Origin of the sequence: Oceaniserpentilla sp. 4NH20-0058 (assembly GCF_040371755.1) — a bacterium.
Lineage (GTDB): Bacteria > Pseudomonadota > Gammaproteobacteria > Pseudomonadales > Oceanobacteraceae > Bermanella.
On record NZ_BAABWE010000003.1, the window covers coordinates 173014 to 288356 of the forward strand.

At 42.1% G+C, this 115343-nt stretch carries 110 protein-coding genes (2 of these 110 only partly in view); 36 read left to right on the top strand and 74 right to left on the bottom strand.

All coding sequences use genetic code 11. The features are described 5' to 3' along the window. A protein-coding gene (gene trmA, locus ABWV45_RS06045) for a tRNA (uridine(54)-C5)-methyltransferase TrmA (RefSeq protein WP_353349713.1) crosses the window boundary here: on the top strand, positions 1 to 729 show its 3' portion. Its footprint begins 354 nt before the window's first position; 729 of the gene's 1083 nt are visible here — the last part of the coding sequence; its start codon lies beyond the left edge, outside the window; it ends in the stop codon at positions 727 to 729. A 329-nt stretch (positions 730 to 1058) separates the two neighbouring features. On the opposite strand, the gene ABWV45_RS06050 is transcribed toward trmA, so the two are convergent. After that, entirely contained in the window at positions 1059 to 1247 is a 189-nt protein-coding gene (locus ABWV45_RS06050) for a tRNA (uracil-5-)-methyltransferase (RefSeq protein WP_353349715.1), read from the bottom strand. A gap of 81 nt (positions 1248 to 1328) precedes the next feature. Here ABWV45_RS06050 and hrpB point away from each other — a divergent pair, with 81 nt between their 5' ends. The 5 genes from hrpB (at position 1329) to ABWV45_RS06075 (ending at position 11114) form a co-directional block, all read left to right on the top strand. Beyond that, positions 1329 to 3827: an ATP-dependent helicase HrpB gene (gene hrpB, locus ABWV45_RS06055; protein WP_353349717.1), complete on the top strand. Its 2499-nt coding sequence runs from the start codon at positions 1329 to 1331 to the stop codon at positions 3825 to 3827. 99 nt (positions 3828 to 3926) lie between these two features. Beyond that, the gene (locus ABWV45_RS06060; RefSeq protein WP_353349719.1) at positions 3927 to 4382 is read left to right on the top strand and encodes a hypothetical protein; all 456 of its coding nucleotides are present in this window, start codon (positions 3927 to 3929) and stop codon (positions 4380 to 4382) included. Positions 4383 to 4584: 202 nt separating this feature from the next. After that, positions 4585 to 8493: an Ig-like domain-containing protein gene (locus ABWV45_RS06065; RefSeq protein WP_353349721.1), complete on the top strand. Its 3909-nt coding sequence runs from the start codon at positions 4585 to 4587 to the stop codon at positions 8491 to 8493. A 108-nt stretch (positions 8494 to 8601) separates the two neighbouring features. Then, positions 8602 to 9039, top strand: coding sequence for a hypothetical protein (locus tag ABWV45_RS06070; RefSeq protein WP_353349722.1), 438 nt, complete (start codon positions 8602 to 8604; stop codon positions 9037 to 9039). Continuing rightward, a complete protein-coding gene (locus ABWV45_RS06075) occupies positions 9036 to 11114 on the top strand; it encodes a hypothetical protein (RefSeq protein ID WP_353349723.1) in 2079 nt (692 codons plus the stop codon). Before ABWV45_RS06070 ends, ABWV45_RS06075 begins: the two co-directional genes overlap by 4 nt. Positions 11115 to 11180: 66 nt before the next feature. On the opposite strand, the gene bamJ is transcribed toward ABWV45_RS06075, so the two are convergent. Together bamJ and ABWV45_RS06085 are read right to left on the bottom strand one after the other, a co-directional pair. Then, positions 11181 to 11792, bottom strand: a complete 612-nt coding sequence (bamJ, locus tag ABWV45_RS06080; protein ID WP_353349724.1) for a BamJ family beta-barrel-assembly machinery protein — start codon at positions 11790 to 11792, stop codon at positions 11181 to 11183. Positions 11793 to 11892: 100 nt separating this feature from the next. Further along, on the bottom strand, positions 11893 to 12642 hold the full coding sequence (locus ABWV45_RS06085; protein WP_353349725.1) for a sulfite exporter TauE/SafE family protein: 750 nt from the start codon (positions 12640 to 12642) through the stop codon (positions 11893 to 11895). 33 nt (positions 12643 to 12675) lie between these two features. Here ABWV45_RS06085 and ABWV45_RS06090 point away from each other — a divergent pair, with 33 nt between their 5' ends. Further along, a complete protein-coding gene (locus ABWV45_RS06090) occupies positions 12676 to 12924 on the top strand; it encodes a glutaredoxin family protein (protein ID WP_353349727.1) in 249 nt (82 codons plus the stop codon). Here the strand turns inward: ABWV45_RS06090 and ABWV45_RS06095 are convergent. Beyond that, a complete protein-coding gene (locus tag ABWV45_RS06095; RefSeq protein ID WP_353349728.1) occupies positions 12921 to 13535 on the bottom strand; it encodes a riboflavin synthase subunit alpha in 615 nt (204 codons plus the stop codon). The genes ABWV45_RS06090 and ABWV45_RS06095 overlap by 4 nt on opposite strands. Positions 13536 to 13616: 81 nt before the next feature. Between ABWV45_RS06095 and ABWV45_RS06100 the strand changes: the two genes are divergently transcribed. Beyond that, entirely contained in the window at positions 13617 to 14783 is a 1167-nt protein-coding gene (locus ABWV45_RS06100) for a patatin-like phospholipase family protein (protein WP_353349730.1), read from the top strand. A gap of 103 nt (positions 14784 to 14886) precedes the next feature. Here ABWV45_RS06100 and rnhB read toward each other — a convergent pair whose 3' ends face one another. The 15 genes from rnhB to rpsB form a co-directional block, all read right to left on the bottom strand. Beyond that, positions 14887 to 15507 carry a ribonuclease HII gene (rnhB, locus tag ABWV45_RS06105; RefSeq protein WP_353349732.1) on the bottom strand — a complete coding sequence of 207 codons (621 nt, stop codon included), beginning with the start codon at positions 15505 to 15507 and terminating at the stop codon, positions 14887 to 14889. A 3-nt stretch (positions 15508 to 15510) separates the two neighbouring features. Continuing rightward, entirely contained in the window at positions 15511 to 16647 is a 1137-nt protein-coding gene (lpxB, locus tag ABWV45_RS06110) for a lipid-A-disaccharide synthase (RefSeq protein WP_353349734.1), read from the bottom strand. Beyond that, positions 16647 to 17417, bottom strand: a complete 771-nt coding sequence (lpxA, locus tag ABWV45_RS06115; protein ID WP_353349735.1) for an acyl-ACP--UDP-N-acetylglucosamine O-acyltransferase — start codon at positions 17415 to 17417, stop codon at positions 16647 to 16649. Before lpxA ends, lpxB begins: the two co-directional genes overlap by 1 nt. Then, positions 17410 to 17853, bottom strand: coding sequence for a 3-hydroxyacyl-ACP dehydratase FabZ (gene fabZ / locus ABWV45_RS06120; protein ID WP_502914665.1), 444 nt, complete (start codon positions 17851 to 17853; stop codon positions 17410 to 17412). Before fabZ ends, lpxA begins: the two co-directional genes overlap by 8 nt. 12 nt (positions 17854 to 17865) lie before the next feature. Next, positions 17866 to 18882 (bottom strand): UDP-3-O-(3-hydroxymyristoyl)glucosamine N-acyltransferase, encoded by a 1017-nt coding sequence (lpxD, locus tag ABWV45_RS06125; RefSeq protein ID WP_353349739.1) that lies wholly within the window; start codon positions 18880 to 18882, stop codon positions 17866 to 17868. Positions 18883 to 18885: 3 nt separating this feature from the next. Beyond that, entirely contained in the window at positions 18886 to 19401 is a 516-nt protein-coding gene (locus ABWV45_RS06130; protein WP_353349741.1) for an OmpH/Skp family outer membrane protein, read from the bottom strand. A gap of 68 nt (positions 19402 to 19469) precedes the next feature. Further along, the gene (gene bamA, locus ABWV45_RS06135) at positions 19470 to 21941 is read right to left on the bottom strand and encodes an outer membrane protein assembly factor BamA (RefSeq protein ID WP_353349743.1); all 2472 of its coding nucleotides are present in this window, start codon (positions 21939 to 21941) and stop codon (positions 19470 to 19472) included. Between the two features lie 69 nt (positions 21942 to 22010). Continuing rightward, positions 22011 to 23351, bottom strand: a complete 1341-nt coding sequence (gene rseP, locus ABWV45_RS06140; RefSeq protein WP_353349745.1) for a sigma E protease regulator RseP — start codon at positions 23349 to 23351, stop codon at positions 22011 to 22013. Further along, a complete protein-coding gene (ispC, locus tag ABWV45_RS06145) occupies positions 23348 to 24526 on the bottom strand; it encodes a 1-deoxy-D-xylulose-5-phosphate reductoisomerase (RefSeq protein WP_353349747.1) in 1179 nt (392 codons plus the stop codon). Before ispC ends, rseP begins: the two co-directional genes overlap by 4 nt. Next, on the bottom strand, positions 24523 to 25362 hold the full coding sequence (locus ABWV45_RS06150) for a CDP-archaeol synthase (protein WP_353349749.1): 840 nt from the start codon (positions 25360 to 25362) through the stop codon (positions 24523 to 24525). The genes ispC and ABWV45_RS06150 overlap by 4 nt, the downstream gene beginning before the upstream one ends. Then, positions 25355 to 26113 (bottom strand): undecaprenyl pyrophosphate synthase, encoded by a 759-nt coding sequence (gene uppS / locus ABWV45_RS06155; protein ID WP_353349750.1) that lies wholly within the window; start codon positions 26111 to 26113, stop codon positions 25355 to 25357. The genes ABWV45_RS06150 and uppS overlap by 8 nt, the downstream gene beginning before the upstream one ends. Before the next feature lie 59 nt (positions 26114 to 26172). Beyond that, positions 26173 to 26730, bottom strand: a complete 558-nt coding sequence (frr, locus tag ABWV45_RS06160) for a ribosome recycling factor (protein ID WP_353349751.1) — start codon at positions 26728 to 26730, stop codon at positions 26173 to 26175. After that, positions 26730 to 27473 (bottom strand): UMP kinase, encoded by a 744-nt coding sequence (gene pyrH, locus ABWV45_RS06165; RefSeq protein ID WP_353349753.1) that lies wholly within the window; start codon positions 27471 to 27473, stop codon positions 26730 to 26732. The genes frr and pyrH overlap by 1 nt, the downstream gene beginning before the upstream one ends. A 195-nt stretch (positions 27474 to 27668) precedes the next feature. After that, positions 27669 to 28517 (bottom strand): translation elongation factor Ts, encoded by an 849-nt coding sequence (gene tsf / locus ABWV45_RS06170; RefSeq protein ID WP_353349755.1) that lies wholly within the window; start codon positions 28515 to 28517, stop codon positions 27669 to 27671. Positions 28518 to 28608: 91 nt separating this feature from the next. Next, complete coding sequence (gene rpsB, locus ABWV45_RS06175) at positions 28609 to 29349, bottom strand: 30S ribosomal protein S2 (RefSeq protein ID WP_353349757.1); 741 nt, start codon at positions 29347 to 29349, stop codon at positions 28609 to 28611. Positions 29350 to 29641: 292 nt separating this feature from the next. Between rpsB and map the strand changes: the two genes are divergently transcribed. Continuing rightward, the gene (gene map / locus ABWV45_RS06180; RefSeq protein WP_353349759.1) at positions 29642 to 30430 is read left to right on the top strand and encodes a type I methionyl aminopeptidase; all 789 of its coding nucleotides are present in this window, start codon (positions 29642 to 29644) and stop codon (positions 30428 to 30430) included. Between the two features lie 2 nt (positions 30431 to 30432). Then, a complete protein-coding gene (gene glnD, locus ABWV45_RS06185) occupies positions 30433 to 33123 on the top strand; it encodes a [protein-PII] uridylyltransferase (protein WP_353349761.1) in 2691 nt (896 codons plus the stop codon). Positions 33124 to 33174: 51 nt separating this feature from the next. Here glnD and ABWV45_RS06190 read toward each other — a convergent pair whose 3' ends face one another. From ABWV45_RS06190 to ABWV45_RS06200, 3 genes are read right to left on the bottom strand one after another with little or no spacing between them, the layout of a single operon-like run. Then, positions 33175 to 33984, bottom strand: a complete 810-nt coding sequence (locus ABWV45_RS06190; RefSeq protein ID WP_353349763.1) for an ABC transporter ATP-binding protein — start codon at positions 33982 to 33984, stop codon at positions 33175 to 33177. A 33-nt stretch (positions 33985 to 34017) separates the two neighbouring features. Further along, positions 34018 to 35028, bottom strand: coding sequence for an ABC transporter permease (locus ABWV45_RS06195; RefSeq protein WP_353349914.1), 1011 nt, complete (start codon positions 35026 to 35028; stop codon positions 34018 to 34020). A gap of 56 nt (positions 35029 to 35084) precedes the next feature. Then, positions 35085 to 36461, bottom strand: coding sequence for a CmpA/NrtA family ABC transporter substrate-binding protein (locus tag ABWV45_RS06200; RefSeq protein ID WP_353349765.1), 1377 nt, complete (start codon positions 36459 to 36461; stop codon positions 35085 to 35087). Positions 36462 to 37164: 703 nt separating this feature from the next. Here ABWV45_RS06200 and dapC point away from each other — a divergent pair. Beyond that, positions 37165 to 38355 carry a succinyldiaminopimelate transaminase gene (gene dapC, locus ABWV45_RS06205; protein ID WP_353349767.1) on the top strand — a complete coding sequence of 397 codons (1191 nt, stop codon included), beginning with the start codon at positions 37165 to 37167 and terminating at the stop codon, positions 38353 to 38355. Between the two features lie 54 nt (positions 38356 to 38409). Here the strand turns inward: dapC and ABWV45_RS06210 are convergent, their stop codons facing one another. Further along, positions 38410 to 40194 (bottom strand): ATP-binding protein, encoded by a 1785-nt coding sequence (locus ABWV45_RS06210; RefSeq protein ID WP_353349769.1) that lies wholly within the window; start codon positions 40192 to 40194, stop codon positions 38410 to 38412. A 182-nt stretch (positions 40195 to 40376) separates the two neighbouring features. Here ABWV45_RS06210 and ABWV45_RS06215 point away from each other — a divergent pair, with 182 nt between their 5' ends. The 5 genes from ABWV45_RS06215 to ABWV45_RS06235 all read left to right on the top strand — a co-directional run bounded on the left by ABWV45_RS06215 (position 40377) and on the right by ABWV45_RS06235 (position 46210). Then, entirely contained in the window at positions 40377 to 40724 is a 348-nt protein-coding gene (locus tag ABWV45_RS06215; RefSeq protein ID WP_353349771.1) for an ArsC family reductase, read from the top strand. 38 nt (positions 40725 to 40762) lie between these two features. Further along, the gene (gene dapD, locus ABWV45_RS06220) at positions 40763 to 41776 is read left to right on the top strand and encodes a 2,3,4,5-tetrahydropyridine-2,6-dicarboxylate N-succinyltransferase (RefSeq protein ID WP_353349773.1); all 1014 of its coding nucleotides are present in this window, start codon (positions 40763 to 40765) and stop codon (positions 41774 to 41776) included. A 335-nt stretch (positions 41777 to 42111) separates the two neighbouring features. Next, a complete protein-coding gene (locus ABWV45_RS06225; RefSeq protein WP_353349775.1) occupies positions 42112 to 43755 on the top strand; it encodes a sensor histidine kinase in 1644 nt (547 codons plus the stop codon). 299 nt (positions 43756 to 44054) lie between these two features. Beyond that, a complete protein-coding gene (locus ABWV45_RS06230) occupies positions 44055 to 45563 on the top strand; it encodes a hypothetical protein (protein ID WP_353349777.1) in 1509 nt (502 codons plus the stop codon). A 2-nt stretch (positions 45564 to 45565) separates the two neighbouring features. Beyond that, the gene (locus ABWV45_RS06235) at positions 45566 to 46210 is read left to right on the top strand and encodes a vWA domain-containing protein (protein ID WP_353349779.1); all 645 of its coding nucleotides are present in this window, start codon (positions 45566 to 45568) and stop codon (positions 46208 to 46210) included. A gap of 34 nt (positions 46211 to 46244) precedes the next feature. On the opposite strand, the gene fabR is transcribed toward ABWV45_RS06235, so the two are convergent. Then, positions 46245 to 46883 carry an HTH-type transcriptional repressor FabR gene (gene fabR / locus ABWV45_RS06240; RefSeq protein ID WP_353349780.1) on the bottom strand — a complete coding sequence of 213 codons (639 nt, stop codon included), beginning with the start codon at positions 46881 to 46883 and terminating at the stop codon, positions 46245 to 46247. A gap of 134 nt (positions 46884 to 47017) precedes the next feature. On the opposite strand from fabR, the gene trmJ reads away from it, so the two are divergent. The 7 genes from trmJ to ABWV45_RS06275 all read left to right on the top strand — a co-directional run bounded on the left by trmJ (position 47018) and on the right by ABWV45_RS06275 (position 52053). Beyond that, positions 47018 to 47749, top strand: a complete 732-nt coding sequence (gene trmJ, locus ABWV45_RS06245) for a tRNA (cytosine(32)/uridine(32)-2'-O)-methyltransferase TrmJ (protein WP_353349782.1) — start codon at positions 47018 to 47020, stop codon at positions 47747 to 47749. 11 nt (positions 47750 to 47760) lie between these two features. Further along, the gene (gene dapE / locus ABWV45_RS06250; RefSeq protein ID WP_353349784.1) at positions 47761 to 48897 is read left to right on the top strand and encodes a succinyl-diaminopimelate desuccinylase; all 1137 of its coding nucleotides are present in this window, start codon (positions 47761 to 47763) and stop codon (positions 48895 to 48897) included. Between the two features lie 14 nt (positions 48898 to 48911). Then, a complete protein-coding gene (locus tag ABWV45_RS06255) occupies positions 48912 to 49787 on the top strand; it encodes a putative RNA methyltransferase (protein WP_353349786.1) in 876 nt (291 codons plus the stop codon). Positions 49788 to 49814: 27 nt separating this feature from the next. Further along, positions 49815 to 50105, top strand: a complete 291-nt coding sequence (locus tag ABWV45_RS06260) for a hypothetical protein (protein ID WP_353349787.1) — start codon at positions 49815 to 49817, stop codon at positions 50103 to 50105. 24 nt (positions 50106 to 50129) lie between these two features. Further along, on the top strand, positions 50130 to 50510 hold the full coding sequence (locus ABWV45_RS06265; RefSeq protein WP_353349789.1) for a hypothetical protein: 381 nt from the start codon (positions 50130 to 50132) through the stop codon (positions 50508 to 50510). Positions 50511 to 50662: 152 nt separating this feature from the next. After that, positions 50663 to 51598 carry an SPFH domain-containing protein gene (locus ABWV45_RS06270; RefSeq protein ID WP_353349791.1) on the top strand — a complete coding sequence of 312 codons (936 nt, stop codon included), beginning with the start codon at positions 50663 to 50665 and terminating at the stop codon, positions 51596 to 51598. A gap of 2 nt (positions 51599 to 51600) precedes the next feature. Next, positions 51601 to 52053, top strand: a complete 453-nt coding sequence (locus tag ABWV45_RS06275) for an NfeD family protein (RefSeq protein WP_353349793.1) — start codon at positions 51601 to 51603, stop codon at positions 52051 to 52053. Positions 52054 to 52139: 86 nt separating this feature from the next. Here the strand turns inward: ABWV45_RS06275 and ABWV45_RS06280 are convergent, their stop codons facing one another. The 9 genes from ABWV45_RS06280 to ABWV45_RS06320 all read right to left on the bottom strand — a co-directional run bounded on the left by ABWV45_RS06280 (position 52140) and on the right by ABWV45_RS06320 (position 61825). Beyond that, the gene (locus ABWV45_RS06280) at positions 52140 to 53258 is read right to left on the bottom strand and encodes a DNA alkylation repair protein (protein ID WP_353349795.1); all 1119 of its coding nucleotides are present in this window, start codon (positions 53256 to 53258) and stop codon (positions 52140 to 52142) included. Between the two features lie 390 nt (positions 53259 to 53648). Further along, positions 53649 to 53882 carry a hypothetical protein gene (locus ABWV45_RS06285; RefSeq protein ID WP_353349797.1) on the bottom strand — a complete coding sequence of 78 codons (234 nt, stop codon included), beginning with the start codon at positions 53880 to 53882 and terminating at the stop codon, positions 53649 to 53651. Between the two features lie 24 nt (positions 53883 to 53906). Next, entirely contained in the window at positions 53907 to 54476 is a 570-nt protein-coding gene (locus ABWV45_RS06290) for a nucleotidyltransferase domain-containing protein (RefSeq protein ID WP_353349799.1), read from the bottom strand. 578 nt (positions 54477 to 55054) lie between these two features. Next, entirely contained in the window at positions 55055 to 56635 is a 1581-nt protein-coding gene (locus ABWV45_RS06295) for a DNA cytosine methyltransferase (RefSeq protein WP_353349801.1), read from the bottom strand. Positions 56636 to 56719: 84 nt separating this feature from the next. Then, positions 56720 to 57907: an MvaI/BcnI family restriction endonuclease gene (locus ABWV45_RS06300; RefSeq protein ID WP_353349803.1), complete on the bottom strand. Its 1188-nt coding sequence runs from the start codon at positions 57905 to 57907 to the stop codon at positions 56720 to 56722. 95 nt (positions 57908 to 58002) lie between these two features. Then, positions 58003 to 60201, bottom strand: a complete 2199-nt coding sequence (locus ABWV45_RS06305; RefSeq protein ID WP_353349805.1) for a DNA/RNA helicase domain-containing protein — start codon at positions 60199 to 60201, stop codon at positions 58003 to 58005. Beyond that, positions 60198 to 60584, bottom strand: coding sequence for a nucleotide pyrophosphohydrolase (locus tag ABWV45_RS06310; RefSeq protein WP_353349807.1), 387 nt, complete (start codon positions 60582 to 60584; stop codon positions 60198 to 60200). Before ABWV45_RS06310 ends, ABWV45_RS06305 begins: the two co-directional genes overlap by 4 nt. A gap of 148 nt (positions 60585 to 60732) precedes the next feature. Further along, a complete protein-coding gene (locus ABWV45_RS06315) occupies positions 60733 to 61230 on the bottom strand; it encodes a pyridoxamine 5'-phosphate oxidase family protein (protein WP_353349809.1) in 498 nt (165 codons plus the stop codon). A 94-nt stretch (positions 61231 to 61324) separates the two neighbouring features. Further along, positions 61325 to 61825, bottom strand: a complete 501-nt coding sequence (locus ABWV45_RS06320) for a cold-shock protein (protein ID WP_353349811.1) — start codon at positions 61823 to 61825, stop codon at positions 61325 to 61327. 114 nt (positions 61826 to 61939) lie between these two features. Between ABWV45_RS06320 and ABWV45_RS06325 the strand changes: the two genes are divergently transcribed. Beyond that, positions 61940 to 62155 carry a SlyX family protein gene (locus ABWV45_RS06325; RefSeq protein WP_353349813.1) on the top strand — a complete coding sequence of 72 codons (216 nt, stop codon included), beginning with the start codon at positions 61940 to 61942 and terminating at the stop codon, positions 62153 to 62155. 159 nt (positions 62156 to 62314) lie between these two features. Here ABWV45_RS06325 and ABWV45_RS06330 read toward each other — a convergent pair whose 3' ends face one another. From ABWV45_RS06330 to ABWV45_RS06350, 5 genes are all read right to left on the bottom strand, one after another. Next, a complete protein-coding gene (locus ABWV45_RS06330) occupies positions 62315 to 62695 on the bottom strand; it encodes a hypothetical protein (protein WP_353349815.1) in 381 nt (126 codons plus the stop codon). A 95-nt stretch (positions 62696 to 62790) separates the two neighbouring features. Continuing rightward, entirely contained in the window at positions 62791 to 63192 is a 402-nt protein-coding gene (locus ABWV45_RS06335; RefSeq protein WP_353349817.1) for a hypothetical protein, read from the bottom strand. Between the two features lie 22 nt (positions 63193 to 63214). Beyond that, positions 63215 to 65044, bottom strand: coding sequence for a GldG family protein (locus ABWV45_RS06340; protein ID WP_353349818.1), 1830 nt, complete (start codon positions 65042 to 65044; stop codon positions 63215 to 63217). Positions 65045 to 65058: 14 nt separating this feature from the next. Beyond that, a complete protein-coding gene (locus ABWV45_RS06345) occupies positions 65059 to 65802 on the bottom strand; it encodes an ABC transporter permease subunit (RefSeq protein WP_353349820.1) in 744 nt (247 codons plus the stop codon). Positions 65803 to 65812: 10 nt separating this feature from the next. Next, positions 65813 to 66748 carry an ABC transporter ATP-binding protein gene (locus ABWV45_RS06350; protein ID WP_353349822.1) on the bottom strand — a complete coding sequence of 312 codons (936 nt, stop codon included), beginning with the start codon at positions 66746 to 66748 and terminating at the stop codon, positions 65813 to 65815. A 270-nt stretch (positions 66749 to 67018) separates the two neighbouring features. Between ABWV45_RS06350 and plsB the strand changes: the two genes are divergently transcribed. Next, on the top strand, positions 67019 to 69487 hold the full coding sequence (gene plsB / locus ABWV45_RS06355) for a glycerol-3-phosphate 1-O-acyltransferase PlsB (RefSeq protein WP_353349916.1): 2469 nt from the start codon (positions 67019 to 67021) through the stop codon (positions 69485 to 69487). A 64-nt stretch (positions 69488 to 69551) separates the two neighbouring features. Here the strand turns inward: plsB and ABWV45_RS06360 are convergent, their stop codons facing one another. Next, positions 69552 to 69890 (bottom strand): type 1 pili tip component, encoded by a 339-nt coding sequence (locus ABWV45_RS06360; protein WP_353349824.1) that lies wholly within the window; start codon positions 69888 to 69890, stop codon positions 69552 to 69554. Positions 69891 to 70110: 220 nt separating this feature from the next. On the opposite strand from ABWV45_RS06360, the gene ppc reads away from it, so the two are divergent. The 7 genes from ppc to ABWV45_RS06395 all read left to right on the top strand — a co-directional run bounded on the left by ppc (position 70111) and on the right by ABWV45_RS06395 (position 78200). Beyond that, entirely contained in the window at positions 70111 to 72759 is a 2649-nt protein-coding gene (gene ppc, locus ABWV45_RS06365; protein ID WP_353349826.1) for a phosphoenolpyruvate carboxylase, read from the top strand. A gap of 280 nt (positions 72760 to 73039) precedes the next feature. Further along, entirely contained in the window at positions 73040 to 73684 is a 645-nt protein-coding gene (gene adk / locus ABWV45_RS06370; protein ID WP_353349828.1) for an adenylate kinase, read from the top strand. Positions 73685 to 73843: 159 nt separating this feature from the next. Then, positions 73844 to 74800 carry a ferrochelatase gene (gene hemH, locus ABWV45_RS06375; protein ID WP_353349830.1) on the top strand — a complete coding sequence of 319 codons (957 nt, stop codon included), beginning with the start codon at positions 73844 to 73846 and terminating at the stop codon, positions 74798 to 74800. 275 nt (positions 74801 to 75075) lie between these two features. Further along, the gene (locus ABWV45_RS06380; protein ID WP_353349832.1) at positions 75076 to 75741 is read left to right on the top strand and encodes a hypothetical protein; all 666 of its coding nucleotides are present in this window, start codon (positions 75076 to 75078) and stop codon (positions 75739 to 75741) included. Positions 75742 to 75888: 147 nt separating this feature from the next. After that, positions 75889 to 76602, top strand: coding sequence for a tRNA (adenosine(37)-N6)-threonylcarbamoyltransferase complex dimerization subunit type 1 TsaB (tsaB, locus tag ABWV45_RS06385; protein ID WP_353349834.1), 714 nt, complete (start codon positions 75889 to 75891; stop codon positions 76600 to 76602). A gap of 15 nt (positions 76603 to 76617) precedes the next feature. After that, positions 76618 to 77430 carry an undecaprenyl-diphosphate phosphatase gene (locus tag ABWV45_RS06390; RefSeq protein WP_353349836.1) on the top strand — a complete coding sequence of 271 codons (813 nt, stop codon included), beginning with the start codon at positions 76618 to 76620 and terminating at the stop codon, positions 77428 to 77430. Next, on the top strand, positions 77430 to 78200 hold the full coding sequence (locus ABWV45_RS06395; RefSeq protein WP_353349838.1) for a class I SAM-dependent methyltransferase: 771 nt from the start codon (positions 77430 to 77432) through the stop codon (positions 78198 to 78200). Before ABWV45_RS06390 ends, ABWV45_RS06395 begins: the two co-directional genes overlap by 1 nt. A 133-nt stretch (positions 78201 to 78333) precedes the next feature. Here ABWV45_RS06395 and ABWV45_RS06400 read toward each other — a convergent pair whose 3' ends face one another. From ABWV45_RS06400 to cysM, 10 genes are all read right to left on the bottom strand, one after another. Next, positions 78334 to 78870 carry a hypothetical protein gene (locus ABWV45_RS06400; RefSeq protein ID WP_353349840.1) on the bottom strand — a complete coding sequence of 179 codons (537 nt, stop codon included), beginning with the start codon at positions 78868 to 78870 and terminating at the stop codon, positions 78334 to 78336. Between the two features lie 184 nt (positions 78871 to 79054). Further along, positions 79055 to 79345 (bottom strand): hypothetical protein, encoded by a 291-nt coding sequence (locus tag ABWV45_RS06405; RefSeq protein WP_353349841.1) that lies wholly within the window; start codon positions 79343 to 79345, stop codon positions 79055 to 79057. A gap of 3 nt (positions 79346 to 79348) precedes the next feature. Continuing rightward, positions 79349 to 79744 carry a hypothetical protein gene (locus tag ABWV45_RS06410; RefSeq protein WP_353349842.1) on the bottom strand — a complete coding sequence of 132 codons (396 nt, stop codon included), beginning with the start codon at positions 79742 to 79744 and terminating at the stop codon, positions 79349 to 79351. A 179-nt stretch (positions 79745 to 79923) separates the two neighbouring features. Next, on the bottom strand, positions 79924 to 80367 hold the full coding sequence (locus ABWV45_RS06415) for a hypothetical protein (protein ID WP_353349843.1): 444 nt from the start codon (positions 80365 to 80367) through the stop codon (positions 79924 to 79926). Positions 80368 to 80419: 52 nt separating this feature from the next. After that, complete coding sequence (locus ABWV45_RS06420; protein WP_353349844.1) at positions 80420 to 80719, bottom strand: hypothetical protein; 300 nt, start codon at positions 80717 to 80719, stop codon at positions 80420 to 80422. Positions 80720 to 80806: 87 nt separating this feature from the next. Beyond that, a complete protein-coding gene (locus ABWV45_RS06425) occupies positions 80807 to 81916 on the bottom strand; it encodes a S1 family serine peptidase (protein WP_353349845.1) in 1110 nt (369 codons plus the stop codon). Between the two features lie 650 nt (positions 81917 to 82566). Further along, the gene (mazG, locus tag ABWV45_RS06430; protein WP_353349847.1) at positions 82567 to 83400 is read right to left on the bottom strand and encodes a nucleoside triphosphate pyrophosphohydrolase; all 834 of its coding nucleotides are present in this window, start codon (positions 83398 to 83400) and stop codon (positions 82567 to 82569) included. A 10-nt stretch (positions 83401 to 83410) separates the two neighbouring features. Next, positions 83411 to 85645 (bottom strand): GTP diphosphokinase, encoded by a 2235-nt coding sequence (relA, locus tag ABWV45_RS06435; protein WP_353349848.1) that lies wholly within the window; start codon positions 85643 to 85645, stop codon positions 83411 to 83413. Between the two features lie 3 nt (positions 85646 to 85648). Beyond that, positions 85649 to 86974: a 23S rRNA (uracil(1939)-C(5))-methyltransferase RlmD gene (gene rlmD / locus ABWV45_RS06440; RefSeq protein WP_353349849.1), complete on the bottom strand. Its 1326-nt coding sequence runs from the start codon at positions 86972 to 86974 to the stop codon at positions 85649 to 85651. A gap of 139 nt (positions 86975 to 87113) precedes the next feature. Beyond that, positions 87114 to 88004 (bottom strand): cysteine synthase CysM, encoded by an 891-nt coding sequence (cysM, locus tag ABWV45_RS06445; RefSeq protein ID WP_353349851.1) that lies wholly within the window; start codon positions 88002 to 88004, stop codon positions 87114 to 87116. A gap of 160 nt (positions 88005 to 88164) precedes the next feature. Between cysM and ABWV45_RS06450 the strand changes: the two genes are divergently transcribed. After that, positions 88165 to 90876 (top strand): hybrid sensor histidine kinase/response regulator, encoded by a 2712-nt coding sequence (locus ABWV45_RS06450; RefSeq protein ID WP_353349852.1) that lies wholly within the window; start codon positions 88165 to 88167, stop codon positions 90874 to 90876. Here ABWV45_RS06450 and acpS read toward each other — a convergent pair. The 12 genes from acpS to rpoE all read right to left on the bottom strand — a co-directional run bounded on the left by acpS (position 90873) and on the right by rpoE (position 100822). Continuing rightward, positions 90873 to 91256, bottom strand: coding sequence for a holo-ACP synthase (gene acpS / locus ABWV45_RS06455; protein WP_353349853.1), 384 nt, complete (start codon positions 91254 to 91256; stop codon positions 90873 to 90875). The two genes, ABWV45_RS06450 and acpS, sit on opposite strands and share 4 nt — an antisense overlap. Before the next feature lie 12 nt (positions 91257 to 91268). Next, positions 91269 to 92006 carry a pyridoxine 5'-phosphate synthase gene (pdxJ, locus tag ABWV45_RS06460; protein WP_353349854.1) on the bottom strand — a complete coding sequence of 246 codons (738 nt, stop codon included), beginning with the start codon at positions 92004 to 92006 and terminating at the stop codon, positions 91269 to 91271. Beyond that, positions 92006 to 92734: a DNA repair protein RecO gene (gene recO, locus ABWV45_RS06465; protein ID WP_353349855.1), complete on the bottom strand. Its 729-nt coding sequence runs from the start codon at positions 92732 to 92734 to the stop codon at positions 92006 to 92008. Before recO ends, pdxJ begins: the two co-directional genes overlap by 1 nt. 44 nt (positions 92735 to 92778) lie before the next feature. Beyond that, positions 92779 to 93675: a GTPase Era gene (gene era / locus ABWV45_RS06470; RefSeq protein WP_353349856.1), complete on the bottom strand. Its 897-nt coding sequence runs from the start codon at positions 93673 to 93675 to the stop codon at positions 92779 to 92781. Next, positions 93672 to 94352, bottom strand: a complete 681-nt coding sequence (gene rnc, locus ABWV45_RS06475; protein WP_353349857.1) for a ribonuclease III — start codon at positions 94350 to 94352, stop codon at positions 93672 to 93674. Before rnc ends, era begins: the two co-directional genes overlap by 4 nt. Further along, positions 94345 to 94704 (bottom strand): DUF4845 domain-containing protein, encoded by a 360-nt coding sequence (locus ABWV45_RS06480; protein WP_353349858.1) that lies wholly within the window; start codon positions 94702 to 94704, stop codon positions 94345 to 94347. The genes rnc and ABWV45_RS06480 overlap by 8 nt, the downstream gene beginning before the upstream one ends. Positions 94705 to 94732: 28 nt before the next feature. Further along, positions 94733 to 96535 (bottom strand): translation elongation factor 4, encoded by a 1803-nt coding sequence (gene lepA / locus ABWV45_RS06485; protein WP_353349859.1) that lies wholly within the window; start codon positions 96533 to 96535, stop codon positions 94733 to 94735. A gap of 158 nt (positions 96536 to 96693) precedes the next feature. Then, positions 96694 to 98046 carry a DegQ family serine endoprotease gene (locus tag ABWV45_RS06490; RefSeq protein ID WP_353349861.1) on the bottom strand — a complete coding sequence of 451 codons (1353 nt, stop codon included), beginning with the start codon at positions 98044 to 98046 and terminating at the stop codon, positions 96694 to 96696. A 54-nt stretch (positions 98047 to 98100) separates the two neighbouring features. Next, on the bottom strand, positions 98101 to 98568 hold the full coding sequence (locus ABWV45_RS06495; protein ID WP_353349863.1) for a SoxR reducing system RseC family protein: 468 nt from the start codon (positions 98566 to 98568) through the stop codon (positions 98101 to 98103). Between the two features lie 38 nt (positions 98569 to 98606). Beyond that, positions 98607 to 99566 (bottom strand): MucB/RseB C-terminal domain-containing protein, encoded by a 960-nt coding sequence (locus ABWV45_RS06500; RefSeq protein ID WP_353349865.1) that lies wholly within the window; start codon positions 99564 to 99566, stop codon positions 98607 to 98609. Next, entirely contained in the window at positions 99566 to 100159 is a 594-nt protein-coding gene (locus ABWV45_RS06505; protein ID WP_353349867.1) for a sigma-E factor negative regulatory protein, read from the bottom strand. The genes ABWV45_RS06500 and ABWV45_RS06505 overlap by 1 nt, the downstream gene beginning before the upstream one ends. 75 nt (positions 100160 to 100234) lie before the next feature. Next, positions 100235 to 100822 carry an RNA polymerase sigma factor RpoE gene (gene rpoE, locus ABWV45_RS06510; protein WP_353349869.1) on the bottom strand — a complete coding sequence of 196 codons (588 nt, stop codon included), beginning with the start codon at positions 100820 to 100822 and terminating at the stop codon, positions 100235 to 100237. A 249-nt stretch (positions 100823 to 101071) separates the two neighbouring features. On the opposite strand from rpoE, the gene nadB reads away from it, so the two are divergent. Then, positions 101072 to 102652 (top strand): L-aspartate oxidase, encoded by a 1581-nt coding sequence (gene nadB, locus ABWV45_RS06515; RefSeq protein WP_353349871.1) that lies wholly within the window; start codon positions 101072 to 101074, stop codon positions 102650 to 102652. A gap of 94 nt (positions 102653 to 102746) precedes the next feature. Here nadB and ABWV45_RS06520 read toward each other — a convergent pair whose 3' ends face one another. The 5 genes from ABWV45_RS06520 to ABWV45_RS06540 all read right to left on the bottom strand — a co-directional run bounded on the left by ABWV45_RS06520 (position 102747) and on the right by ABWV45_RS06540 (position 106833). Continuing rightward, positions 102747 to 104141: an ATP-binding protein gene (locus ABWV45_RS06520; RefSeq protein ID WP_353349873.1), complete on the bottom strand. Its 1395-nt coding sequence runs from the start codon at positions 104139 to 104141 to the stop codon at positions 102747 to 102749. An 8-nt stretch (positions 104142 to 104149) separates the two neighbouring features. Beyond that, entirely contained in the window at positions 104150 to 104806 is a 657-nt protein-coding gene (locus tag ABWV45_RS06525; RefSeq protein WP_353349874.1) for a response regulator, read from the bottom strand. Between the two features lie 76 nt (positions 104807 to 104882). Then, on the bottom strand, positions 104883 to 106136 hold the full coding sequence (locus ABWV45_RS06530; RefSeq protein ID WP_353349875.1) for a DUF3570 domain-containing protein: 1254 nt from the start codon (positions 106134 to 106136) through the stop codon (positions 104883 to 104885). A gap of 41 nt (positions 106137 to 106177) precedes the next feature. After that, positions 106178 to 106396: a DUF4266 domain-containing protein gene (locus ABWV45_RS06535; RefSeq protein WP_353349876.1), complete on the bottom strand. Its 219-nt coding sequence runs from the start codon at positions 106394 to 106396 to the stop codon at positions 106178 to 106180. Positions 106397 to 106419: 23 nt separating this feature from the next. Beyond that, positions 106420 to 106833, bottom strand: coding sequence for a TlpA disulfide reductase family protein (locus tag ABWV45_RS06540; RefSeq protein WP_502914666.1), 414 nt, complete (start codon positions 106831 to 106833; stop codon positions 106420 to 106422). Positions 106834 to 107000: 167 nt separating this feature from the next. Between ABWV45_RS06540 and dsbD the strand changes: the two genes are divergently transcribed. Beyond that, on the top strand, positions 107001 to 108761 hold the full coding sequence (gene dsbD / locus ABWV45_RS06545) for a protein-disulfide reductase DsbD (RefSeq protein WP_353349878.1): 1761 nt from the start codon (positions 107001 to 107003) through the stop codon (positions 108759 to 108761). Between the two features lie 208 nt (positions 108762 to 108969). Then, a complete protein-coding gene (locus tag ABWV45_RS06550) occupies positions 108970 to 109275 on the top strand; it encodes a hypothetical protein (RefSeq protein WP_353349880.1) in 306 nt (101 codons plus the stop codon). On the opposite strand, the gene ABWV45_RS06555 is transcribed toward ABWV45_RS06550, so the two are convergent. From ABWV45_RS06555 to dnaX, 8 genes are all read right to left on the bottom strand, one after another. Continuing rightward, complete coding sequence (locus ABWV45_RS06555) at positions 109276 to 109638, bottom strand: DUF6164 family protein (RefSeq protein ID WP_353349882.1); 363 nt, start codon at positions 109636 to 109638, stop codon at positions 109276 to 109278. Positions 109639 to 109653: 15 nt separating this feature from the next. Next, entirely contained in the window at positions 109654 to 110004 is a 351-nt protein-coding gene (locus ABWV45_RS06560; protein WP_353349884.1) for a hypothetical protein, read from the bottom strand. A gap of 1 nt (position 110005) precedes the next feature. Next, positions 110006 to 110452 carry a YcgN family cysteine cluster protein gene (locus ABWV45_RS06565; protein WP_353349886.1) on the bottom strand — a complete coding sequence of 149 codons (447 nt, stop codon included), beginning with the start codon at positions 110450 to 110452 and terminating at the stop codon, positions 110006 to 110008. Between the two features lie 393 nt (positions 110453 to 110845). Beyond that, positions 110846 to 111145 (bottom strand): YcgL domain-containing protein, encoded by a 300-nt coding sequence (locus ABWV45_RS06570; protein ID WP_353349888.1) that lies wholly within the window; start codon positions 111143 to 111145, stop codon positions 110846 to 110848. A gap of 19 nt (positions 111146 to 111164) precedes the next feature. Continuing rightward, positions 111165 to 112289 (bottom strand): ribonuclease D, encoded by a 1125-nt coding sequence (rnd, locus tag ABWV45_RS06575; protein WP_353349890.1) that lies wholly within the window; start codon positions 112287 to 112289, stop codon positions 111165 to 111167. Positions 112290 to 112323: 34 nt separating this feature from the next. Beyond that, on the bottom strand, positions 112324 to 112923 hold the full coding sequence (recR, locus tag ABWV45_RS06580; protein WP_353349892.1) for a recombination mediator RecR: 600 nt from the start codon (positions 112921 to 112923) through the stop codon (positions 112324 to 112326). A gap of 15 nt (positions 112924 to 112938) precedes the next feature. Further along, positions 112939 to 113265 carry a YbaB/EbfC family nucleoid-associated protein gene (locus tag ABWV45_RS06585; protein ID WP_353349894.1) on the bottom strand — a complete coding sequence of 109 codons (327 nt, stop codon included), beginning with the start codon at positions 113263 to 113265 and terminating at the stop codon, positions 112939 to 112941. 40 nt (positions 113266 to 113305) lie between these two features. Then, positions 113306 to 115343, bottom strand: partial view of a DNA polymerase III subunit gamma/tau gene (gene dnaX / locus ABWV45_RS06590; RefSeq protein WP_353349896.1) — the 3' portion only. 32 nt of this gene lie beyond the right edge of the window; only the last 2038 of its 2070 coding nucleotides appear in the window; its start codon lies off the right edge, out of view; its stop codon occupies positions 113306 to 113308.

Sequence of the window (115343 nt, forward strand, 5' to 3'; positions counted from 1 at the left end):
GTTACTCTGATATATCACAAGCAACTTGATGATCAATGGATAGAAGTGGCTACGGCGTTAAAGCAACAATTTAATATTCATGTAATAGGCCGTGCGCGCAAAATGCGTTTATTACTGGATCAAGAATACGTGATGGAAACCCTAAACGTAGATGATAACGCATTGCAATACCAACAAATTGAAGCCAGCTTTACCCAGCCTAACGCCAAAGTGAATGAGAAAATGCTGAGTTGGGCCAGAGCCTGCCATCAAGACGCTCACTCAGATTTATTAGAGCTGTATTGCGGGAATGGAAATTTTTCACTGGCACTGGCTGATCAATACCGTAGTGTGTTTGCCACTGAAATCAGTAAAACCTCTATCAATGCCGCAAACTATGCAAAACAAGCCAACGGTATTGATAACGTGACGTTTGCTCGTGTTAGTGCAGAAGAATTCACTGAGCATATGAACGGCACCCATCTACGTAAACGTTTAACTGGACTTGGCCTAGAAGACGCTAACTTTGAAACCGTTTTAGTTGATCCTCCAAGAGCCGGATTAGATAAAGACAGTTGCCAATTAATTAGCCAATATAAAAACATCATTTATATAAGTTGCAACCCAGACACACTAGAGCTTAACTTGCAGCAATTAAGCGCAACTCACAAGGTGACGCGTTTTGCTATGTTTGACCAATTCCCATACACCCATCACATTGAATGCGGTGCATTTTTACAGGCCAAATAAACATTTTAGTTAGCGGTAAACTGCTTAAATTTATAGGTATTTACCGCTCTATATTCTACCTATTAACCTTTATAAAGCTTACCAATGCGGCATATTATGATTTAACGAGCAAACACTAAAGTTAAACCATGGTATTTTTCGGTTGTGATAAAACTGATGACTAAAGGTGATTTATGGGTTTAGGAATGAATGACAACAGCGTATTTGACAACTTGGACAACGCCAGTTTAAACACTGCTGATTTAAATTAGCTTAACCACATAGTATTAACTGAAACCTATAACCACTCAGGTAATTTTGAAGACGATTCCATCAAGCTATTGTCGTGATTATTTTTTCTTTTTGTTTTTGCGCTTCTTTTTTAGGTAGTCTTTAACAGGTGTTGCTTTTGTGGGGAATGCTAATTCAAACCGTTTAGCCATTAGTGCTACTTTTTCTTCTTTAAGCTCATGAACTTTATCTGCTTGAGCATCAGCAAAACTCACCACATTATTGTCTTGTTTGTTTTGTTTAGACATAGCTACTCTCACTAAACAGATACGACATATACCTAATAATATACCCTTGAAATGTGCTTTGTTCCACGCATAATGCCCACCATGACAGAATTACCTATACAAACCGTTTTACCCGAAGTGATTGCTAAGCTAGAGCAACACAACCGCCTAGTGGTGCAAGCCCCTCCAGGAGCCGGTAAATCGACCCTTTTGCCTTTGGCCTTACTAGAAACGCTTAGCCAAAATAGCGGGCAAATTTGGTTATTAGAACCAAGACGTTTAGCGGCAGAACAAGTAGCTATGCGCCTTGCTCAAGGGCTTAACGAAGCCCTAGGCCAGAGCATTGGCCTAATGACAGGTGAACGTAAGGTTATGGGCGAAGACACTCGTTTAGTTGTCATGACAGAAGCCATCGTATCCCAGCGTTTAATCAAAGAAAACGACATCCCCCAATGTTCCATGATACTGTTTGATGAATTTCATGAGCGCAACCTGCATACGGATTTAGGGCTCGCTCTTGCATTACAGTGCCAAGAATACCTGCGGGATGATCTGCAACTGCTTATCATGTCAGCCACCTTAGATGGTGATAGCCTAGGCAAGCAATTAAATTGCCCTGTGATAGAAAGCCAAGGACGCAGTTTTGATGTAGCCATTGAGTATCACCCCCAAAACATCATCCAAGGGCAATATTTAGATCAAGCTGTAAAAAATGCTGTTCACACCGCATTATCAAAAAGTACTGGCGACATTTTAATATTTTTGCCTGGTATAAAAGAAATTCGTCAGTGCGAAAACACATTAAATACAATCTATGATTCACAAATACACCAGCAGACCCTGAAAGTTTTCCCCCTGCACGGTCAACTAACGGCTAAACAACAGCAAAGCGTCATCAATGAACAACCCATTCAAAAAATCATTTTAACCACCGACATTGCCAAAACCAGTTTGACTCTTCCAAATGTCACCGTGGTGATTGATTCAGGGTTAGAACGTGTTAGTCAATTTAACTTACGCCAAGGTATGGATGAACTGGTCACCATCAAAGCCAGTAAAGCCAGTGCTATTCAACGGGCCGGACGGGCTGGGCGTGTACAAGCAGGTACATGTTATCGCTTATATAGCCAAGAAGAGTTTCAGCGCCGCCGTGACTTTAGTCCGCTGGCCATTGAACAAAGTGACCTTGCACCGTTTTGTTTGAGTTTGGCCGCATGGGGTAACTTAGACTTAAATGACTATACCTTTTTAACCCAGCCAGAAAGTAAGCAAATTGCACGCAGTACTCAACTATTAGAGCAACTGCAAATACTGCAATCGAATCAATTAACACCACACGGGCGCACATTAAGCCAAACGCCTCTTCACCCACGGCTTAGTCACATGATCATCAAAGCTAACCACATGCAGCTAGGCTACAGCGCTTGTGTGTTAGCAGCTGTATTAACCGAAGGTGACCCACTTTATTACCAAGATACCAATAGTGATCTGCAAACCCGTATGCAGTTATTTGAACAAACTAAACTGCCCAACTTTTTTGAAGGGGCTAAGGTTAACGCAGCAAAAGCTCAGCGAATTATTCAACAGGTTAAACGACTTGTCCGCACATTAGATATCAAACAAGGCAGCTTACACAGCCACCAAACTGGCTTACTTCTGATGCTGGCGTTTCCAGATCGCATTGCCCAGCAGCGAGGCAAAGGTTATCGCTTGCGCAGCGGCATGGGGTGTCAGTTATTTCATGGTGACAGTATTAAGCCAACAGAATATTTAGCGGTAGCTGATATTTCACAATCTCAACAGCAAGGTCAGCACGCACAAAGCATTATTCGATTATGTTGCAATATTGAACGGACAGAGATTGAAGGTGCTTTTGCAGAGCAAATAAAACAGGTTGAAACGTTACAGCTCAATGAAAAACAGCAACTACAGATCATCAGCCGCCAGCAACTGGGGGAACTTATATTAAGTGAAACCACTAAACCCGCCGACGCTTCGCAAAAAAATGCGTTTTACCTGCAAGAATTCAAACAACAAGGCCTTGAATTTTTGCCGCTAAATGAAGATCACTTAGCAATACTGGCAAAGCTCGCGCTGGCTCACGAATACTTCCCTGACCACTTTCCCGATACATCAGAAACGGCACTTATCAAAGACCGCGACAATTGGCTCGCCCCGTTTTTGGCTACCACCAACATCAAAAATTTAGATTACAAACAAGCATTCATGTCACGTTTAGACTGGCCTACGCAGCAAGCTCTAAACCAATGGTTCCCTGATGCTCTTACCCTACCCACCCAGCGTCAAGCAAAAATCGATTACAACGAAACACCGCCAGTGGTCAGAGCAAAATTGCAAGAATGTTTTGGCATGAGCCAATCCCCCACCATTGCTCAAGGCAAATTAAAGTTGAATTTACACTTGCTCTCACCCGCCCAAAGGCCCTTAGCTATGACCCAAGACTTAGCTTTTTTCTGGAAGGAAGCCTACCCTCAAGTACGCAAAGAAAACCGCGGCCGCTACGCCAAGCACCCATGGCCTGAAGATCCACTGACCGCAGTGGCTAGCGGGCAAACTAAAAAGCGCATGGAACAAAAATAGTCAGTAACAAGACACTACATTTTTTTGAATGCCTCGACCCAATAAGGGTCTAAACTTAAACCTGTTACGTGAATTGAAACGGTTCAAAGGCAATTTAAAATGAAGTATATAGGTATTCTGGCGACAGTAATCGTTGTTCTATCAATCGGTTATTTTTTAACTGAGCCTAGTTTGAAAGATAATAATGCCATCGACGTGGCATTGCCTTCACATAGTCCGGCGGCAACTTCACCCACCCAAACAAACCCGCACAATCACAATTCACCAAGTGTAAAAACGAATACACCTACAACTTCCACTCATACTAATATACATTCTGGGAAAACCGGCAACCCACATTTTGATCAGCTATCTCCTGAAATGCAGCAGGCGCTTAAAGATCAGTTACTTTTAGAGAACCCAACAGAAACAATCGATGCGAAAGATGGCGCTATCATTATCCCCGCGAAGGGTCGATTTACTCAAATGCCAGTGGCCGTTCAGATGCCGGATGGTACGATACAAATTCGAGAGTACTCCAATATCCCCAAACCCAAAATGCAATTAAACAAATAAATAGAACATATGTTTTATGCCCTTAATATCCACTTGAAACTTTGAAAAAATTTTCAATAACTACAGGCTATTAAAAAAGAAATACGTTACAAATCGTTACCCAGCAAGCGCAATAAATTACGTCGAAACCTGCCATATGTCGTATGTTTAATTGAGTGTATTCAATTATTGATTAAACCCATTAACTGCGTTCGGGTATATTATGGCTTGGCTATTTACTGTTTTAAGCATTACTCTGCTAATTAGCTCCCAAGCTTTTTCAGCCGCTTGCCCATCATCATCTTCAGCTGAAACCACTGGGGCAAGTGATGGCAGTAACTGTACCGTTACTGATGGTACAACCGGAACCGTTATTCAACTGAACTTCATAACCGGTTTTGATTCAACCACCCTAATAGAAAACGATACTGCAGCACCTACTGCTACTGATACCTACTTTACCAATAATGGCGTTGATCCCGTCAGACAACCCTCAGATGTGGCCACAGATGCCGCAACGCAATCTAAAGCGAGCGGTAATAACGGCACAACCGTTGGTGCCCAAAGAAAATTAGCATTTATTAAAGCCGCTGAAATTTTAGCGGCTCAAATTACAACAACTGAGCCTATATTAGTGGATGCTGACTTCACTACATTAGCGTGCAGTGCAGGTGGCGCTACTTTAGGTAGTGCCAGTTCTTCATCTTTTATTCAAAATGCATCGGCGCCCGCTGGTGCTGTGAATAGTACTTGGTATCCGGTTGGGCTATATAACAGCCTAGATGGTGCTGATAATTACCCTTCCGGTGGCCCGCTAAATGCCAATCCAAATACCGTCGACAATGGCGGTAATATTAATGACGATAGTGATGTATTTGCTCGATATAATTCATCTACGGGTAACACTAATTGCTTGGATAGCAGTAACGGCTGGTATTACGGTTTTGACGCCCCTCCATCAGAGGTTTACACCAGTCCCGGTGGCGGATATTTTGTTGATGGCAATGGCGACCCCCTTCAAACCACATACATTGGTTTTACAACCGTACTCTTGCATGAAATGCTCCACGGCTTAGGCTTTTCAACCGTTACGGATTCTAGCGGGAATGAGCTGGGTGGGCTAAATGACATTTATGCCACCTTCTTAAGAGATAATGCCAATAACCGCAACTGGAGTGATGCAAGCGAATCGGCGACTGATCGCTATAACTCCTCTATAAGCTCAACCGGCTTATTATGGACAGGCAGCAATGTAAATACAGCAGCCGTTGGCGTTGTAACAGCAGGCTATCAAGACAACGACTCATCAAGCAGTTTTACCAGCGGTGACCGCGTGCAAATGTACGCACCCAACCCATTTAATAGTGGCAGCAGCGTCTCCCACTTTGATACCGCTGTTTCCCCCAATGAAATTATGGAACCTCAATACACTGCAGGGTCACTCGATTTAGGTTTAGCTATATACTTATTAAAAGACATTGGTTGGACTATTAACGTGGGCAGTAATAGTGCTCCGGTAATGACTGCCGTTGATCAATCTACCAATGAAGACACGGCCTTAACCATTGATGCCAGTAGTTGGGCCACCGATGCCAACAGCGATACCCTCACTTATTCAGTCAGTTCAAGCTGTGCAACTAACATTACCTGTTCTATCGATACTGACGGTACCAGTTTTGTCATGACACCCGCCGCTAACCATAATGGCGGCACCCATTCCATTACCATCAATGTGAGTGATGGCAATGGCGGCACTGACAGTGATACCTTCAACTTAAATGTAGTTGCTCAGAATGATCCGCCAGCTATTACCGCTGTCGATCAAAGCACCAATGAAGATACGGCTAAAGTAGTGGATGCCAGTGGCTGGGCAACCGATGTGGATGGCGATACCCTCACTTACTCAGTTAGCTCTAGCTGTGCTACCAATATTACCTGTAGCATCAATACGGATGGCACCAATCTAACCATGACACCAGCGGCCAATCACAATGGCGGCACCCATACCATTACCATTAACGTGAGTGACGGCAACGGCGGCACTGACAGTGATACCTTTAACCTGAATGTGATTGCTCAGAATGATCCGCCAGCCATAACAGCAGTGGACCAAAGCACCAATGAAGACACAGCTAAAGTGGTGGATGCCAGTGGCTGGGCCAGCGATATAGATGGTGGCACCTTGGTGTACTCAGTCAACACAAATTGTACGGCCAATATTACCTGTAGCATTAATAGTGATGGCACAAATCTAACCATGACACCTGCGGCCAATCACAATGGCGGCACCCATACCATTACCATTTTTGTCAATGACAGTAATGGTGGCGGCGACAATGATACCTTCAACTTAAATGTGGTTGCTCAGAATGATGCTCCTGCATGGTCGAGTATTTCTGATACCACGGTTAATTACTCAACGCCTGTTGATATTGATCTATCAAGCTACGCATCAGATGTGGATGGCGACTCCCTCACTTACACCGACACAGCTTGCGGCTCGGGTTTAAACTGTAGCATCAGCTCTAATACCCTAACCCTTACAGCCAGTTCCAATGCCGGAAATACAGTGGTGGTCACCATTCAAGCGGATGATAGTAACGGCGGCCAAACATCGGTGAGCTTCAATGTAAATATCACAGACACAAACTCGACACCTGTACTGGGAAGCATTGGCAATCAAACTGCACCAATAAATGTGCCGGTAGTAGTGAATTTATCTGCCACTGATGCCGATAGCTCAGATACGTTAACGTATTCAAAAACCAGCGACGCAGACGGCGTTGCCACTGTTTCCGGTAGCGCCTTAACGTTATCAAGTTCAGCCATTGGTAGTTTTAGCGTAACGGTACAAGTGAGCGATGGTAATGGTGGTGTAGATAACGAAACATTCACCTTTGATACCTATGCCGAGCCAAGTATTAGCTTAGATAGTGCTGAGCTTTCTACTGGGGGATCGGACCCAATCGCTAACTCAGCAACCATCATTGATACCAGTAATTTGGGCAGTACTTATAGTTACGCTCTGGAATTTGAGGGGGCGAATGCGAGCAACTTACTGGATAATGCAGCTGATTCGTTAACCATTGAAATGCCAACTAGCGGTCAATTTGCAGGGGAATACGTCTTAACCTTTACCGATAGCAATACCGGTGAAACTTATGACTTCACCTTCGTTCGCGCCCCTCGTTTGCTACTGTCCGCCACCCAATTATTAGCAAACCAAGCGGTACAAACCTTAACGATTGAAGGTGGCGCGGCTGGTGAAAGCTTTACTTTGATAAGCAGTGAAACTAATTTGAGTTTTATCGTGGGTGACAGTGACAGTACTACAACTGTGGCCACTAACGATTCCAACCACTTCAATAAAGCCGAGGCTATATTAGCCGTTAGTAACGTAACTGCCAGTACATCTGTGACCATAGACGTTAGCAGTATTTATGAGCCAATATCCAGCAGCGGTGTGACGCTGGAACCTGCTCGCACTCATAATATAAACATCGAAGATACCGCAGGTAATGCTCTGGCTGAGGCCATACTGGTACTGGATACCACTAACCTTGGCAGCTACAACATTGACAGTGATTATCTTGCAAACTCTAATGGGGCCATAAGCTTAGTATTACCACAAGATACTACCGATTACCCTGCCACTGTCAGCTTAAGCGGCTACAGTGATAACAGCATTACATTGGCCCCTTCTAACCTTACGCAAACCGTGATACTTGATGAAATTATCAACCCTATGCGCTTAACCGGTGAGATTAGTGCCACTGGAAATTTAAGTTTTGCCAGCGAATTACCAGAGGTCACCATCACACTTGATGATGGCTCAGAGGTAAGCTTAACCGTAACCCAAGTATCTGATACGGTGGCCGAATTTGATCATACACATAATCTAGCACTTGGTTCCGTTACTCAATTGAGTGTGAGCCACTCTCAAGGCATTGGTGTCATCTTCAATATCAATACCAGCGGCAATCTAAACTTTGAGATATTTTTAGATTCCAGTACTCAAACTATTACTAACGAGCCAACCAAAGTTGGATCCAGTGGCGGTACTCTTGGGTATTGGTTGGCTGTACTAGTACTGTTTAGCTTAAGACGAAGCAAGGACATCAATCACCGGTAAATGATAATAAAAACGCCTCTTTTGAGGCATTTTTATTATTTTGAGACTTAAAAGGTGTTTATACTAAGGCAATATAATTAGACTGGAGACCAACCTAAAGGGAACACTATGAAAATCGGTATTTTAATTATTATTGTGTTAATGGCTGCGTATTGGTTGTTTCAGTCTAACCAAGCTAAATTAGTGGCACCAATCACTTCAAACAAAGCAATCTTGACTACAGATCAGCCGTTAGATGATCAGGCAAATACACCCAAGCAAGCACCAATCGTGTCCGCAGGTTTAAAGGATACAGCCACTCAAAAACATGTTAATACTACCGTAAACAATGATGATTCTATTAGCCCTGAAATCAAACAAGCGGTTAAAGAAAAACTATTGCATAACGCTCCTTTGAATATATCTAAAGATGCCAAAGGTAGAACGATTCTTCGCCATGAAAAACGCGTCACTCATATGCCAGTAGCAATGAAACAGGCCGATGGCAGTGTTATCATAAAAGAATACACACACATAAAAGATTCAGAAGCAGATATAGCACCATGAAGTTTATAATCCCCTCAATTCGTCTTACACTTGGTGTGTTACTGAGTTTCCACGTCTCTGTTTCTTCTGCCGTTAATTGCCCAAGCAGTAGCGCAAATATTAACAGTATTGCTAGTTGTACCGTGATTGGCGAGCATTCCAATGTTGCATTAAATTTTGCCAGTGGTTTTGATTCATCAAAAAGTGTTGAGCCTATTGATGGAAACAACGGTATCACTCAAGGTGAGCAACGCCGTCTTGCGTTTATTAAAGCCGCTGAAATCCTCGCCAATCAAATTCACTCCCCTGTTACCATTGAAGTAAATGCCCGTTTTTCAAGTTTAGAATGCGATATAAATTCAGCAGTTTTAGGCAGTGCAGGTGCATCAACCAGTGTTGCGTTTGAACCTTCTGATAATGTGGTCGGTGCGGAAATAGATACATTTTATCCAGTTGCTTTAGCCAATGCGCTTATCGGTTTTGACATAGTAACCGACGAGCCTGATATTTATGCAGACTTTAACTCAAACCTAGGTGATCTTTCGTGTTTACAAGATGCGGGTTGGTATTACGGTTACGCCGATGCGCCGGGATTTGAAACTGGTTTTTTGTCGGTGTTATTGCACGAGATTCTACACGGCTTAGGTTTTGCTTCGCTAATTAATCCGTCATCCGGCGCAAAACCAACAGATAACCTTGGAAACCCATTAGATGACATTTACTCCAATTTTTTATTTGATGCTTCACTGAATGACACGTGGAATGACTTAAATAACTCACAACGTGTTAACTCTGCGGTGGGAGATCAACTCTTTTGGAACGGATCACAAACCAATACACAAGCCATTGGCACATTAGACTCTGGCTTTTTAGATGCAGACTCATCGGGGACGTTTACCTCTGGCGACAAAATTAAAATGCATGCACCATCAGAGTTAGCTCTCGGGTCTAGTGTTAGCCACTTTGACATAGGTGTTTCACCAGATGAACTGATGGAACCCAATCTTACGGATATCGGCTGTCAAACGGGTTTAGCACTCAATGTATTACAGGACCTTGGCTGGGGTGTTACTTCAAGCAGCTCGCAAGACTTTCATTTAAATATATTTTGCCAGTCAATTAATGATGGCGACACTTATGAAAGTTTTGACTCAAGCAGTAACATTGTGATCAATTTTGAAAACAATGAAACGTCCCCCTCTTATTCCCTAAGCTATAAAGGCAGCGATGTAACAGACGATTTAGTGAGTCCAACTACCGGAGGTATTGCCATTAGCCTTCCGAGCACGGGGGAATTTGCTGGAGAGTACACCTTAACTGTGAGTAATGGCGCTAATCCTGATATTGAAATCACCATAGTGCGTCAATTGGATATTCAGTTCTCATCTGCTGCATTACTAAGTGGTGTTGATTACACATTAACTGTTCGCGGTGGTGCAGCAAATTCGGTTTATACATTAAGCACTGATCCTGGTGATGCCATTACCTTTTTTGACAACCAAGATTTACCTATTAGCTCTATTACCGCACAAAATAATGCTGAGGATTTCAACCCCGCCCATTCAAATATTACCGCTACACCTGTTCTTGAAACAACTAGCGTATTAACAACCGTTGGCTCACAAAGTAATACATACAACTCTGTTGAAAGTAACATAGAGGTGTACCCTTCTGTTTCTCAGTCATTTAATGTTATTGATACATCAGGTATGGCCATCGGTGATGTAAATGTCGAGCTCAGCAGCAACTCATTAGCCAGTGATTTAGGTTTAGAGCTTGAATACACCACCGACGAACAAGGTCAGTTAACTGTTTTACTGCCCGATTCAAGCAGTAACTTCACATTTATCTTTTCTAAAACGGGCTTTAACGACAAGTATTGGTATGTCTCTAACTTAGATCTAACTCATGACGTTACTCTGCAAGAATCAAATACAACAGAAGAAGAAGAAACGCCAGAAGAAAATGTCATCATTGAGGATTCTAATAAATCAGGTGGCAGCAGTAGCGGTTTTGGTAGTTTGTCTGTTTTATGGTTGTTGCTTTGGGGCTTTATCATTTACCCCATGTCTATATTTAGACGTAACTTATTTTAATATGACGTGATACGAATGATGCACAAAAAAGCCACCTCTAGGGTGGCTTTTTGATTTTCTATGCAGTTATAGAACGTTCAATAATTCTACTTCAAATACAAGAGCGCTGTGTGGAGGAATGGCACCTTGGCTTCCTTGTGGACCGTAAGCTAGGTCACTAGGAATGTATAAACGCCATTTTGAACCTTCCTTCATAAGCTGTAATGCTTCAGTCCAGCCAGCAATTACACCGCCTACTGGGAATTCAGCTGGCTGGCCGCGATCTACTGAGCTATCAAATACACGACCATCAATGAACGTACCGTGGTAATGAGTACGTACAGTAGACTCACGGGTAGGCTGTGCGCCTTCGCCTTCTGTGATGATTTCATACTGAAGACCGCTTTCTAATGTGATAATACCTTCTTTTTTAGCGTTTTCAGCCAAGAAGTCTTCACCCACTTGTTTAGCCGCTTGTGCTGCTTGCTCTTGAGCCGCTTGCATTTCAGTTTGAATGACTTGATAAGCTTCTTCAATTTGCTCTTGAGACAATGGCATTTCAGCATTGGCGCTAGAATCTTGAATACCTTTTAATACGTTATCTAGTAAAAAACCTTCAAACTGATTGCCTTTAAGCTGGTCGCCAACTTGACGACCAATCAGGTAGCTTACTTTTTCAGCAGGTGTATCTAATTTCATAACATTTCCAAATATTCACCAAACGGTGAGAGTGAATTCGCGCGGCATTTTATCACATACACACAGAAACTTCAGGCCCAAGGGCAATGTATACTATGTATTAACCGACTATCAGTTTAATACCGACAATCAATGTAATAACTTCATAAACCCGTTTTATCCAGCCTGAGCCCATTTTGATGGCAAGATGTGCACCTACAAAACCGCCTACTAATGAGCCCAGAACCAATGCCGCTAACCAATCCCACTGTATTTGAGCAATAAATCCCATGGTGAGTGCGCCACTGGCATTCCAAAATAAACCCACCGCAATCAGCGTGTGGCCCACCGCCTGTTTGTAATTAAGGCCGAACCATTTCACTAACCACATGGTGGCAAATAACCCGGTACCCGCTGACAGCGCCCCATTAGCAAATCCAATCACCGCCAAACCAACCCCTCCCAGAATTAGCCCAGAAAGGTCTCTATTTTTATGGCTTGGCTCTAAACCTAAGTTAGGTTTAAACAAAGAATAAAGGCTTAGGCCAAGTGTCATAATACCCAGCGCAATTTCTGCGTATCGATCATTTACGCCTATGATGATGTAAGCCCCTAACACCACACCGGGAATGCCACTGGCCAGCATGAATAAGTTTAAGCGCCAGCTTGTATGCCCCTCTTTAACATTACGAATGGTTGCGCCTAAACCCAAGGCTACCGTTGCTACTTTATGGGTAGCTAGAGCCACTGAAAATGGCAATCCCATAAATATCAGCACAGGTAATTGAATCAACCCCGCTCCACCACCTGCAAACGCAGAGAAAATATTGGCCACGGTACTGATCAAAAACAGTATAATCTGGTCTAACATTTAATATTCACTATTCATGGAGCCGTCAAACGTATGTCGTCTTATGCCCTGTATTACTACGATCAATGCCCGTTTTGTCAGATGGTATTAAGAGAAATAAACAAGCTTCCTTTAGACATTGAATTAAAAAACACCTTAACTGCCCCGCAAAATCGTCAAGATTTAATTCAGGGCGGTGGTCGCGGTACCGTGCCTTGCTTGAGAATCACTAACACCGATAATCAAGTACAATGGATGTACGAATCCAGAGACATTATCCAGTACTTGAAGTCTCAAGCTTAGGCTAGGTTCTTCTGCTTAAGTAGACGCTCAACCGTTTCAACCACGGCTTGCGTATGGCTATCAATTTCTAAATTAATAGCATCACCTACTTTGACATCTTGATAGGTCGTGACATTTAAAGTCTCAGGGATGAGATACACACAAAAGCGATCTTCTTTCACTTGTGCAATAGTGAGGCTGCACCCATTTAACCCGATATAGCCTTTATCAAAAATATAAGGTTTATGGGTGTCGGTTAGTTCAAACCAGACAATACAATTGTTTTCTGGACGTTCTATTTCTACCACTTTAACCAAACCATGAACATGACCACTTAGTTGATGACCACCAATGTCGTCCCCAAACTTAGCGGCTCGTTCCACATTCACCCGAGTTCCAACATCTAAATATTGTAAATTGGTTAAATTAAGACTGGCCAACATCACATCAAAAGTAACCTGACACTGAGTGATACTAGTAACGGTTAAACAAGTGCCATTTAAAGCGATACTAGCGCCAATGCTCAACCCAGAAATTAAGCTTTCTGGCAAGGTTAAGCTCAACGTCCATAAACCTGACTTTTTTTCAATTTTATCGACTTTTACGGCCGAATGAACGATTCCAGTAAACATAGGTAAAATCCCAATTAAATAGGCTTATTATGAACTATACTAACGAGAGTTTCTTAAGAATCTTTTGATGATAAGCGCCTAATGGTACAAAAAACAACCGATAAAAAAGTAGGCTTGGTGTTATCAGGTGGCGGCGCACGCGCGGCCTATCAAGTTGGGGTATTAAAGGCCATTATTCGCTTACTTCCCCAAGAAAGCCCAAACCCATTTCAAGTCATTAGTGGCACCAGTGCCGGTGCTATTAATGCGGTGGCGCTTGGCAGTTATGCTGGCCATTATCGCCAAGGCATTCAGCGCTTAGAGCATATATGGAAAAATTTCAGTTGTGATCAAATATTCAAAAGTGACTTTCTAAGTGTATTACAGTGGTCTAGTAAATTTATATTTAATACCTTCTTTGGGTATAAATCCGGGGACCCTGTCTCGCTCCTTAATAATGAACCTTTACGCCATTTGTTAAAAAAAGTCATTCTGTTTGAAAACATTCAAAAGGCCATCGACAATCACGACTTACACGCCCTTAGTATTACCGCATCAGGTTATGCATCAGGTGAATCTGTCAGCTTTTTTCAGGCGCATAAAAGCATCAAGAACTGGCAACGCTTACGTCGAGTAGGTGTACGTTCAAGAATACATGTCGAACATCTACTTGCGTCTTCAGCTATACCTGCGGTTTTTCCTGCAATCCAAATTAATCGAGAATACTTTGGGGATGGTGCCATTCGTCAACTCGCACCTATCAGCCCAGCATTACACTTAGGCGCTGATAAGATTTTGGTAATAGGGGTAAGTGGCTCTGCCCACAAACGTAAACCACGAGAGCCCATGAAACACTACCCTAGCATGGCAAAAATAATGAACCACATGTTTAACGCTGCATTCTTGGATAGTATGGAAAGTGATGTAGAACGGCTAACCCGTATTAATAATACCATCAGTAAAATCCCTGAAAGAGTTATGATCACGGAAGGCATTGGACTAAAACCTGTAGATATCTTAGAAATTAATCCAAGTGAATCAATTGATGATATTGCTGCAAGGCACGCCCGTGAGTTGCCAAAAAGTTTACGCCTTTTCTTGAAAGGTTCCGGAACGACCCATAAAAGCGGTGCTGGTGTATTAAGTTACCTACTATTTGAAAAGGGTTTTTGCAGAGAGCTTATTCAATGCGGTTATGATGATGCAATGAAACGAAAAGAAGACATACAACGTTTTTTCGAAATACCAGAATCCCCTAAAAAAACATGAAAGATACCTAGCGGGTATAACAGTTAATGCTGTTTAGCTTCACTCATTACACGATACCATATTGAAATTAAAAATTAATTTTGGCGACATAACTAAAAAACACTTAAATAGCGGCTTTCACTTCTAGTAATTTTTTAACTGGACCATAGGTTTTACGATAAATATCAGTAGGACCATATTCTTGCAAGGCCGCTAAATGAGCCTTGGTTGGGTACCCCTTATGTTTAGCTAATCCATATTTAGGATACTTAGCATCTAGTTCCACCATATCATGATCTCTTGATACTTTAGCCAAAACAGACGCTGCAGAGATTGAAGCAACTAAAGCATCCCCCTTAACAATAGCAGTACCGGGGCAGGCTAATTCTTTAGGTAAACGATTACCATCAATTAATGCGTGACCCACACTGGTGTTTAACCCTTCGATAGCACGGCTCATGGCTAACATGCGAGCATTTAGAATATTAATTTCATCAATTTCAGCTGGGGTGCAACGGGCAATACAATAAGCTAAGGCTTTATGCTTGATAACGGGGAACAGTTTTTCACGCTTTTTTTCACTGAGTTTTTTAGAGTCGTTCAAGCCTTCTATTGGGTTATCAGGATCTAATATAACCGCTGCCGCAACCACATCTCCACACAGAGGTCCTGCACCTGCTTCATCAACACCACAGTAAAGAATGCCTTGATCGATCAAGACTTGTTCTTGTTCAATAATATCCATGTATTAACTCTGAATTAAATTGATAATAGCTTTAGCTGATTCGTTATCCGCATCACGCTTCAGGTCTATATGCAATTCAGTAAACTCTTTTTTAAGATGTTTGGATGCCGCACTATTTTTTACAAAATTTAATACAGCTTGTGACAATTTTTCAGGTGTGGCATTTTCTTGTATTAACTCTGGCACTAGCTCTTTACCTGCCAATAAGTTTGGTAGAGATACAAATGGTTGTTTGAGCATTCGCTTTACAAAAAAAGCCGTTAGAGCCGACAATTTATAAGAAACCACCAAAGGCTTTTTAAATAACATTCCTTCTAAAGCGGCTGTACCAGAGGCCATTAATATCGTATCTGCACTTGCCATCGCTTCACGGCTTTTGCCATGTAATAGCTTTACCGACAAGCTTTCATATTGCGCCAACATTTGAGAAATTTGCTTAAATCGCTCATCGTTAGCTGCTGGCATGACAAACTGTACATTTGGCAACTGCTTTTTAATTAACTGAGCCGTTTTTAAAAATACCTGACCTAAACGTGCAACTTCACCGCCACGAGAACCAGGCATCAAAGTGATAACCACTTGCTCAGGATCAAAACCTAAAGCAAGCTTTGCTTCAATGATATTTGTCTCAAGTGGGATGGCATCCGCAAGAGTATGACCAACAAATACAGCATTTACGCCATGTTTTTGATAAAAGTCCACTTCAAATGGAAATAAGCATAATACTAAATCTACAGATTGTTTGATTTTAAATACGCGCTTTTCACGCCAAGCCCAAACGCTCGGACTCACATAATGAACAGCTTTAATGCCGTTTTCTTTGAAACGTCGCTCTAAAGCAAGATTAAAATCCGGCGCATCGATACCAATAAACACGTCCGGTTTAATATCCATCAATGTATTGAATAGTGCTTTGCGTATGTTAAGGAGCTCGTTTAGTCGCCCTAACACTTCAAACAAGCCCATCACTGAAAGACGTTCCATTGAATAAAGGGTTTCAAAACCTTCCGCGATCATTTTAGGGCCGCCAATACCAACAAATCGGGCATCGGGGTATTTTGCTTTCAAAGACTTGATTAACCCTGCACCGAGTATGTCACCCGATGCCTCTCCTGCCACCATGGCAAAGCACAATGACATTAGCGAATAATCCCTCGACTAGATTGGTCAATACTGTCAATAAACGCTTGAACTGTATTCGATTCTTTTAAGAATTCTAATAACTCACCGCGAGCTTCTTCAACTGTTAGTCCTTTTCGATAGACCGATTTGTAGGCGTTACGCAACACTTTAATATCGTTCTTTTCAAATCCGCGACGCTTTAAACCTTCAATGTTAATCCCATGAGGTTTTGCTGAATTACCATTTGCCATTACATAAGCAGGTACATCTTTCAAAACGATAGAACCGGTTCCACACATGCTGTGGCTGCCCACTTTAACAAATTGATGCACCTGACTAGCACCACCTAATATAACGTAATCGCCAATATGTACATGACCTGCAATATTGGTATCGTTCGCTAAGATGCAGTTATCTCTGACAATGACATCATGGGCAATATGCACATTCACCATGAATAGGTTATGGCTGCCTATTTTTGTTAAGCTATTATCTTGTGTTGTACCACGGTGTACCGTACACGCTTCACGAAAAATATTATGATCACCAATTTCTAAGCGTGTCGATTCACCTTTAAACTTCTTATCTTGGCAGTCCTCACCAACAGTACAAAACTGAAAAATACGATTGTATTTACCAATATCCGTTGGCCCTTTAACAACTACATGACTGCCAATTACCGATCCTTCTCCAATCGTGACATCCGGCCCAATAATACTAAAAGGACCAATTTCTACATTATCGGCAATTTTTGCACTTGGGTCGATTATCGCGCGTGAATCAATCAAAGTTTAACTCTCTCTCCGCACACATAATGTCAGCTGAACAAGCCAATTGCCCATCAACACGAGCTTCACATTCAAAACGCCATATGCCACGTTTATCCGTAATATATCGTGCTTCTAATTCTAAGCGATCGCCGGGTAATACTGGCTTTTTAAAGCGCACTTTATCCATACCTGCAAAATAATAAACGGTATTAGCAACACGTTCTTTATCCATAGTTGCTAATCCCATTAAGCCTGATACCTGAGCTAATGCTTCAAGAATTAATACTCCTGGCATTATTGGGTGGTTAGGAAAATGCCCATTAAAAAACTCTTCATTAATGGTGACATTTTTATAACCGACAATGCGCTTTTTAGGCTCAAGTTCCGTTACACGATCTACTAATAAGAAGGGATAACGGTGTGGTAACAAATCCGTGATCTCTTTATAACTCATTACCGACATACATTAATCCTTAATCGATTTTTCAATTTGTTTAATTCGTTTTGCCATATCATCAATTTGACGAAGACGAGCAGCACTTTTGCGCCACTCTGAGGTAGGTGACATAGCCGTTCCTGATGAATAACTACCCGCCTGCGTTGTACTTTTAGTCACTAACGACATAGCCGTCACATGAGTACCATCAATCAGGTTCAGATGTCCTATCACACCAACACCACCAGCTAAGGTACAAGCTTTTCCGATTTTAGTACTACCTGCAATCATGCAGCCCGCAGCCATGGCAGTGTATGGGCCAATTTCCACGTTATGGGCAATTTGTATTTGGTTGTCTAACTTAACGCCATCACCAATAATGGTATCGCTCATAGCACCGCGATCTATCGTGCAATTAGCGCCTATTTCAACTTGGTTACCTATCTGTACACCACCGATTTGGCAAATTTTCACCCATTTACCTGCTTCATTAGCAAAGCCAAATCCGTCCGAACCGATCACCGCACCGCTGTGTACTATACAATCATCGCCAATCACTACATCATGATACACACTGACATTTTGATGTAATCGAGTGCCTTCACCAATCCGGCTATTGTGGCCAACTACGGTTCCAGCTCCTATAATCGCGCCTTTTGCAAGTATGGCGTAATCTTCAATCACTGCGTTAGCACCTACTGTGGCACTTGGATCAACGTTAGCTAAAGCGCTCACACAAGCGCTGGGGTGAATACTTCCACTAGCCTGTGGTAGCGTATTAAATAAATGGGAAACTTTTGCATAACCAAGATATGGGTTATCTAAGATTAATGCCGCACACTTGCACTCATCCGCTTGTTTTGGATGAACAATTACGGCACTTGCTTGTGTTGTAAGTAACTGATCTTTGTATGCCAAATTGGCTAAAAAGCTCAGCTCTCCAGCTTGCGCTGTTAATAGCGTAGCAAGGCCATGAATCTCTAAAGATTCATCACCTACTATTGTAGCCCCTAAATATTGAGCGATTTCTTGTAAAGTACGGGCCATTAACTATTTCTTTGTACTGGCTTCATTAAGTTTATTAAGTAGCTTCTTAGTTAAATCAAGATCAGCATCCACATGAATAACCGCTTGACCATTCAGTACAACATTAACGCCTTCTTCATCAATTAACTTTTTCAAGATCTCTTGAAGACGAGGTAGGCTTGCACGGAAAAACTGCTGACGCCACTGTTTTTCAGCTTCTTGTAATTTCCCTGCAAAGAACTGAAACTCACTTTGCTTTTCTTTGATTTCGTTACGGATTTTACGTTGCTCATCATCACTCATGATGGCTCCGTCTTTTTGAAGTTTTTCTTGGTTAGCAACCATCTCTTGCTCAAGTAGTTTGATTTTTTGGATATCATCACCAAATTGATCTTCAACTTGCTTAAAAGATGTTTTAGCCGCGTCAGATTGAAACAATGCACGCTCCATATCCACAGCAGCAATTTTATTGCCTTCAGCCATAGCCAATGAAGCTACAAAAAACAAACTGGCTGCTACTAATTTGGTCAAGTTAAACATATTACTTCCTATTATTTTTATACGATTTAAAAATTAAATATTGAGTTAAGATCAATCCAGTGATTCGTTTAGAACACCTGACCAATAGAGAACTCAAACCCTTCTGTTTCGTCTCTTACTTTACTGTTCAACGCACGAGCAAAGGTAAAGGTTAAAGGCCCGATAGCCGTCACCCATGTCACACTCACACCTGTACCAAAACGAATTTCGTTACCCTTAAACCCTTCTATGCAAGCTGGGTGATCATTTGTATTACCTGTTCCGTTAGCTTCTGATAATAACAAGCAATTGGTGTCAAACACATTACCTGCATCTAAGAAGACCACACTGCGCATACTGCGTTGATCCTCTATAAACGGTAATGGAAAAACCAATTCCATGGATGCTTCGGTTAATAAATTTCCACCTAGGCTGTTATTATCTCTGCTATAAGTAACATCTTGATTACTGTCGCCATCTGAATCTACATCCACAAACTGCAGATTACCGTCAGCGTCTAAAATCGCAACGCCTTCTGAATCCACAAGCGATTGAACTAAATTCTGTTTTATTGCACCGCGCGGACCTAGTGAGTTACTAGAGTAACCACGTACAGAGCCAACACCTCCAGAGCGGAAATTCCGGAAAAATGGTAATTCTTCTGTATCACCATAACCAGCACCGTATCCGATATCAGTTCGAATACGGAATGTCCAATCACCGTTTTCAGAAATTGGGAAATATTTTTGTGCTTGATAGGTTAATCGATAATATTCCAATTCACTACCAGGAACCGTAGCTTCTAACGACAAGGTTTGCTTGGCCCCTGCTGTTGGGAATAAACCACGGTTTAGTGTGGTCCAAGTCCAGTTACTACCAAGCGTTAGCTCTGAAAATTCATCGCCTTCGATATCAATGAAGTTCAAGATTTCTTCAGGAATTCCAGAACTCTGAGCTTCCATAAAGGTTTTACTGGCCTCGATGCTAAAGGACAAACGCTCACGACCACTAATAGGGAAGCCAAAAGACATGCGCCCACCATAGGTATCTATGTTATACGAACTCAGTGATAATTCTTCGAAGTCGGTTTCACTATAAAAGACAGAGTAACCACGACTAATTCCATCTACCGTGTAATAAGGGTCTGTGAATGAAAAGTTCACACTGGTAACCGCATCGGTTTTATTCAAAGCGGTACTCATTTTAGTCCCTGTACCCATGAAATTATTCTGTGCGACACTGGTACCGACGATTAAACCATCCGCACTAGAGTAACCAATACTCAGGTTTAAGCTGCCGCTTGGCTGCTCTTCAACACTGTAGTTAACATCGATCAAGTCATCTGACCCTGGTACTTTAGGTGTTTCAACATTTACACCTTTAAAGAACCCCAGTTGCTCTAAACGCTTTTTAGATTGCTCAATTAATTCGGTAGAGGCCCAACCTGCTTCCATTTGAAGCATTTCACGACGCAATACTTCATCTTTTGTTGATTCGTTACCGGTGAAGTTAATTCGGCGAACGTAAGTCCGCTTTCCTGGTTCTACAAAAAACGTTAACTCAACGGTTTTATCTTCATCGTTAATTTTTGGTACACCGTTAACGCTTGCAAATGTAAAACCTTCATTACCTAAACGCTTAGAAATTAAATCCTGTGTTAATGTTACTTTCTTACGGCTGAATGTTTCACCTTCTTTAACAATAACCAGCTTACGTAATAGTTCTTGGTCTACTATTAATTCGCCAGCTAGATTCACTTTATTAACAGTATAAACGTCACCTTCATGTACATTAACGGTAATAAAAACATCTTCTTTTGATGGCGATAACGAAACTTGGGTAGACTCAACATTAAAACGTATAAAACCACGATCTAAATAGAAAGAACGCAGACGTTCTAAATCTCCACCTAGTTTTTCTCTAGAGTATTTATCATCACTTTGGTACCAAGACCAAAGATTACTTGGCTTAAGTTCAAATTGATTGATCAGCTCTTTTTTAGTGAAATTCTTCGCCCCGACAACATTCATATGGCTTATTGAAGCAACCGTACCTTCATCAACATTAATTTTTAATGAGACACGGTTACGTGGCAGTTTTTTAACTTCTGTGTCTATTTGAGCATCATAGCGACCTTGACCGACATATTGTCGTTCAAGCTCAAGTTCAAGACGCTCTAGTGTTGAACGTTTAAATACATAACCTTCCGCTAGCCCAGCTTGCTTTAACCCACCTTTTAGCTGTTCCGTCTCGATAGCACTGTTGCCATCAATTTCTAGCTCTGTAATTGTAGGTAATTCAACAAGGTTAATAACTAAAATATCCCCATCTCGTTGAAGCTTGATGTCATTAAAATAGCCAGTCGAAAATAATTTTTTACTAGCATCTGCTAATTTTTGGCTGTCTACATTTTCACCAATATTAATTGGAAACGAACCAAAAACCGAGCCTGCAGATACGCGCTGTAGGCCATCTACACGAATGTCTTTAACCGTAAATGAGGCAGCCTGAACAAATGTCGCGGTGAAAGCAAAAAACAAGCTGAATAAAGTAAACTTCATGTTATTCCGAATTTATTGTTATCTTTAGGTTGTCGGTGAAAATACAAACAGACCAAAATGAGTTAAATCTTATATACGGCTTATGTCATTAAATATGGCAACAAACATAACCATCATAAGCAGCGCCATGCCCAGTCTCATTCCCGCTAACTGGACCTTTTCTGAAACCGGTGATCCCTTCACCGCTTCAATCAAATAGTATAAAAAGTGGCCTCCATCTAATACCGGTATCGGTAATAGATTCACTACAGCCAGCATTACGCTGATGTAAGCCAGAAATCCGATAAATGCTTCAAAACCAGCTTGAGCGGAAGCGTTCGCTACTTTAGCAATGGTGATGGGTCCACTCAAGTTTTTAACGGACAATAATCCTTGAATCATTTTACCAATAGACTCAAGAGTAACGATAGACATATCCCATGTTTTATAAGCAGCTTTAGTGAAAGACTCGAATACACCGAAAGATTGCACAGTAATAAAACTATCAGGTAATTTAGGCGACTCAACCATGGCACCCGCAAACCCATATTTTTCACCATTTTCAGCCTTCTTGGCCGCAGGTATTAAGGTTAGGTTTACTTTATTGCCATCACGCAATACGGTTAATGATAAGGCAATTTCTGGGTTAGCTTTAACTTGATCAACAAAATCGAACCACTGCTCAATTACTTGGCCGTTTACTGTATGTATTTTGTCTCCGCTTTTTAATCCAGCCTGCTCGGCAGGTAAACCTGGTTGTAATTCAGCCAATATGGCTGGGATGTCAGGTCTATATGGTGTAATTCCAATTTCAGCCAGCGTATTGGGCTCTTCTTTATCACTCAACCAGCGCTCTATTGTCACTGAGTAGTTCTTTCGGGTATCTGTCAGAAATTGAATTTCACCAGTATCACCCAGTCGCTTAAGAAGCCCGTATTGCACACCCTGCCAACTTGTCACGGCTTTTCCGTCAATAGCTGTGATTTGCTCACCCGCTTTAATGCCTGATTCAAACGCTAAGCTATTTTCTTCGATGGCTCCTATCACAGGTTTTATCTGAGTTACCCCAGTCATAAACATGATCCAATAAGCGAATATAGCAAATAAGATGTTGGCCGCAGGCCCAGCTAGCACCACTGCCATGCGCTGCCATACAGTTTTACGGTTGAATGCTTGATCCAGTAACTCAGGATCAACCGCGCCTTCGCGCTCATCAAGCATTTTTACATAACCGCCTAATGGAATGGCTGCAACGGCGAATTCACAGCCGTTTTTGTTAGTTTTACTGTATAAAACCTTACCGAACCCCACTGAAAACTTAAGTACTTTCACACCACAACGGCGAGCAACCCAGTAGTGTCCATACTCATGTATGGTGACTAATATCCCCAACGTAATAGCTAGCGCTAGTACACTGTAAAGTACACTCATAAACCTATTCTTCCCTCAACAAACTGCCTTGCCCAACTATCGGCTTGTAAAACTATGTCTAAATTTGACGCAGACTCAACTGTACAGGCGTTTAATGCTTCTTCGATCAGATATGAGATAGATGTAAACGGTATTTGTTCCCGTAAAAAACCTGCTACAGCTACTTCATTCGCCGCATTTAAGATCGCAGGTGCTGTTCCGCCAGCTTCAAACGCCTGTGACGCTAAATTTAAGACTGGGAAAACTTGATGATTGGGCGCTTCAAAATTCAATTGCGCCACTTCAAATAAATTTAATGGCTCAACTCCAGATTGAATACGTTCAGGCCATGACAAACCATAGGCTATGGGGGTACGCATATCTGGGTTACCCATTTGACAAATAACAGAACCATCTATGTATTGAACCAGAGAGTGGATAATAGACTCAGGATGAACCACTACTTCAATTTCACTTGGCTTAAGATCAAATAACCAACAGGCCTCAATTAGCTCAAGCCCTTTATTCATTAAGCTGGCGCTATCTACCGATATTTTTTGGCCCATTGACCAATTAGGATGCTTAACTGCTTGTGCAGGAGTTACGGTATTTAATTGCTCCACACTCCAGCCGCGAAACGGGCCACCAGAAGCCGTTAATAGCACCTTACTAATTTGTTGTTTATAGTTCGTATCTTGCCCATAACCTAAAGGCAAAGATTGAAAAATAGCATTATGCTCACTGTCTATAGGTAACAATTGTGCTTGATTATCACGCACAGCGTTCATGAAAAGCTGACCACTCATAACAAGTGCTTCTTTGTTGGCTAATAACACACGCTTCCCAGCTTGCGCAGCTGCTAAGGTTGGCAATAGCCCTGCTGCCCCAACTATCGCCGCCATAACTTGGTCAACTTCATCTGCTTTCGCCACGTCAACTAAAGCTTGTGAGCCGCTTAGCACTTCTACAGAACTAGCGTTATGTTTTAATTGTTCTCTTAATAATTTAGCTGAAGACTCATCAACCATAACGGCATACTTAGGTTGAAACTCTAAGCATTGCTTTAGCATCACATCCACTTGTCGATTTGCCGTGATTGCAAACACTTGAAATTGATCACTATGACGTTTCAACACATCTAATGTGCTTTTGCCAATGGAACCGGTCGCACCTAATACAGTGACTAACTGCCTCATACCACCAAGTTCCAACCAAACAGACTTAAGGCTAGTGCAAACATAGGTAAAGCAGCCGTCATACTGTCAATACGATCCATAATACCACCATGCCCTGGTAGCAAATTACTGGAATCTTTAATTTGACGATGACGCTTGATCATACTTTCAATTAAATCACCCACGATTGAAACTGCAGTAATACAAAGAGTAATCGCAACCAATAAAAGCCACTGAGATCCGTTTAGTGTCATTTCTGTTGCATGCTCAAGCAAGCGACCACCCGCAAACGCAATCAATATTGTCACCATTAAACCACCGAAAACACCCTCCCATGTTTTGCCTGGGCTTACCGTAACCGCTAATTTACGTTTTCCAAATATACGCCCAGCAAAGTAAGCGCCGACATCAGCCCCCCAAACAACCAACATAACAAACATGATCAGGTAATCATTAAACGGATAGCTTTTGATTTGCACAAAGCCCACCCACATCGGAATCAATATAAACAACCCCATGACCATACGGACCACAGAACTTGACCAATACGCCTTCAACTTTGGATGAACTGCCACTAATAAAAATGCAACCAACCACCAAATAAATGCGGCATACAATAGCTCTACTTCTTGAACCATATCGGATAATTCCACCGCATATATCAAACCTGCTAATAGCCCAGCGTAGGCCACCCGACCCACCTGTATTTTAATACCAGATAAATTAGCCCATTCCCAAGCGCCCACAGTGACAATAAAACCAATAAACAACTTAAATTGCTCAAGTGGCAAAAAAAACACCCCACCAATCATAAGTGGAGCCAATACCAATGCGGTAAGAATGCGTAGCTTAAGCACGTTCTGCTTCTTCCTTTATTTGTTCATCTGTACGCCCAAAGCGACGCGTTCGGCCATTAAACTGATCTATGGCCGACCAAAAATCTTCTTTAGCAAAATCCGGCCACAATGCATGACTAAAAACCAATTCCGCATAGGCAAACTGCCATAGCATGAAGTTGCTAATTCGATACTCACCGCCTGTACGAATACACATATCTGGCTCAGGGAATTCACTCAAACAGGTATAGCCAGAAAAACGTTCAGGCGTGATATCGTCCGCTGTGAGTTTGCCAGATTGCACATCTTTAGCAATGTTCTTTGCTGCATTGGTAATATCCCAACGTCCACCATAATTGGCCGCAACCGCAAGCGTAAGGCCGGTATTGTCTTTCGTTAGATCTTGAGCAATATGAATATGGTCTTGAAGAGTCTGCGAGAATCCGGATACATCACCTACAATGAGTAATCGAATATTATGTTTATGCAGTTTTTTAACTTCTTTTTGTAGCGCGTTTAGAAATAACTGCATTAAAGCATTTACTTCCTTTTCCGGTCTTTGCCAGTTTTCACTGGAGAAAGCAAACAAAGTGAGCACTTCGACTTCTAGGCGCGCAGCCTGTTCTATCACCATCCGTACCGATTTGATACCAGCCTTATGACCAGCAACACCAGGTAGATGACGACGTTTGGCCCAGCGATTATTGCCATCCATCACGATGGCAACATGCCTTGGCACACAGTCAAACTTTGGCAATTGAGATTGCGACATGTATAAACCTAATAATGAACCTGCGCCAAAAGGCGCAGTACCGCTTCATATAAAATCGGTTAAACCTGCATTAGGTCTTTTTCTTTAACCGCCAATAGAGACTCAATTTCCGCAATAAACTTGTCAGTTAATTGTTGAATTTGATCTTGACCTTGGCGCTCTTCGTCTTCACTGATTTCTTTTTCTTTTAATAGGTCTTTAATACTACTGTTTGCATCACGACGAATATTACGTACAGATACACGACCCTTTTCAGCTTCAGCACGTGCTTGTTTGATATAGTCTTTACGAGTTTCTTCGGTTAATGCAGGCATTGGCAAACGAATAGTTTCACCAGTGGTTGATGGGTTAATACCCAAATCAGACTTCATGATCGCTTTTTCAATAGTTGGTACTAAATGTTTTTCCCAAGGTGTAACAGCCAAAGCACGACCATCTTCTACGTTAATATTGGCAACTTGAGATAGCGGTGTGTCAGTACCGTAATAATCAATGGTAATACCATCAAGAATGGCCGGATTTGCACGACCTGTACGCACTTTTTTGAATGCATCAATCAACGCATTAACACTTTTTTGCATGCGATCTTTAGCATCGCTTTTAATTTCATTTAACATTATTTTTCTTCTCCACACACAATTAACGTGCCGTCATTTCCACCTACCATGAGCTGAGCCATCATGCCTGGTGTTGCCATATTAAATACACGTAATGGCATTTTGTGATCTCTAGCCAAACAAATAGCCGTAAGATCCATCACCCCTAATTGACGCTCTAAAACTTCATCATAAGTTAACGTATCAAACTTAACAGCATCGGGGTTTTTCTTCGGATCAGCATCATACACACCATCCACATTGGTGGCTTTCAGAACAATATCCGCTTCAATTTCGATTCCGCGCAAACAAGCAGCTGAATCCGTCGTAAAGAACGGGTTGCCTGTTCCTGCAGAGAATATCACGACATCACCACTATTTAAGTGACGAATAGCACGGCGGCGATCATAGTGTTCAACAATACCACTCATGGGAATCGCAGACATTACTCGGGATTTAATATTACTGCGCTCTAATGCGTCTCGCATGGCTAAGGCATTCATCACGGTGGCCAACATACCCATGTGGTCACCCGTAACTCGATCCAATCCAGCTTGGCTTAACGCAGCACCGCGGAATAAGTTACCACCACCGATAACTAAACCCACTTGAACACCAATTCCCACCAGCTGCCCTACTTCTAACGCCATTCGGTCCAACACTTTTGGATCAATACCAAAGTCTTGCTCCCCTTGAAGCGCTTCACCGCTCAACTTCAAAAGAATGCGTTTATATTTTGGGCTACGATTATCTGCCGGGGGCATAGGTCACCTCTTATTTTAGCAATTCGATGTCATTGGTTTATACCATAAACCATGACTTTTCACTGCAAAACCCCGGTACGATCATTTTCAGTTTGAAAACGAATCGTTTACCAGGGTTTCTTGGTCAACCTTTACGCAAATGCCGAGTAAGGCAAACCTAACTCGGCATTTTATGAGCTATAGTAGCTCTACTACTTAGCCTTTAAGCTGAGCAGCAACTTCAGCAGCAAAGTCAGTTTCATCTTTCTCGATGCCTTCACCTACTTCGATACGAACAAAGCTAACCACTTCTGCACCTGCTTCTTTAGCAAGCTTGGCAATTGTCAATTCTGGATTCTTAACGAAAGGCTGCTCTAGCAAGCTGTTTTCTTTAAGGAATTTTTGAATACGACCACCCATCATTTTCTCAACGATTTCAGCAGGCTTACCTTCCATATCAGGTTGCGCTTTAATGATCTCTTTCTCAGCCGCTACCACTTCTTCTGGCATATCAGATGGAGCTAATACGCGAGGATTAACCGCTGTTACATGCATAGCAATATCACGAGCCAATTCTTCAGTACCGCCCTTCAGAGATACTAAAGCTGCAATGCGATTATTTGAGTGAACATAACCTGCTACCAACTCACCTTCTACTAATTCAGCGCGACGAGGAGAGATATTTTCACCAATTTTCTGAACCAATGCTTCACGCTCAGAAGTTAGAAGACCTGCAACATCCGTAGATTTAGCTTCAAATGCTACTTCAGCAACTTGGCTTGCAAAACCCAAGAAACCGTCATTTTTAGCTGCGAAGTCTGTTTCAGAGTTAATTTCTACAAGAATCGCAGCAGAGTTATCAGCTGCTGTTTTAATTACAACAATACCTTCAGCAGCAGTACGACCTGCTTTTTTAGCCGCTTTAAGGCCAGAGTTTTTACGCATTTCTTCGATTGCCGCATCGATATCACCTTCAGCTGCTGCAAGTGCTTTTTTACACTCCATCATGCCAAGGCCAGTACGCTCACGTAATTCTTTAACTAATTTTGCAGATACAGCTGCCATAGTCGTCACCTAAATTTGTTATCTAATCAAAATTCTTTTAAAAAAAGGGGGCAAGCCCCCTTTTTATGTTTACAGCTTAATATGACAAATATTATTCAGCTGCTGGCGCTTCTTCTGCTTTTGGTGCTTCTGCAGCTGGTGCTTGACCGGCTTCAGTTTTACCTTCGATGCAAGCATCTGCTACAGCAGATGTGAAGATTTCGATCGCACGGATCGCATCGTCATTACCAGGAATGATGTAATCAACGCCGTCTGGGTTGCTGTTAGTATCCACGATACCGATAACTGGAATACCTAGCTTGTTTGCTTCTTGAATAGCAATACGCTCATGATCAACATCAATTACAAAAATTGCATCAGGAAGACCACCCATGTTCTTGATACCGCCGATAGAGCGCTCAAGTTTTTCCATCTCACGGGTACGCATTAGCGCTTCTTTCTTAGTTAACTGCTCAAAAGTACCATCTTTCTTTTGTGCTTCAAGGTCTGCTAGACGCTTAATAGACTGACGGATAGTTTTGTAGTTAGTTAACATACCACCTAACCAGCGATGTGCTACGAAAGGCATGTTAGAACGAGCGGCTTGCTCTTGGATAACCTTAGATGCTGCACGCTTAGTACCAACAAAAAGTACTTTATTGTTTTTAGCAGCCATACCTTTAACGACGTTTAACGCTTCGTTAAATGCAGGAACAGTGTGCTCTAGGTTGATGATATGGATCTTGTTACGAGCGCCAAAGATGAACTGAGACATCTTTGGGTTCCAGTAACGAGTCTGGTGACCAAAGTGAACGCCTGCTTTAAGCAGGTCACGCATACTTACTTGTGCCATGATATATACCTTTGTATAGGGTTAGGCCTCCATGCATCCCATAATCCAATCCCGAACTTTAACAAGTCAGGACACCCAGAATTATGTGTCGATACATGTGCGGATTTATTAATATTTACAATCAACGACCCATAGACCGTCAAATGCGCGCGCTTTATACCATATTTCCCTATGAAAAGGGAAGCATTATGGGTGATTTAAAGGCTTTTAATCCATACCGATACTGTATTCATCTATTGTCCATATAGGCGTACAATATGCCTTTAAATTTTAAATAGTGAATATCAGAACCATGGCCGTGACCATCAAAACTCCAGAAGAAATTGAAAAAATGCGCGTAGCTGGTCGTTTGGCTGCCGAAGTACTGGAAATGATCGGCGAATTCGTCAAGCCAGGCGTAACCACCGGTGAATTAGATCGTATTTGCCACAATTATATTGTAAATGAACAACAGGCTATTCCTGCTCCATTAAACTACGGCAACCCGCCATTCCCAAAATCCATTTGCACCTCTGTTAATCATGTCATTTGCCACGGCATCCCAAGCGACGACAAAATTTTGAAAAAAGGCGATAGCGTTAATATTGACGTAACCGTTATAAAAGATGGCTACCATGGCGACACCAGTAAAATGTTCTTTATCGGCGAGCCTAAGCCCGCCGATAAGCGCCTTGTGGAAATCACTCAAGAATGCATGTACAGAGGTATGGCTCTGGTAAAACCCGGTGTTCAACTAGGGGATATCGGCCATGCAATTCAGGTTCATGCTGAATCTAATTATTATTCTGTTGTACGTGAATATTGTGGTCACGGGATAGGTAAAGGCTTCCACGAGGAACCTCAAGTTATGCATTACGGTCGCCCAGGCACTGGCATGGCACTTAAAGAAGGCATGTGTTTCACAATTGAACCCATGATCAACCAAGGTAAACCGCAAAGTAAATTACTTGGAGACCACTGGACGGTTATTACAAAGGATAGAAAGCTCAGTGCGCAATGGGAGCACACCTGCCTTGTCACGAACGACGGTATTGAAGTGCTCACACGCCGCAAAGAAGAAGTGTTTCCTTGGGAGCAATAATCATGGATCAGGACTTGCTCAATCTAATTTTTGATGAAGATACATTTAGTCACGCATTAAATGAAGGCAAGCCCTCCATACCCCTCTTTAAAGCGGCAATTCATCACAGCCAAACTGTTATGGATGAACACTTTAGAGCCACCCTTGATGCCGTTACCCTAGTTCAAGCTCGTTCTTGGTTTATGGACCAATTACTCAAACATGCTTGGCTACAGTTCTTTCCAGTCGATGCAGACAACATTGCCCTACTGGCCGTGGGCGGCTATGGGCGCGGTGAATTACACCCAAAAAGTGACATAGACATCCTTCTTTTAAACAAAGATGAAGCCGCGTTCAGTGCCAACAGTGAGGCCATGCAAAGCTTCATAACATTCATGTGGGACATCAAACTAGATGTGGGTCATGGTGTACGCACAATTGATGACTGCAAGCGAGAAGCAGAGAAAGATCTAACCATTGTCACCAATCTAATGGAAACACGTACATTAATTGGCGATGACTCACTTCGCGAAACCATGGGAACAATCACCGGTCCAGACAACATTTGGCCAAGCCATGAGTTTTTTATCGCTAAATGGGAAGAGCAAAAAGAACGTCATGAAAAGCACAATGATACAGACTACAACCTTGAGCCGAACATAAAAAAAGGACAAGGCGGATTACGTGATATTCACACCGTTGTATGGATACTGGAGCGCCACTTCGGCAGCCACGAACTTGAAAACCTGACCAAACAAGGCATTTTAACCGACTTTGAATATGGCATGCTGCATCGTTGCAGGGATTTTTTGTGGCAACTTCGTTACGCATTACACATGGTCACTGGCCGTGAGGAAGATCAACTTTTATTCGATTTCCAAAAAGAAATCGCTGAAATTCTAGGATTTGAAGACGATACTGAGCAGCTTGCTGTAGAGCATATGATGCACCAATTTTATCGTTATTCTCTGGCATTGAATGAGCTCAACGACTTATTGATTTTATTATTTAAAGAACTCATCATCGACAGTCAAAATGCCGCTGAAATTATACCTATCAATAACTATTTTCAGCGTAACAATGACTATTTAGAAATCACTCAACCTCACCTGTTTAAAGAAAACCCAAATGCCATGCTGGAGGTGTTCTACCATCTCGCCACTGATAACTCTTTAAAAGGGGTAAAGGCCAACACGGTCAGAGCCATTAGAGACAATCGACACCTAATTGACGAAAACTTCAGAACAGCCCCTGACAACATTAGAACATTCATGGCACTTATGCGTAACGAGCAACATGTCACCCGTGAACTAGAGCGCATGCTTAATTACGGCATATTAGGTCAATACATCCCAGAATTCGGCGCCATAATTGGCCACATGCAGCATGATTTATTTCATAGCTACACCGTGGATCAGCACAGCTTACGAGCTATAAAGTTCATGCGTCGCTTACGTTATGGTACAGAAAAAGAGTTATTCCCATTAGCCAGCAAATTAATTTTAGATATACCTAAAAAAGAAATCTTGTATTTAGCTGCTCTGCTTCATGATGTGGGCAAAGTACTTCCAGGTGATCATGAGATTACCGGAGCAGAAATTGCAGATGTATTCTGTCAGCAACATGGTTTAAGTGAAAAGGATTCTCAGCTTGTGGTTTGGTTAGTAAGAAACCATTTATTATTCTCTCAAACCTCACAGCGTATTGATTATGCCGACCCTGATGCAATACACCACTTTGCAACCTTAATAGGTGATCGACGCCATTTAGATTATTTATTTATTTTTAGCGCCGCCGACATATACAGCACAAACAAAAAACTATGGACAAGCTGGCGTGCCGAACAAATGCGTAATTTATATTCGGAAACCCTTCACCTTTTAAGACGTGGGTTAGACAACCCCATCAATAAAGATGAGTGGGTAAAGGAGACTCAGCAAGCTGTCATTGCGCGCCTTCAAGATCATGGCTATAGCGAAAAAGACGTAATGACCATGTGGGAAAACCCAGGGGATGAATATTTTTTACGAGAAAGCGTTGATACATTAGTTTGGCATGCACTAGCTCTGTTTAAACATCAAGATACAAGCAAACCTTTGGTATTAATTGGTGAAACCAGTAATAACTCATTCGAGGGTGCTACACAGATTTTCATCCATATGAAAGATCAGCCCCACCTTTTTGCAGCCATGACAACGGCGCTTGATCAACTACACCTTAACATTCAAGATGCTCGTATTATTACCTCTGCCAATAACAATGCCCTAGATACCTACATTGTTTTAAATGAAGATGGCGAACCGATTACTGAAGAATTACGCCTTCAGAAAATCCAAAATACATTAGAGGAAGCCCTCTCACATCCAGAAGAGTTTTCACAACTTATCCAGCGCCGAACATCAAGGCAACTAAAACAATTTGATTTCAAGCCCATCGTTAACTTAAGTAATGACCCGTTTACAAAGCGCAGCTTGCTAGAAATAATTGCCCCTGATCGCCCAGGTCTACTTGCCTGCATGGGGCAACTATTCATGGAGTATGAGCTATCGCTAGAAACTGCAAAGATTTTAACCGAAGGCGAAAAAATCGATGATATTTTTTATATCACAGATAAAAATGGCAACCCTATCAGCGACCCTGAGTTTTGCCGTAAACTTCAAACTGCAGTGATAGAAGCGCTAACAGAACAAGTTGAACTTCAAGCCAGCATTTAAAATACAAAAAAGCCCAGCATAAGCTGGGCAATAGGGGATAATGAAGTGGTCTTATGCCACTTTACTGGAAGGCACATCCGGCTTAGCATGTCGATCATGTAAAAAGCGTAATACGTCAGCACGGTATCGGTTATACATAGGGTCATCAGCCAGCTCTAAGCGATGACGGGGACGTGGGAGCTCAACATCTAATATCTCTCCAATCGAAGCTGCAGGGCCATTTGTCATCATTACAATGCGATCACTTAGCAGTACCGCCTCATCCACATCATGGGTAATCATTACCACTGTGTTTTTTAAATCCCGCTGTATTTCCATCAAGGAATCTTGAAGATGGGAACGTGTTAATGCATCCAATGCACCAAATGGTTCATCCATAAGTAAAACCGTTGGTTCCATCGCCAGCGCTCTAGCAATCCCTACTCGCTGCTTCATGCCCCCAGATATCTCGTCTGGTTTTTTATGCAACGCATGACTCATGTGCACCAATTCAAGATTATATTCAATCCATTGCTTCATTTCGGCTTTGCTTTTTTTACCCTTGAATACTTGCTTTACTGCAAGCTCAACATTTTCATAAGCTGTTAACCAAGGTAATAGCGAATGATTCTGAAACACCACTGCCCTTTCTGGCCCAGGCTCATTGACTTCCAAGCCGTCTAATACAATGCCACCTTTTGAAGCCTGATATAAACCCGCAATAATATTTAATACTGTTGATTTACCACAACCTGAATGGCCAATTAATGAAACAAACTCACCTTTTTTGATTTTCAAATTCACGTTATCTAATGCCAAGAATTTCCCACTTGGCGTATCAAATTCCATTGATACATGATCAATATTCAAATGTGCACTCATAGTAACCTCTAAATTCTTAAGTAATCATTTTTATCAACGATTGGCTGCAGACTTGTCCCAACTAAAGTATTTCTGCATCTGCAACATAACCCAATCTAATAGGAAACCAATTAAACCAATAGTTAAAACCGCAACCATGATTCGACCTAAAGAGTTAGAGCTACCATTTTGGAATTCATCCCATACAAACTTACCTAATCCTGGGTTTTGGGCCAGCATTTCTGCTGCTATTAATACCATCCAACCCACACCAAGCGATAAACGCATACCAGTGAAAATCATTGGCACAGCAGAAGGCAGTACAACTTTTGTGATTTTTGCCCACCAGCTTAAACGAAGTACTTTTGCGACGTTTAATAAATCTTGATTAATAGAGGATACACCTACCGATGTATTAATGAGAGTGGGCCACATACAGCACAACATGACCGTAATCGCAGAGGTTACAAATGATTTGTCGAACATTGGATCATCACTTACATACACAGCTGAAACGACCATTGTGACAATAGGCAACCAAGCTAAAGGTGACACTGGTTTGAATATTTGAATAATCGGATTCATTGCATTATTCAATGTTTGGCTCAACCCCGTTAATATACCTAAAGGTACAGCAATTAACGTTGCCAATATAAAACCTGTAAATACAGTATATAAACTAGTGAAAATTTGTTGAGGGTATGTAGTACGACCACGATACTCTCTCCATTTTACTTCTGCGTCTGGATTTTTTTCTAATTTTTTCGCATTACGTTTTTCTTGTCGCTCATAAAAACTAGCTTCTTTAACTGACTCAGCTTTGTATTCTTCCCACAAGCCTTTAGTTTGTTCCAATACCTGTGATGGTCCAGGAACCTGTCCTAATGACGTTACAACACTTTTAGCAGCGCTATCCCAAACGGCTAAAAATATTGCAAACGCTAATAGAGGTACACCTAGTGCCCTGAGCAAAACATTCACCTGCTCACGGCGATTTTCTCCCTTGATGATTCGAACCCAAGGCGCAAACATCCTCAGGTCTTCCAGTTTCGAAACAACATTCATCATAACTATCCCCTTAATTCATGAAAAAGCGGCCACTATAGTGACCGCTCGGCTCTTTAAACTTTTTCGTTACCTTTCAGACCAATGTTGAATTTCTTAAGGTAATCGTTAGGTTTTTTGCCGTTATAAGGTACGTTATCAATAAACTCTTTCTGAACTGGCTTGAAGCCATCTTCTTTATCAAAGTCAGGGAACTCAGATGCTTTCATTTTGCCTTCTGCTATTAACTCTTTAGCTGCTAGAGTGTAGATATCAGGACGATAAACTTTTTTAGCAATATCCATGTACCAGCTATCAGGTTTTTGATCAGCAATTTGTCCCCAACGACGCATTTGAGTTAAGTACCAAATAGCGTCTGAATAGTATGGGTATGTGGCGTTATGACGGAAGAATACGTTGAAATCAGGAATCTCGCGTTTATCACCTTTTTCATACTCAAATGTACCTGTCATTGAGTTTGCGATAACGTCGTAATCAGCACCAACATAGTTAGATTGAGAAAGAATTTTCACAGCTTCTGGGCGGTTAGCGTTGTTCTTATCATCTAACCATTTGGCTGCGCGAATCATACCTTTAACCACTGCAATGTGTGTTTCAGGGTATTTATCAGCCCAAGCTTTTGATACACCAAATACTTTTTCTGGGTTGTTTTTCCAAATTTCATAATCGGTGATGACGGGTACACCAATGCCTTTAAACACAGCTTGCTGGTTCCAAGGCTCACCTACACAGTAACCATCAATGGTACCGGCTTCCATTGTTGATGGCATTTGCGGTGGAGGCGTTACAGAAAGCAAAGCATCCGCTTTTAACGTACCTGATGTATCCCCTTTTTCAGGAGCGTAAAAACCTGGGCTAATACCACCTGCGGCTAACCAATAACGAAGTTCATAGTTGTGAGTGGATACTGGGAATACCATACCCATTTTAAACGGCTTACCTTCATCTTTATATTTTTCGATTACAGGCTTTAAGTAATCAGCCTTAATTGGATGAACTGGTTTGCCATTTTCATGTGGAATGTGTTTTTTCATTTCATCCCAAACACTATTAGACACGGTAATACCATTACCGTTTAAGTCCATTGAGAATGCTGTGACGATATGTGCCTGAGTTCCAAAACCTATGGTGGCTCCTAATGGCTGACCTGCCAGCATATGCGCGCCATCTAGTTCACCGGTAATAACCCGATCCAATAAAACTTTCCAGTTAGCTTGCGCTTCTAATTCAACAAACAGACCTTCATCTTCAAAGAACCCTTTTTCTGCTGCGATAGCAAGTGGAGCCATATCAGTCAGTTTAATAAAGCCAAATTTTAATTCTTCTTTTTCAGGGTCTCCAGCAAATGCAGACGTACTGAGTAAGGTTGCCGTTAGGCCTGCACCTAGCGCAACGCTTTTTACAACACGTTTAATGGCATGGGATAAAGTCATATTTTGTATCCTTAAAGTTTAAGTTTTTTAAATCAAAAAAATTAATCAGATGAATTCAAACGTGCGCACGTTTTAAATAATTTCAATTTATGTTCTCAAACTCTGTGCCAAAAACGGTTAGTTCTTGAAAAAAATATATTTAATTTTCAAATTACAGATAACTCATCAATTCGGGGCGCTAATTTATATTTACGGCACCAGTAAAAATCAGGAGGTTTCAATTAGGCGCACACAAAGCCTCTCATTAGGTCTTTCTAATACTCAAAAACCACCACATATTGCGCCAACAAGGTGCATATACAGCCCTTCCATTAAACTATTGAAGCTGACCATATGGTTATCTTTAATATATAAACGAACCACTTACGAGCACCGACCGTTCATAGCGGCTACCAAATAGGTGCATTTCAGTGCATAACAGACAGATAAGTTATTTATCGATAGAAAGGGATAAAAACAGAACAAAGCATTATGTTTGTTAAAAAATAGACAAATAAAAGGTAAGTTGATTTCTAGCAGACAGGGACCGCCACCTGCTTATTTATGCTAGTTTCTCTTTATCACTTTAACACTTAGATTTACGACATAACTGCAATGCCCCACTTCTGCCCCCTGTTGATGCGCTCTTCTCGTCATATTTGTTGGCTACTAATCCCGTCACCTCTGATTTATAATCCCGCCATTATTTTGTAGGAACACAGCCATGAACCCTAACCTCGATTTACTTCAACCTTATCCCTTTGAAAAACTGAATAAGCTAAAAGCCGAGGCAAATGTAAGTACCGATCTTCCTCACATTGCATTATCAATAGGCGAGCCCAAGCACCAAAGCCCTGCCTTTGTATTAAAGGCAATGGCAGACAACCTTGATAAATTGGCAAACTACCCAACCACCAAGGGTATTCCGGAACTACGTGATTCAATTAGCCATTGGGCGAAAAAACGCTTTTCTTTGAATACATTAAATAGTGATACTCAGGTACTACCCGTAAATGGTACCCGTGAAGCCATATTTTCATTTACTCAAGCCATGGTAGATGCCAAACCTAATGCATTGGTTGTAAGCCCTAATCCGTTCTATCAAATATATGAAGGGGCAGCCTTTTTAGCCGGTGCAAAACCACATTACTTACCCTGCCTTGAAGAAAACGGCTTTAATCCAGATTTTGAAAACGTGCCTAGCGAAGTATGGGAAAATACTCAGATTCTATTTACCTGTAGCCCAGGCAACCCTACAGGTGCAGTGATTCAACTTGATGAGTTGAAAAAACTCATTGCACTATCTGATAAATACAATTTTGTGATTGCCAGTGATGAATGTTACAGCGAAATATTTATCGACAGCGTAGATGCCCCTGTGGGCTTATTACAAGCTTGTGCCGAACTGGGCCGTGACGATTACAAAAATTGCGTGGTTTTCCACAGTTTAAGCAAACGCTCTAACTTGCCCGGTTTGCGCAGTGGTTTTGTAGCAGGCGATGCATATTTATTAGAAAAGTTTTTCCAATATCGTACCTACCATGGTTGTGCCATGAGCATTCCAAATCAACTAGCCAGTATTGCGGCATGGAACGATGAAGAGCATGTAAAAGAGAATCGTCGGCTTTATACCCAAAAATTCAATGCCGTTTTGGATATCTTATCACCTGTAATGAATGTTACACAAAGCGATGCCAGCTTTTACTTGTGGGCTAAAACGCCCATTAATGAAGAAGAGTTTGCCCAACGTTTATTTGCTGAACAACAAGTGACGGTACTTCCGGGTAGTTATTTATCACGCACGATTGATGGTATAAACCCAGGAAGCAACCGAATTCGGATGGCATTAGTTGCTGAGGTAGATGAGTGTATTGAGGCCGCTAGACGAATTCGCGCATTAATTGAATCGCTATAAATTATCCAACCCTAATAATGCAGTTGATGCGCGTTATTAGGGTTATACGCTGTTTTAACTCAGTACCTTAATAATCGCTCTCATTAAATTGTCCATCACAATGGGCTTAGATATAAATTCATTCATGCCTGCTTCTAAGCACTCGGCCCTGTCTTCATCTGAGGCATTGGCCGTCACGGCAATGATCTTACCCTTATAACCGAGCTTTCGAATACGGCGTGTTGCTTCAACACCATCCATTTCTGGCATTCTCATATCCATTAAAATAATTTCAGTGGTTAGATGGTTAGTAATATACTGTATGGCTTGCTCGCCACTATTCACCGCTACAATTTTTTGCGTATTAAAATCCATTAGCATCGATTCTAGCACCGTGCAGTTCATCGCAATATCATCAACAATTAAGATACTCACGTTTTGTAAATCAAAGGATTCCGCTTCTTCTAGCGGTATATCATCTAAAACACTCGTTTCTTGAGTGATTTCTCGATTAGGTAATACAACCGTGAAAGCACTGCCTTTATTAAGCTCACTTTCTACTTCAATATCTCCATTCATTTGTTTAATAATACCCATAGAAATGGCCAAGCCTAAACCCGTACCCTCCATGTTTCGGCCTGAATCATTAGTGACCTGAGTGAATTCCGTGAACAATGTTTGAATATATTGCTGGTCAATCCCTATGCCTGTATCACTAACGGTGATGCGCACATCATGATTGCTCGCAACGCTAACAACAATGTTAACTTCACCACTATCAGTAAACTTTATTGCATTGGATATAAGGTTCATTAAAACTTGAGCTAAGCGATTCTGGTCTGCACGAATGTAAACGGGTGCTTGGGGTACTGCATAATTAAGTGTAACGTCCTGCTTAAGCTTTGGTTGCATAATACGTGACAGTTCTGATATTTGCTTACTCAGGTCGTAAGGTTCTTCAATGAGCTTCAATTCATTTTCTTCTAGTTTACTGTAATCCAAAATATCATTAATTAGCATCAGCAATAAATTACCTGACGTGGCTATATCGTTCACCTGCATGTGATACTTTTGTGGTAAATCAGCCCGTGATAACAATTGTGAGTTACCAATCACACTGTTTAATGGTGTCCGTAACTCATGACTCATGGTGGCCAAGAACATGGATTTACTATGTGCTGAGGCCTCAGCCGCATGCTTCAAATGATTGATCTCATCAATCGTATTTTGCTTGTTTGTAAGCTCGGTATTTAAACTATGCAAATGGCGACTGGCTAAGCCAGTTGTGCCCCATAAGCAAATCATCACCAACACATTAATCATCGCTAAATATGCAATTTCTACTTTATGCCAATTTTCAGGGTTCACAATAGCAGGAGGCAATGCTCCATTTGATAGTTGATATATATTAAAACCACACAGAATGCTCAACACGATAAAAGCAAGCAGCATACGTTTACCAGTAAATATCAATGCGGAGAACATTGCAGGACCTACCCAAAGTACAGTGCTAGGACCTGCAATAGATTGATTATTGTAATCAACATAAAACACGCCGCAGGTGCTCAGCGTAAAGACGTAAAGCGACACCCAAATTATTTCCCGACTAAAGCGCATAATGAGCGGCACGAATAAAAACAAGGATGCAAATGCCACTGTAACCACTCTGCGAGGCTGTATGTCACCTTCGTTAAGGGCCAGTAGCAATAACACGAACAGCCCCATCCCCCCCAAAGCCACAGAGTACACCCATAGTACTTTGGCCAAGAAGACATGCTCACTTTGTAAAAAACGCTCAGGGATAACCCGATCAAAAAAGCGATCTACCAATGAGTAAGCATGTATCGGTTGGATGCGCAACTAAAAACTCCTAAAAAATAGATTTATCCACTAAGTCTAGTCGAAGTGAATAATGAATTTTGGACAAATAACACATAAATAGTACATAGGTCAGTTTATGATATATCCATAAAATGTGTAGGGCTGATAATCCCAATCAATTATGTTTTAATGCGCCCCTTTTATTTAACACGACTGCGATCATGAAAATTTACGGCATTAAAAACTGTGACACCATGAAAAAGGCCCTTAAATGGCTGGATAATCAAGGTGCTGATTATGAGTTCCATGATTATAAAAAAGCCGGTCTAAGCCCTGAACTTGCAGACACATTTCTGGCTAATATCGAGCTAGATAGCCTAATCAATAAGCGCGGCACCACTTTTCGCCAGTTAGATGACGATACAAAAGCACGCATCGCTGAGCACGATAAGACCACAGCTAAGCAAGTAATGCTGGATAACCCCTCTATCATTAAGCGCCCTGTACTGGTAAAGAACGATCAATATCTGCTGGGCTTTAAAGCTGAGCAATATCAAGAATTTGTATAACCCCTTTTTAATTAAACACAGCCCATAGGAATATCATAATGGCATTAGCATTTGCATTAGGCGTCGGCACTCAGAACGCAAACAAAGAATGGCTAGAAGTGTTCTATCAAAAACCCGCTTATCAGCCATCTGCTGAATTAATAGAAGCCGCTAAAACCGCTGGCTATACAACGGGTAACCAAGCCATTGAATTAGACAGCGCCAAGCTTACTGCTTTAGCACAAAGCCTTCCAGCAGAACAAGCTGCTTTGGCTAAAACCTTGTCTACCAGCAAGCAACCAACTGTCATGGTTGTACTGGAATCTGACGAGCAAGCTACCACCACTCCTGAGGTGTACTTAAAGCTACAGTTAATCTCTCACCGTTTAGTTAAACCTCACGGTATTAATTTAGCTGGTATGTTTGGTCTGCTTCCAAACGTAGCTTGGACAAATAAAGGCGCTGTTGATCTAGCGGAACTCGCAGATGCTCAACTGCAGGCACGTTTAAATGGCGAGCTACTTGAAGTCATCAGTGTGGATAAATTCCCTAAAATGACCGACTACGTAGTACCAAGTGGCGTGCGTATTGCTGATACTGCTCGTGTTCGCTTAGGTGCATATGTAGGTGAAGGCACAACTATCATGCATGAAGGTTTCATCAACTTTAATGCAGGGACCGCGGGTACTTCTATGATTGAAGGCCGTATCTCAGCTGGTGTGTTTGTAGGTGAAGGTTCTGATCTAGGTGGCGGTTGTTCAACCATGGGCACACTATCTGGTGGTGGCAACATAGTGATTTCAGTGGGTGAAAACTCCCTAATTGGCGCTAATGCGGGTATTGGTATTCCTTTAGGTGACCGCTGTACCGTTGAATCTGGCCTATACATTACCGCAGGTACAAAGGTTCAAGTACTGGATGACCAAAAGCAAGTCGTGGAAGTGGTAAAAGCCCGCGATTTAGCTGGTAAGCCTGACTTACTGTTCCGTCGCGACTCTATTGGTGGCGCTGTTCAATGTGTAACTAACAAAACAGCAATTGAGCTAAACCACGAATTGCACGCAAACAATTAATCCATTCCACATAAAAAGCCATGGGTGAAGTTCATTCAACCCATGGCTTTTATGCATTTTGACCCGTCTGCTATTAAAACGACATAGCAGCATAAGACAATCTATTAATGACGTTAGACATAATAGACCAACCTTGATATTGGCCATGCACTAAAAGCGTCCATATTACTGAATTTAAATGGCTGTAATATCATGGCTTGCACCATAAAATACAAGAATCGGCCATTTATTACTCAACTATAGGAGAAAATGAAACTCCAACCCAATACTTATTTCCTAATTAGGCCAATGACATTTACAATTCAAGCCTTAATAGTTTTTCAAGGCCGTGGTAAATGGAAACTAGTCACCTAGACACCCCTTTTCTTCCTCTGGATCGTCTTCGTATTCTTAAATATTTCAGTGTCTACAGTGCCATCATTACCGCAGGACTCATGTCTTTATTTTTTATGGATATTGATCTCGGATTCTTAGGTCAAGCCGATCCAAAAATTTATCCCATGATACTGTCGTTTCATGCGGTTATGACCATTGTTTTCATAGTACTTGCCTTTAGTGTAGGGCAAGCTCATTACGACCATCTAATAGCCTTTTTCTTAATCGATATTACTCTTGTTGCAGGCTTAATTTACTCCAGTGGTTCAGGAACCAGCTTAAGTTATTTGATGGTTATCAATATTGCCGTTGGTAATGCATTAGTTAGTGGACAAAAAGGTTACTTATTAAGCGCTTGGGCCGCCATTTGTTTGGTCTATATTGAATACTTTTTTCAAGAAAATGGCTTTGCTTACAACTTTGTTAATGCTGGTACCTTAGGTGTTATCTTTTTTATCAGTGCATTAATTATTCAAGCCTTAGTAAAACGCCTTCACCTATCGGTAGATATTAATCGTCAACAAGCAGATAGCTTATTAAGCATGGAACAACTCACCAGATTGGTGCTTAAGCGATTAGAAACTGGGGTAGTGGTCATCGACAACCAAAGTAATATTATATTTCAAAATTCTGCCGCACAGCGTTTACTAGGTTACCCTGGGGCAATACGTTCATTGCCTGAAAAACTGCAAGACAGGTATCATCAGTATGAAAAATTCCCTAAATACAAACCAGAACCTTTTAAAGCGGGCCCAACCACAGCAAAAGTACAGATCATGTTTTCGCCGCTCATGCCCGGCACTAACCGCGGAACGGTAATATTTATAGAAGATACCAACGTGGTATACCAGCAAGCTCAACGCTTAAAACAACAATCCCTTGGTAAACTATCGGCCAGTATTGTGCGTGAAATTCGCGAACCAATGAAAGGCATCTATCAAATAGCAAAACACATGTCGAAATCTTTAGTGGCATCTGGAGACACTAAACGTCACGAACAAATAAAAAATCATTCTGTACGCATTGATCGTATTATTCGTAATGTGCAAAGTTTAAGTAACAGCAAAGCCACCGAATTTGAAAAAACACCCATTGGTAAATGGACTTACGCTTTAACTAAAAGCTTACAAACAAGCTTACTTAAGGACGTTGTACTGCAAGTAAAAACGAATAAACTGCCAATGGAAGTCTATTGTGATCGCTCTCAAATTCAACAAGCTGTTACAAACCTATTAGAAAATGCTGTTTACTTCTCTAAGCAGCAAAACGGCAATTCAGCCCGAATTATTGTTCTTGTTGGAGAAAACAAAGTTAGCCGAGAAACCGTCATTGAAATTCAAGACAACGGCTACGGTGTAGGCCTAGATGACTTAGACCATATCTTTGAGCCGTTTTACACCTCAGAAGAGAACAAGTCCGGCCTAGGGCTATATTTAGCCAAGCAATTCTGTGAAATGAATATGGCGCGATTAGACTATATCGCTACCCAACAAGGGGCTCGATTTAGAATTACCTTCCCCGATCCTGAACAAGTAAAAAGGCAATTAGAACAGGAAGAAGACTTTAAACTTAGGGACAAAGCCCACACAGAAGGAGTATCCTAACCACTCTCCCTACCCTTTATTTGCATAACTGGGTATTATCTTTACAGCTTGGCTTTAAGACAAAGCCAAGCAAGTCATACTAAGCAAACCCTCAACTATAATCATTTGTTTTACATACAGCTGTTAACAACATATAAAAACGATAAGTTTCAAAGACTTAAGCAAACTAATAAAACGCCCCGTAATTAAAGTATTAAATCAAAGTGACAAGCAGTGTAACCGATCACATTATCCTCGACTAAAATGAGACATGGTGTGATCTCAATTGTCGGTCAAGCCTTTAAATTAAGGGACTCAGCATGCTCATATCGAACCTCATTCCCGGCGAACCAGTATTAAGCTGGCTGTTAGTCATTATTGCTGCCAATATCATTTTGTACTTCATTCGAGTAAGCGCCCACCACTTATTTGATAGCCTTACTCGATTAGTCGTACAAAACTTAAAACTGTTAAGCCATGCTTTAATTAAATCAGCACGACAGTTAAATCACCGAAATCGAGAAGTACTACTTGAGCACGGCAAGCAGCAAGCAGAACGTGAGCTTGAGCGTCAGTTTTTACGCCTTAGTAATCTTGTGGAAAAAGACCTCGCGCGTTACCCCACAATACAAAGAAATATCGAACAAAACATATCGCACATGGAAGATAAACTGGCGCAAACATCACAAGTGCCCCCACCCGCTCCAGACTGGACAGAAGCAGTTGAGTCCATTTCAAAATTAAAAGACGCCACTAAAAACGATGCTGTCGTTGGTAAACTTTTACAGGCTATTTTTGAAGCCTTCCAAAAGCAACAAGGAGAAGTACTCACTACCCACCGCCAAGACATAGCCAAACGTCATAATCTGTTAAAAGATGCCATGGGACATTGGCGACATGTACTAAGTAAAGTCACCCGTTTAAGCGAACAATGGCAAAATTTAATTCAACAAGCCAAAAAGATCGACCTACAAGTTGAGCGGTTCGATAACATGGTACAAGGCACAGACAAAGCAGAACGCTTATTAAAGGCCAGTAATACAACCCAATTTTTCATCTCGGTTGTTGTTATGGCCATTGCCGGCTTTGGCGCATTTGTTAATTACAACCTGATCGCACTACCCATGTCAGAGCTTATGCCTGCAACCAGTCAAATAGCCGGATACGATGTGGCAGATATAGGTGCCGCTGTCATCATCATGTTAGAGATTACTGTGGGCCTATTTTTTATGGAGGCAATTGGTATTACTCGACTATTCCCTGTAATTCATTTTATGGAAGATAAAAAGCGCCTAATTTTCGCATGGCTGTGCATGATTTTTTTATTAGCACTATGTGGCGTAGAAGCAGGCCTTGCCTATATGCGTGAAACCATGGTCGCTGACAAAGCCCTATTAACCAGCTTTTTAGTGGGTGGAGAACAAGCCGCAACAGCAGCGGCATCAGTAGAACACAGTAACATCCCCATGATTGGCCAAATGACACTGGGATTTGTATTGCCGCTGATCTTAATGTTTGTGGCCATACCGTTTGAGTCGTTTATTCATACTGGACGCCATGTACTAGGTGGACTTACAGTTAACCTATGTATTTTTACCAGCACCATACTGCGTAGCAGTGCCATTTTTATTAACCAAATTAATCAAAGTATCAAACATATCTACGACATTCTTTGTTTCGCTCCACTTTGGTTTGAACACCTTGTAGACAGTAAACCAAAGAAAAAGCAAGAATTTCAACCTGAACAAAATAACCACGTAATACAACCCATAGAGCATGATAATCAACCTCAGCTCGACTCAACTAAATCAATAAAACAAGAAGTGTAAACATGAAAACTGCTCAATTTTTTATTGTATTACTCAGTGCCTTACTATTATTTGGCTGCACCAATAAAAAACCCACTACAGGTTTATATTTATTGTTAGACACATCGGGCACATACACACAGGAGTTAAAAAAAGCACAACAAATTATTAATTATTATTTAGCTCAACTAAATCCGGGAGACAGTTTTGCGGTTGCCAGAATAGACAGTGGTAGCTTTTCAGAATCTGACATCATCGCCAAAGTTACATTCGATCACCGCCCAAGTCGTGCCAACGAGCAAAAACGCGTATTCAGTGCCACCATATCAACATTCATAGACACCGTAAAAAGCAGTGCCTATACCGACATCAGTGGCGGTTTATTATTAGCCAAAGAATATCTAGCAGAAACAGGTGCCGATAAAAAAGTGATTTTAGTATTCTCTGACATGCAAGAAGAATTACCCAAAGGCTATAACCGCGACTTTGAATTAAACTTACCTAACTATGAAGTCATTGCCATTAACGTCACTAAATTGCGTAGTGATAATCAAGACCCAACTCAATACATGAAACGTCTAAAAGACTGGCAACTAAAAGTCGAAAAAAGTGGAGGCAAATGGCGCATGATTAATGACTTAGAACGGGAACAGTCCTTAGCGCTTTAATCTTTCTTAAAGAGGGCCTTACGCCCCTTTGCAGTTAAGATTTTTTAGCGCGCGCCTTAGGGTTACGCTTTAAATACACGGCATGGCTACCCGCCAGCACAATGCGTAATTCAATATTAAGCTTGCGCACAAGGGTGCGACGCTGGGTGTCATTCATATCCAACGCCATAACCCCTTGGCTGAAAACCAACATCACCATCATCTCGGCAATTTCAGGAATATTCGCTAAAGGCTGACGTTTCATTTGTTCAGCTGAACTTAAGTCATCAGCTAACTCTTCGGCAAAACGGCGGGTTTCACGGGCAATAGATTCACGGAATTGCTTAGGGCCAGAGGCCACATCACTGTTAATTAAGCGAATTAAATTTGGGTAGTTTTCAACAAATTCCATGAAAGTATCAATGGACGTACTCACCACTGAACCTTTCACTTTTACACGCTGGCGGGCTTGACGCATCATTTGGCGTAAGATCAGACTAACTTGGTCAACCAGTGCAAGGCCCAAATCTTCCATATCCACAAAATGCCGATAAAACGTTGCCGGAGCAATACCAGCGCAGCGAGTCACTTCACGCAGACTCAACGCAGGGAAGCCTTTATCTTTACTCAACTCTAAAGCAGCATCAATAATGGATTGACGAGTTCTTAATTTTTGTTCAGCACGAGTGCTCATGTAGATAGCCTTACTTAATATCCAGCCATTGTAACCGTATCCCCATAAAGCGCAAAAACTAGATGATTCATCATCTATAGAGCCACATGCCACCATATGGTAAGATGCGCCCCTTTATTTACTGGCCGCAACACATGTTAAATCCCCTATCCAATATCCGCATCGTTATGGTGAACACCTTTCACCCTGGGAATATTGGTGCTGCCGCCAGAGCCATTAAAACCATGGGGCTGAACGATTTAGTATTAGTCTCACCGGTTGATTTCCCCAATGATCATGCAACCTCCATGGCTGCAGGTGCCACAGACGTTCTAGAAAACGCCAAGGTCGTCGAAACCCTAGAGCAAGCCATAGAAGACTGCCAACTGGTCATCGCCACCAGCGCTCGCTCAAGAAGCCATCCTTGGCCTATAAAAGAAGCCCGCGAAATGGCCCCTCAAATTATGGAAGAGGCCAGCCAAGGCAAAGTGGCCATACTATTTGGCCCAGAACGAATGGGCCTACATAACGAACACCTACGCCAAGCCCATTTCCACATGGATATTCCCGGCAACCCAGAATACCCAGTATTAAACGTATCTGCAGCGGTGCAGTTAGTCTGCTATGAATGTTTTATGAGCAATCGTCAAACCTACACCAAGCATGACAAAGCATACCCACAAGTAAATGAACTTAATGGCTTTTATGCGCACCTAGAATCCACACTCAACGATGCTGGCTTTTTGAATAAAGCCCACCCAGGACAAGCCATGCTACGCTTAAAACGTTTATTTAATCGTGCTCGTCCTGAAAAAATCGAACTCAACATGTTGCGCGGTATTTTAAGCAGCGTAGACACCCTGATAAAAAAATTAGAATCGAAATAAAAGAGAGCACCATGAGCGATACACGCACACTGGAATTAAGCAAAGCACTCATCGCACAACCTTCTGTGACCCCAGAAGACGCCGAATGCCAACAAATGATGGAAGACATATTGGCACCTTTGGGCTTTACCTGCGAAACCATGCAATTTGAAGAAGTAAAAAATCTATGGGCACGCAAAGGCAATGAAAAACCCCTAGTGTGTTTTGCTGGCCATACCGATGTAGTACCAACTGGACCACACGAAGGTTGGACATACCCACCTTTCGAGCCAACTATTGTAGATGGCATGTTGTATGGCCGAGGTGCTGCGGACATGAAGGGCTCCATCGCTGCATTTTTGGCCGCCACCGAGCGCTTTGTTAAAAATCACCCAAACCATAAAGGCTCTATTGCCTATTTGATCACGGCTGATGAAGAAGGCCCTGCGGACAACGGCACCGTTAAAGTTATCGAAACCCTAGAAGCGCGCAACGAAAAAATCGACATGTGTATCGTGGGCGAACCATCCAGCACCAAACACTGTGGCGACGTGATCAAAAATGGTCGTCGTGGCTCATTAGGCGCATGGATGACAGTAAAAGGCGTACAAGGCCATGTGGCCTACCCTCACCTTGCGAAAAACCCAATTCATTTAGTGGCCCCTGCCCTTGCTGAAATGTCCGCTGAAAAATGGGACGAAGGCAACGAGTTTTTCCCTGCTACCAGTTTTCAAATCAGCAACATGAACAGCGGCACCGGAGCCACTAACGTAATTCCGGGCACCGTTGAGTTGATCTTTAACTTCCGTTTTTCAACGGAGCTTACGCAAGAAGAATTAAAACGCCGCACCCATGAGATTATGGATAAACACGGTTTTGACTATGAAATCGAATGGAAACTCAGTGGCCATCCGTTTTTAACCGACCACGGCTCATTAGTGGATGCCGCAGTGGATGCCATCAAAGAAGTGGCTAACATCGACACAGAGCTTTCTACTTCTGGCGGCACCAGTGATGGACGTTTCATTGCCCCAACCGGAGCACAAGTGGTTGAGCTTGGGCCAATCAATGCCACCATTCACCAAGTAAACGAGCACATCAGTGTGGCCGACTTAGATATTTTAAGCGCCATTTACGAACGTACTCTTGAAAAACTGTTGTTGGATTAGAAACCAAAATTTTTATGTTAACGTGCCCAGTTTGCCAAAGCCCCCTTGCGCGCCAAGACCGTCAGTTACGCTGTGATAATAATCACAGCTATGACCAAGCCAAGCAGGGCTATTTTAACCTATTACTTAATACCGCCAAAAAATCTAAGCAACCGGGCGACAACGCCGCCATGGTGCAAGCGCGCAGTGCGTTCTTAAATGCCGGTCACTACCAAAGCATTTCAGACACCATTAACCAGTTGGCCATTGACCAGCTTCTGCAAAACCAAACCGAAAACGTAAACGTGCTCGACCTTGGTTGCGGTGAAGGTTACTACAGCGATCGCCTAAACCTAGCATTGAATGATCACCAAATTCAGCACGAATTTTATGGCTTAGATATTTCAAAAGACGCGGTGAAATCCGCCACTAAACGCAGCAAGGCCATTCACTGGTTAGTAGCCAATGCCAACCAAGCACCGTTTGCAAAAAACAGCATGGCGCTGATTTTAAATGTATTTAACCGCATCATGCCCAATGCACTTGCAAACTTATGCCACCCTAAAGGTCGCGTACTTATCGCCAGTGCCGGTGCTTACCATTTGCAGCAGTTAAAAGAAGCCATATACGAAAACCCAAGGTTTGTAGAATTCGACGCCATCAGCACGATGGCCGAATACTTTGAACACGAGCATCGCCAAACCCTAGACTTCACCATTAAGCTCGACCCAAACAGCACTGAACACCTAATTGGAATGACACCACACGCTTGGCGCAGTGCACCTAACGTCCAACAAGGATTATTATCTCAACAGCAGCTAGAATTAAGAGTACAAATTAATTTAGACAGCTTTACACTTAAACCAAGTGCCCTGACAGCAGTAGATGAAGAGGCCAGCGAAAGCGAATAAAACAAATTTTTGAGGCTAAGTAGCAATATGAAAATAGTGATCAGGCTAGGGAACCTTGCCCAAAACTATCAGCGCTGTTTTGCCATATTTGGTGCAGGCCTTGGCCTATTTATGATTGGTTTGACGCTGTTTTACTTAAGTGCCAAACACTACGACGCTCAACCTTTATTAGCCGAGCTACTCACCCTCGTTGCACTAGCATTATTTGCCTTAGGGGTAATCACAGCCCTAGTAGGTTACTTAAGTTTGACTTACTATCGCTGGTATCATTTTTTTAAAAAACGCAGCAACACCAAGCTCGAATCCGAACAAGATTAAACCGCTGCTCACTAAGGTTAATGAATGCGCTACCCTGACATCGAAATTTACGCCAAAGACGTCACCTTCAAACAAATTGACGACTGGCTAAAACAACACTTTAAACACGTAGAGCGCACCCACACTGAAAGCAAAAAAAGTGAAGCCCGTAGTCACTGGCAAGCAGATGGCAGCGAAATCATCGCCTTTGGCAATGCCATCGGTAAATACTCTAGTATTTGGTTTAAACAAAATAACAGCCCATGGGACACCGACCTAGACTGCGCAAAAATTGCCTGTAAAGAGCTCAACACCCAAATTCGTTGTTCCAACAGCAGTTGGGAAGAAGGCCAAGGGCCAGAAAGCCAATGGTGGCGTGTAGTAGAAGGGGAAGAAAACATGCTTATCGAATGGCCCGAAAGCTAATATCCCACACTTTTTTGTCATGACAAGGGCCATATGGCCCTTGCTTTGTATCTGCCCCAGTAAATATCAAAAACGTGCTTTCTTACCTGTGCCTATAACCATAAAGCCATTACAATGATGTCGGGTTAATAAAACTAAGAAAAGGACATCCCATGATCACCATGAGTACCATCGTCGCGGCCATTGCATTTATATTTGTACTGGTTGTATTAAAAAAGACCATCGTCTTTGTACCTCAAAACCGCGCTTGGCTGATTGAACGCTTCGGTAAGTACCACAGCACCAAAGTGGCTGGCTTAAACTTCATCATGCCATTCATTGACCGTATCGCCGCTGATCGCAGCTTAAAAGAACAAGCTCAAGACGTACCAAGCCAATCGGTAATCACCAAAGACAACATTTCATTAGTGGTAGACGGCGTACTGTATCTACGAGTACTTAACCCATACGACGCCACCTATGGCGTAGACGACTACACCTATGCCGTCACCCAGCTTGCCCAAACCACCATGCGTAGCGCCATCGGCAAACTAGAGCTAGACCGCACCTTTGAAGAACGTGAAGCCTTAAACGCCGACATCGTCGAGTCCATCAACCAAGCGGCCGAGCCTTGGGGCATTCAGCTTTTACGTTACGAAATTAAAGACATTGTGCCACCACAATCCATTTTAGAATCCATGGAAGCACAAATGAAAGCCGAGCGTGTAAAACGTGCACAAATATTAGAATCCGAAGGGGACAAACAATCGGCCATCAACGTAGCCGAAGGCCAAAAAGCCTCCATGGTATTAGCCGCAGAGGCCGACAAAGCCGAGCAAATTTTACGTGCAGAAGGTGAAGCGCAAGCAATATTAGCGGTAGCCGAAGCCCAAGCAAAAGCCCTAAAAACCGTGGGTGACGCAGCCAAAACCGAAGAAGGCCAAAAAGCTGTACAGCTTGACCTTGCTACCAAAGCCATCGAAGCACAAAAAGCCATTGCTAAAGAATCGTCTGTGATTCTTTTACCCAACGGCGACACCAGTGCTAGTTCGTTAGTGGCCTCCTCAATGGCCATTATCAACAAGATTAACGATCAACAAAAAGGCTAACCATGGACTACATTGCACAGCACCTATCAGAAAGTTTAATTATCGCCGGTATTGCCTTACTGATCATAGAGGTAGCCATATTAGGCTTTGCTACTTTTGTGTTATTTTTTATGGGCTGCTCGTTAATCTTAACTGGGGTGCTGATGTTATTAGGCGCACTGGACGCCACTTACCTCACCGCCTTTTGGAGCAACGCCATCGTAACTGGCATATTGGCCGCCCTACTGTGGCAACCACTTAAAAGAAGCCAACAAAACAGTGGCAAAGACAAAGAAACCGCCACCACCATTGAACATGAATTTGTACTAGAAAACGATGTAGACCATCAAGGACTCACTCAGCACAAATATTCCGGTATTCAATGGAAAGTGAAAAGCCAACAGCTCCTAACCAAAGGCACTATGGTAAAAGTAGTCAAAGCCGAAGTAGGTGCTTTATGGGTGGAAGCGGTTTAATTTTTTACGTTTTAAACATACTAATCTTGCATAAAACCCATCAAAAAACGGCCTAATGAGGCCGTTTTTGTTTTCTGTTGCCCAAGCTACACCTGAAGAAAAAACGATGCCTGTGCCACTGGCTGACCATTAATCAGCACCTCAAGCATTTGCGTACCACTGTAATACTTACGGGTAGTAATGGCTTTAATGGCGTGTTTCTTTTGCAAGTTTACCGACTGCCCCGCCGATAAATTAAGGGTTTTCCATTTAAACACCTTGGGCGAAGTACTGCCGTTGGCCTTCATAAAATGCAAAGCAAAATCCACCACCAAAGACTGAGGCTCAGTACCTGCCGACATAAGCGATAACTCAAACTCTAACGAATCCCCTAACACTAAATTGTCAGCTGCTAGTTTTAACTCAAGGTTTTTAACTTGCACCTCTTTAGTATGCCCTAACAACTCAAACACCTCAGGGTGACCCGCCTTCACTAAGGTACGGGTAGCGTGTTTGATCACCCACTTTACATGCTCATTACTGTTGGGATACCACGCCTTGCAATGATCTAACACCAATTGCGGGTGGTCTTTACTGATGTCGTTTAAATGATTGGCCACCGAGCGGCGCACATACAAGCTGGCGTCGTCTTTTAAAACCTCTAACCAAGGTAAATTATCAGTCGGGTCTTTTACATAGGGTTTTAACTGAATACCCCACGGCAAACGGGGCCTTGTACCCTCTGATACCAAACGGCGCACGTGTTCGCTTTCGTCTTGTACCCAAGCTTCAAAATGTGCATGGCACAACTCTGGGTGGGCCAACAAAAACGGGCGAATGGCAAATTCCGCTGAAAACATGTGGGTTAATTCACGCAGTGCAGGCAGCGCCAATTGTGGGTGATCCACCCCATGCTCAGCGATATAATCGATAATGGGCCAAGCGGCAAACCCACGCAGCGGGTCGTCAGGGTCACCCGCGTCCCACACACAGGGCAACTGCAACAAACATTCAACTGCTTGCTCAAACCCCGCCGGTAAAAACTCATGCAATACCTTAATAAGGTGCTGCACCCGTTGTTTTAATTCTAATGACTCAAGTGGGCCTGTGGCCGCTTGAATAAAGGCCGCCTCATCAAATGATTTTTCTAACGCCGCTGTTTTTGCAAGCGCATCACTTATGCGCTTAACCGCAGGCAGACCAAGGCCGTTTTTCATCAGTTCCATAATGGGGTTCTGCTAAATAAGGTGAACAAAGAATAACAGGTTTTGCTTACTGGGGATGGGCATGAGCCAATTAACCAGTGCTATTCGGCTCACTATATGAGCCGAATAAACTAAATAATCGGCTCATTTATAAAATAGCTCGTCATGCTTGGCTATAAGCTCGCCATAAAGGAGCACCTTACTTACTTACTTACTTATATTTTATTATGACTCAATGGGTGGCAGTGCTTTTACTAAATCTAAAATTTCTTTGCTGATGGTGATTAACTCTTTGAGCAGTTGAGGGTTCACATCCAAATGACCTTCATACTCTGCCAAGTTTCTGGCCTTATGACATTGATCCAATACCCGCCACTTTGCTTTATCTAATTGCAACGTATGCTCTAAACACTAAAACACTAAAAAACGACTATCGCTTCGATAACCATGCCAGCATAAAGCAGCTAATGAAAGGGCATGAGCTGCTCCATACGCTAACGAAAACTGACTGTCTTCGCTCAATCCTTGAATCAAAGCATCGTTCAGCTTAATTTCGCCCGCACGGCACATGCCCGCGAACTCTTGAGCATCAGGGGGCTCAGGTTTTAATTGTTGTATTTTGACTAAGTTATCCAACGCTTGCATGGGCATCCTGCCTATTCGTTAGCTTTATGTTAATAAATCAACTTGGGGTTGTGCCATCACTTTACTTACAAAGCTCTGGCCATCTTGTAAACGCTGAGCCAGTTCTTGTGGTGAGTAAATCGTTGGATTCACTGGCCGTTGCAATTGCGTTTCAGCTGACGCTAGTAAAGTCATGATCTCGGTGTAGCTTAAATCATTCCCGACCAACATTACATCCACATCACTCCCTACGTGTTCTTCACCTTTAGCGATGGAGCCATAAATAAAGGCAAGCTCTAGCTGAGGTAATACAGACGCTAGCGCACCCTGTAACACCCCTTTTACACCAAAGGTCTTTTTAACAATAGAAACAAGCTCGGTAAAAATAGGGTTAACTTCATTGGCTTGATAATGGATCTGGTTACCCTGCTTACTCACCACTAACAATCCAGCTGCGACCAAATTACTTAATTCACGACTGATGGCACCTCTGCCCATACCTGCAATGCGCACGACTTCATTTAAATAAAAGCTTTTCTCTGGCTGACCAAATAATAAAGCCAGCACTTTTTGCTGCGCCTTGGTGAACAAGGCGTCTCCAATGTTTGTATTCATGGCACTCAAACTATAGGACCCAAATTGGGTCTTGTCGAGTTTATTTTCACAGCCACATAGATTTTTTTGTACTCAGGCTTCAAAAAAACATGATCAACATCATCCAACCCAAGGTTGTTATTTGTTTAGGGTTAGACACTTTTAATACAGGACAGCTTGGTAAGAATAATCGGAATCGACGTCGGATTGATCGGGTGAATGGGGGTTGGGCGAGGTCAGTGGAATATGTTTAATAAAATTAATTTTAGAATGTTCAATATTTCAAGTACTCCGACCCCTTGATTCGCCTTGATTCGGGCAAGCCGTGATCATGACTAAGAGGCAGGCCTCTTCAATATTAGTTGCACTCACTAAGTGAGTGATCAGCCGAAGCTAACACACTCTAAGACAAAACTGTTAAATAATAAGAGTCCAAAGGTGTCTAAAGTACATTCGTTCAACACCCCTAACGGGGCAAGCCGTTTTCACGACTAAGAGACAAGCTCTTCAGTATTAGTTGCACTCACAATATGAGTGGTCAGCCGAAACTGGCACACCCTTGGACAAAACTAGATTAAACCGCTAACACGAATTATTCATTATTTAGCGCTTAATAATTTTCTAATTACATCACCCAAAGCAACCCCTAACAACGGCGGAACTGCATTTCCTACTTGAGTATATTGAGGAACTTCGAATCTCCTCATTTGCCCCCCTGTCGTAATCTTTGACCTAAAAACAAAGTCGTCAGGAAAGGACTGGATTCTGGCCATCTCTCTAACAGTTAAGGTTCTTAATTCATGATAATCATAGTGGCAAGCATCATCAGGGATGGATAACGCAGCAGGTGCTGGCTCTTTCGCTATAAGCGCCTTCTGTGTTTGTTTTTTAGTAGGGTGATTTTGAAGGTATTTGACAAATTCTATTTTCTGATCAAATCTAAAATCATTACCATCTTCATTTAAATATTCATATTTGGAAAAACTTGACCAAGCTTGATCAGTTAATCTAGCTGACTCACCTTTTAATATACTAAAAATTTCTTTAGCAAAAGGCTTGCCCACATCTTGCATTATTTGGTAAAGCCTAAAGCGCCTTTGAACCAAGGGACTATTACTTCTTAATTCATGATTATTCAGTTCTTTCGTTTCATCTAATAATTTATTAAAAGTTGAATTAAGGTCTCGAACATATTTTGATGACTTAGATGGATTATTTATTTTAAGGTCATCGAGCGCATGTTCAACAGACACTTGATCTGACTCTTCGTACTCAACCAAGTGTGATAAAAACGTTTCTTTAAATATAGTCCTACCTTCCGCCTTATTCGCATCAAAATAATTAAACCCGCACTCTCCCAATTCAGGTTCTTCACCTTTCTTGATTGCCTTATATAAAGCTATTGATTCTTTAAATAACTCTTTTTCACTTTCATTAAATCCTTTGGACAGTTTACTGATTATATTATGACGCACTGCAATCATAATAAATCTAGGGCGATTCTGGGGTACTCCAACTAATCTCGCATTAATATGCAAACACAATGGCACATATCCTTTACCAGCAAATGTCTTAGCCACTTCAAACCATGCATGGTAACTCACCCCATCTTCCTTAAAGGGCCTGAGAATTCCTGTTACATTTTCCAGCAATGCAAATTTTGGGTTTAATATCTCTACAAAATTTGCAAACTCCCAAGGAAGGCTATTTTTATCACAATCTTTTTTTCGCATTCCTGCCAGACTAAAGCTCTGACAAGGGGGGCCACCAGATATAAGATCAAGTCCCCAAGCACCAAACCCTGATTTAAGTGCTTTTACATATTTAGGGTTTTCACTTAGAAATTCATTTAACTGAATTAAGTTCCCAACAACCATTTTACCTTTAACATCGTTAGGGTCTTTGGGAAGGTCGCACACCCCTTGACCTAAAGAAGGGTAGCTAAAGGGGTTTTCCCTTAACCTGCTTTTTAGATCGATAAATTGGCTGCTCAGCCACAGCGTATTTTCCGCTTTACCATTCGTATCAGCTAGTCCTCTCAAATCCTCATGGCAATGATTATATGCAAAAGTCTCAGCTGCCATTGGGGATAGCTCATTGGCCATTAAAAGATCAAAGCCGGCTTTTTCAAGCCCCAGTGACAATCCCCCGCAGCCCGCAAATAGTTCGATGTAATTCATATGTTGTTCATTAGGTGTATTTATCAATTTACACATTATAACCTTGCTGGCGAATAAGTCCAGGTATTCCCAATATATTTCAGACTATTCTGTTAGGTCATAAATTAGTGGCTTAGGGAATAATGATTCGATGCTATTTGCTTTTAATTTGAAGAGGTAGCCGTGATCTCTCGCCTTCCCGCTTTCCTTCAGATGAAGCGTATAATCCATAGTTATCAACCCTGTTTCTAACAAGGTCTCTAGCTTGTCTATATATGGGTTGCTAGTGTGCTCAACCTCGACATAATGGAAAGCCTCATTATGTCTGTCGTTATTATGTAAAGCCTTGACCCAAAACGTCTCACTATGTTTTTTCTGCAAGGCCTTCCTAAGATCGCCTACCAACCAAGTCATATCATGCTTAGGGTTAAAATCACTAATGTTCGTATCAGTGAACATTTGTCGTAAATAGTTATTCGTATAATCGATATCTAGATAGAGACCCAGCGAATTAGGCTTTTCTCCGCTAACAGTATGTCTTAAGGCATATTGATCATCTTGATCAACGTACCCCCTAGTCATGACTAAGTTTTCAGCACTTCCTACAGGAGAAAGCTTCCAGTTAGGGGTTTTAGAGAACAGTTGATTTTTGTTTTTTCTTCTAGCACCCTTTTTAACTCTTGATGCTTTTAACTCAATGCCATGATAATCAGGCGCTCTATTCGAGTTGGCCTCTATACCTAATAACGTTTCTAGGGTCATACCAACACCTGTATCCCCTTGACGCATTGAGGGTATCATCCCTCTTTGTGATATAGCTTTTAATTTAAGCAGAAGCTCTGATGCGGTACTACTAATTGAAGAGACAGGCTTAGGAATCACATGATCTAAGGCTCTGGTTAAATCACTATTATTGGAACAATTAACAGCATACAATTCTCCTGCTGTATATATTAAAGCAATTAAGTTCCAGGGATTTGCTAATTTCTTCAAGCCATAAATCCAAATCCTTGGGTCACCTTCTTTAGTTTCTGGGCGGTAAAGTGATACTTTTCTTACATAGACTTCACCAGCAGTAATGAAGTTTACGTTTAAATATTCCTTGGGACCCTGTGGCTGCGTTTCATAATCATGAATATTATTTCTTTTCAAAAAAGAACGAACTGAGCCATGTGCATCCATTATGGATTTCCCCATAGCTGTTTCTGTTGGAACTAGAAAGGCCACATCAAAACCTTGGTTTAAAATTAATGTGGATACCGCTTCTATATTTGTATCAGATTGATTTAACACTACAGACTTCCCTAACCATAAAAATCAAAATTATTCACAACACGATTGATCAGTGTTTCATTACAAAAAGTGCTTATCACGCAGGTCTACATAAGCTAAATCACAGATAAAAACTCACCAACCACAACCAGTTCCCCTCCACCATCCTCAATAACAATCGGCGAATACCCATCAGCATTGGTTTCTGGCTTAAGCACAATGCGCTGATTCACCAGCACACCATCTTCTTCTATTTTTTCACTGCTATACATTTTGACTGTGTAGGTACCACCATGGTCTGGGTCTTCAATATTACGGTGTTGCACTAGTACTATTTTGCCATTGCGGCTGCCGCCGGGGTTGGCCTTAAATAAACACAATGATCCGTCTGGTATGATTTTATTCATGGATTCACCTACCACATAACAGGCAAATAAATCCTGTGATGGCTGCTGCCCTTCTAGAAGGGCTATCCATTCAATATCCTCAATACTTTGCTGTTCGCTAAAGCCACCCGCCGCCGCTTTAAAGTCGTACAAAGGGATAGCATTCACAAAAGGCTTAACTAGCTCTATGGGCATAATCTCTGGCGTAACCCGTTCTTGTGGTTTTGCCTGTTCAACCACTTTGATATGCTGCGATAGGTAGTGGCGTAGCTCAGGGTCACAGGCATATAGGTACGTGCCACGAATGCCGCGCAATAAAATGGTTTTGTAAATATTAATGATGTAGCTTTTTAGTTCAGCTGGGTCTTTTATGGATTGCTTGCCGTTTTTATCAAAATAGTTTTTTTCAATAATAACGATTTCTTTTTTGATTGGGTCAAATGAGATTTCTGGGCCCAGTATTACCCCAGTGTAATTTAGATCATAGCCTTGGGTGGTATGTATGCAGCCTACTTCGTTTTGTGCATCTTTTTTGTTTATCCAATCTGTTGCGGTGGAGTTCCACTGTAGGCTGATATCTCCAATATTAATGTCATAAACCGTTTTGTCGTTTTTAGATGCCCACGGCCAAGCAAAACCCGCTACTAATCTAGACAAGCCATACTGTCTTTCACACTGCTGCATGGCGGTGATCATATCAGGTAGTGATTCGTAGAGTGTTAGCTCGTATTTTTTGTGGTTAAAAACCGTGCCTGCCTTTAAGTTGACATTAAGTAGGTTGTTTACAAAATCAGAGTACTGGTTACCACCACGGGATCGAAACTGGGATTTAAGTTCGGTTATCTTGGTTTGTGGGCTGCGTTTAAGTTTATAAAAGTCTTCGTGTTTGGCATCCGATGGCTTGATAGATTGCATTTCATCATAAAACAATACTTGCTTGTGTGACTGCAAAAGCACCCAGTCTAATTCGCTGCAGGTATGTTTATCTAAACCTAGTGATTCACAGGTTTTATCAAAACCTCCAAAATACGCCCCTAAATTTACTCGCCTTCTTAACCGGTGGGATTCATCCACCACAATTAAGTCCAGCTTTTCTTTTACGGCCTCAGAGGGTGACATGACCATTTTGGGGTTTAACCCCCGAATATTACGGAACGCTTTTTTTAAGGTACCGCGAAACGATGACATGGGAATAACTAAAGCAATCTTTGGGTTTGGGTACTGCTGTTTGAATCGGTCAACCAGTGATTTAAGAATGGACGTGCTGGAATCTTCTGTTTCATCGACATATATAGGCTCATCGGATAGCAATAGCTTAAATAGATAGATAGCCAGAATTGTTTTACCCGTACCCGCGCCCCCTTCTGCTATTACGGTATTGTGCTCAGTATCTAATAAGCATCTTAAAATATTGATCACCCCCTGCTCTTGTTCTAACGAGAGGGATTTATAAGGTGAATATTTAAAAATATCGGAGTTATTTAAAGCGGGCAGGGAATGTTTTGCTAACCCTTTTGCGCGCAGCTCATCCCATACACCTTCAAAGATATTTTCATAGACTTCTTTCTTTTGGTAATAATTATGGTTAGCGATGCCAAGATTACTGTTAAGCAAATCAAACTGCCCATCGGCTGCAAGGTAACGTATTAAACTTGACTCGATATCCAGCGCCGCTGACTTATTAAACTTTTCACTGCTAATGAGCTGCAATGTGTTTAATTCAGCTTTTACATCATTACTGAGGTGTGTGTTCATGCGTGAGGTGACATTAGTGCTTTCACCAATGTAAGCCTGCTTTTTCTTATTTTTACCACCGCTTAGTAGATAAACCACTGGCCATAGATTTTTGGCAAAGTGATTGCTTTGAAGGTCGCTAATACCCTTCTCACAAAAACTATATTTCTCTATTTTGAATTCGGGCTTGCTCACGGCTTATGGCCCTTTGCATCTATCTGCTTACTTTGCTCGTATTCGGTATACTTCTTTGCACTACCCTTCACCAAATCCGCCGGATATTTCGCAGCGTTTTTCACCATTTTTTGCTCAACCGCTTTTAACATGTCTACATCGAGCTTGGTGGCGAGGCGTAATAGATACACTTGTATGTCGGCCATTTCATCAATAACCGCTTGGCGCTGTTCTGGGGATAAGTTTTTCGATTGCTCTTCGGTGAGCCATTGGAAGCATTCAACTAATTCAGATGCTTCAACGCTTAATGCCATGGATAGGTTTTTGGGGGAATGGAACTGATCCCAATCGCGCTCGTCGGCGAAGGCTTGCAGTTTTGACTTTAATGCTTCTAGCTGATCCATGCTAACCTAAATTTTCTAATGATTTGTTATAAGATTAAAAGGTTTTTATACCTATTTGAAACCTAAGTATCAACTAGTTATGAGTATTTCAACAAAGTAAAAAAGCTCCTGACTTATATCTAATAAAAAATTGATTCATTTTTGAGGGTTAGCCCCTCTCCCATAATCCTTCCATCATTTTTGGATATTGCACGGGCCTAAACTCTGTAAATTTTATGTCTCTTACATGTGTAAAGTCTGACCAAATGAGTTTACTGCCCTTAAATAACTTCTTGGGTTTGATGCGCTTGGCAACGGCGGTTAATTCTTCTTGTGTGGCTGCTCTTAATGGCCCCATGGTGCCGTATAAGCGAACACCCGGTGCTGAGCTAAAGCGTCCTTTAAAAAACGATTTAAGCCAATACATGGTGCTGCTGTTTACCGCGCTTAAACATACATTTGGGTTATGCTGAACATTACTGGCTAATTGCGAAGTAAAAGAATCAAAAAAGTATGCGCTTTGGTCATCCCGTAAAAAAACGGTGCCGATGGGCGTAATATTAGGTATGCCATTTTCATCCACACTGGCAATGGCGCAATGCATATTAGATTTTTGGGCTTGTTGTATAACGTTTGTGATTTCAAGCCAGTGTTGTTTTATGTTCATCTTCACTCCTTTGTTTTGTTCTTCCCTGCGTGAATTAATAATATAGGCATAAAAAAACCCGCTCAATGGCGGGTTTCTTTAGAGTGGGTATCGCTTAGCGAACAACCGATACGTCTTCTGCTTGTAAGCCTTTTTGTCCGTCTACTACGCTAAACTTAACCGCTTGGCCTTCGCTTAGTGAACGGTGACCGCTGCCACGGATGCTACGGAAATGTACAAATACATCGTCGCCGTTATCGCGGGTAACAAAGCCAAAGCCTTTTTTCACGTTGAACCATTTAACAACACCGCGTTCACGGCCGTCGTCTACGTCTTGTTCTACTAGTGTACCAGTGCCGCGACGTTTACCTTGTCCTTGGCCAGAGCCGCTTGCTGCTATAAATAACACAACAAACGCGACGAACGCGGCTGCTATGTAAGCGGCAATTGCCCCTTCTTGTTGAAAATAGAAGCCTACGCCTTGTTCGGCAGCAGGTTGTGTAAATGCGAAGATGGCGCTACCGCCAGCTACAGAGAACAGTGCCGCCATTAATGCAGGTGTGGGTAACGCCAGCAGCACGCAGATCAAACTTTTCTTAAACAATGAGTTTTCCATCTTTAACCTTCTTTCTTACTTTATTTGTCAGTTGTTACACTTGCTTGGTGTACAATTCAGGCAAGCCTGTGTATCTAATATGAATTAGCGTTAAAAATCAACACGATAGAACTTATGACCCAAAGCGACCAACAACACATTGAAGACTTGCAGTTCCGTATTGCTTTCTTAGAACAAAATCTTGACGATTTGAACGACATTGTTACCCAGCAACAAGCTCAAATTAGCTTAATGGAGCGGGCTGTAAAACACTTAAATAGCCGTTTAGAGCAAGTCTCCCCTGCTAATATCAAAAGCCCAGAAGATGAAACGCCACCTCCTCATTATTAAAAGGGAGGTTTGCTTCTGCTTAAAGCTGACATTCTGGTCATTTAGCACATTTACTATACTGCCATCCACATAACCGAGCTCATGCTGAACTCGATGTTATGCGGGCTAATATAGATAACGGTATAAATACTCAAGGTATGCAGGATTCCAAGGTATAAACTAACTCGTTAATTTATCCTTGATCCAGTTGAGGGCTTGATCTTCGTTTTGAAAAATTTGCAGGTCTTTAAACGGTAGGTTTTTGGTCACTTCATCTACTAAGCGGCGCTGTAACGAGTTACACACTACAAACGCCATAAAATCACAGCCATGGTGTAGACACCAGTTTAGTTGCGCCCAAACGCGCTGCTGTACGGCGGGCTCAGCACTGGCGCTTTCGTTGTATATGCTCAGCAGCCCCCAGTTTTGACCGTTTAGCTTTTTAACGGTTTGATCGAAGTTTTTTTCGTATTGCACGGCTAATTCCATATCAAATGCGCCTTTTGGGCGACAGGTGATTAGATTACCGTCTTGATTCACACTGAATTGGCCATTGTCCATGGACTACTCTCATTTTGCATGCCACTTTTTTAGTATAGCGGGAAGTTTTCAGTTTTCCGCTTATGGCTGTTATTGAGAGTTATTGAGGGGTTGTGTTACGTGTTATTGGCCTTAGAAATGGATTCTCGCATCCATTCCAAGGCTTCTTTGTGGTCACGAAATATGCGCATTTCCTTGAGACCTTCGACATCTTTGGTGGTAACTCGTGCGGCATATTCATGCAGGGGGTTATTCACTACAAAGCCCAAATAGGCACAGCCATGGGCGCAGGACCACATAAATTGCTTGCGCACCATGTCTTGTACGTCTGGCCCACCGGTTTCATAGGTGTCATATACGTTGAGTATGCCCCAAGTTTTACCCATTAGCGGTTTAATCTTTTTGAGGAATTGTGTTTCGTACTCTCGCACGCCCTCAACATTAAATGCGCCTTCAGGAGTCACAATCACGAAACCATCATCCACTTCGACATCAATTTCGGTAAATCCATGGTGCATACTGTCTATTCCCTAGTACTGATTATGCTTTTTTATGGCCTTGACGTAACGTTATGCGAGCCAGCAATAACAGTATCAAGGTCAGTATTATAGGTACAATAGCAATATTTAGCACTTTGAGCCAAGTCCCAAGACCTTCTATGTCTTTATCCAGTTCGTGACGAACATCCCTTAAGGCTTTACGAATGCGCAGTTTTTCTTGCTGAAAGCCGCTTAAAGTAGCTTCTTGCTCTGGACTTAAGGTAAGTGTGTCTTTGTCGCGCTGCTGTTCTAAATCGGCTAGGCGCTTCTCTGTGTCCTCTAGCTGTTGCTGCAGGGCTTGCTCGTTTTCGTAGTATTTGTCTTGTGCTGCTTGTCTTAAGTCTTGTACTACTTCAAATGGGCGTGTAAAGCGGCCACGGCTACGAATGGTGATGAGGTCATCGCTACCTAAAAATTGCTCGGCCATATTTTGTACAAACGCGCCATTATCAGCCCAAGGCTGAACGATGCGCTGCCCAAAAAAGTTTTGTACTTGCACCCATAGGCGGTCAGTCAGCACGTCGGTGTCGGCAACAATCATGACATTAATCTGTTCGCTGCTGGCAATATGGGGCTTGGCTCCTTCGATTGGTTGCAAAGACGCCTCAAAGTGGCTGTTTGCTGGGCCACTGATTCTGGCGGCTAATGTATAGCTGTCTCCTGTGGGTTCAAAGCCCTGCATTAGTTGCCTTGGGTCTTTCGCCAAGTTGTATTGATTCAGGCTTATGGCTTGAGCTACGGTGCTTGACCATACTAGGCTATCAAATTGGGTTGTAGCATCTGCGGTTGGCTCTATGAACCCTGCTGCGGCAAAGTTTAGGGTTTCCAATTCTGATGTCACCACTTCATTAGGGTTCATACCATCAATTTGTACGCCTAATAACCCTAGGTGTCGGATAGGTGGTTGATTTTGTCCCATAGAGATGGTCAACCCGTATTGAGCATCCACCACTACTTGAGTTGGGTCATACTTTACGCCCCACTGTTCAAACAACGGCCCTAAAATGTTAATGCCTGTGAAATCATCTAAAGGATCGGTTTGCTTGCTTTCTGCTTTAGGGTCCAAAAAGGCCAGCAACTTACCACCACGCAAAACAAATTGTTCGATGGCGTATAAACTTATTTCATCTAAAGCATCTGGCTGAGCAACAATAAGCAGCTCAATTTCTGCGTCGATTTGTTCTGGCTGGTCTTCTACCCAACGTACATCGTAAAGTTGATCCATCTGCTCAAACACAACCCAAGGAGGAGTTGGCCCGCCAGATTGCATGTCAAAACCACCACGCATATCTAAACCAGTAAGTAGTCCGACTACTGGTAATTGTGTCTGTCCTAAACGGTAGATAAGCTCACTGATTTCGTATTCTAAAAACGGCTCACGGTCCGGTTGAAAAAACGTAATGGTTTGGCTGTTGCCATTTTCACTGCTGGCTTCTAGACCAAAATAAATGTCATCCCCGGTGGCAATAGGCACCGCTTGCAGGCCAGCTTCTGCGGCTTTGTCTTCGGCTTCTGAGAACGGCTCAGGGTCAATAATATTGAGTGTGATTTTACCATCAGACAACAATACATATTCTTGCAGCAACTCTTCAACACGCTTGGCATAACTGCGCAGTGCGGTAATGTCTTTACTTACTTTGTCTGAATAGTACAAATTAAGCGTGACGTTTTGCTCTAGGGCGCTAACGATATTATGCGTGCCCTGAGTCAGGCTATATATATTTTGATCGGTTACATCGACCCTTGCCCCTTTAAATACCACTTGGCTAATAACCAACACAAGCACAAAGCAAACTGGCGCAAAGACAAACTTAAATACTGATGATTTCATATTTTTCTCCTCGCTTATTTAGCTTTGTTATGTTGCAAAGCAACTTGAGTGAAATACAACCACAGGGCGATCATGGCTAAAAAGAAAACGATATCGCGCAAATCTAGCACCCCTCGGGCAATGGCATCAAAGCGTGTTAAAAAGCTTAAACCGGCTATGAAATCCACCATGATTTGCGGTGCCCATGCAAAGTTATCCAGTACCAGAGGCACGCCACTTAGCATGAAAACAAAACACACAACGACGGTTAAAATAAACGCAATAATTTGATTTTTATTACACGCCGAAATACAGCTGCCTATGGCTAAAAAGCTCCCTGCCATTAACCAAGAGCCTATGTATCCAGCAAAGATAACCCCGTTATCTGGGTCACCTAAGTAGGCAACGGTAATCCACATCGGGAACGTCAGTAGCAAAGCAATACCAGCAAATAACCAAGCGGCTAAAAATTTACCCACCACTGCGTTAGCCTGACCAATTGGTAGCGTCATGAGTAATTCAATGGTGCCCATTTGACGCTCTGGAGCCCACAAGCCCATGGCAATAGCAGGCATAAAAAATAAGTACAGCCAAGGATGAAAGTTAAAAAATGCGCTTAAATCCGCTTGGCCGTTTTCATAAAAGTGCCCTAGATAAAAACTAAACACACCCGCCAGCACCAAAAACATCAAGATGAAGACATAAGCGATTGGGGTGGCAAAATAACTATGCAGTTGACGCTGCATGACAATACGAGTCATATTCATATTTAACGACATGGCATGCTCCTTAGACTGTTTCTGCGCGCGTCACTTGACGGAATACATCGTCAAGGCGGCCTTTTTCAAGGTGAATATTTTCAACGGCCCATTGCTGGTTATCTAACCAACGAACCACTTCTGGTAACAGCATTTCGCCGTTTTGAGGAAATAACATGTAAGTACGGTCGTCTTCATCGCCCACCACTTCAACATTTAGTATTTGATCAATACTGCTCAGTTGCTCCTGAACATCGTTGTAATCTTGGGCCAGTTGCAAACAAATGGCATTATGATGAAGGCTTTTGCGCTCTAATTCTTCTGGCTTGCCATCAAGCAATAGCTTACCTTCGCTAATGATTAAGGCGCGACTACATACGGCGCTTACTTCTTCTAATATGTGAGTAGAGATAATCACGATTTTGTCTTTGGCTAAACCTTTGATTAACTCACGCACATGGTGTTTTTGGTTAGGATCAAGACCATCGGTTGGTTCATCTAATATCAACACTTTAGGGTCATGAATAATGGCTTGTGCCAACCCCACACGACGGGCAAAACCTTTAGACAAAGTCTCGATGGTTTTGTTTAAGACGGGTTCTAGCTCTACTTGCTGAATGACTTTATCTAATCGTTGCTGCGCAAGCGTACCGGTTAAGCCTCTGACTTTGGCGATAAAGCGTAAAAATGCAATCACTGTCATTTCGCCGTAGGCTGGAGCCCCTTCTGGTAGATAACCCATAATTTGCTGGGCTTTTTGCGGCTGCTCTAGAACATTAATATCACAAACACTGATGCTGCCTTGGGTGGGCTGAATAAAGCCAGTGATCATTTTCATGGTGGTGGATTTACCCGCACCATTTGGCCCCAAGAAACCAAGTACTTCACCCGGTGACACATCAAAACTTAATTGATTAACAGCTGTAAATTGGTCAAACCGTTTTGTGAGATTTTGCACACGAATCATGATTAAACTCTCTATTTATTATTTTATCGCGCTCTTAGTCTGTACTTATCAAAGAAAGTTTCCAGCTAAGGTTAAAAGTGACCTTACTATATGGCCACTTGAAACAATTTCAATAGATAAAACTTGCATTGCTTAAAAGGTGGACGTTTTTCACGTTGGTTTGTAAAAAAGACCTGCTACAATTCGACAAATTTTGACTGAACCGACTAATGTGTATAAATCGGTTCCTGTTTGGCCTGTATTTTAGCCAATGATCAGTATAAATAGGTGATGACCTTGCGTGCGCTACTCGCTATTTTCAACTCGTTTTTCCGCTGGATACTCACCCTTTGGGTGCGTACTACCGTTATGGGCGTCAAAGACCCTAAAGAAGCCCTAGATGAAAACGGCACTGACCACGTTTTTTATGCCCTGCCGAATCGCTCTTTTTCAGCCAGCTTAGTATTAGACAGCGAAACCCGTAAACTGGGTTTACCCCGTGCACTAGAGCCCGTTGAAATAGCAGGAGTGGCGTTTACTAATCGCATATTTTACCTATCAAAACCCGAAGGCAATTGGTTTAGTCGCCGTGTTAAACCGTTTTTACATAAGTCTGCGCCTCAATTTATTGAAATATCTAAGCAACACCCAGACATCAAAGTAAAAATAGTTCCAGTGAATGTTTACTGGGGGCGCACCCCAAACAAGGAAAAAAGCTTTCTGAAAATTTGGCTTGGGGATTCGTGGTCAGTCCCTGGGAAATTTCGCCGTATTGTAAGTATTTTATTAAATGGTCGTCACACATTTGTACACATTAGCGAGCCAATGAGTGTTCAGGATGTCATCAGCGAAAATCCTGACATGGAAGCCTCACGCTTAATTCGTAAAATTGGCCGTGTATTACGGGTACATTTTCGTCATAACCGCAGCGCGGTGATTGGCCCTGATTTATCCCACCGCCGTACATTGGTTCATCGCCTCGTTCACAAACCAATGGTCATGACGGCCATTGAGCATGAAGCTGCTGATAAAGGCATTTCCATAGAAAAAGCCAAAGCACGGGCGTTAAAGTACGGTGATGAAATCGCCTCTAACCAAAGCCACACCACCATACGTCTTTTAGAAATTGTACTGTCATGGGTATGGAATAAACTCTACAACGGCGTACAAGTCAAAAACCTAGACAAGCTCCACGATACTTTTAAAGATAACGAAATCATTTATGTGCCGTGCCACCGCAGCCATATTGATTACCTATTACTTTCATATGTGCTATTTACCAAAGGCTTTGTACCACCACAAATTGCCGCGGGTATTAACTTAAATCTACCCGTGGTTGGGCCTATTTTGCGCCGTGGTGGCGCATTTTTTATGCGACGTAGTTTTAAAGATAATCCGCTGTATAGCGCAGTTTTTGATGAATACCTGCACACAGTTTTTACGTCAGGCTATTCTACCGAGTATTTCATTGAAGGTGGCCGCTCCCGTACTGGTCGTACATTAAAACCTCGCGCTGGCATGTTAGCCATGACGGTGCGCAGCTACTTACGCGACAGCCACAAACCCATCGTATTCATGCCTGTCTACATTGGTTATGAAAAGGTGTTTGAAGGCGGTACTTATTTGGGTGAACTAAGGGGCCAAGCGAAAAAGAAAGAATCCCTCTTAGGAGTATTTAAAACCTTAAAAGATTTGAAAAAGAACTTCGGCAAAGTCTACCTAACATTTGGCGATGCCATTAATTTAGACAACTTCCTTGAAGCACGTCGCCCTAATTGGAAAAGCGAAGACCACGGCCCAGACTTTCGCCCAGAATGGACAAAACAAGTGGTCAACGAGCTTGCCATTAACGTAGTAACTGAAATCAACAAGGCCGCTGCGCTAAATCCAATTAACATGGTTGCTCTGGCTATTTTAGCCACCCCTAAACAAGCCATGGATGAAAAGATTTTGGCACAAACCCTTAATCTATATGGCGAATTAGCCAAAGACATGCCATATAGTCACTTAACTGAGTTACCAGAAGGTAACGGGCAGGACTGGATCAACTACGCAGAGAACATGCACGTCATTGAGCGTTTAAAACATCCTCTTGGGGACATTATTCGTGTAGATGAAGCACAAGCAGTAATGTTGACGTATTACCGTAACAACGTGATCCACCTATTTGCGATTCCGTCTATGCTGGCATGTTTGTTTATTAACAACGTCAAAATGAAGCGCAGTGAGGTAGTACGCTTTGCCACTACCATTTACCCGTATTTAAAATCTGAACTATTTTTGCACTGGGAAGAATCACAAATCGAAGGGGTCATAAGTCAGTGGATTGACCTGTGTATTAAGAAAGGCTACCTCACTGAAAATGGCGACGAACTATTCCGCCCGCCGGTTAGCTCTAATAATTACATTATCCTCTCGGTGCTATCTGAGCAGGTTATTCAAATCTTAGAGCGCTATTATATTGCCATCGCCCTTTTGCAACGCTCTGGCTCTGGAGAGGTTAACCAAGAGGAAATGGTGAAAAACTGCTCATTAATGGCACAACGCATCTCTATCCTGCACGGTTTGAATGCCCCAGAGTTCTTTGATAAGTCACTGTTTAAAAACTTAATTGATGAGTTATTAGAGCGTAATGTACTTACTTTAAATAGCGAACATAATATTGAATTCGGCGAGCGCATCGAAAACATCACCAACGATGCTAAGGTGCTGTTAAACGCAGATTTACGCCGCAGCATACTGCAAGTGACCTTAAATTAAAGAGCCGCTTATTTAGTCACACAAAAAAGGTGGGCAATGCCCACCTTTTTTCTCACCAATGTGACTAAGCGGATTTTTTCTTGTCGTGCAGAGTTTGCGCAAATTGGTGTCTTAGCTTCAAATACTTAGGTGTTAGACCAACATCCTCGTACATAGGGTCACCCAGTTCATCATGGCAGACCACCTTTTTCCCTTGTTTATAAGGCATCTGTCGCTCGACTTCATCTAATGCTACCCCAATCAATTGAGAGATTACCTCATCACGATTTAAGCCGGGGTACAAACCCGCTAAGGCTTCAATACGTGCTGCATCTTTAAACGGTAATCGTAATTCGTAGGATTGGTCTCCTGTGGATTGATGGCTCGCTGACTCCCAAGAAGACATTAGATCCCGAACATTCATACTACAACCTCAACAATAAACAACGTACATAGAACAGTTTAGTTCAGCAAATTGAATCTACACGGCTTGGTTACTATTTCTTACAATTTTTATTTGGCTCTGTTTTTGCTTCTCTTCATTAAACCCAACAACTATGTACACTGGCAAAATACTAATAAAGAATACAAAGCGCCCCCAGCAGCAACTACACTTATTTTAAGCTTCTTCCCTAGGATGACGAATGCAAAATACTTTGGATGCCGATTTAAAAGATAATGTCCGCTTACTGGGTGATTTACTCAGTGACGTGATTGAACAAGACCTAGGTGCCGAATTCATCGAGAAAATCGTCACAATTCGCACCCATGCAAAACAAGCCCGCGCCACGCAAAAAGAACCAAAAGCCCTAATCGAATACCTAAACGGCCTAAGGGATGACGACATCACCCCTATTACTCGCGCATTTAACCAGTTTTTGAATTTAGCCAACATTGCAGAACAGTATCACGATGTGATTCGTGGTCGCCGCAAAGACGGCGAAGCTTTCCTTCAACACCTAGACGACCTACTAAAAGATTTAGGCGATAAATTCACTGACGAAGAAATTCAGCAAAAGCTGGCTCAACTGAATATTCAATTAGTGCTCACGGCCCACCCAACCGAAGTCACCCGTCGCACCTTAATTGGTAAATACGAGCACATCCTAAACGCTTTAAACGGCCTAGATACTCAGCCATATGAATACGAGCGCAAACAAATACTAGAAAACTTAAAACGTGTAGTGGCTGAAATCTGGTACACAGATGAAATACGTCAGCAACGCCCCACCCCAGAAGATGAAGCTAAATGGGGCTTCGCCGTCATTGAAGGCGCTCTTTGGCAGGCGATTCCGCGTTTTTATCGCGAAGTAAATGAGTTATTAGTGTCGCGCAATTTAACCCCATTACCATTAGATGCAGTGCCTATTCGCTTTCAATCATGGATGGGCGGCGACCGTGACGGCAACCCCAACGTCACCGCCAAAGTCACGTCTAACGTATTAATGTTAGGTCGCTGGATGGCAGCTGATTTATACCTAAGAGACCTTGGCGATCTGGTAAACGATTTATCCATGGAAAACTGCAACGACACCTTACGTGCAGTAGTTGGTGATGTAAAAGAGCCTTACCGCCATTTATTAAATGATGTTCGTCAACGCTTACGGGAAACCCAGCAATACACTCAAGACCAAATCAAAGGTAACAAAGAAAACCGCAATAAAGGCCTGTTCGATTTTAATAGCTTGATCGAACCCTTACAGCTTTGTTATCAATCTTTAATTGACTGTCATATGGAAGTGGTCGCTAATGGCAAGCTTATGGATACCATTCGCTGCGCCCATACATTTGGCTTAACCCTTTGCCAATTGGATATCCGCCAAGAAAGCACCCGCCAGTCACAAGTGTTAGCCGAGCTATGCGAATACTTAGGCTTAGGTAATTATTTAGAGTGGGACGAAGCCACACGAGTTAAGTTTTTATTAAACGAACTACAAAGCAAGCGCCCTTTGTTACCCAGTGAATGGCAACCCAGTGCCGATGTACAAGAAGTTTTAGATACCTGTAAGGTTATCGCCAATGAAGACCCCAGCTGCTTTGCCTCCTATGTAATCTCCATGGCGGGTGCCGCCAGCGATGTATTAGCGGTGGCCTTATTGCTTAAAATTTCAGGGCGTAAGCAACCCATGCCTATCGCCCCACTATTTGAAACCCTAGATGACTTAACCCAAGCATCCCACAGTATTAATACCTTATTGGATATCCCTTGGTATCGAGAATATTGTAATCACAAACAAATGGTCATGGTGGGGTACAGCGACAGCGCCAAAGACGCAGGCCAATTAGCCGCCAGCTGGGCACAATATAAAGCTCAAGAAGAATTGGTCCATGTATGTGACAACCACGGAATTGAACTGACCTTATTCCATGGGCGTGGCGGCACCGTTGGCCGTGGCGGTGGTCCCGCTCACAGCGCCATACTATCGCAACCGCCGGGGTCGGTTCGCGGACGCATACGTGTAACCGAACAAGGTGAAATGATTCGCTTCAAATTTGGTAACCCTGAAGTGGCCTTGCGTTCATTACAGGTTTACATGTCCGCAGTACTTCAAGCCACAGAGCTACCACCACCAGAGCCAGATGCAAAATGGCGTGAGCTACTAGAAAAACTCAGTGCGATTGCCGTTAAAAGCTATCGCTCAGTGGTGCGTGAACACCCAGATTTTGTCTCATATTTTAGAAGTGTCACCCCAGAACAAGAGCTGGGGAAATTAGCACTAGGGTCTCGCCCAGCGAAACGCAAAGCCACGGGCGGCGTGGAAAGTTTACGTGCCATTCCATGGATATTCGCGTGGATGCAAATTAGGCTCATGCTACCGGCTTGGCTTGGTAGCGAAAAAGCCCTGCGAGATGCCATTAACGAAGATGAATTAGACACCTTAAAAGACATGGCACAGCACTGGCCTTTCTTTAGAACCTTAGTGGACATGCTTGAAATGATTCTAAGCAAAACCGATTCAGGTATTGCAGAATATTACGAGCACACACTTATCTCGCCAGAAGACACCAACAAAGCAAATAAATCCCAATTAGGCTTAGAAATTCGCCAACGCTTGCAACAAGCCATAGACACCGTCAATCTTATAAAAGAGCAAACGCAGCTGCTCGATAGCAACCCCGCTTTTCGCTCCTCCATGGCCGTAAGAAACCCATACACAGACCCGCTACACTATTTACAAGCCGAGCTTTTGCATCGAACACGTCAACAAGGGGAAAAAGTGAACCCCGAACTGGAGCATGCGTTAAAAGTTACCATGGCAGCCATTGCCGCTGGTATGCGAAACACGGGATAAACCCTATTAACTCAAATAGTTAGCACTGCCCCCAGTATTTTTAATATTGGGGTCAGTGTTCACCTACCTTGTAACCCTTATAAATCCTGGCACTTTCCTCTAAAGTCTCCCTATACCACCTTAGTACCCCTTGCCCCAAGTTGCTTGGTCAGGTATTGTTTGGCTTTTTTTTATAGTACTGCTTAATAATTAAACAGCCATACACGGTGCAATGCCCCAATGGACCTTGGGATAAAAGGCTTATTGGGAGATTGAATCGAAACTCTTAAAGGAAACATGAATGCGTATAATTTTATTAGGTGCCCCTGGCGCCGGTAAGGGCACTCAAGCACAGTTCATTTGTGAAAAGTACAACATTCCACAAATCTCAACTGGTGACATGTTGCGCGCTGCCGTAAAAGCTGGAACCCCACTTGGTAAACAAGTTGAAGAAATCATGCAAACAGGTGGATTAGTTTCAGACGACCTAATCATATCTTTAGTAAAAGAACGCATTGCAGAACCAGATTGCGCAAACGGCTGCTTATTTGATGGTTTCCCTCGTACCATTCCACAAGCAGAAGCCATGATTGAAGCGGGCGTTGATATTGATTACGTTGTTGAAATTGATGTAGACGACGAAGAAATCGTAAAACGCATGTCTGGACGTCGTGTTCACCCAGGCTCTGGTCGTACTTACCACGTAATTTTCAATCCACCTGCCGTGGAAGGAAAAGATAACGAAACAGGCGAAGACTTAATTCAACGAGAAGACGATGCAGAAGCAACCGTACGTAAACGTCTAGGTATCTATCACGAGCAAACCGCACCGCTTGTTGGTTTTTACAAAGCCTTAACCATCGAAAACGCACCAAAGTATGCGCATATTCCTGGTGTAGGTACATTGGATGATATTCGTGACGCAGTTTTTGCTGCTATTGCTTAAGTAAAAGCACACGTTAAAAAGCCAGCTATGCTGGCTTTTTTTATGCCTGTTGATTTAAATCAAATAAAATAATGCCTGTCATAAAAACCAATTGAAGCAAGGTTACGTAAACTGCTGCAAATAACCTATGATAGCCCTACCAATAAATGAGGTATCAAGATGTCACAAAAAACGGCCGTGGTATTAGTGAACCTAGGGACACCCGATGCCCCCACTGCAAAAGCGGTTCGCCGATACTTAAAAGAATTTTTATGGGATGACCGTGTAATAAAACGTAATCCTATCTGGTGGTTAGTTCTAAACGGCATTGTTTTGACTTTACGCCCTAAAAAAGTAGCTAAGCTTTATCAAAGCGTGTGGGAAGAAGACAGCCCGATTCGCACAATCGGATTTGAGCAACAGAAAAAACTACAAAATGTCTTAGGGGACGACACACACGTAGAGCTAGCGATGACCTATGGCAACCCTTCTTTTAAAAGCGCATTAACCAAACTAAATTCGCAAGGTTATGAAAACATTATAGTTTTACCTCTATATCCGCAATACAGCGCCACCACAACCGGAGCTATATACGATCAAGTTGCAAACTTTATAAAAAAACAAAGAGACTTACCCTCTTTTCATTTAATTAAGGATTACCATGAAAATCCTTTTTATATTGACGCTCAAGTAAAAAAGATTGAAGAATTTTGGCAACAAAACGGCCGCAGTGAAAAATTATTGTTTTCATTTCACGGCATTCCCAAGATATATGTTGAAAAAGGAGACCCTTATCAAGCGCAAGTAATTAAAAGCGTCAAATTAATGGTCAAAAAACTCAATTTAAAAGAAAGCGAATACCAATTGTGCTTTCAAAGTCGTTTTGGCCCCACTGAATGGCTTCAACCTTACACAGATAAAACATTAGAAGCGTGGGGAAAAGACGGCATTCAATCCGTTGACGTAGTTTGCCCAGCTTTTAGTGCAGACTGTTTAGAAACCCTTGAAGAAATTGCAGAAGAGAACAAAGAAATCTTTTTAGAAAACGGTGGTAAACAATATCGTTACATTGCGGCGCTAAATTCTGATGATGATCACATAAAAATGATGAGTGAAATCGTTAAACCCTACTTATAAAATTCAAAACCCATAAAATAACCGACAACCCTTCATTCCTTTTTCAATAAATGGCTTTTTAAAGAATTTAGCGAACTCTTTAAAAAGCCACATTTCTGTCTAGAAATGTATTTTTGCAAAAAAGTATCATTTTTTTGCGCCATAATTTCCAATAAATGATAAATACGGTAGTTTTTTGCAAAAAAATCATTTATTTTTCTCTTTAAGACTATGCTCTTACATTTTTTATGCTATTTTTTTATTGATACACCGTCCACAACAAGAAGGAAAACACCATGGCTCGAGGTCGTAAAAAAACTGCAGCTAAAAAACGTGTAGCGAAAAAAGCTACTGCCGTCGTTACTCCTGCAATCACTAAAGCCAATAAAGCGGTTGATAAAGCGAATGCTGGTATTAAAGCTGCCACAGCGAAAGTAGACGCCGCTAATAAAAAGTTAGCTGCTGCGCGCAAAAAAGCCGCTTCAACTAAAACCGCTGCTGCTAAAAAAGCAGTTGTATCTGCTCGCGCTGCAGTTGCTAAGCAAAAAGCGACTCTAGCAGCAGCTAAAGATAGTGCTCGCCAAGCTAAAGCTTTGGTAAGTGCTGCTAACGTAGAAGCGAAAGCTGCTGCCGCCGCTGCTGCTGCTAAAGAAGCCACAATAGCTTACGAAGAGTCATTGGTTGGCAAAGCAGAAGCTGATCTAGCTAAAGCACTTGCCGCTTATGAAGCAAAATGGCGTAAAGCCCGTGCGAAGAAAGACGCTGCTAAAGTGAAATCTCGTGCGAAAAAAGAAGAAGCGAAAAGCAAAGCCGCTGCTAAAAAAGCCGCTGACAAGCTTAAGCAACTAGCAAAGCCTGCTAAAAAGAAGCCAGCTAAGAAAAAACCGGCTAAAAAAGTAGCCGCGAAGAAACCTGCCAAAAAAGCAGCTCCTCGTCGTAAAGCAGCGAAAAAAGCGAAGTAATTCGTATTTAACCGCTGATATAGCTGGAAAACCGGTTCAAGGTCTCTTGTACCGGTTTTTTTGTGTGTAAAATAATGAAACCGGAAATTTTTCACACTATTCATTCATGCTAGAATAGCCACCCAATTTGATATTTGAAGTTACATCATGGCCCATATACTTGCCATTGAAGCCGCCAGCGATAGTTTTTCTGTGGCGCTTCACACCTCAGGCGACCTAATCTGTAAAACCGAAGCCGCACCGCGCATGCATAGCCGCTTACTATATCCGGTTTTAAATGATGTCATGAGCCAAGCAGGCTTAAAACCAAACCAATTAGATGCCATCGCATTTGGTAAAGGCCCAGGCTCATTCACGGGCTTACGCATTGCCGCCTCCACCGCTCAAGGCATTGGCTACGCCTGCGACATACCTCTTATGGGCATATCTACATTACAAGCCATGGCGCAACAGGCTTGGATACAAGACCAACAAGAAAATGTACTCGCAATTATGGATGCACGAATGAATGAACTGTATGTTGGCCAATACACGTTGAATTCATCAAACCAAATTATGGAAGCTCAATTAGCTGACTTCATATGCCCAATTGGCTTTTCAGCACAAGAAAAGCACCTAAAAACAGGTGAGTTTCACGCTTGTGGACATGGCCTAAATTTATTTGAACAATATCACCCAAACTTCAAAGCCATGATCACCTCTCAAAACTCAGATCAAGTTCTGGATGCATCATCCATGTTGCCGCAGGCCATTCATCTATTTGAACAACAGCAAGTTATTCAACCAGATGAAGTTGAGTTAGTGTATTTGCGCGAGCAAAGCCACTGGAAAACCATCAAGCAGCAAAAACAACAAAAATAATTTTAAGGATTCATCATGGAGTTATGGCAAGCAATTATTTTAGCCATATTGCAGGGACTCACAGAATTTCTACCTATTTCCAGTTCTGCCCATTTAATTTTACCCTCGCAGTTACTAGGCTGGCCTGATCAAGGCTTAGCGTTTGATGTAGCCGTCCATGTGGGTACGTTGTTAGCGGTAATGAGTTACTTCCGCAAAGATATTGTCAATATTACAAAAGGATTCATCGACTCAACGTTTCTTGGCAAACCCAATATGGATGGCAAACTGGCGTGGTGCATTGTATTAGCCACCATTCCAGCTGGCATTGTAGGAATATGTTTAAACGGCAGCGTTGAAGAATACTTACGAAACTCCTTGGTGATTGCGACAACCACAACTGTTTTTGGCGTTTTACTTTGGTACGCAGACAGAAAACCCGATTTAACAAAAACCTTATCCCAAATCAGTTTCAAGCAAGCCGTTATTATTGGTTGCGCTCAAGCGTTAGCGTTAATCCCCGGCACCAGTCGTTCAGGTATTACCATTACCGCCGCCATGTTAATGGGATTCGACCGTCAATCAGCCGCACGCTTTAGCTTTTTACTATCTATTCCGTTAATTTTATTAGCCGGAAGCTACAAAGCCTATGAACTATTAACCTCCACTCTCCCAATTCCATGGAGTTTAATCTTCATTGGCGCCTTAGTGTCCTGCATCAGTGCTTATGTATGTATTTATTTATTTTTGAAGCTAATTGAACAGCTTTCTATGACACCCTTTGTAATTTATCGCTTAATTTTGGGTGCTTTCTTATTTATTGGCGTATTTCTGGGCTGGTTTGTGTAATGTCGTTAACCCTTGTTTGTCATACAGTAGAATTAGCCGAAAAAGCACAAAACATCGCTGATGAGCTAACTATTCAACTAAGTAAGAAAATTCCTGATCAAGCCGAATTCATCCTAAAACTGGATGAAAGCGGTTTAAGCCTATGCAAACCCTTTGATAAATCCGTTGGCGACCTCACCATCGACTTTACCGACGGTGCACTTACTTGGCGACGCCAACACGGTGGAGGAACAGGCCAAGCCATTGCCAAAGCGGTTGGACTAAAGCAAAAAAAGGCACTTTCGGTGCTGGATGCCACAGCAGGCACCGCCACAGACGCCTTTGTACTGGCTGCACTGGGTTGTAAAGTTACCATGGTAGAAAGACACCCGATTGTCGCTGCACTGCTTCAGGACGCATTAGAGCGCGCTGAGCTAAACCCAGAGGTTCATGAGATCACCCAACACATGACACTGCACAAAGGCAGTAGCATTGAATATTTACAAACCTGTGAAGCAGAACAATTTGATGTGGTGTGTTTAGACCCTATGTTTCCTCACTCTGGCAAAAACGCCCAAGTGAAAAAATCCATGCAATTTTTCCGCGACATGGTGGGCAAAGACGAAGACGCCGATTTACTCCTCCCTCCTGCCCTAAACGCAGCAAAATACCGTGTAGTGGTAAAACGCCCACGTAAAAGCCCTTTTCTGAATAATCAAAAACCCAGCCTAAGCCAAGAAGGCAAAGCCAATCGGTTTGATATTTATGTAAATAAAGGGATGAAGGATTAACCTGAATTTTTGGTAAGAATATAGGCTGGCACAAGCGAAGCGTTATTCACGCTTGTTAACCCCTTTTATGTTAGGAAACGTTCGTTCCTCACTTACCCAGCCTAGGAACGTTGGTTTTCTTGATTCAGCTTAGCTATCTATCCCTTCTAACAGAAAACCCCATTATAAGCTTCAATAAAAAGATCGATGGCAACCATACCAGTATTTGGGGAGCAGGAAAAACCACATAAAAAACAACTATGCCAATTAAAATTACGGATGCAGCATTAACCTCTTGTTGTTTCAACGTCTTCGTATAATTCACAAATAGCCCAGCAACAATTGTAAATACAAGAAGACCAAAGCAATACCATGTATGTCCTACCGCTAAAGTTAACAAACCTATATGAATGACATGCTCAAAATAGAATATCACCCTCTTCTTCGGTTTATTTTTATACCATTCTTGGCTGGATTTTGTGAAGTTAGCAATCGCCCCTGCAATGATGTCGAGAGCCACAATCAAAAATAGAACCGACTTCCAAAGCGCAATATCTGATAATTCTGCTGAATTGTAATAGACAATTACCACCAGCAATACCACAGTTACACTTAAGATTGTCAACTTATCTTTTTGTGTCGGTGTTTCACCTAAAAATTCTTTTGAAAATTCTGCCAAAAAATTAGTCATTAAAGGCCACCTTATAGACAAGACTCTGCTAAACGGGAAATTGTAGCTGTAGGTCGATGAGATGGTCTCTCCCCTTTTAATCGGCGTCACGATACGCCAGTATTTATGGTATCAAATCATTAAATACACAAGGAGAGAGACCATCTCATCGACCTACAGGGTAATTACGTATCCGACTTACGGGTTAGGAGGCATCTTTGGTTTTTACCATACCAAACTTGATTAACAAGAAGTAAGTGACCTCTGCTACAGCAACAACAGGTAGGACAATCATTAACCAATAGTTTTCGCTGCCATAGAAGTTAATTAATACAGGAATAGTGATTGCCAATATAATTAACACAGCAATACCGCCAGTGACCTTATCCATGTGTATAGGTTCTTTACAGCCAGAACACTTAACCTTTAAAGGGTTTGGTGTGTTTAAAACTGACATAAACGATATATTGGTATCACATTTACTACATTTACTCATAACTTACTCCCTGTTGTGGTGTTGAAAAAAGTCTTTGGCATCACTGTAATATAAGACCCATGCTGCGATCAATGGAAAAACAGCTTTATTTAGAATGCTAAAAAAAGGGAAAGTGGTTGCCTCGCTTTCGAAGTAAACAATGATTTCATCGCCTGTAAACAGAACAACATAGAGAAAGATTACTGAAAAAAATAAATGCAGGCCCTTCAAATTTCTTTTGAATATTTGCCACATCGCGACAACCTGAACCAATACCGCTACGCTCCAAAGAGCGACACTAGAAAACGCAATTATCGGATCATCTGAAATTAAAAGTAGAAAGGACGAAGCAGCTAAAGGCCATAGACCATAGCTAATGAAGCAAATAACTACTGTGCCAATTACTACAAATTTGTTCATTTAGTATTCGCCCTTAAATTGCATAACGCCGTTGTAACCTGTGCGCTTTTTGGAAGATCATAATCAATGATTTATAACGCCAAGCTCACCTGCGATTTTTGTGGAGAGCAATTGTGTAAAATGGAGCCACGCGACATACACAATTGAGCGCAGCAAAAATTGTCAGGTGCAGCTTTTTGTTATGGCTGCGGTAAATACTCAATTATATTCTTAGCTGACAAAATACTATTTGAACCCACAAGTAACTGCCCACTTGATGAATATATTTGCACCAAAAACTCTTCGCCAGACAGCAAAGTTTCTGCAGTTTTGGCCTTAGTATAATAGCCATGTTTATTCGTCTCACCATGCACCAATGCAGATACGTATATAAGCTGATATTGCTCAGCATTAATACCCTCAAGCACCTCCCATTGCTTCTTGTAGGACTCATTTTTTCTATCTAATGAGGCTACCAAGACAGTATTAACTTTGAACTTGATTCCGTATTGCTCAGATATTTCTGAGGAGATGCTGGCTAGATTATAACTAGCACCACCCTGAAACACTTCTACTCCGTACACAAACGGTGTGCAACAAAACAGTAAAAGTAATAGTTTTCGCATAATACTAATTTGAGCCATAACGCTCATGCTAAGCGGCGCAGTTTACTGCGTCCTAAGCTTGAGCGCATTGTTATATTTTGGGTGTATTTATTTCAACGCCATCTAATCCACCAGACAACCAAAAATAAATAGCAATAATAATTGCTGGAATCCAAATTGCTAAAGCCATTCTCTGAAATAGTACGCCTCTAGGTTTAAACCATTTAGATTGGTACAGGTACGGTGTCTGCAAGACTTCAGCTTTACTTTCGAATTGATCTTTATATTCGTCTTTTATGTAAAGCGGCAAAAGCATTGGTGCCACAATTCCACAAAAGCCAAAAAGCAGTACTAGAGGGATGATTATGAATGGGGATAGGAATATTTCCATTTTTCTCTCTTAATAAATATAACGCCTCAAACACCGGTGCAGCTTTGCTGCATCCGCGTGCTTTGATTTGTTAGGCATTTTCTTAGTTTAATTTTCATCTGGCACCAATTCGCCGTCATATTTTTCTGCTGCGTCAAGCACTGCAGCAAGAGCGTTTTCTGGGCTAGCTCTTCCACATATTTTTTCCATCAACGATCTGCGAACATAGTGCCTAGATGGCAATTCTGGATTTTTAATATTTTGAAGGCCCTGAAAAGAGCACGTTGCCAATATGCTTTGCATATTCTCAACCATCTCATCGTGCGATAGCTCTATTTCACACGGGAGCTTTTCGAAGAGCGTTGCTTCTATAATTTCGTCTATAACTGATTTTTTCCATACCGTCCCAATTTGAGGGTCCGCCTCTCCCTGAACCCCTATACGTCCTACATAGATTCCTGCGAGAATCACAGCTTCTTGGTTGAGTTGATATGTAGAGCCGCGAATTTGAACCCGCCCATTAGGGTTGTAGTATAGTACGGGGGAACCTGACATCCCGCTTTTTGATGCACTATCAATGAGAAATTTTGGCTCCTTATTCCAACCATGCTGTACAGATGAAGCAATTGTGGCCCGCTTCCATACAGGCTGCGAATAAAAGTCCTGCACATTGTGCGGATAGCCTGGAATAAATAACTCCTCAGTTACATCAACGCTATCAAACCATTTATCAATCACTTCAGAGTTTGGAACAAAATAGCTCTGTATTGGGCATATTTCAGTGGTTCCACCGCCATGTACTTCCATGATAGGGGAAAAATCAATGTCTCTATGCTCACCTGTTGAAAGGTATATTTCAGACAAAAAGGTTGCACTAGGATCAAAGGGTATAACCGCTACATCCACTCGAGGATGATTTTTAGGATGAATATAAAAAAGTGATTTGTCTTCATCTACCAAGGGTATTGTAATGGGGTGGCGAGTCACCATACCAAAAGAAGGCATGCTAACGGCAAGATTGACTACTACGTTATCAGGAATTGCTAACTTCTTTGATAATGGCTTTAATGTTTCAGAATGTCGGCCAGCCAGATTATGCCAAGCTGTGACAATAAAGTAGTCAGATCCGTGCTTATAGATAACTCCTGAACCGATTGAAAGCTCAGTTTTTTGATATCTCATCGTTAAATGAACGACAGAATTACTAGCTGCGGCCAAACTTAACTCCTATATGCTTAGCTGATGTCGGCACAAGATGCCTAACATTTTAATCGTGCGCATGCGCGTTTTTGCAGTTCTAATATTGAAGGAAAATCGTCTGGAAGGCTCACCATTTCTGGGCTGTAGACCAAATTCCGTTTCGGCTTCTCAAGAAAAACGCGCATGCGCGGTATTACCCTAATTGCGGGTTCTCGCAATCTCAGGGTTAATTTTTATAAGTCGTTGATATTGCACGATTTAAATTCAGGGCACCAGTAAAAACGCGCATTATTTTCAAATTTAAATGTAAAAACACGCATGGATTCTTTGAATTGTTGAAAATATACTGTCTAGCTATACAGTTATTTTACTGCGGGAATTATTGCTTTCCATTCACATATAAAGCTCCTACCTATGATGGGTTACGCTCGCCCCTCGCTAACCCATCATAGGTTTTATCCAGTTAAGCGAAGCCCTTGCTGGGTGCTCCCCGTTCAAAGATGTACAAAGAGAAGGGATATTTCAAGAATTCAGAGTACTTATAAAACGCACATGCGGAATTTAAAGTGGGTGCGGGTTGCTAGCCATACATCAAAACCATTTCAGCATTGACCCTAAACCCGCCCTGATTATCTAATAGAAAGGGAGCAGCCTATATGATATTAACCCTACTTCTCTAATTGCTTGGCCTGCTGCCAAAGCGTTTCCATTTCATCCAAGCTGGCATCTTGCAGTTGTTTATTCTGTAGGGCTAAGCAGCTTTCAATGTATTTAAAGCGACGCTCAAATTTATTATTCGTGCTGCGCAATGCCATTTCAGGTTTAACTTTAACGTGTCTGGCTAAGTTGACCATGGCGAAAAATAAATCGCCTAATTCATCTTCTATTTGCGCGTGTTGACCTGAGGCCATGGCTTCACGTAGTTCTTGTATTTCTTCTTCAATTTTATCCAGTACTTGTTCTGGTTCGGGCCAGTCAAATCCCACTGTAGCGGCACGTTTTTGTAGTTTTTCTGCTCGTTGAATAGCAGGGAACGCCAGTGGCACGTCGTCTAGAATGCTGGTTGCTTCTGTTTTGCCTTGTTTAGCCAGCTGCTTGGCTTTTTCTGCACGTTCTTGTTGTTTGGTGGCTTCCCAGCGGCCTTTGATTTGTTCATCGCTTAGCGGTTCTTCATTGGCTTCACTGCGTAGTTCCCCACTTGGAAATACGTGGGGGTGGCGACGCACCAATTTTGTTACCAGTGTGTCGATAATGTCATGAAAGTTAAATACGTTTTGTTCTTTGCCCAATTGGCTGTAAAAAATCACTTGGAAGAGTAAGTCTCCTAGCTCTTCTTTTAGGTGGGGTAAGTCGTTTTGTTCAATGGCGTCAGCCACTTCATAAGCTTCTTCTAAGGTATGAGGAAGAATACTGGTAAAGGTTTGTTTTAAGTCCCACGGACAGCCCGTTTGCGGATCACGCAAACGAGCCATTAGGTAGAGTAAGTCGTCCAGTTGATGCATGTTTACCCTGTTATTGGTTGTGTCTACGAACGTCCATAATATTGGGCAGTTGTTGCAGTCTATTCAGCAGTTTACCCAAATGGCTTAGGCTGTCGATTTCAACCGTCACCAATAAGTCTGCTGTACCGTCTTGTTGGGAGACTGTATTCATGGACAGTATATTTATGTCTTCAAAAGCAAGGGTCATGCTCACGTCTTTTAATAATCCGCGGCGGTCGTAAGCTTTTAACATTAAATCCACTGGGTAGAGTTTTTCTGGGGTTTTGCCCCAGTTAACTTCGGTGATGCGGTTCGATTGATTTTGTTTTAAATTAAGTAAATTTGCGCAGTCAGCTTTGTGAATGCTCACCCCACGGCCTTGAGTAATAAAACCAGCAATTGGGTCTCCCGGTACTGGGTGACAGCAGGTGGCAATGTTACTTAATAGTTTACCCACACCATGTATGTAGATGTCACTGCCATCCACAGGTTGGGCTGGAACACTGGGCAGTAAACTTAATTGATGGTCGGTGGCATCGTCGTGCTTCAATTGTTTTTGTGCATGATGAATGGCTTGTGATGTACGTACGGTGCCTGCACCAATGGCGGCGTAAAGATCTTCAATTTCTTTGAAGTTCATATCTACCGCAATTTGCTGTAAATCAATATTATGAAAGCCAATGCGCTTAAGTTCTGGCTCTAGTATGCCCTTACCATCAATGATGTTTTGATCACGGGCTTGGCTTTTAAACCACGAGGCCACTTTTGCACGAGAACGAGTCGTATTAACGTAACCATTTTCTGGGTTAAGCCAGTCTCTTGATGGTTGTGCATCACGAGAGGTTAAGATTTCAATTTGATCGCCAGTTTTTACGTTGTATGTCAGTGGTACTATGCGTCCGTTTACTTTTGCGCCACGACAGCGGTGACCTATTTCAGTGTGTACACGGTAGGCAAAATCAATTGGTGTGGATTCAGGTTGTAGGTCTACTACGTGACCATCTGGGGTAAATACATAAACACGGTCAGGGGTGACGTCTTGGCGTAAACTCTGAGATAAATCGTTAATGTCGCCTAATTCATCGTGCCATTCTAGTACTTGACGCAACCACGATATTTTTTCTTCGTAGCCATCGTCTTTACCGTTTACGTCTGTGCCTTTATAAAGCCAGTGGGCACATACCCCCAGTTCAGCGTCGTCGTGCATTTCAAAGGTGCGAATTTGCACTTCTAGAACTTTGTTTTCAGGGCCGATTACTGCTGTGTGTAACGAGCGGTAGCCGTTTTCTTTTGGATTGGCGATGTAGTCGTCAAATTCATGGGGGATGTGTCGCCAAAAGGTATGTGTGATACCCAGTGCGGCGTAACAATCTTTTAGCTCGGGCACTAAAATTCGCACAGCACGAATGTCATATACTTCTGAGAAGTCGATATTCTTACGCTGCATTTTTCGCCATATGCTGTAGATGTGTTTGGCGCGACCTTGTATGTCGCATTCAATGCCAGCCCCTTCAATGGCGTTTTTAAGGGTTTCTACTACGTTGTCGATGTATTGCTGACGACCTAGGCGTTTTTCGCTAAGTAGCTTGGCGATTTTTTTATAGGCGTCGGGTTCTAGGTAGCGAAAACTGAGGTCTTCTAGTTCCCATTTAATTTGACCAATACCTAAGCGGTGGGCAAGCGGTGCGTATATATCAAATACTTCGCGGGCCACTTTTAAACGCCGTTCGTCACTGGCGTTTTTTACTGCCCGAATAACGCTAGTACGTTCTGCTAGTTTAATAAGCGGGACGCGTACGTCGTCAATCATAGCCACCAGCATTTTACGCATGTGTTCCACTTGCGCTTCGCTTTGGCCTAATACTTTTAATTTTGATGCGCTTTGGGCTTGCGTGATGGCAGCCATTTTCAGTACACCATCAATTAGCTTGGCAATTTCTTCACCAAATTGACGGGCCACTAAATTCAATGCCATGCGCCCTTCACGTACAGGTCGATACAAGATGGCAGCCACAATACTGGCTTGGTCCATATGCAGTTCCGCCAGTACTTGAGTCATTTCTGTTGCTATTTGCAAACTAGAAATATCCGCATTCCATTGTTCGTGGTTGGCGATGGCTTGTGACTCGAAGGTCTGCGCCATGTCGCAAGCTTTACGAATTTGATCTTCGTCCCTGATCTCTATTTGCTCTGTGAGACTGGCAATCCAAGCGTCTACATCCACTTGGCCATCGTTTACCAGATGATCGTCACGTACTTTGACCATAATTTAATCCTTTACAAACAGTGCCATGGTTTCTACATGTTTCGTTTGCGGAAACATATCCATCACACTGATTTTTTCAATCCGAAAACCCGCTTCTAGCAGCGGTTTAGCATCTCTGACTAATGAGCTAGGCTCACACGCCACATATAATATTCGACTTTTTTGCTGACTTAACCATGGCATTAATGGGGCTGCACCGGTTCTTGGCGGGTCGAGCAAAATAGCATCCGCTTTAGGTAAGCGGAATAATAATTCTTCATCGGCTAGGTTTAATGCCGTAGCTTCTATATTTGTTATTTGGTGTTTTTGCGCATTGTGATTAATACGCGTCACCATTTCTTTCACCCCTTCTACGGCATAGAGTTGCTTTACCTGCTTAGCCAGTGGCAGGCTAAAATTGCCAATTCCGGCAAATAAATCTAATAAGGTTTCGTTTGGTTTTAAATCTAGCCATTTAGCAGCGGTTTGTACCATTGCTTGGTTTATCGCACCATTGCCTTGTATAAAGTCTTTTACTTGAAATTCAAGTTCGTACCCGTCAACGCTATAACTTAGTGCCGGTTCTTGTTCAGGGTATACACATTGAATGTGTTCGTTACCCTCAAGATACAGCAGACAATTATGTTGCTGTGCAAATTGCTTTAAGCGGCTTTGATCATCATTATTAATAGCTTTTATATGCCTTAATACAACAACCGCCCCTTGCTGGCATGCAATTAATTCAGCCTGTGTAATGACACCTTTGCTTTGTAAGGAGTTTAGGCAAGCTGTCATCGGCTTAATTAAAGCGCTTAATTGAGGCTCAAGTACTGAGCATGTTTCTACTGATGCCAAGTGGCTGTTGGCTTCTTCGCGAAACCCTACAATGACTTCGTCGTGCTGTTTGCGATAGCGTACACCTAAGCGAGCACGTCGGCGATACCCAAAACCTTCACTGGTAATGGGTGTTTGCCAAGGCACTGAAGCCAGCTTTAACTGGCGCAATAATTGTTGGTTCAGGTTTTCTTGTTTATAAGGCAACTGAGCCAATGTATTTAGATGTTGTAGCTGGCAAGCTCCACATCGTTCGTAGTGAGCACATTCTGGGGTTACTCGGTCTTCACTGGGAGTAAGTACTTGTAATAATTGAGCCTGACTAAAATGGCGTTGCTGTTTTTGCAGTTTCACCCTGACGTGCTCATTGGCTAAGGCACCCGGCACAAACACTACTTTGCCCTCGTGACGAGCCACGCCATGAGCTTCATGGCTTAAGCTGTCAATATTCAGCTCCAGCGTTGGTGTCTGCTGTGTGCGTTTTGCTAATTTTCTACCGTTGCGCACAATTGCCACTGTCAAATTCCTAAAATGATTTGAGGCCTTTTCGGCCCCAAATGGTCATGCTTAAATTTGCGGGGGATTTTACGTGAAAGTGAGCCAAAAAGGCAGAATACTTAGTAAAATTCACCGTTTGTTGCGCTTTTTATAGTGCTTAGTCGCTAAAAACCCCTGTGGATAAATAACGATCCCCACGATCACAGATTATCGCCACTATAATGGCGTTTTCTACTTGCTCATTAAGCTGTAACGCACCAGCCACTGAACCACCTGAACTGACACCGCAAAAAATACCTTCTTGTGTGGCCAGTGCTCGCATGGTTTGCTCGGCATCTTGCTGGCTAACATCAACGACTCTATCCACTCTTGATGCTTCGAATATCTTAGGTAAATAAGCGGTTGGCCAACGGCGAATACCTGGGATAGATGCACCTTCTTGAGGCTGCAAGCCGATAATTTGAATATCGGAATTTTGCTCTTTTAAGAACCGACTTGTCCCCATTATGGTGCCCGTTGTACCCATGGCACTGACAAAATGCGTGACCTTTCCTTGGGTGTCTTGCCAGATTTCAGGCCCAGTCCCTTCATAATGGGCCATTGGGTTATCAAAATTAGCAAATTGATCCAGCACGATACCTTTGCCTTCACTTTGCATTTGTAATGCCAAATCTCGAGCGTATTCCATGCCTTGCTCTTTTGTCACTAATATAAGTTCAGCCCCATAGGCTTCCATGGCCCAGCGACGCTCCATGCTCAGATTATCAGGCATGATTAGCACCATGTTGTAACCCATAATGGCCGATGCCATGGCCAAGGCAATGCCCGTGTTGCCACTTGTGGCTTCTATTAATGTATCACCGGGCTTGATGTCTCCTCTGTCTTGAGCACGACGAATCATGCTTAAAGCCGGACGGTCTTTTACAGAACCAGCGGGGTTATTGCCTTCAAGCTTTAGAAGAATGGTGTTGGTCGTATGAGTGCCCAAACGCTGTAGGCGCACCAAGGGTGTTTTGCCAACAAAGTCAGCTATGGTAGGAAAATCCATTATGTCTTCACTTAATATAACTATCTGCGCGAATAATACGCTTAATTCTAGCTTTTTAGTAATATCAAAAGGCAATTTGCTTATAGCTGAGCGTTAAGTCTGAGCAAATCTTAAGCAAATACTGTTAGAATAACGGACCTCTAAAAATAAGTACTGATCAATGAATTATTGGGGCATACAAAAACACATATTATGGCTGACCTTGTTGCCATGTTTAATCACCGCTATTGCTTTAGGTGGCTACTTCACATGGGACCAGCATCAGCAGCTTGTTCGTAATGCCAACCAACAAGCTTTAATGCTTAGTCAGCAGTTATCGGTGGATGCCGCTAAATTATTCACTCAAGAGCGGCAACACAGCCAGCGTCAATTACGCCAGTTCTTGGATTTACCTCATATCCGCAGTATTGCTTTATTAGATGGTATGCAAAGCCCTATCATTGAAGTTGGCCCAACCATGTATCCGCCAGAATCTAAGCGAATCATTGAAAACGGCACCCATCGTTTTGATACGCTGAATAGTATTCGTTTATTAACCCCTATTTTTGACCACCACTCTGATATTAAAAACAGAATGTTTGGCTGGATTGAAATTGAGTTTAAAACCAATGAGCAGCAACTAGTACTGTATCGATCTTTATTCAGCAGTACCCTGCTCATTATTTTATGCTGCTTACTAGCCGTATATTTAGCTTACCGAGCCAGTAAACGGGTAACCATTCCGTTATTACAAGTCAGTAATACCCTTAGCGAATTAGAAACCGGTAATTTGGATGCTAGAGTACAATTATCAGACTTTGCAGAATTTGGTGAGCTATACAGCGGTATTAATGCTATGGCCGCAAGCCTTCAACAAGCCCAACAAGAACTACAAGATAATGTAGAGCAAACCACTGAGGACTTAAAAAGCACAGTGGATGCCATGGAAACGCAAAATATTGAGCTCAGTATGGCTCGACGTTCTGCCTTAGAAGCCAGTAAAACTAAATCTGAATTTTTGGCTAACATGAGTCATGAAATCCGCACTCCATTAAATGGGATTTTAGGCTTTAGCAAACTGTTAGAAAAAACCCAGCTTACGAAGCGCCAACAGGAATACCTGAATACCATTGAAGCGTCTTCTTCTAGTTTGCTCACAATTATTAATGACATTTTAGACTTTTCAAAAATTGAAGCTGGCAAGTTGGTTTTGGATCACGTACCGGTCAATATTCGCGATCTATGTGATGATGTTTTAACTATGTTGGCACCTGAGGTTCATAAAAAAGATATCGAACTTGCTGCTATGGTTTATCAAGACGTCCCCATGGATGTAATGGGAGACCCAACTCGCATCAAACAAGTACTCACTAACTTAGTAAATAATGCCATTAAGTTTACCGAGTCTGGTTCGGTTATTGTTCGAGTCATGTTAGAAGAAGAGCTGAAAAATAAAATGGCTCTTAAATTTACCATTACCGATACAGGTATTGGTTTAAGTGAGTCTCAGCAAAGCAATTTATTTAAAGCCTTTAGCCAAGGTGATACCTCTACTACTCGTAAGTTTGGCGGCACAGGTCTTGGGCTTGTGATCTCCAAACATATTGTTAGCCATATGCAGGGAGAAATCGGCTTAAATAGCCAGCTAGGTGCAGGTTCGCAATTCTGGTTTACTGGCCAATTTGAAGCCTGTGACGTAGAAGCAGAAGCATGGGATGATACCCCGTGGTTTGGCAAACTAGCGTATTTACAATCTGATTTAGATACCACTAAGCAAGTATTGCAACATCAACTTCAAGCCATTGGTTTTCAGGTTAAGGTCTTTCCTAGTGCAAAAGCCATGCTTACCGCCCAGATGGACAAAGTCGCTGATGTTTGTTTGTTGGAGATTCAAAAGTCCACCGATTGCCAAACCATAGAATTAATTCAGCGCAGTTGTAAAACCATTGCACTATTACAAAACAACGAAGCTCATAGTTTAAAAATATTTAAACAACTTAATCTTGAGCAACGCTTAGTTTATCCGGTTTCTACCCGTCGCTTAGTACATGTAATTCACGAACAATTTAATGGTTACCTGCAAAGCAATTTAGGCTTCTTAAACCAGAAATTATCACCTATAAAAGTGCTCGCAGTGGATGATAACCAGCCAAATTTAGAACTGCTTAATGCTTGGTTAGGTGACTTAAATGTTGAAGTTGTCACCGCTAACGGCGGCCTTCAAGCCGTTGAGTTTGCACAGCACGAGAATTTCGACTTAATCTTCATGGATATTCAAATGCCGGATTTAGATGGGCTATCTGCCACTATTCGTATCCGTGAATATTCACAAAATTTAGATACCCCTGTCATTGCATTAACGGCTCACGCATTACCCAATGAGCGCAAACAGCTTTTACAAAATGGTTTTGACGATTACTTAACCAAGCCTATTAGTGAAGAACAACTTGTTCACACACTCATGAAATGGACTAAATACCAAGGCTATGGCTTTAGCAAAACACAAAAGTCGATTACTCATAACGAAACAGAGAATCAACCAGACAATACCGTTATTAACTGGAAAGAATGCTTGCAACTAGCGGGTGGCAAAGAAGATTTAGCCCATAAAATGTTATTGGGTTTGGTGGATGAAATTACCGTTATTAAGCCCCTGATTGATTCAGGCCAAACGGATGATTTAATTGAACCTATTCATAAGTTACATGGTTTATGTAAGTACGTAGGGGCAAGACACCTAAGGGATTGTGTCGAAAAGGCCGAGTTATGCTTGAAAACACACAGTGAGCAATGGCCAGAATTTAAAGAAAATTTATTACTAGCAATTATTGAAGTTCAAGAATGGCAAAAACAAAACCTTAGTTTACCCTTACCTGAAGACGAGAAAGGCTAAACCAATGTACAAAACGCCACGCAATAGTGGCGTTCATCGCTTAAACTAATAAGTGCCTTGCTGGCCCCCAAATTATTCAATGTTTGTAATGCCGCCCCTGTTAGCAATACAGTTGGTGCACCGCTTTCTTGATTGAGCACTTCTATTTGTTGCCAGCCCACTCCTTTGGCAATACCTGTTCCTAATGCTTTGGCTATGGCTTCTTTAGCGCACCAACGCTTTGCAAGGAAGTTCAACTGAGAGCGATCATCCACGATTGCATCAAACCGTAACCGCTCCGCAGGGGTAAGAATCCGTGTAATGAACTTCTCTCCAAGACGAGATAGCGCACTTTCTAAACGTTCAATTTCTAAAATGTCAGTGCCAATAGCAACGGTCATGGGCTGTCTCTATTAGGCGTTAGCAGTATCAATTAAATAGCGCATTTCTTTCACGGCTTCTTTCAAGCCTACAAACATTGCATGGGCCATCATGCTATGGCCGATGTTTAATTCGTTAATACCTTCAATTGCGGCAATGGCTTGGGTGTTGTGATAATGCAAACCATGACCTGCATTCACGATCAATCCTTTGCTGACCCCATATGCCACACCTTGCTTAATTTTCTCTAGTTCTTGCAATTGCTCTGCTTTGGTTTCGGCGTCTGCATATTGGCCCGTGTGAATTTCAATAACAGGGGCCCCACAACGCACGGCAGCATCAATTTGCTGTTTGTCTGCATCGATAAACAATGAAACTTCACTACCGGCATTAGCTAAACGCTCACAAGCGGATTTAATAGCCGCTTCGTTACCTGTAACATTAAGACCACCTTCAGTGGTGAGTTCTTCACGTTTTTCAGGTACTAAACACACAGCATGAGGTTTTACTTTTTCGGCAATGGCAATCATTTCTTCAGTAACGGCCATTTCTAAATTCATACGGGTATTGAGCATGTCTCTCAGCATATATACATCGCGATCTTGAATGTGGCGACGGTCTTCACGCAGATGCAGTGTAATGCCATCTGCTCCCGCTTCTTCCGCCACAAGCGCACCATATACTGGATCAGGATAACGGGTGCCTCTGGCCTGACGTAATGTGGCAATGTGGTCGATATTTACACCCAATAATACGCGCTGACCTTTCATTATTTTTCCTGTACCGATAAATGTTTATATTGTTTAAGTAATTCACGAGCTTGAATGGGTTTATAGCCAATAATGGGCTTGAGTGCCAACCTTAATAATCGCTTGCACATCTTCAGTGTGCTTGGTTGGGTTAAATCCCCTTGAGATAAGTGGATTAAGTCTTGCCCATAAAAGCAATTATTGGGATTTTTTGCAGCATATATGTGGCTCACACGTGACATGCCTTGCTCAACAAAAAAACCATAGTGGCAATCAGCCTCTACCCAGTCGGCGGTTTTAAAGTCCATACTCCATTCATAACTTTGCCCCATATGCTCAAGCAAGGTTAATTCAAATAATCTAAGGGCCAGTTCTAAATTTTGATTTTGCAGGTTATGAAGTGCGGCCTGATAAGCTTCATATAATAATTCTGCTTCTACTTCTGCCTCGCTGCGCAGGGCTCTTAAAATCACTTCATTAATATAAAAACCACTAAATAATGCATCCCCTGCTAATGACAGAGGTAAGCTTAGGCTTTCATATTTATCTAAGTTTTTTAAGCCCGAATCGCCATGAAAGAAGATTTGGTATTGTACGAAGGGTTGTAACGATTGACCTTGGCCTATTGTTTTTTTCACACCGCGAGCAATGCAGCGCAGTAAACCATAGTCAGGGGTGAATAGATCAACCATGGCGCTGCTTTCTCGATAAGGCCGAGAGTGTAAAACATAAGCGGATTGTTTAATCATAAGCTTTGCATTGACACATGGATCAGCCTACGGTCTATCTTTGATTAATCTAAATCGTTATAACCAAGTGATTTTAAAGCTCGCTCATCATCAGCCCAGCCGCTTTTCACTTTCACCCAAGTGTTGAGCATCACTTTTGAATCAAACATGGTTTCCATATCTAAGCGGGCATCGCGACCGATTTGTTTGATACGCTCGCCCTTTTGACCAATTAGGATTTTTTTCTGGCTATCACGCTCAACTAAAATAAGTGCATGAATTGTAATGATACGGCCATCGTCTTCGAATTTTTCAATTTCTACCGTCATGGAGTATGGAAGCTCATCACCTAATTGACGCATGATTTTTTCACGTACCAATTCAGCAGCTAAAAAGCGTGCGCTACGATCTGTAAATTGATCTTTATCGTAGAAATGCATGCCTTCAGGTAGATATTTCGCAATACTTTGCTCAAGTGCTTCTACATTAGTACTTTGTTTAGCACTTACCGGCACCACTTCTAGGAAGTCCAATTTTTTGGATACTTCTTCTAGGTGCGGTAATAATGTCGATTTATCCGCTAAGAAATCCACTTTGTTGATTACTAGAATGCAAGGTACATTGGCCCCTTTGATTTTTTCTAGAACCACTTGGTCCTCATCTGTCCACTTTGTGCGATCCACCACAAACACAACAAGGTCTACATCTTTAATGGTACTGGAGGCTACTTTATTAATGTATCGGTTAAGTGCTTTTTCACTATAACCTTCGTGTAGCCCAGGGGTATCAACATAAATGGTTTGTACGTCATCAACTGTCTTCATACCCAGTATTTGGTGACGTGTAGTCTGCGGCTTACGTGATGTAATAGAAAGCTTTTGACCTAAAATGCAGTTTAATAATGTGGACTTTCCAACATTAGGACGGCCAACAATGGCAACATAGCCACACTTTTCACTCATGACTCTACTCCTAGTGCTTTAAGCGCTTTTAATGCGGCATTTTGTTCTGCTATTCGACGACTACTACCAATACCTACGGTAACTTCAGGTAAAGCTTCTATACGGCAGCTTACTTTGAATTTTTGATCATGGGCTTGACCAAATACTTCAATAACTTCGTATTTGGGCAAGCGATTCTGACTCTTTTGCAAGTATTCTTGTAATCGAGTCTTAGAATCTTTCACCACATCATCCATCCTGAGTCCGGTTAGGCGTTCACCATACCAAGCGTGTATACGCTCAGTGACAGCATCCATACCTGCGTCCAAATAAATCGCGCCAATGATGGCTTCAATGGCATCGGCTAGAATTGATTCTCGATTAAATCCGCCGCTTTTTAATTCGCCAGAGCCTAATACTAGAAACTCACCTAAATCAAAATCGCGACCTAATTCAGCTAATGTGGTGCCTCGGACTAAACCTGCACGCAAACGTGACAGCTTACCTTCTTTGGCTTCGGGAAATTTATGAAAGAGTGCTTCGGCCACTACAAAGTTCACAATGGAATCGCCTAGGAATTCTAAGCGTTCATTGTTTTTGCCACCTTTACTACGGTGGGTAAGTGCTAATTCAATCAAACTTTCATCGTTGAATTCATAGCCAATACGCTGGCTGAGCTTTTTTAAAGGATTATTCACTGAAGTCTATGTAATGGTTAAAGGTGGCGACAAGTTCAATATTTGATATCAGCGATACTCGGCGCTCATATTCCATATCTATTATTATTTTAGATCCCTTCCCGCTTACGTCCACAAATTCAACTAAATCGCTTATGCCGTTAATATCAAAGCGCTTTTGAATCATGTCGTTTATCTGATTGCGGTTATACTCTTTTTCACTGGCGTCTTGTTTCAGGGTTTCAAAAACCGACTCGACAGTCCAATCTTGAGTATATAAAGGGAACACTTTTAATAAGGTAAAAAAACTAAAAAAACAAAATACCATGACGATCAATATGAATACGCCACTAAAGCCTTGCTGTTTTTTCATTTTTTTACCTTATTGTAATTATTGAATATTATCCTTCTACTGATAATACTGCGTGGAACGCCGATTGAGGCACTTCCACATTACCCACTTGCTTCATCCGCTTTTTACCTTCCTTTTGCTTCTGAAGCAGCTTCTTCTTACGACTTACGTCACCACCATAACACTTGGCAGTCACGTTTTTACGTAATGCTTTAACCGTTGAGCGAGAGACAATTTGGTTTCCAATAGCCGATTGTATAGCCACATCAAACATCTGACGAGGGATCAATTCAGCCAGTTTTTCACACAAAGCACGACCATAACTTCTGGTCTTTTCCCTATGAATAATCACAGCCAGCGCATCAACACGCTCGCCATTTATTAATATATCCATACGCACCAAGGGTGCTGCTGAAAAGTGTGTAAAACCATAATCTAGTGAGGCGTACCCTTTACTAACCGATTTTAATCGGTCAAAAAAGTCCCCAACTACTTCACTCATGGGCATATCATACTTCAAAGCCACTTGCGTTCCTGTGAAGTTCATATCCTTTTGGATACCTCGCTTCTCAACACACAGTGTAATTACATTACCTACAAGCTCTTTTGGTACGAGTATATTAGCCTCACAAATAGGCTCGCGCATTTCATCAATTCGAGATGGGTCCGGCAGTTTAGACGGGTTGGCCACTTCAATGATTTCGCCGCTAGATAAGGCCAGCTCGTAAACTACCGTTGGTGCAGTGGTAATAAGATCAAGGTTATATTCGCGCTCTAGACGTTCTTGGATGATCTCCATGTGCAGCATGCCTAGGAATCCACAGCGAAAGCCTAAACCTAGAGCGTCGGATGATTCTGGTTCAAAGAACAATGAAGCGTCGTTAAGAGATAATTTATCCAAGGCATCACGGAAGTCTTCATATTGATCAGACGACACAGGAAACAAACCCGCGTATACCTGAGGTTTTACCTTGGTAAAGCCCGGCAAGGATTCAACATTTTCTGCATTTTTACTGCTGACAATGGTATCACCCACTGGCGCACCGTGAATATCCTTAATGCCAGCACAAATAAAGCCTACTTCACCGGCATTTAGTTCGTTCGTCACTAAACGTTTAGGAGTGAAGATACCCACTGAGTCTGCTTGCCAGTCGCGTCCTGTGGATTTAACGCGAATTTTGTCACCTTTCTTGAGCTTGCCATTCATGACGCGAACAAGTGATACAACCCCTAGATAACTATCAAACCAAGAATCAATAATAAGGGCTTGTAGCTCGCCATCTAAATCACCTTTAGGAGGTGGGATACGATGGATCATATCTTCTAGTACATCTTCAATGCCTATACCGCTTTTAGCACTACAACGTACTGCCTCGGTTGCATCAATACCGATGATTTCTTCAATTTCTTGGCTGACCTTATCAGGGTCCGCTTGTGGAAGATCCATTTTGTTTAAAACGGGTACCACTTCTAAATCTTGTTCGATGGCGGTATAACAGTTTGCCACTGATTGGGCTTCAACCCCTTGAGCCGCATCCACCACCAAAAGTGCCCCTTCACAAGCGGCTAATGAACGAGATACTTCATAACTAAAGTCAACGTGCCCTGGGGTATCGATGAAGTTCAACTGATACGTTTGGCCATCCCGTGCTTTATAATTTAGCGTTACACTTTGGGCTTTGATGGTAATGCCACGCTCACGTTCAATGTCCATGCTATCAAGAACTTGAGCCTGCATTTCGCGCGCTGATAAGCCTTCACAATGGGATATAAAACGGTCAGCCAAGGTGGATTTACCATGGTCTATATGGGCAATGATTGAAAAGTTGCGAATGTGATCCAGATTACTCACGTAATGACAAACCTAATAGGTGAAAATTGCCGCAATTTTACATGAATTCAAGGTAAGCGCATAGGCGCTTACCTTGCCAGATGCTTGATATATCGAAGAATTTAGCTGACTGGCTGTGCTAATACTCAATTCACACAGCCAATTAGAAAAACGGTAGGTTAATCATTCACTCTTAGAGAGATAAACATAGGCGCACCGCGGCGAACGATTCTCATTGGTACTAGTCGCCCACTAGGCAATTGTTTCACCACACGTTCAAAGTCAGATAAATCACGAATGATTTCACTGTAAATCATGGTAATCACATCGCCACTAATTAAACCCGCATTGGCACCTGCCCCTTGATTGACTCTTTTCACCTCCACCCCTTCGGTATCCCATTGTTTCTTTTGAGTTGAGGTTAGATTAGCCACTTCAATTCCAAGGCGGTTAGCTTGACGGCTCTGCTGAGGCTGACCATTTTGTGCCACTACATCATTATTCTGTAATTCACCAATTTCAACCGGAATGCGTTTGGCTTTACCATTACGAATGACTGTCATGTCCGCTTTAGCACCTGGGCGCACACGACCCACAAGATGCGGCAGGTCACTGCTCAATACCACCTCTTTGCCGTTAAATTCTGTGATTATATCCCCTGATTGCACCCCAGCTTGAGCGGCTGGTCCGTTTGGCTCCACATGACTGACTAATGCGCCTGCTGCTTTCTTTAAACCAAAGGATTCAGCTAAATTTTTATCCACCTCTTGAATCGCTACCCCTAGCCAACCTCTGGATACTCGACCCGAGTCTTTAAGCTGATCCACTACCTCCATAGCAACATTCATTGGTATGGCAAAACTCAAGCCCATAAATCCACCACTTCGAGTATAGATTTGTGAATTTATACCCACTACTTCGCCGTCTAAGTTGAATAAAGGTCCACCTGAATTTCCGGGGTTTATTGCAACGTCAGTTTGAATAAACGGAACATAATTTTCATTTGGTAAACTACGCCCTTTGGCACTCACAATGCCAGCTGTTACTGAGTAATCAAAACCAAATGGACTCCCAATTGCCACAACCCATTCACCTACTTTAAGTTTTTCACTGTTTCCAATGTCAACGGTTGGCAAGTTTTTAGCCTCAACTTTCAACAAGGCTAAGTCTGAACTTGAATCATGGCCAATGAGCTGCGCTTCTAGTTCACGACGGTCATTTAAACGTACAAAAATTTGATCAGCGCCATCAATTACATGGTTATTCGTTAATATATAACCATCATTACTGACGATAAACCCAGAGCCTAAAGACGCTCGCTCTTGAGATTGGCCACGTGGTGATTGAGATTGCGGTGGTACACCAAAGAAATGACGGAAGATATCGGGCACCCCTTGGGGTAAATCCATTTGTCCACCAAATCGCGAACGGGGCTTTTGCGTGGTACTGATATTAACAACCGCTGGGCTGGCATCTTCAACTAGCTCTGTAAAGTCAGGTAATTGTGAAAATGCCCGAACAGATATTAACATAAGGCAAACGCACAAAAATCGATTCATTCCATTACTCCATTTCATTTTTTATTACTATTCGTTCACTTCACACATAGGGATATGCGCAAGTTCACTGGCTTGTTTACGAATTAATTTGGGGTGCCACTGGCTAAAACTCAAGCGGGAGGCATAACGATTGACCCAAACAAACCCTAAAATCAACGCTACAAAGGCTCCTAGAACACTGACTTTTTCTTCAATTCCCGCCAATGAAAATCCCATTGCCGTGATAATCATGGCCAACAATGGAATGCCATACATCAGCATAGATGATCTTAGAATGGCTTGCTCAGGTACACCAATAATAACCTGATCATTAACTTGAACATCAAAACCATTTTTTAGAACAGGTAAATCTATTTGTTTTTGACCGACTTTAGCTAATAAGCTGTGACCACAGCCTTTTTGAGCCTGACATGAGCCACATGCACTCTTGGCTATGGCCTGCACCCAGACCGTATCGCTTTCGATTTTTGTGACCCGCGCAGATTCTTCAACCATGCCTACACCCAAATACTGCTCATTAAAATGTTGCCCTTTTACAGCAGCTCGACACTTTCTGCAATGCGTTGTGCGGTTACAGTGGGAATTTCACCCACTACCGTAATTCTATGAGTTAACCCTTGCCATTGTTTATGCATCACAGACAACGCTGTTGGTCCAGCCTGAGCGGTACCTTCATCCATGGCCTTTTCAACTTGCTCAACGTAAACAGAAAACATAACAATACCGTCACTATAGATTCGTTTAGCCGACAATTTAGGTGCAAAACCGCTTCCTGACTTATCTTCAAAGCCAATTGGCATCCAGTTTAAACGCCATTCCAATACATCTTCTGCATTGGTTTTCAGCACTTCACCTGTATGGGCTGAGGCGAGGTTAATACTTTGTGAACGTGGTGCAAAACGTTCAGGGTTAAACACATCTTTAGGTAAAAAGTAGCTGAATTGGTAGCGCTCTAAAACGCGCCCTTTTACTGATACCAGCTCAGTTCTCAGTGGTACAGTTGTTTGATTATCAAGCCATAATTGATAAATATGCCTTGATGCATCTTTAGGGATTAACTGCACACCATCGACTAATCGTCCTGCAATTCTCTGCTGGCCTAACGAGCGGAACTCATAGGCTTTCCTTAATTGATGGAGATTACTTGGTTGTTTATTGGTAAAAGCTGATCTTCCTAGCTGTTGTATTTGCTCTACCGATTTGTCTGGGTTGATACAATAAAGGGCATCACCACGGCGAATGATCTCTCTGATGTTGCCATCTAGGTGCAATAGTCGCTCCCAAATTTCCCCTTCATTTTGGCCGTGTACGATTTCTACACTTTGCATTTGCCCACCCGCTTGATGTACAAAAATTCCTTCATACATAGCGCTTGGCGCTTGTTCAAGCATGCGTTCGTACAAACCCAACGCCGTCCAAGATTGCTCCTTTTCTTGAGCAAAACTGAATGCGGCAAAACTGATTAAGCTATAGGTGACAATCCAGCGCAGCATTATTTTTCCTTGCTTGACTCAAAGTTAACAACACGAGCATATGGCATAGCGGTTTTGCCCTGACCAATTGCACTGTCTTGAGCATGTTGTTTTAGGTAACTATTTAAACGTTGCTGTGCTTCTTGTAGCTCTTTTTCATTTAATCCTTCAATGCCATTAGTTGACTGAGCAACCATGCTTGATGATTTAAACGTTGTTAGATCTGGCGTTACGACTTCCACTTGTGTTTTACCCGCCAGCTCAATGTCGGAACTGGTTTGCGTCAATGGGTTAAAACGAGCACCAATAACAATTGCAAATGCTACAGATGCAGCTACAGATAAGCCTGCCACTGCTTTAAACCAAGGTTTTTGCGTGGTTTGTTCTTTAGCTGTCGGCTCCTCTGAAATAGCTTGGCTGACCGCTGCACTGATATCCAAATTGGTAAACGGACTAACGTCACCTTTGATGGCATCCCGTGCAAGATGGTACCGAGACCACTGCTGCTGAACACTTGGGTCTTTATCCATTTCATTAAACAAACGCTGCATGGCAAGCTCGTCTAATTCGCCATCCATTAATGCAGATAAGGATTCAGTTTGTTTTTCGCTCATAGTCACCTCTCGCCTTAACAGGCTGTTAAATCGTTTGTCTTTTAAAAGACCAATTATTACGTCGTTCAACGCCTGTTATGCACTTTTGGTATGATCCATTAATGGCGCCATGGCCTTATCAATGGCTTCCCTTGCACGAAAAATTCGCGATCGCACGGTGCCGATGGGACACTGCATGATTTCACCAATATCTTCGTAACTTAAACCTTCTAGCTCTCTTAATTTAATGGCGGTTCGCAGCTCTTCTGGTAGTTTATCCATAGCGGCGAACACTACTTTGCTCAATTCATCCCTTGCTAATAATTGCTCAGGAGTGGCTATATCCTTTAGAGAGGCCGCATGGGCATAATGTTCCGCATCTTCTACATCAACATCTTGTGCTGGTGGTCTACGACCTTGGCTAACTAAATGATTTTTTGCTGTATTAACGGCTATGCGATATAGCCAAGTATAAAATTGACTATCACCTCTAAAGTTCTTTAGTGCTCGGTAGGCTTTAATAAATGCCTCTTGAGCCACGTCTTGTACTTCACTGCTGTCATTAACATAACGAGAAATCAGTGACATAATTTTATGCTGGTATTTCAATACAAGAAGATCAAAAGCGCGCTTGTCCCCTTTTTGTACTTTTTCTACCAGTTGCTGGTCTGACTGCTGCGACATTGCTCCCCCGCGTGCTGTACACGCTTTACACAACCACCTCTGTTGTTTGTCTTTTTGAGGCGTAAATCACTGGTTATCGTTTCATTGGTTAAATTAGAATGGCCATTCATTCAAAAGTTCAACCAGACTCAAAAAATATTCCTATTAAGCCTGCATATAGGTGTAAAATTCCACCTCTTTTGGTTGCTGACTTCTTTATCTGAATATTTATTAGTATAGTGACCGCGCGAATTGGTACAGGATTACAATATGGATCAGCGACAGGTATTTGATGTATTGGTCATAGGCAGTGGCGCCGCAGGCCTCACTGTGGCCTTAAATGTAGCTGATAATGCCAAAGTGGCAGTGTTGAGCAAAGATAAGCTCGATAGTGGCAGTACTCGATGGGCTCAGGGGGGTATCGCTGCTGTACTGGATAGTGACGACAGCATTAAAGCCCATATTAACGACACATTAAACGCCGGTGCTGGCTTATGCAGTTATAACGCCGTTAAACACACTGTCGAAAACAGCACTGAAGCCATTAGCTGGCTGATCGAACAGCAGGTTCAATTCAGTAAAGACAGCAATGACGAGTACCACCTCACCAAAGAAGGTGGACATAGCCATAGACGCATCATTCATGCTGCTGACGCAACCGGAATTGCAGTAAGCGAAGCTCTTATTGGCCAAGCCTTGGATCACAACAACATCACAATGTTTGAGCGCCGTGTAGCGATTGACTTAATTTCTTGTGAAAAATTCAAAATACCCGGTAAAGGTGTCGCTGGGGCCTATGTGTTAAACGAAGACACTGGCCACGTTGAAACCTTTCGCGCCAGAACAGTTGTGATCGCTTCTGGTGGAGCCAGTAAATCGTATTTATACACCAGTAACCCTGACGGTACTTCTGGGGACGGCATCGCCATGGCTTGGCGCGCAGGTTGCCGAGTAGCTAATATGGAATTCAACCAATTCCACCCTACATGTTTGTACCATCCTCAGGCCAAAAACTTTTTGATCACAGAAGCTGTACGTGGTGAAGGTGGGCATTTGAAGCTGCCAAATGGCGAGCGCTTCATGCATAAGTTTGATGAACGTGCTGAGCTGGCTCCTCGTGATATTGTGGCTCGCGCCATTGACCACGAAATGAAACGCCTTGGTGCAGATTGCTTATACCTAGATATCTCACACAAACCCAAAGACTTTATTTTAAAGCACTTCCCTAATATTTATGAGCGCTGCCTTGAATACGGTATCGACATGAGTAAGCAGCCTATTCCTGTTGTCCCTGCTGCCCACTACACCTGTGGCGGAATTGTTACCGACCAAAGTGGTCGCACCGATATGCCTAACTTATATGCTGTAGGTGAAAGCGCCCATACAGGCTTACATGGTGCTAATCGCTTGGCCAGTAATTCTCTATTGGAATGTATTGTATATGGACGCAGTGCAGCTAATCATATTTTAGATATTATCAAGCAAAAAAATAATGTGGCATTTGCCCCTGATTGGGATGAAAGCCAAGTAACCGATTCTGATGAAGACGTTGTCATTAGTCACAACTGGGATGAACTGCGCCGCTTTATGTGGGACTACGTAGGCATTGTGAGAACAGATAAACGTTTGGTTAGGGCTCAACACAGAGTACAACTATTACGACAAGAAATTGAAGAGTTTTATGGTAATCACAAAGTCACCAGTGACTTACTAGAATTACGTAATTTGGTAGAAGTATCAGAGCTCATCATTCGTTGTGCCATCTTACGAAAAGAGAGTCGAGGCTTACACTACTCCTTAAGCCATCCAGACTTATTGCCCGTAGCTTATGATACGGTATTAACCCCTTAAATATTCTTGTACATTCAACATGCCCGCTTCAGTAGGGCATGTTTAAAAAAAACATTAACACAGCTAAATCAACTGTTAGCCAAGTACACAGAAGTTAATCCGGTTTAGGCAATCGAACGGTTACAGCCAAACCACCCAAAGCTGACTTACTAAAAATTAATTCACCGTTATGAAATTCAACAATACTATTCACAAGTGATAACCCAAGGCCCGCACCTTTACCAACCTGCTGTTTTTCTCGATAAAATCGATTTGTTAGTATCCCATAATTCTCCGGCATTACCCCTTTACCTGAGTCCTCGACTATTAACTCTAAATACTTAGAGTTGTTAAGAATGCTTAACCGAATCATACCTTTTTTAGGGGTGTATTCGCTGGCGTTATCGATTAAATTTCTTAGCAAAATTTCCAATAGAAAATGGCTACCCATGATTGCTTGTGTTTGCGTGGCAGAGTCACACGTCATTTCAAGTTCTTGCTGCTTATCCAATATTGAAAGCGCCAGCTGCGCCATAACTTCTTGGCACAATGGATACAAAACCACTGTATCCACAGGAATGGTTTCTGGTGAAACTTTTGATAAAGTTAACAACTGCTCTAACAATCTAGAAACCCGCTTCACTCCTATTTCCAGTTCTTGTAAAGACAGGTCTCTATCAGTGTTGTTTGTCGCTGCTATTGCATTTTGAGCGTGTAGCATAACCACGGCTAGTGGCGTACGTAATTCATGAGCAGCATCAGCAGTCAGGCGTTTTTCTCGGGCAATAGCGTCATTTAATCGATGAAATAATATATTAAGAGCGTCAACTACGGGTTTCATTTCTTTGGGAGTATGAAATAAGGTTATCTGTGTTAAATTTTTAGGGTCTCTTTTATTTATATTTAATGTAAGTTGCTTTAATGGTTTTAACCCTAACCTAATAATCAAGGTCAGTAATAAAAGCGCTATAGGCAATAAAGCCAATCCGGGCCATAAGGTTTGGCGAGCAATTTGATTAGATAACTCTTGTCGAATTGACACACTTTCAGCAACATGAAGCCAGAAATCCCAATCATCATCATACAAACTGTAAACCCGCCATCTCTCACCTTGAATATCGATATTAGAATATCCAGCGTGTTTATCTGCTAAACGGATTTCAGGGGCGCTGCCAGAAGTAATAAGTAATTTATTGTTTGCATTAAATATTTGATAAGCCACTTTTTTTTGATAAAAAAGTGCATGATTAGATTCTAAAGATTGTGCATCAAACCCGAAGTACACCACAGGTAAGTGGGCACTTTCTTGATCAATGGTTGATACACTCTCACTAAGAAGATTCATCAAAATATAGGAGCTATGAGCTAGCTGAGCATCGAATAACTCTTCAATTTCATGAATGGCTTGGCGCTGACTTAGTGTGTATATAGAAGCAAAATACAAAACAGTAAATGACAAAATACCAACAAGTAAAAATTGATTAATCGAAAGATTAATTCCTTTTTTCATGATAGCCATCATAACTTAGGTACCATATAGCCCACACCTCGCACTGTTTTAATTAATGATGAAAACAGCTTTTTACGTAAATTATGAATATGAACCTCTAAGGCATTACTTTCTATATCGTCATCCCAGCTATATAAATTTTGTTCCAAAGACACCCTAGACATAACCTTACCTTGGTTTTGAATAAGTGCTTCGAGTAAATTAAATTCCCTTCGAGATAAATTAATCGGTTGCTCTTGATAAATAACATTACGTGACTGAAGGTCAACCTGCATTTGACCATATTCAATACAATTACTAGCTAAACCAGCACTACGTCGTAATAAGGCTCTAATGCGCGCTTGAAGCTCACTGACATCAAATGGTTTAGGTAGATAATCATCTGCCCCAAGATCCAAGCCTTTAATTTTATCATCTATGCTGTCTCTTGCTGTGAGAATTAATACAGGGATTTTTTGTTGCTTGCGAAATTGCTTTAGAAAATCAAAACCATCGCCATCTGGTAATCCTAGGTCTAATAATATTAAGTCGTAATGCTCATGTTCACAGGCTGAAAGTGCAGATTTGACTAAATCAAAATGATCCACTGCATAATGCTCATTATGTAGTGTTTGCTTTAATCCCGACGCTAACTGAAGGTCGTCCTCCAGTAATAAAATTCGCATATATAAGAACTTTCAATCAAATAATTTAAATGTAGGTCAAAAAATAAAAGCGACTAAGCCGCTTTTATTCAATTGATTAAAATTGATAATTATACTGTAAAATTAATGAATCCACTTCAGAGGGCGTTTCATCTCCACTTTGTTGATAAAACTCCAAACGAACACTGTTAGCATGCCCTGCAACCTTAAACCCTAACTTTGCGCCAACAGTAATGGCCGTCATGTCACCAAGACGATAGTCCGCACTGACAAACTCCGGTACCACCTCTGTATTGCTTAAACTATAGCGATAAAACTCCGCTGCTTGTTGTTGGTAATAGCGAACATGAGGTTCAATATACCAATTGCTTTCCATGTTAAAGCGATAATGGGTATCAATGGTATGGGAACTGACATCCCAATCATCCCACATATAACGGTATGAGATGTCCGCAATATTCCCTTGCATATAGCGCTTTGCTTTTACATATAAGCTTTGTTTGGTACGGCTATCAGGGCGATTCTCGTAAATATAAGTACCATTTAATCCATTTGCAGCATCTAAACTACCATCTGCATTAAGCACTGACACAATTTTATACGGGTCACTATGGTAACCACTGCTTTGTGAAAAGCCATAATTCATTTGTACCAATGTATTACGATCAATAACCTGAGTCACACCCAATAATAACTCAGTCATGGTACGAGTTTCAGAGTCTTCTGCACGCACTTGTGGATTAGTATTCACTTGCATTTCAGATAACGCCACAGGCACGCCACCTTCTGGGGTTATTTGATCGTATTCGAAGCTTATTCCCGCACTTAATGTGGTATTTCTTTGATTTAAATCATGTAAATAAGAAACACTGCCGCTCATAGATGTAAAATCATGCTCAGCAGAAACATTACCGCCATATATGACTTTATCAAATCGATTAAGTGGCTGCTCATAATTCATACTCGCGCTACCACGAGAATCCCTAAAGGTATCATCCAAAGGTACATCTGCACTTTGTGTAGCATAACTTCCATTACCACTTGGTCGTGTGAATGTTTGCACTTCATCACTGACTGCCGCTCCATTATGGGATGCACCAGTTAAAGCGTCATATACGAGTTTAATGCCTAATACACTGTCATCATCGTAGGTTTTTTTAAATGATATTGCAGGTTCAAATGCGCTCACACGATCGGTTTCATTATAAATTAGAACAGCTACATCTGTTTCCCAACCCGCTTCTGACTGAGCTTGAACCACCGTACTAGCCCCTAATAAGCAACCTGTAGCAGTACTAAGTAAACCACGAATATTTTTGCTCTTGGCTTTTTGTAATTGTTTAACTGTCATGATTCCCCCATGGGAAAATTGAAAGGTGAATGAGTGTTTTATTAGTTGCAGCCACAGCCGCCACCACCAAACCCTTTACCCCCACTACTAGCCTCTTTAGAAAAATAAATGTGATCATCGAACCCACTATCCAATGGCGCGTTATCCAGTGCCATATCTTCTCTGGCCAAAATGTCTCGTTCCCAAGGTTTGACACCTAAAGAACTACACCCAGATAATAAAATGCTACTGAGTAATAAAAGTGAGGCAGTAAATTTCATAAACCCTCCAGTTTAAGTTATGACTATCTCTTTAATTCTTTCAATAGTGATTCAATACTTTTCTCGTATTCATCGGTTTTGTTCTTTTTGAAACCTACATGGCGATGACGAACCTCACCTTTACCATCAATAACAAATGAACTTGGCATACCAATTAGCTTGTACTTTTCTGCTAACTTGCCGTCAGGATCAGAGAAAACTCGAAAATTTGCAGGTACTTCTTTCAAAAATTGTTTAGCAAGTGATTGCTCTGTATCTAAATTGACACCAATAACCACTAAGCCCTGATTTTTATATTTTTCTTCTATTTCATTTAACCAAGGAAATGATTTACGACAAGGACCACACCAAGATGCCCAAAAATCCAAATATACTACTTTGTTTTTATACTGAGACAGGTCAAATTTGTTTAACCATTGCTCTGCATGAGTCGGCATGCTGGTCACTAGCAGAACCACCAACAGAGCTTTATTTAGATTTAAGAATATAGACTTCATTAAGTATTCCCTTTGTTTTGTAGATTTTAGTATGGCGAAGGAACCTTAAGGATTCCTTAACAATTTAAGTTTTATTATGCCTGTATCAAAAAAGTGGAGTGTACTTTATGAAACAAACCTTATTGGCCTTAAGTGTATTCGTAAGTTGGTTCTTTGTCAGTGCTCTAGGTCACGCACAAGAGCCTGATTTTTTGCCTGTAGATCAAGCATTTAGCTACGAATCCATTTATCAATACGAAAAACTTACGATTAAGTTTGATATTGCAAATGATTACTATCTATATTTATCGCGCCTTTCACTCAAACAAGATGGTAAAACCCTGCCTTTTACCACTATTGAAGCGCCCATTGATAAAAACGATGAGTATTTTGGTCTGGTCAAAATATTTAAACATACCGTTAGTTTAGTTGTGCCCACATTATCTAACTCTCCTGTTACTCTAGAATTTCAAGGTTGCGCTGAAGCTGGGCTTTGCTATCCACCACAACAACGCATTATTGATTTAAATATTATTGAAGCACCAACCACCCAAAAACAAGTCAGCCAACCACTCAATTCTGACGATGTTTCATCCATTGCTGCATTCTTACAATCCGGCAGCCTACTTTGGCAAATGTTAATCTTTTTTGCATTAGGCGTAGGCCTTGCTTTTACACCTTGTGTGTTCCCTATGATCCCCATTTTATCGAGTATTATCGTAGGTCAAGGAGAAAGCATTACAACACGTCGAGCCTTCATCATGTCACTCACATATGTGTTAGCCATGGCGATTGCTTATGCTAGTGCCGGAGTGTTAGTTGGTTATTTTGGTGCTAAAGCCAATATACAGTTGTATTTACAAAGTCCTTGGGTACTCGGTAGTTTTGCTTTTGTGTTTGTTCTATTGTCATTCGCTATGTTTGGGTTTTATGAACTGCAATTACCAAGAGCCATTCAAGATAAATTAAACCAAATCAACCACAATCAAAAAGGTGGGCAATTAATTAGCGTTGCAATAATGGGGGTTCTTTCAGCATTAGTTGTCAGTCCGTGTGTCAGCGCCCCTTTAGCAGGCACATTGGTTTATATTTCCACCACAGGGGATTCCCTACTAGGTGGCGCAGCACTTTTAGCACTGGGTTTAGGAATGGGATTGCCTTTACTGTTGATTGGCACAGGGGGAAGTCGATTTTTACCTAAAGCCGGTATTTGGATGAACGCCGTAAAAAGCGTCTTTGGTGTTGCCCTTTTAGCCGTCGCTATATGGCTCCTAGAGCGGATCATTCCAGCCAGTATCACAATGATGTTATGGGCCGTATTGCTTATTACTAGCGGTGTGTATCTTGGTGCACTTGAGCAAGGCACCCACAGCTGGGGGCGTTTATTTAAATCCTTTGGGCTTATTCTTAGTATCTATGGTGTACTTTTAATGGTCGGCGCTTCTGCTGGTGAAACAAATCCACTACAACCATTAAGCTTTACTAGCCAAAGCCATATTCCAGTGAATAATGCCCATTCGATGAAATCCAACAATCACAGCAAAATTACCACCAATGAGGAATTCAAACAGCAATTACAACTCGCTAAACAACACAATCAAATTGCCGTTTTGGACTTTTATGCCGACTGGTGTATTGCATGCAAAATTATGGATGCAGAAATTTTTAGCCAACCTGATATACAACAAGCTATGTCAAATGTGGTGTTTATTCAGCTTGATATGACAAATAATTCAGAAGATCAAATGAACCTATTAAATCAATTTGGATTATTTGGTCCGCCCGCCGTTCTATTTTTTAAAGAAGGAAAAGAGCTTAAGCCTCTACGAATTATAGGTGAGGTCGACAAGGCTACATTCGCTAAACAATTAACCCTCGCTAACCAATAAAAATTAAAATAAGTAAGGCCAATGTGCATACTGGCCTTATGACACCATAATTACAATTATGACGAACTATACAAATAGAAGTTGAACCACTTCAAATTTCTAATGTAAATACGCATTTTGACTATTCAAATACAGCTTAAGCATAATGTTTTTACATGTGAAAACCTTTAGTCTCTACGCCATCGAACATGACGTTAGGATGACTAGCATGGACCAACAACTAAAGCAGCAGATTAAAATTAAGCAAAACCAAGAGCTAAAAGGTATTACTTGGAAGGAAGCAGGTATTCCGACGCTCACTAAACTGGTTTTTAGACCAATTAAAAAACAAACAATTAATCACTATCCTGATGATTTCATTCTTGATTTTGACCAAGAGCCTTTGAAAGCTAATGGTCATAGGCTTGATTGCTCTTGTCGTCAATGCATCCCTAAGCCAAAATCATCTGTATCTATATTGCCGTTAGTGAAAATTGAAGAAGGCATAGCGCCGCTTAATAAAAAGATCTTTTAATTACAATAGACCTAAAAAAGGTAGGGTTGTTAAAGCGAAAATACCCACTACTGCCAAAAGATATAAAATAAAAGTAGCCGGCTGTAACTTAAATGTTGAAAGCAGTGTTCTTAATTGCCCTTGTTGTTTCGCTTCGCTTAATTCTTGGCGCACTCGCTGCTGTCGGCTCAGCATATACTCTGACAGTACAGCTTGAGCTTGCTCAAGCTGAGATTGGTCATTTAACCAAATAGCCGCTAGTCCGACGCCCCAAAAACCCGGCGTGGTTTCGTAAAAATGAAAATCATTTTGCTCTAATAACGCGCATACTTCTTGATATTCATCTTCAGGCACATGCTTTAATTTTAGTAATAACACAGACATATCGTAATTGAATACCTAAGACTTAGCTTGCTTGGCTGAGCTCGCCTTAAACAAAGCTTGAATAGTTAACGCGATTGCGCCTAATAATAAAGCAAATAATATCGGTAATAAGCCCTGAAAAGCGGCCTTAGTACCCGAAGTTAACAACTCCCCTAACAACACAATAAACGCAGGGGCTATAGAGGGTATCCCATCAATAGCGTGACTCGCAGGGGTAAACAACACCACTGCACCTATCATCCTTAAATAATTTTTTAAGTCTTCATTGCGCCAGTACTTGGTAAATTTTACCACCACATAATACATACCAAGGGCTGCTACTAAGTAAGCAACCCAAGTAAGTAAATAAGTGTCGTAATATGCCATTTTATTCCATCCAAATAATATGATCTTCCCAGTCTTCTTCCGGTATTTTGTCATCCGGAATCCCTTTGCGACGCATAGACTGGTTTCGCTTGTGAATCAAATCTTTATCACCACTTCTAAGGTGGTGCCATTTAGGGAGAGACTTACCTTCGCTAATTAAACGATAAGAACAACTAGAGGGCAGCCAATGAAACTCTGTCACATCTTCAGGCTTCAACCAAACACAATTAGGTACTAACTCTTGGCGACGCTTGTACTCTGTGCAATTGCATGCCTCACGATCTAAATACCGGCAAACTATTTCGGTATAGTGTACTTCGCCTGTGTCTTCATCTTCTAATTTATGCAAACAACATTTGGCACAACCATCACATAGGCTTTCCCATTCTTCCTTACTCATTTCTTGTAAGGATTTTGTTTGCCAAAATGGTAATTCTTTTTTGGCCATATCGTTACCTTTGTGAATCTTATTCGTTTTGCCTAGTATTGCCTATTTGATGGGTTACGTTCGTGCCTCACTAACCCATCCTACTTCCACATTTTTGTTTAAAAAGATACGTAACACTAGAGCATTTGCGAGACCGCCAAAACAAGGCTACTCGTTTCAAGTCTATTCTAAAATCGCTTAGGCTGTATAACAGCTTCTCGCATAAGAGCGTCAGCGAGGCCATTAAGACAATGCACACGCCTTATTAACAACTCACCCTCTTTCCTAAAAGTAGAAGCGTTAATGAAGCAGCTTAGGCAAGGCGGGAATCATTTTTTCAATAGGAGTTGGTGCTTTATCCAATGACTATTTCAAAAATAATTTCCAACACAGTCTAAGCTATGCAATTAGATTCTACAGTATATCGGTGTATTTGGCCGACGTATCTTTATACAAATCCAACATATAGTCGTCGCGCACAGGCGGCATTTGCAAGTAGTAACCTTTTTCAACAATCTCGCTTAAGACCTTTTTGGCATCTGCTCGACCTAGATTTTTATCTTCTGATAACGGTAAACCCATGACTTCTTTTGGGGTACCAAACATTTTAAGTAATTCAGTTGGTACACGTTTTAACCCTTCAAGACGATCCGTATATAAATACATTTCTTCTTTTTTGGGGCTAGACCAAACCGTTAATAATTTTTTTTTCATGCTCATATTCATTACTCAATTAGGATTGCTTTGATAGCTGATTTAACACATTAAGTAGTGGTGTACCCACTACCTCTTCTCGCCATCCTTGTAATGTTTGCGGTATCGAAAACGGGCCATTTGGATAGCCTTCACGTAACATAGCTTCCATTGGTTTCTTACGTGCAAGTAACTCAGGAGGAACATCTAATTGCTCAGCAATTTTATCCACCTTGCGTCGCATCTTTTTAAACCATTCACCAGCGCTTTGTGATAATGGTCGCTCCATTCTTTCTGGCCATTGCTCTTTAGGGGTATCCTTACAACTTTGTATTAGCAAAACAATTTGCTCACCTTCTTTTCGTAAAGTCGCTGGGCGCAAACCTTTTATAGAAGATAATTGTTTGGTGGATTGTGGCAAGCGCATGGCTAATTCCATTAACAAAGCATCATTAATCAAATGCCCTCTTGGAATATTCACCTCTTTGCAACGCTGCTCTCGCCAACTCACCAATTGTTTTAAAACATTTAATTGGTGACCTTTTAACATCCACGCTTTTTTAATGCGCTCGTGGGAATAGCCCGATTTTTGCGTTTCACGCCAATCCTCTAATACTTGAGCACAGTCAGCTAAAAACCATTGCCAACGACCTTGTTCTTTTAAGCGAGCTTCTAATGTATTCATCATTGAAAGCAAGTATTCGACGTCGTCCGCTGCATAATGAAGTTGCTTGTCACTTAATGGTCGCTTTAGCCAATCGCTACGGGTCTCGCCTTTTTCTAGGTCAACATCCAGTAGAGCTTTCACTAATTTCTGATAGCCCATAATGCCTCCCATACTGGCCATTGAAGCCGCCAGCTGTGTGTCCATCATAGGTTCAGGCAATACATCTAAATTATGAAAAAACGCATCAAAGTCTTCACTTGGGCTGTGTAACAGCTTTACAACCGTTTGGCAGGTAAAGACGGCTTGCAGAGGTTGCCAATCTGTAATAGCTAAAGGGTCGATTAAGTAGGTGTTATCCCCATCATTAATCTGAATTAACGCTAATTTAGGATAAAACGTATCGACACGCATAAATTCGCTGTCTAAGGCAATGCGCTCTAGGGTGAGCCAGTGTTTAGCCACATCAGCTAAGGCTTGGTTGGTATCAATGTATATCATAAAGGCCTTAATTAAAGTTGGCTAAACGAGAGGATCAGTAAACGCTTTTACGGCCAGCAAGGGCATGGGCAAGTGTGCCACCATCGACATACTCCAGTTCCCCACCCAGTGGAACACCATGGGCAATTCGGCTCACTTCGATGTCTTTTCCAGCAAACATTTGCTGAATATATTGGGCAGTGGCCTCTCCTTCGACGGTAGGGTTGGTCGCTAAAATCACTTCTTTGACGTCTTTTTCAAGCACCCAAGATTTTAAACGACCTAAGCCCAACGCATCCGGCCCAATGCCTTCTATGGGGCTTAAGCGCCCAAATAAAACAAAGTAACGACCCTTAAACCCAGTTTGCTCAATGGCTAAAACTTCCGCTGGGGTTTCAACCACACATAGCTGATCATCCAAACGCTTTACATCATCGCAAACTGGACACAATTCATTTTCGGTAAGGTTACGACACTGCTGACAATGCCCAACTTTTTCAAGTGCTTCACTTAATGTACTAACAAGACTTGCGGCACCTGCTTTATCTTTTTCAAGCAAATACAAAGCAAGGCGCTGAGCGGACTTTGGCCCCACCCCTGGTAGAATGGTCAGAGATTGTACTAGCTGGTTAATCAAGGGGCTTAATGAGGCCATGCTGCTAACTACTCTTTAAAACGGAAGTTTCATACCCGGCGGTAGGCCCATTCCATCGGTCATAGAGCCCATTTTCTCTGAGCTAGCCGCTTCTATTTTACGCACGGCATCATTTACCGCTGCCGCTAATAAATCTTCGATGATTTCTTTGTCTTCTTCCATTAGGCTGTCGTCCAGTGCCACGCTTTTCACATCGTGACGACCTGTCATAACAACTTTGACAAGACCCGCACCAGATTCACCTGTGGTTTCTGCATTGGCCAGTTCTTCTTGGGCTTTTTGCATACGTTCTTGCATTTTTTGGGCTTGCTTCATCAAGTTGCCCATGCCACCTTTCATCATGTTTGTTTCCTCAATGATTGATCTATTTTAACCGCTGACTTTAGTCAACGGGTGTAATGCTGTCCATTATAACCTGTGCATTGAACGATTGTCGCAGTGCTTGTACGTTTGGATCTTGTTCAATGCTATCTATTGCCTGCTGAAGCCGTTCTTGTTGCAATCGCTGAATACGCTGCGCAGGGGTTTCGTACTGAATATCCCCCTCTATTACTTGCACCTGATAACGCTGATCAAGTGCAGTATTCAACAATTCAGCAAAGCGCTTCTGATGCGACTCGCCAAATAGGCGCATGTGGCCAGCATCACTATGAAATATCAACGTGTCACCATTAACCGCCATTAAACAGGTATTAGCCACAAGGTTTCGTAACATACCTTCAACAGGAATTGCCTCAAAAATCAAAGGCCAACTATTGCTACTCAATGCCATTGCCTTTAATTCTGTGATCTTGTCTTGGGCCTGCTGTTCTTTGACAGCGGCTTGTTCAATTTGCGCGGTATCTTCCGTTGTGGCTGTCACCACTGGGGCCGGTTCGGGTTGAATAATTTGGACTGGTTTTTCAGGTATAACCGCTGTCTGCTGCTCAGCTACTGGTATTACATCAGGTGTTGTTACCTGTTGAAGTGCAGGCGCGTCTAGTGGTATCTCGGGGGATACTATTTCAGGTGGTATATGTGGCTCGTCAGAGGTATCCCAAGGAACATCCACTTCATTCGGTGACGGAGAGCTTGACTGAGCAGACTGAGGCTCATCTACTGGCGTGCCTAGTGAAGCGGTAATTTCTTCAACGGGTGCTGAAGTTGCATCATCACTTGGAGCATTTTGTAAAGCTGCTGGCTCATTTGCTTGAATAGCCGTTGTTTCACTCAAGTCCTTAAGCGAATCAGTTGATTCACTATGATTAATTGGAACTAGAGGAACGGACGTTTCAGATGCCGTATTGACGATCTGACGCTTGAGATGCGCCAGATCAGGCTTTTTTACCTGGGGCACTCCCGAAGGGCTTTGGGCTTCTGCTTGTTGCCCCACTGGCGCAAAGTTAATCATGCGCAGCAATGTCATTTCCATGCCTGACCTTGGCTCTGGCGCCAACGGTAAATCCCGCTTACCCGTCAGTGCCACTTGATACATAAGCTGAACCATAGCGGGACTCATGGCCTGCGCTAAGGTTAATACTTGTTCTTTATCACCTTGGCTATTATCCACCGCATCCGGCACGGCTTGGGCAATGGCAATCCGATGAATGAGGTATATTAAATCTGCTAACAGGTTATTAAAATCCACAGCATGCTCTGCCATTTGCCCAACTAATTCTAGGGCACTAGCGGCATCGGCCTCAGCTAAGGCAATGGCTAACTGAAACACACGACCGCGATCCACCGTACCCAGCATACTGGCTACGTCTAATTCTTTAATGTGTCCTTGGCCATAACTGATAGCCTGATCTGTTAGGCTCAATGCATCGCGCATACTGCCTTCAGCGGCGCGACCTAACAGCCACAAGCCCGCCTCATCGGCAGGAATATTCTCTTGACCCAATATCGTTTTTAGGTAACTCACTATGCGTTCAGGGGTCATATTTTTTAAGCTGAACTGCAAACAACGACTCAAAATAGTAGCCGGTAGTTTTTGTGGATCAGTGGTGGCCAGCAGGAATTTCACGTGCTCAGGGGGTTCTTCCAGTGTTTTTAACAAAGCATTAAAACTGGAGTTAGAGAGCATGTGTACTTCATCGATTAGATATACTTTATAACGACCACGGGTGGGGGCGTATTGCACGTTATCAAGAATCTCGCGGGTATCTTCTACCTTGGTACGCGAGGCCGCATCCACTTCGATTAAATCAACAAATCGACCTTGGGTAATCTCTTGGCAACTATTGCACTCTCCGCATGGCTCTGAGGTAATGCCTTGTTCACAGTTAAGGCATTTCGCAAGAATACGAGCAATTGTGGTTTTACCCACACCGCGAGTACCTGTAAACAAATAAGCATGGTGCAGGCGCTGATTATCAAGGGCGTTGATAAGGGCGCGCATGACATGCTCCTGCCCTACCATGTCCTTGAAAAATTGTGGA

Excerpts from the sequence above, each read along its gene's own strand:
- bamA (WP_353349743.1), bottom strand. The coding sequence starts at position 21,941 with ATGAAGTTTACTTTATTCAGCTTGTTTTTTGCTTTCACCGCGACATTT.
- plsB (WP_353349916.1), top strand. The coding sequence starts at position 67,019 with ATGACCTTGCGTGCGCTACTCGCTATTTTCAACTCGTTTTTCCGCTGG.
- tsf (WP_353349755.1), bottom strand. The coding sequence starts at position 28,517 with ATGGCAGCTGTATCTGCAAAATTAGTTAAAGAATTACGTGAGCGTACT.
- rseP (WP_353349745.1), bottom strand. The coding sequence starts at position 23,351 with ATGAGTGTACTTTACAGTGTACTAGCGCTAGCTATTACGTTGGGGATA.
- dsbD (WP_353349878.1), top strand. The coding sequence starts at position 107,001 with ATGAAACAAACCTTATTGGCCTTAAGTGTATTCGTAAGTTGGTTCTTT.
- ABWV45_RS06565 (WP_353349886.1), bottom strand. The coding sequence starts at position 110,452 with ATGGCCAAAAAAGAATTACCATTTTGGCAAACAAAATCCTTACAAGAA.
- ABWV45_RS06525 (WP_353349874.1), bottom strand. The coding sequence starts at position 104,806 with ATGCGAATTTTATTACTGGAGGACGACCTTCAGTTAGCGTCGGGATTA.
- ABWV45_RS06560 (WP_353349884.1), bottom strand. The coding sequence starts at position 110,004 with ATGGCATATTACGACACTTATTTACTTACTTGGGTTGCTTACTTAGTA.
- hemH (WP_353349830.1), top strand. The coding sequence starts at position 73,844 with ATGTCACAAAAAACGGCCGTGGTATTAGTGAACCTAGGGACACCCGAT.
- ABWV45_RS06325 (WP_353349813.1), top strand. The coding sequence starts at position 61,940 with ATGACCCAAAGCGACCAACAACACATTGAAGACTTGCAGTTCCGTATT.
- ABWV45_RS06200 (WP_353349765.1), bottom strand. The coding sequence starts at position 36,461 with ATGACTTTATCCCATGCCATTAAACGTGTTGTAAAAAGCGTTGCGCTA.
- ABWV45_RS06345 (WP_353349820.1), bottom strand. The coding sequence starts at position 65,802 with ATGTCGTTAAATATGAATATGACTCGTATTGTCATGCAGCGTCAACTG.
- ABWV45_RS06085 (WP_353349725.1), bottom strand. The coding sequence starts at position 12,642 with ATGTTAGACCAGATTATACTGTTTTTGATCAGTACCGTGGCCAATATT.
- ABWV45_RS06260 (WP_353349787.1), top strand. The coding sequence starts at position 49,815 with ATGAAAATAGTGATCAGGCTAGGGAACCTTGCCCAAAACTATCAGCGC.
- pyrH (WP_353349753.1), bottom strand. The coding sequence starts at position 27,473 with ATGCCCCCGGCAGATAATCGTAGCCCAAAATATAAACGCATTCTTTTG.
- ABWV45_RS06490 (WP_353349861.1), bottom strand. The coding sequence starts at position 98,046 with ATGTTAATATCTGTTCGGGCATTTTCACAATTACCTGACTTTACAGAG.
- ABWV45_RS06450 (WP_353349852.1), top strand. The coding sequence starts at position 88,165 with ATGAATTATTGGGGCATACAAAAACACATATTATGGCTGACCTTGTTG.
- ABWV45_RS06070 (WP_353349722.1), top strand. The coding sequence starts at position 8,602 with ATGAAAATCGGTATTTTAATTATTATTGTGTTAATGGCTGCGTATTGG.
- ispC (WP_353349747.1), bottom strand. The coding sequence starts at position 24,526 with ATGAGGCAGTTAGTCACTGTATTAGGTGCGACCGGTTCCATTGGCAAA.
- rpsB (WP_353349757.1), bottom strand. The coding sequence starts at position 29,349 with ATGGCACAAGTAAGTATGCGTGACCTGCTTAAAGCAGGCGTTCACTTT.
- dapD (WP_353349773.1), top strand. The coding sequence starts at position 40,763 with ATGGCATTAGCATTTGCATTAGGCGTCGGCACTCAGAACGCAAACAAA.
- ABWV45_RS06295 (WP_353349801.1), bottom strand. The coding sequence starts at position 56,635 with ATGAATTACATCGAACTATTTGCGGGCTGCGGGGGATTGTCACTGGGG.
- ABWV45_RS06315 (WP_353349809.1), bottom strand. The coding sequence starts at position 61,230 with ATGAACATAAAACAACACTGGCTTGAAATCACAAACGTTATACAACAA.
- ABWV45_RS06230 (WP_353349777.1), top strand. The coding sequence starts at position 44,055 with ATGCTCATATCGAACCTCATTCCCGGCGAACCAGTATTAAGCTGGCTG.
- ABWV45_RS06500 (WP_353349865.1), bottom strand. The coding sequence starts at position 99,566 with ATGCTGCGCTGGATTGTCACCTATAGCTTAATCAGTTTTGCCGCATTC.
- ABWV45_RS06410 (WP_353349842.1), bottom strand. The coding sequence starts at position 79,744 with ATGAACAAATTTGTAGTAATTGGCACAGTAGTTATTTGCTTCATTAGC.
- fabR (WP_353349780.1), bottom strand. The coding sequence starts at position 46,883 with ATGAGCACTCGTGCTGAACAAAAATTAAGAACTCGTCAATCCATTATT.
- ABWV45_RS06330 (WP_353349815.1), bottom strand. The coding sequence starts at position 62,695 with ATGGACAATGGCCAATTCAGTGTGAATCAAGACGGTAATCTAATCACC.
- ABWV45_RS06100 (WP_353349730.1), top strand. The coding sequence starts at position 13,617 with ATGGTACAAAAAACAACCGATAAAAAAGTAGGCTTGGTGTTATCAGGT.
- dapE (WP_353349784.1), top strand. The coding sequence starts at position 47,761 with ATGAGCGATACACGCACACTGGAATTAAGCAAAGCACTCATCGCACAA.
- ABWV45_RS06350 (WP_353349822.1), bottom strand. The coding sequence starts at position 66,748 with ATGATTCGTGTGCAAAATCTCACAAAACGGTTTGACCAATTTACAGCT.
- ABWV45_RS06290 (WP_353349799.1), bottom strand. The coding sequence starts at position 54,476 with ATGAATACAAACATTGGAGACGCCTTGTTCACCAAGGCGCAGCAAAAA.
- cysM (WP_353349851.1), bottom strand. The coding sequence starts at position 88,004 with ATGGATTTTCCTACCATAGCTGACTTTGTTGGCAAAACACCCTTGGTG.
- lpxD (WP_353349739.1), bottom strand. The coding sequence starts at position 18,882 with ATGGCCCGTACTTTACAAGAAATCGCTCAATATTTAGGGGCTACAATA.
- ABWV45_RS06480 (WP_353349858.1), bottom strand. The coding sequence starts at position 94,704 with ATGAAAAAACAGCAAGGCTTTAGTGGCGTATTCATATTGATCGTCATG.
- recR (WP_353349892.1), bottom strand. The coding sequence starts at position 112,923 with ATGGCCTCATTAAGCCCCTTGATTAACCAGCTAGTACAATCTCTGACC.
- ABWV45_RS06570 (WP_353349888.1), bottom strand. The coding sequence starts at position 111,145 with ATGAAAAAAAAATTATTAACGGTTTGGTCTAGCCCCAAAAAAGAAGAA.
- ABWV45_RS06400 (WP_353349840.1), bottom strand. The coding sequence starts at position 78,870 with ATGACTAATTTTTTGGCAGAATTTTCAAAAGAATTTTTAGGTGAAACA.
- ABWV45_RS06095 (WP_353349728.1), bottom strand. The coding sequence starts at position 13,535 with ATGTTTACTGGAATCGTTCATTCGGCCGTAAAAGTCGATAAAATTGAA.
- ABWV45_RS06320 (WP_353349811.1), bottom strand. The coding sequence starts at position 61,825 with ATGGAAAACTCATTGTTTAAGAAAAGTTTGATCTGCGTGCTGCTGGCG.
- ABWV45_RS06255 (WP_353349786.1), top strand. The coding sequence starts at position 48,912 with ATGTTAACGTGCCCAGTTTGCCAAAGCCCCCTTGCGCGCCAAGACCGT.
- rpoE (WP_353349869.1), bottom strand. The coding sequence starts at position 100,822 with ATGTCGCAGCAGTCAGACCAGCAACTGGTAGAAAAAGTACAAAAAGGG.
- ABWV45_RS06380 (WP_353349832.1), top strand. The coding sequence starts at position 75,076 with ATGGCTCGAGGTCGTAAAAAAACTGCAGCTAAAAAACGTGTAGCGAAA.
- relA (WP_353349848.1), bottom strand. The coding sequence starts at position 85,645 with ATGGTCAAAGTACGTGACGATCATCTGGTAAACGATGGCCAAGTGGAT.
- ABWV45_RS06420 (WP_353349844.1), bottom strand. The coding sequence starts at position 80,719 with ATGGAAATATTCCTATCCCCATTCATAATCATCCCTCTAGTACTGCTT.
- ABWV45_RS06190 (WP_353349763.1), bottom strand. The coding sequence starts at position 33,984 with ATGAGTGCACATTTGAATATTGATCATGTATCAATGGAATTTGATACG.
- ABWV45_RS06415 (WP_353349843.1), bottom strand. The coding sequence starts at position 80,367 with ATGGCTCAAATTAGTATTATGCGAAAACTATTACTTTTACTGTTTTGT.
- ABWV45_RS06235 (WP_353349779.1), top strand. The coding sequence starts at position 45,566 with ATGAAAACTGCTCAATTTTTTATTGTATTACTCAGTGCCTTACTATTA.
- ABWV45_RS06585 (WP_353349894.1), bottom strand. The coding sequence starts at position 113,265 with ATGATGAAAGGTGGCATGGGCAACTTGATGAAGCAAGCCCAAAAAATG.
- ABWV45_RS06225 (WP_353349775.1), top strand. The coding sequence starts at position 42,112 with ATGGAAACTAGTCACCTAGACACCCCTTTTCTTCCTCTGGATCGTCTT.
- bamJ (WP_353349724.1), bottom strand. The coding sequence starts at position 11,792 with ATGAAATTAGATACACCTGCTGAAAAAGTAAGCTACCTGATTGGTCGT.
- mazG (WP_353349847.1), bottom strand. The coding sequence starts at position 83,400 with ATGCATCAACTGGACGACTTACTCTACCTAATGGCTCGTTTGCGTGAT.
- ABWV45_RS06195 (WP_353349914.1), bottom strand. The coding sequence starts at position 35,028 with ATGAATGTTGTTTCGAAACTGGAAGACCTGAGGATGTTTGCGCCTTGG.
- adk (WP_353349828.1), top strand. The coding sequence starts at position 73,040 with ATGCGTATAATTTTATTAGGTGCCCCTGGCGCCGGTAAGGGCACTCAA.
- uppS (WP_353349750.1), bottom strand. The coding sequence starts at position 26,113 with ATGTCGCAATCTCAATTGCCAAAGTTTGACTGTGTGCCAAGGCATGTT.
- nadB (WP_353349871.1), top strand. The coding sequence starts at position 101,072 with ATGGATCAGCGACAGGTATTTGATGTATTGGTCATAGGCAGTGGCGCC.
- ABWV45_RS06360 (WP_353349824.1), bottom strand. The coding sequence starts at position 69,890 with ATGAATGTTCGGGATCTAATGTCTTCTTGGGAGTCAGCGAGCCATCAA.
- tsaB (WP_353349834.1), top strand. The coding sequence starts at position 75,889 with ATGGCCCATATACTTGCCATTGAAGCCGCCAGCGATAGTTTTTCTGTG.
- ABWV45_RS06270 (WP_353349791.1), top strand. The coding sequence starts at position 50,663 with ATGATCACCATGAGTACCATCGTCGCGGCCATTGCATTTATATTTGTA.
- ABWV45_RS06280 (WP_353349795.1), bottom strand. The coding sequence starts at position 53,258 with ATGGAACTGATGAAAAACGGCCTTGGTCTGCCTGCGGTTAAGCGCATA.
- lpxB (WP_353349734.1), bottom strand. The coding sequence starts at position 16,647 with ATGTCATTGTGCTTTGCCATGGTGGCAGGAGAGGCATCGGGTGACATA.
- ppc (WP_353349826.1), top strand. The coding sequence starts at position 70,111 with ATGCAAAATACTTTGGATGCCGATTTAAAAGATAATGTCCGCTTACTG.
- ABWV45_RS06520 (WP_353349873.1), bottom strand. The coding sequence starts at position 104,141 with ATGAAAAAAGGAATTAATCTTTCGATTAATCAATTTTTACTTGTTGGT.
- pdxJ (WP_353349854.1), bottom strand. The coding sequence starts at position 92,006 with ATGAAAGGTCAGCGCGTATTATTGGGTGTAAATATCGACCACATTGCC.
- ABWV45_RS06395 (WP_353349838.1), top strand. The coding sequence starts at position 77,430 with ATGTCGTTAACCCTTGTTTGTCATACAGTAGAATTAGCCGAAAAAGCA.
- ABWV45_RS06335 (WP_353349817.1), bottom strand. The coding sequence starts at position 63,192 with ATGCACCATGGATTTACCGAAATTGATGTCGAAGTGGATGATGGTTTC.
- ABWV45_RS06540 (WP_502914666.1), bottom strand. The coding sequence starts at position 106,833 with ATGCCGACTCATGCAGAGCAATGGTTAAACAAATTTGACCTGTCTCAG.
- ABWV45_RS06530 (WP_353349875.1), bottom strand. The coding sequence starts at position 106,136 with ATGACAGTTAAACAATTACAAAAAGCCAAGAGCAAAAATATTCGTGGT.
- glnD (WP_353349761.1), top strand. The coding sequence starts at position 30,433 with ATGGATCAGGACTTGCTCAATCTAATTTTTGATGAAGATACATTTAGT.
- ABWV45_RS06215 (WP_353349771.1), top strand. The coding sequence starts at position 40,377 with ATGAAAATTTACGGCATTAAAAACTGTGACACCATGAAAAAGGCCCTT.
- ABWV45_RS06050 (WP_353349715.1), bottom strand. The coding sequence starts at position 1,247 with ATGTCTAAACAAAACAAACAAGACAATAATGTGGTGAGTTTTGCTGAT.
- frr (WP_353349751.1), bottom strand. The coding sequence starts at position 26,730 with ATGTTAAATGAAATTAAAAGCGATGCTAAAGATCGCATGCAAAAAAGT.
- ABWV45_RS06535 (WP_353349876.1), bottom strand. The coding sequence starts at position 106,396 with ATGAAATTTACTGCCTCACTTTTATTACTCAGTAGCATTTTATTATCT.
- era (WP_353349856.1), bottom strand. The coding sequence starts at position 93,675 with ATGAGTGAAAAGTGTGGCTATGTTGCCATTGTTGGCCGTCCTAATGTT.
- ABWV45_RS06340 (WP_353349818.1), bottom strand. The coding sequence starts at position 65,044 with ATGAAATCATCAGTATTTAAGTTTGTCTTTGCGCCAGTTTGCTTTGTG.
- recO (WP_353349855.1), bottom strand. The coding sequence starts at position 92,734 with ATGATTAAACAATCCGCTTATGTTTTACACTCTCGGCCTTATCGAGAA.
- ABWV45_RS06275 (WP_353349793.1), top strand. The coding sequence starts at position 51,601 with ATGGACTACATTGCACAGCACCTATCAGAAAGTTTAATTATCGCCGGT.
- rnhB (WP_353349732.1), bottom strand. The coding sequence starts at position 15,507 with ATGGATATTATTGAACAAGAACAAGTCTTGATCGATCAAGGCATTCTT.
- ABWV45_RS06555 (WP_353349882.1), bottom strand. The coding sequence starts at position 109,638 with ATGTCTGTGTTATTACTAAAATTAAAGCATGTGCCTGAAGATGAATAT.
- ABWV45_RS06065 (WP_353349721.1), top strand. The coding sequence starts at position 4,585 with ATGGCTTGGCTATTTACTGTTTTAAGCATTACTCTGCTAATTAGCTCC.
- trmJ (WP_353349782.1), top strand. The coding sequence starts at position 47,018 with ATGTTAAATCCCCTATCCAATATCCGCATCGTTATGGTGAACACCTTT.
- fabZ (WP_502914665.1), bottom strand. The coding sequence starts at position 17,853 with ATGAGTTATAAAGAGATCACGGATTTGTTACCACACCGTTATCCCTTC.
- ABWV45_RS06090 (WP_353349727.1), top strand. The coding sequence starts at position 12,676 with ATGTCGTCTTATGCCCTGTATTACTACGATCAATGCCCGTTTTGTCAG.
- ABWV45_RS06310 (WP_353349807.1), bottom strand. The coding sequence starts at position 60,584 with ATGGATCAGCTAGAAGCATTAAAGTCAAAACTGCAAGCCTTCGCCGAC.
- ABWV45_RS06285 (WP_353349797.1), bottom strand. The coding sequence starts at position 53,882 with ATGCAAGCGTTGGATAACTTAGTCAAAATACAACAATTAAAACCTGAG.
- ABWV45_RS06505 (WP_353349867.1), bottom strand. The coding sequence starts at position 100,159 with ATGAGCGAAAAACAAACTGAATCCTTATCTGCATTAATGGATGGCGAA.
- hrpB (WP_353349717.1), top strand. The coding sequence starts at position 1,329 with ATGACAGAATTACCTATACAAACCGTTTTACCCGAAGTGATTGCTAAG.
- ABWV45_RS06405 (WP_353349841.1), bottom strand. The coding sequence starts at position 79,345 with ATGAGTAAATGTAGTAAATGTGATACCAATATATCGTTTATGTCAGTT.
- ABWV45_RS06550 (WP_353349880.1), top strand. The coding sequence starts at position 108,970 with ATGGACCAACAACTAAAGCAGCAGATTAAAATTAAGCAAAACCAAGAG.
- ABWV45_RS06075 (WP_353349723.1), top strand. The coding sequence starts at position 9,036 with ATGAAGTTTATAATCCCCTCAATTCGTCTTACACTTGGTGTGTTACTG.
- dapC (WP_353349767.1), top strand. The coding sequence starts at position 37,165 with ATGAACCCTAACCTCGATTTACTTCAACCTTATCCCTTTGAAAAACTG.
- rnd (WP_353349890.1), bottom strand. The coding sequence starts at position 112,289 with ATGATATACATTGATACCAACCAAGCCTTAGCTGATGTGGCTAAACAC.
- ABWV45_RS06130 (WP_353349741.1), bottom strand. The coding sequence starts at position 19,401 with ATGTTTAACTTGACCAAATTAGTAGCAGCCAGTTTGTTTTTTGTAGCT.
- ABWV45_RS06495 (WP_353349863.1), bottom strand. The coding sequence starts at position 98,568 with ATGGTTGAAGAATCTGCGCGGGTCACAAAAATCGAAAGCGATACGGTC.
- acpS (WP_353349853.1), bottom strand. The coding sequence starts at position 91,256 with ATGACCGTTGCTATTGGCACTGACATTTTAGAAATTGAACGTTTAGAA.
- ABWV45_RS06265 (WP_353349789.1), top strand. The coding sequence starts at position 50,130 with ATGCGCTACCCTGACATCGAAATTTACGCCAAAGACGTCACCTTCAAA.
- ABWV45_RS06390 (WP_353349836.1), top strand. The coding sequence starts at position 76,618 with ATGGAGTTATGGCAAGCAATTATTTTAGCCATATTGCAGGGACTCACA.
- map (WP_353349759.1), top strand. The coding sequence starts at position 29,642 with ATGGCCGTGACCATCAAAACTCCAGAAGAAATTGAAAAAATGCGCGTA.
- ABWV45_RS06060 (WP_353349719.1), top strand. The coding sequence starts at position 3,927 with ATGAAGTATATAGGTATTCTGGCGACAGTAATCGTTGTTCTATCAATC.